Origin of the sequence: Rhizomicrobium electricum (assembly GCF_011762045.1) — a bacterium.
GTDB classification, from domain to species: Bacteria; Pseudomonadota; Alphaproteobacteria; order Micropepsales; family Micropepsaceae; genus Rhizomicrobium; species Rhizomicrobium electricum.
Genome location: NZ_JAASQS010000005.1, coordinates 1 through 113,487, shown reverse-complemented (window position 1 = coordinate 113,487; position 113,487 = coordinate 1). Strand labels below are relative to the sequence as shown.

Genomic DNA, 113,487 nt, shown 5'->3' with positions numbered 1-113,487 from the left:
GAATTACTACACCAAGCCTGGCGACTACAACGTCAGCTACAGCCGGACCCTGCCGAATGCCGGTATTTCGTGGCTGCCGCTCGGCCCCGAGCATCAGTTCTTCACGAGCTATGCGCAGGGCATCTCGGTTCCGCGTACCGACAATCTGTACAACGGCGGCACCAACGGCGACGCGTCGTGCCAGACTGCGCTCTCAGCCGCGGAAAAGACACCGTCGGTGTTGTCGGCCTGCCGGTTCGGCACCTTCGCAACCAACGTCAGCCCGGAAACCACCGCGACGTACAACTTCGGCTATCGCTTCACGGGCGAATGGGCGAGTGCCTCGGTGACGTTCTGGAACACCCAGTACAAGAACCGCATCGTCTCCACCTACGATCCGACTCAAGGCATCAGCGTCGATCACAATATCGGCAACGTGAACATGGACGGTGTCGACTTCGAAGGCACTCTGTCGCCGATCGACAACCTCGATATCTATCAGTCGGTTTCGTACCTGCACTCGCGCGTAGTGGACGGTCCGATGGCCGTGATCTATACAGGCACGGGTAAGGACGACCACGTCTCGATCGCAGGCAAGGAAGTTGTCGAAACCCCGAATTGGACGGAAGCGACCCGCATCCAGTATCGGATTTACGGCTTCCAGTTCGGTCTCGGCGGCAAGTATGTCAGCCGTCGTTACGGCACCGACACCAACGACTATCGCGTGCCGGATTACTTCGTTGCCAACGCCGACGTCCGTTACGACCTCAGCGAACTGGGTTGGGACAAGTCCTATCTCAAGTTCAACGTAACCAACCTGTTCGACCGGAATTATTTCGGCAACATTTCGACGACCAGGAACTGCTTCACGCCGTATGCGGGCCACGTGACGGTGGGCTGCACGTCGTATCCGCTGCTGTCGGTGGGCTCGCCGCGTACGTTCCAGATCGAACTGCGTAGCGTGTTCTAGAATTCAGATTCGGTATCGAAACGAAGCCGGCCGGGGAGCGATCTCCGGCCGGTTTTTCTTTGCGGGGCGTGGCCGGAAACTGTCGGCCGGATGAACCATCCACAGGATCGTGTCGGGCAGCAGATCGCGTTCCGGGTGATGCGCGATGGTTGTGCACGTGTTGCGGTGCATCCATGGTTTTGCCGCAGGCGCGAAGGCTCGCGCGGGTCCATCGCCGGTCTTTGCGCCGTCACAAGGGCCTGCCATAACAGCCGTGCTGAGCGGAGGTGAGTCATGCGCAAAGTGCTGATGGGTTCGGTTGCGGCCATCGTTTTGTCGTCGGCGGCCATGGGTTGGGGCGCGGACGGCCACCGCATGATTTCGACGGTCGCGGTGCAGTCGCTGCCCGACGAGCTTCCGGCTTTTGTGCGCTCACCGGCGGCGGTGGAAGAGGCGGGTTATCTCGCGCCCGAAGCCGATCGGGTGAAAGGCGCCGGCCGCTCGTTCGACGAAGAGAACAGCCCCGGCCATTTCGCCGATGTCGGTGACGACGGCACTATTTCCGGCGTGCCGCTGGCCAAGCTGCCGGTCAGCCGCGAGCAGTACGACGAGGCGCTCAACAAGGGCGGCACCACCCAGTACAAGCAAGGCTATCTGCCGTATTCGATCCAGCAGGGGTTCCAGCGTCTGGCCAAGGATTTTGCCTATTGGCGCGTTGCCGCCTGGGGCGAGACCAATGCCAAGACGCCGGAAGCGCGCGCCTGGTACGCCAAGGACCGCGTCATGCGCGAGAAGATCGTGCTGCACGATCTCGGCACCTGGTCGCATTACGTCGGCGACGGCAGCCAGCCGCTCCATGTCACCGTCCACTTCAACGGCTGGGGCAAGTACCCGAACCCCGACGGCTTCACCGAGGCCAAGATTCATTCGCCGTTCGAAAGCAGCTATGTCCACGGCAATATCACCGAAAAGGACATTGCCAAGGCGATGCCGGCGGTTCGCGACTGCAAGTGCGAGATCTGGACCCGCACGGCCGATTATCTCGCCGCGTCGGAGTCCGAAGTCGTGCCGCTCTACCGGCTCGAAAAGAAGGTCGGCCTGACCAAGCATTCGCCCGAGATGAATGCCTTCGTCACCAAGGAATTGGGACGCGGGGCGGCCGAGCTGCGCGACATGGTGATCGACGCTTGGCACAAGAGCGCCGAGATGAGTGTCGGCTATCCCGAGAAGAAGGTCGCCGACATCCTCGCCGGCACGGTCGATCCCACCGAGTCCCTGAGCCAGTAACCGCCAGGTCCATAATCGCCCGGCCCCAAATCGCCCGGCGTTGACTCTCAATCGCGGCTGGGCGGTACTGGTTCATGCCCCGGCGCGATCCGAATCGCTCGACCCACACGAACCCGCGGCCGAACCGCTCGGCACGGCGCGGGATCGAGGTCGTGTTCTGGATCATCTTCGCGCTGGCCGTTGGGGTCGGCGGACCGGGCGCCCTCGCAGGCCTGCCGGCGCTGACCGATGTCGTGACGCCGACCGGCGTTCTCGAAGCGCAGGCCAGCGCCGAATGGCAGGACATCGTCATCCAGCCTTTGAGCCGGGTCGTGGTCCGCTACAGCACGCCGTCGCCATCCGTCGCCGAAGCGGCTGCCGTTCCGGCGCCGCCGGTCGCCAAAGCGCGCCCGCTTCCGGCCATTGCGATCCTGATCGACGACATGGGCAACGACGTCGGGCAGAACCGCCGCGCCATCGCGCTGCCGAAAGAGGTGTCGCTGTCGTTTTTGCCGGACCCGTCCGAGACGCCGCGCCTCGCCGAAGAAGCGCATCGCGCCGGTCACGAGATCATGGTCCATGTGCCGATGGAATCGCCGCGCGATCGCGACGGTTCGCTCAAGAACGCGCTACGCCGCGATCTGCCGGAGGAGGAGAATATCCGCCGCCTCGATTGGGCGCTGTCGCGGGTGCCGTTCTATGCCGGTATCAACAATCACGAGGGCAGTCTCTTCACCGCCGATCGTCTGGCGCTGATCCCGGTGGCCGAGCGGCTGTACGGCCGTGGTGTCTTCTTCCTCGACTCCCGCACCACGGCGCTGACGCAGGTCGTACCGGTGGCGCGCGCCTTCGGCGTGCCGAGTTCGGATCGCGACGTCTTTCTCGACGACGATCCGTCGTCGTCCGCCGTGCAGGCGCAATTGCGCGAACTGGAAAAGACGGCCCGCGCCAACGGTGTCGCCATCGCCATCGGCCACCCGCACGCCGCCACGCTCGACATTCTCACCCGCTGGTGTGAGACGCAGCAGGGCTTCCGCCTGATCCCGGTCTCGACCGCCATCCGCATGAAGACGGAGTGGGAGATGGGCGTCGAACTGGCGCGGAAGTAAGTTTTCTGCCCTCCGCAGTGGCGGGGGGAAGTGGCGCGAAGCGCCGAAGGGGGGCGCTCGCGACGAGCCTACTGCCCCCGCTTCGCGGCGTTGGCGAAGCGCACGGCTTCGTCGGCGGCGGTCATCAGAGCTTTCGCCTTGTTGACCGTTTCCTGGAATTCCAGTTCCGGCACGCTGTCGGCGACGATGCCGCCGCCGGCCTGCACATACATCGTGCCGTCCTTGACGAGGGCGGTGCGCAGCATGATGCAGGTGTCCATCGAACCGTCGCAGGCGAAATAGCCGACCGCGCCCGCATAGGCCGCGCCGCGCTTTTCTTTCTCGAACTCGTCGATGATTTCCATCGCGCGGATTTTCGGCGCCCCGGTCAGCGTGCCTGCGGGCAGGCCCGCCGCCAGCGCATCGACCGCATCGAGATCGTCGCGGATCACGCCTTCGACGTTCGACACCAAGTGCATCACATGGCTGTAGCGCTCGATGAAGAAGCTGTCGGTCACCGTCACTTCGCCGGTCTTGGCGATGCGGCCGACGTCGTTGCGGCCGAGATCGATCAACATCAGATGTTCGGCGCGCTCCTTCGGATCGGCGATCAGTTCCTCGGCGAGGCGCTTGTCTTCTTCCGGCGTCTTGCCGCGCGGACGCGTTCCGGCAATCGGACGGATGGTGACCTTGTTGTCGCGCAGCCGCACCAGCACTTCCGGGCTCGATCCGACGATCGAATAGCCGGGGAAGGCGAGGTGATAGAGGAACGGCGACGGATTCAGCCGCCTCAGCGCGCGATAGAGCGAGAACGAGGGCAGGGTGAACGGCCGGCGGAAACGCTGGCTCGGCACCACCTGGAAGATATCGCCCGCCAGGATGTACTCCTTGGCCTTGGCCACCATGTCCATGTACTCGGCATGGGTCATGTTGGATTCGACCGGCCCGTTCGGCAGGTGTTCGGGAACCGTCGTGACCGGCAGCGGCCGTTCGAGATCGGCGATGGTGTCGTTGATGCGTTCGGCGGTGCGGGCGTAGGCGGCGCGGGCGTCGACCCCCGGTTCCGGCCACACCGGCGACACGATCAGGATTTCGTCGCGCACGGAATCGAAGACCGCCACGATCGACGGCCGCATCAGGATCGCGTCGGGCAATCCCAGCGTGTCCTTCGGCACGTTGGGCAGCTTTTCGATCAGCCGCACCATGTCGTAGCCGAGATAGCCGTAGAGACCCACCGCCATCGGCGGCACGCCCTCGGGCAGGGTGAGCTTGGTTTCCTTCAAGAGACGCCGCAGCGACTTCAGCGGATTGGTCTCCGCATCCGGTTCGAACAGGTCGGGGGTGGCGCGCGCGGTGCGATTGATCTCCGCCTTGCCGTTCCAATAGCGCCAGATCAGATCGGGCTTGAGGCCGATCATCGAATAGCGCCCCCGTGCTTCGCCGCCTTGCACGCTTTCGAGCAGGAACGCGTTCTGGCGTCCTTCGGCAAGCTTCAGATAGGCGGAGACGGGCGTCTCCAGATCGGCGACCAGACGGGCGTACAGAACCTGCGCCTCGCCCGCTTGGTAGCGCGGGGCGAAGTCGGCAAAAGCGGGAAGGATAGACATTTTACTGCGGCTCTCCGCCCTGGACGCTGTCGATGTTCTTGCGGTTGTAGACGACCTTCTGCTCGTCGCGCTGCTCGGCAACGTAGGACTCGCTGATGGACGTCCCGGCCTGGGCTCCGAGTTGGCGCGCCGCCATCAGGAAGCGCGGATCCTTTTCGGAAATCGCCGGATGCACGATGCCGGTGACGCGCGCGATGACATAGCCGCCGCCTTTGGCTTTCGGACCCATCGCGGCCTTGCCCGGACCGGCCTGGAACACCGCCCGCACCACATCGGGCCCGAACGTGTCGTCGGTGAAGTTGTGCGGGATGGCCGGGCTCTTCTGAATGGTCGCCCCGATCGCCTTGGCGGCTCCGTCGAGCGAGCCGTCCTTGTTGGCCTGCGCGGCGAGCTGCTGCGCCTTCTGCTTCAAGAGGCGGGCGCGTTCTTGCGCCGTCCAGCCGGCGAGGGCCTGCTCGCGCACCTGATCGAGCGGCTTCAGTTTCGGCGGGGTCGCGCCGCTGACCGACACGACATAGATGACGTTCTGCTTGGTGACCTGCGGATCGCCTTCTTCGCCGGCTTCGGTCCGGAACACCAGTTCGCGGAATTCCTGATCGTCGGGCGCAGCGGTCTTCTTGCCGTCCGGGCCGAGGCCCTGGGCGTCGACCGCTTGCACGCGGCCGGTATGCATGCCCACGGCTTTCGCGGCTTCGGTCAGGCTGAGACCTTTGCTCGACTGATCGGTATAGGCGTTGGAGATGTCGGTCAGCTTGGCAATGGCGCCGTCGAGCGCCAGCTTGCTGCGGATTTCCTCTTTCACCTGATCGAGCGTGCGGTTGACGCCCGGCGTGATGCCCGTGACCCGGACGATCTGCCAGCCGCCCGCAGGCGTCTTCTGCGGCGCCGTGATGCCGTCCTTGGCGAGAGCGAACACCGCTTTGGCGGTGGCGGCGTCGAAGTCTGCCGTCGTCAGAGCCGGCTGGGCCGTCGGCTTCTCGCCCTTTTCATTGGTGAGATCTTCGAACTTGGTGCCTTTCGAAGCCTTCTCGTAGGCCGCCTTGGCCGCCGCTTCGCTCGAGAACAGGATCTGCTCTACGTCGCGCTTTTCCGGAATGACATAGGTGCCTTTGTTCTCGGTGTAGGCCTGCTTGATCTGATCGTCGGTGACCTTGATCTGCGCCATCACGTCCGACGGCGCCAGCCACGCATAGGTCACGTCGCGGTATTCCGGCGTCGAGAACCGGTCGGCATGGGCCTTGATGTAAGTTTGCAGGGTCGCGTCGGGCGGGGTCGGGATGGCACCGAGCGCCTTGTCTTCGACCACGATGTAATCGGCGGCGCGGGTCTCGAAGAAATAGGCGAACAGGTACTTGGCGTAGCCCGGCGGCAGGGTGAAGCCGCCTTCGAGCGCACGCGAAAGCTGGGCGCGGGCCATGTCGGACCGCATCAGCTCGATGAAGCCCTGCTCGGAATAACCGAAGCGTTCGATGGCTTGCAGGAAGACGCGGCGGTCGAACTGGCCGGTCAGGCCGGAGAAGCTGGGGATGCGCTGGATGGTGGCGACGACCTGGGCATCGCTGACCGTGAGGCCGAGCTTCTTCACCACGTTGTCGAGCGCGGTCTGGGAAATCTTGCTTTCCAGCACGGCGTCGCCGAGGCCGAGCTTGCGGGCTTCGTCGGCGTTGATGGTGGGCTCGCCGCGGCGGGCGCCTTCCTGCTTCATGGCGTTCTGGAAGTCGCGGCTGAATTCCGTCCGGTCGATGACCGTGCCGCCGACTTTGGCCACCGAGGTGTCGGTGCGCCCGCTGACCATATCGCCGACGCCCCAGGACACGAAGCTGAGGGCCAGGACGCCAAGGAAAATATTGGCGATCCACGATTTGGTATATTTCCGCATTTCCTGAAGCATGACGTGTCCGTTTCTGGCCGGTTTGCCGAGGCGATGAAATCGCATGGCGGTGAGATGCGGCGGATGATAGGGAGGGCCATTCTTAACGGCAAGGAGATGCGCTTGTTGATCGCAGGAAACTGGAAAATGAACGGCCTGGAGGCCTCTCTGCAGGAGGTTAAGGCCCTGATCGCCGGGTTGAAGCCGCGGGACGGCGTCAAAGTGGTGATCTGCCCGCCCGCCACGCTGGTGGAGCGGGTGGCAAAAGCTGCGGCCGGTTCGACCGTGGGAGTCGGCGGTCAGGACTGCCATCCGAAGGTTTCGGGTGCGTTTACGGGCGATATTGCCCCCGAAATGCTGAAGGATGCCGGCGCGACCTGGACCATTGTCGGCCATTCCGAGCGCCGCCAGTACCACGCCGAATCGGACGAGTTGATCGCTTCCAAGGCGCAAGCCGCTTGGCGGGCCGGTCTGGGGGTCATGATCTGCATCGGCGAGACCGAGGCCGAGCGGGTCGCGGGCAAGCACGAAGAGGTGGTCAGCTACCAGCTTGCCCATAGCGTGCCGGCGGACGCCACGTCGCACACCGTCGCCATCGCTTATGAGCCGGTTTGGGCCATCGGCACCGGCCGCACGCCGACCAACGACGACATCGCTGCCATGCACCGCCACATCCGGGCGGAGCTGGTGAAGCGCTTCGGCGATGCCGGCAAGACCATCGAGATCCTGTACGGCGGCTCGGTGAACCCGAAGAATGCCAAGGAAATCCTGGCCCAGCCGGAAGTCGGCGGAGCTTTGGTCGGCGGCGCCAGCCTGAAGGCGGCCGATTTCCTTACCATCGTTGACGCCGCGCCATGATTTTACCTGCCGTTGCGTTGTAAAAAACCGCGGCAGATAAAGCTCTTAACCAATACGGCCCACCATTCCTTAACCGGGCGAGCGGCAAACTCTTAACCGCAAGAATGGTGGGCCGATGCCTAGGCTCAATTACGAGACCACGGATACGGTCATCTACGATCCGGTGGCGTCGCACGGAAATGCGACCCGCGCGGCGCTCCTGTCGCTTGGCTTTCGCAAAGTCGAAGCCGCTCCCTCCCTCGAGGCGTTCAACGAGATCATCTGGCGGAGTGCGCCCGACTTGGCCTTGTGCGAGGCGCAAGGCGCGGATGCCAAGTTGTGCGAGATGATCCAGGATTTGCGACAGGGCATCAGCGGTTACGCCAATCCGTTCCTGGTCATCATCGTCACCGCCTGGGAGAAAACCCATTCCCTGGTCAACCGGGTGCTGAATTCGGGCGCCGACGATCTACTGTTGCGGCCGTTCTCCGTGAGTGTGCTTGGCTCGCGCATCGATACCCATGTCGAACGGCGGAAAAACTTCGTCATCACCCACGATTATGTCGGTCCCGACCGTCGCAGCGATCCGACCCGTGTATCCACCGTGGATCTGTTTCGGCCACCCAATTCCCTCAAGATGAAGGCTATGGACGGCCTCTCGGTCCATGAGGCCCAGGCCCGGCTCAGCCGGGAGTTGCGCTCGGCCAAGGAGACCCTGAACTCCGAAAAGCTGCGCCGCGATGCTTTCCAGATCTGCATCCTGTGGCGGCTGCTGCAGGAGCCGGACGATCCCAGCGGGGTTACCTATTTGGCCAAACTGGCCCATTTGACGCAGTCGATGGCCAAGCGCTGCCGTTTGACCGACTTCGAGAAGGCCCAGGAATGGTGCGAATCGATCCAGGCGGCGGTGGAGGGGCTTCACTTCGGAGTCGATCGCAACGCCTCCATGCACCTGCTTGGACATGCCGCGCTGAACCTGAACCAGCTGTTGCAGCCGGAAAAGCCGAAGGCGGACCACCTGAGGGCCATCGAGGAGACCGTGGAAAAGATCCACGCCCGCTCGCTGGGCCTCATAAACGCAGAAAATCCGCTGCCGAAGGCCGAAGCGGGCTGACGATTTTCCTAATTCTGGTCCATCCCCGACATTCCCGGCCCCGCGGACCCAGGGGCGATGCCGGCCGGATGGCGGGGGAGGTGGATTGCCGCGCAGCGGCAGGACCGAGGGGGAGTGCGCCGCCTTCCCATTCCCGAATTTCTCCTCTAAAAGCCGGGGCTTCCGAAGTGGCGCGCGCAAAGTGTGCGCGGTTTTGCGTCGACGCGCCGCGACCTCGAAAAAGCTAAGGTTCAGGCATGCAAACCCTCCTGTTGGTCATCGAGCTCGTCGTCGCGGTCCTTCTGATCGTGTTCATCCTGTTGCAGCGTTCCGAGGGCGGTGCGCTCGGCATCGGCGGCGGTGGTGGCGGCGGTGGCGGTTTCGGCGGCCTTTTCAGCCCGCGCGGTGCGGCCGACACCTTGACGCGTACGACGTCATGGCTCGCGGTGATGTTTTTCGTGGTTTGCCTGGCTTTGAACCTGCTGGTGGCGCGCGCCCACAAGCAGCAGTCGGCATTTGATTCGCGTCCGGTTCCGACACAGCCGGCGCAAAAGCCGGTCCAGCAGGCGCCCGCGCCGCAGGGCCCTTCAGTTCCGACGCCTCACTAACAGTAGAAAATTCAGCAACTTGACTTGAGGCGCCTGAGACAAAGTTTCAGGCGAGAAGAATCTCTGATGTTTGTGCTTGAGACTTCGCGGTTCTTTCGACATGGTGGCCTTCCATGGCGCGGTTAATCTTCATCACCGGCGGCGTGGTTTCTTCCCTCGGAAAAGGCCTGGCCTCCGCGGCTCTCGGAGCCCTCTTGCAAGCGCGTGGCTATAAAGTCCGCCTTCGCAAACTCGACCCTTATCTCAACGTTGATCCGGGGACGATGAGTCCCCACCAGCACGGCGAGGTGTACGTCACCGACGACGGCGCCGAGACCGATCTGGATCTCGGGCACTACGAGCGCTTCACCGGCGTTGCGTCGTCGAAGGCCGACAACATCACGTCGGGCCGCATCTACCAGCAGGTGATCGAGAAGGAGCGCCGCGGCGAATATCTCGGCCGCACGGTGCAGGTCATTCCGCACGTCACCGACATGATCAAGGAATTCGCCCTTGCGGGTTCGGACGACGTCGACTTCCTGCTCTGCGAAATCGGCGGCACTGTCGGCGACATCGAGGGGCTGCCGTTCTTCGAAGCGATCCGCCAGCTCGGCAACGATCTCGGCCGCGATCATCACGCCTTCATTCACCTGACGCTGGTGCCGTATCTCGGTGCCGCCGGTGAGTTGAAGACCAAGCCGACGCAGCACTCCGTGAAGGAACTGCGCGCCATCGGCATTCAGCCCGACATTCTGCTGTGCCGCTCCGAGAAGCCGATTCCGGAAGAAGAGCGCAAGAAAATCGGCCTGTTCTGCAACGTGCCGAAGGAGCGCGTCATTCCCGCGCTCGACCTCAAGACCATCTACGAAGCGCCCAAGGCCTATCACGACGTCGGCTTCGACGTGGAGCTGCTCAAGGTGTTCGGCATCACCGATGCGCCGTCGCCCGATCTCACCAAGTGGGACTGGGTGGTCGACCGGGTGAAGAACCCCGAAGGCGAAGTGCGCATCGCCGTGGTCGGCAAGTACATGCAGGTCAAGGACTCCTACAAGTCGCTGTCGGAAGCCCTGGTGCATGGCGGTCTGGCCAACAACGTCAAGGTCCGCATCGAGATGATCGACAGCGTGATCTTCGAGCGTGACGACGCGGCCACCTTCCTCGAAGGCGTCAACGGCATCCTGGTGCCGGGCGGTTTCGGCGAGCGCGGTGTCGAAGGCAAAATCGCGGCGGTGAAGTTCGCGCGCGAGCACAAGGTGCCGTTCTTCGGCATCTGCTACGGCCTGCACATGGCGGTGATCGAGACGGCGCGCAATCTGTGCAATCTGGAAGACGCCAACACCACCGAGAACGGCACGCCCAAGCATCCCGTCATCGCGCTGATGACCGAATGGATCAAAGGCAACAAGGTCGAGACCCGCACCGAAACCACCGATCTCGGCGGCACCATGCGGTTGGGCGCTTATCCCGCCGTGCTCTCCAAGGGCAGCAAGGTGGAGGAGGTCTACGGTTCCAACACGATCTCCGAGCGCCATCGCCACCGCTACGAGGTGAACACGAACTACGTGGATCAGCTCGCCGCGAAGGGGCTGGTGGTCTCCGGCTGGTCGCCCGACGGCAAGCTCCCTGAGATCATGGAAATCCCGGCGCACCCGTGGTTCATCGGCGTCCAGTTCCATCCCGAACTGAAGTCGAAACCCTTCGCGCCGCACCCGCTGTTCAAGAGCTTCATCGCCGCTGCGGTGAAACAGGGCAGGCTGGTGTAAAAACCGCTCGGATGTATCTTCACCCTCGTCATGGCCGGGCATTTGACCCGGCCATCCAGACGACGGGGGAGGAGATGCCAATCAAGTTCAATATGCTTTTGGCACAAGCCCATATTGCGCCGAAAGATGTGATACTTATTCGACACAAGGACACCCGATCTGATCGGGGGCGCTCGCCGTATGAAATGTGGCGAGATGACCGGCCAATGTTTGAGACATACCAATCGCACCAAGCAATTGGTAATCGCTCAAAATTTCAACGTGCTCCAAAGTGGGCTTCGTTTGTCGCTACGCCGGACTGCAAAACCCTCTTTGTTGGTATGTACGATGCGACCTATCAAGGGATACTTGAGGCGGAGCGCGAATGCCCTTGGCGGAATGGAATAGTCGAACCAGCTAACAGCCAGGATATTTATACTATCAACCTCGACCCAGCCTTTCAGGAGTTCGACGGTAAGCTTTTTATTGAATGGGGCGATGGTACGCGCGCGTGGGTGCAACGTGCGGATCATCAGGACAAGGTAATTGTAGAATTGAGGGAGAGATTTCAGGAAGACCCGTTTCCGGGGTTTCTGAATTTCTCGGAGCCGCTTTCAAGAATTGAGTTCCTGCCGCCAGGGTGGATATCAACGCTTAGTTCGTCAAAGGGTGTTTATCTTCTCACGTGTCCAACGACCCACGAGCAATACGTGGGATCGGCAACGGGGGCGAACGGATTTTGGGGACGTTGGCTGGAATACTGTCGAACAGGGCATGGTGGAAATATCGGATTGAAATCCCGTAATCCAAGTGATTATCGAGTTTCTATTCTCGAAGTCGCCGGTACAGACAAGGTGACCGAAGATATCCTGGCCATGGAGTATCGCTGGATACGCAAGCTACAGAGCCGAGAAATGGGTCTCAACCGGAACGGCTAGCCGTATTACGCAGCCCGCAGAGCCTTCTGCACCGTCTTCGGAGCGCGATCGATCACCAACAGGTACGCCCGCGTTGGACCTTCCGGCACGCGCTTGCCTTGTTCCCAATGGCGCAGGGTGTTGATCGAGAACCCGAACGTCGCCGCGAATTCCTGCTGAGTCATTTTCAGCTTGGTCCGGATCGCTTTCACATCGATCTCGCGTGGCACATGCACGCGATACTGGCCGAGGTCGGCTGTGCCGTCCATGTAGGCGATGGCCTGCCGCAAGCCCCGTTCTAGACTTTCAGCGACTTTCCTAGTCATGCCCGAACTCCAGTCAGCCCCACAAGGTAATCCATTGGATCAGTCTCGATCAAGCGCCGTCCGATTTTGTAAACCCCGTCCCGTCATAGGCTCTTTGCCGTTCTTGAGCTCTTAGCAGTTCCTAAACTGGTCCCCCTCTAGACTTCGGCCCATGGCCTGGAGGACCCTTCTCATCGCCGTGGCTTTTGCCTGCGCGGGTAGCGCGTGGGCTGCGGATACGCGCGAGGTCACGGAAGTGTCGTTGTCGTCGGCGCGTGTGGCGCAGGCGGCCCCGTCGCCGCTCAGGCCGTCGGAAGGCATGCCGCGGTATGCCACGATGAACCCGCCGCCGGCCGAGGAAGTCCCCGGCGCGCCGGTCGCTGCGCCGACTGCCAAAGTGAATGTCGCGCCTGCGCCGCCCGTTTCGCCGGCTGCCGCCCAGGCGCCTCAGCCGCGCGCCGCCGCGGCGCGTTCGGACGAGCAGGTCACCATCGCGGGGATACGTCCGTCGGAGGATACGCTGTATCGCCTCGGGCCCGGCGACAAGGTGCGTGTCACCATTTTCAACGAGGCCGATCTGTCGGGCGAGTTCGCCATCGACGGGCAGGGCTTTGTGCGCCTGCCGCTGGTGGGGCAAGTCCAGGCTGCCGGCCAGACTTCGTTCAGTCTCGAAGGCCGCATCGGCGAGACGTTCGTGAACGGCGGATTCCTGCTCAATCCTCGCGTTTCGGTCGAGATCGTCACCTACCGGCCGTTCTACATCATCGGCGAAGTCGCCAAGCCCGGCGAGTATGCCTATGTCGATGCTATGACCGCGCCCAACGCAATCGCGCTGGCGGGCGGCTACACCGAGCGCGCCGTGGAGTCGACCATCTGGATTCGCCATCTGGGCGAAAGCAAGGAACGCGCGATGCGGGTCGACGAGACCACGCGCATCCGTCCCGGCGATGTCATCCGGGTGGAGCGCACGGCCTATTGGGCGTTGATGAGCATCCTCTCGCCCCTGATCTCTCCCTTCGCCACCACGGCGTACCTGCTGAAGTAGCGACCGCCGCAGGCGCGTCCGGCACCGCCGACCGTTTGCCTGTCGGGCCGGGGCCGAATAAACTCATCCGCGACGACTATTCCGGACATCGCAATGAAGACGATCTTTGTAGCCGCTATGGCACTGGCGTTTCTGACACCGGTTTCCGCGCAGACTTCTCCGCCGGTTGCGCAAGGCGACGAGATTCTCGGCGCCCGTTCGCCGATCGCCGATCCGTCGATTACCGACCGCCCTGCGGCAAAACCGATTGCGCCGAAAAAGATCGTTCTCGTCGGCGACTCCACTACGCAAGTGAATTCCGGATGGGGCGGGGCGTTCTGCGCCTACCACGTGTCGGCCTTCACGGCGTGCGTGAATCTCGCCCGTGGCGGCCGCTCGACCTATTCCTATCGCGCCGAAGGCTCGTGGGATAACGCCCTCAACGAGATGCGCGCCAAGGGCTATACGGCGACCTATGTGCTGATCCAGTTCGGCCACAACGACCAGCCGGGCAAGCCGGGCCGTTCGACCAATCTCGAAACCGAGTTCCCCGCCAACCTGCGCCTTTATGTGCAGGAAGCGCGTGCGGCGGGAGCTATTCCGGTGCTGCTCACGCCGTTGACCCGCCGCAATTTCGTCAACGGCAAGCTGCGCGACGATCTCGGCCTGTGGGCGGAAAAAATCCGTCAGGTGGCGGCCGAGATGAAAGTGCCGCTGATCGATCTTTACGCCCGCAGTCAGGCCGCCGTGCAGGGCATCGGTCCGGCGGAAGCGGCGCGTCTTGCCGAAATCCCGCCGCCGCCCGAGGTTCTGGAAGCGGCGAAATCGGGCAACGTCGTGGTGTCCTCGAAACTGACCAAGACCGAGGTCAACGTCGAACAGCAGAAGGCGGCGGCCAGCACGCCCGGTCCGCATGGCTCGTTCAATCAAGTGTTCGACTACACCCACCTCGGCCCCACCGGCGCGCTCTATTTCTCGGCCATGGTCGCCGACGGCCTCGCGCGGGCGGTGCCGGACCTGTCCAAGGACATCTTGCCGTGATTTCTGCCCCCGCGCGCGAGGCAATCTCGCGGTCGCACTTTGCGCGTCGGGGAGGTCCGCCGGAATGGGGCAGGTATCGGGACAACGGGTCGTTTGCGCAGCGCATCGCCGTCCCGCTAGACTGCCGGCATGACCCAGACCGCTCCCAATGCCGTCGTCAAAGTCGGCTCCGTCGAAATCGGCAACACCAAGAAACTCTCGATCATTGCCGGCCCCTGTCAGCTTGAAAGCCGCGCCCACGCGTTCGAGATGGCGTCCGCCCTCAAGGAGATGTGCGACCAGGCCGGCGTTGGGCTGATCTACAAGTCGAGCTTCGACAAGGCCAACCGCACCTCCGCCTCCGCTCAGCGCGGTTTGGGGCTGGAGCAGGCGCTGCCGATCTTCGCCGACATCCGCGAGGAGCTGGGTTTGCCGGTTCTCACCGACGTGCATGAGCAGGATCAATGCGCCGCCGTGGCCGAGGCCGTCGACGTGCTGCAGATTCCGGCGTTCCTCTGCCGCCAGACCGATCTTCTCACCGCCGCGGCGCGTACCCATAAGGTGGTCAACGTCAAGAAAGGCCAGTTCCTGGCGCCGTGGGATATGAAGAACGTCATCGCCAAGATCACCGGTGCCGGCAATCCCAATGTGCTGGCGACCGAGCGCGGCGCCTCGTTCGGCTACAACACGCTGGTTTCCGATATGCGGGCGCTGCCGATCATGGCCGGGCTCGGCGTGCCGGTGGTGTTCGACGCCACGCATTCGGTGCAGCAGCCCGGCGGGCAGGGCACTTCTACCGGCGGCGACCGGGCGATGGTGCCGTATCTGGCGCGCGCGGCGGTGGCCGTCGGCGTGGCGGCGGTGTTCCTGGAAGTGCATCAGGACCCGGATCATGCTCCGTCGGATGGTCCCAACATGCTGCGGCTGGAAGACTTCCCGGCGTTGCTGGACGACCTGCTCGCGATCGACGCGGTCGCCAAGAAGCGCTGATCCTGCCGCGACCCGAGCGGAAAAGTTTTGCACCTGACGCGTTGGCGTCATCGCTGTTGCACGCCAGAGTAGCCGCGCAGACAACGCGGGGGACGCAATGCGACGCGCCTTTTTTGCTATCGCCACGCTCGTACTGAGCTTTGCATCGGCTTCGGCCGGCCTGGTCTACAACGTGAAGGCCTGTACGCCGGGGGTCGATTGCACCATCGGCAGCCACGGAACTTCTTCGGGCTCGGGCCCCAGCAACGCCGACTTCCGGACCTTCTTTTCCACCCAGCTTGGAGTGGATCTGTCGTCCGATACTTTCACATGGAGCACCGCGAGCAACGCCAACGGCTATATGTTCGGCCATGTCGACGACACCACGTTCAACATCCACACTGCCTACCTGTGGAACGGCAGTTCGCTGCAGTGCTGCACGCTCGACGAGCCCTACGCCATCACCGACGGCAACGACCACAATCTCTTTATCGGGATCGATCCTGCCGGAGTGTCCAACGCCGGACAGCCGCTCTCTCCCGCCTTCCTGGCCGGGCCGGGCGGTCCGATGGGACTGGCGCCGGTGGACTACACGCTGACGGCCGCGGCGCTGGCGCTGATCGGCGATGCCTGGGGATCGGTGCAGTTCCAAAACATCGACAACGCGAATGTCATCCTCGCCAGTTGGGATGGACCGACCGGCTGGCTGCTGTTTACGCCCGAGACGACGGTTCCGGCGCCCGAGCCTGCCGCAGCGCTGCTCCTCGTTCCGGCCTTGCTGATGGTGCGGCGTCTCAGGCGACGTTGAAGAACGCCGCAACGATCCCGAACAGAGCGAGGACCAGCAACAGCACCTCGGCAAGGGCGCTGAGTCCGAAGCCGGGGCCTCGCTTCTCCGGGTCCTTCATGTAGCCGTTCATGTAGACCACGCGGCCCAGAACCCAGACCACGCCGAGCGCCGGCGCGGCCATCGGGAAGACGTAGAAATAAAACACCGTCAGCCACAAAAGCGGAATGAGAACAGGCAGATGCTCCAGCGTGTTCATCTGGACTCTGAAGGCGCGGTCGAATTCGGGGTGGCCGCTGGTGGCCGGCGCTTTGATCCCGTGTTTGACGCGCATCTGGCCGACGCGCACGCCCATGTAGAAATAGACGACGAGTGCCAGAATCGTGACCAGTGCGGTCGAGAGGACGGCCGGTGACGCTTGCATGACGCTTCTCTCCCCGAAGTTGCGGTGCGACCTGAGTCGTATTTCTACAGGGATTCGCGACACTTATCGCGTAATTCTCATCGCATTCGAGAGGTCGAATTTGCCCCATATATCCCCGCTTGAAGGCCGCCTGGGGAGGGCTTAAACGGGCGCCGAGATTTACCCTCAAGGAGCAGCGAATGACGGCAATTATCGACATTGAAGGCCGGGAAGTCCTCGACAGCCGCGGCAATCCCACCGTGGAAGTGGATGTGCGTCTCGAAGACGGCTCGTTCGGCCGGGCCGCGGTGCCGTCGGGCGCCTCCACCGGTGCGCACGAAGCCTGCGAGCTGCGCGACGGCGACAAGAAGCGCTATCTCGGCAAGGGTGTCGAGAAGGCCGTTTCGGCCGTCAATGGCGAGTTGTTCGATGCCCTGTGCGGCATGGAAGCTGAAGAGCAGGTCCGTCTCGACCGCGCCATGATCGCCCTCGACGGCACGCCCAACAAGAGCCGCCTCGGCGCCAACGCCATTCTCGGCGTCTCGCTGGCCGTGGCCAAGGCCGCTGCGGAAGCCGCCGGTCTGCCGCTCTATCGTTATGTCGGCGGCGCCAAGGCGAACCTGCTGCCGGTTCCGATGATGAATATCGTCAACGGCGGCGTGCATGCCGACAACCCGATCGACTTCCAGGAATTCATGATCCAGCCGGTCGGCGCTCCTTCGTTCAAGGAAGGCCTGCGCTGGGGTGCGGAAGTGTTCCACGCCCTCAAGGCCGCGTTGAAGAAGGCCGGTTACAACACCTCGGTCGGTGACGAAGGCGGCTTCGCGCCGGCCCTCAAGAGCGCCGACGAAGGCCTCGCGTTCGTCATCAAGGCGATCGAAGAAGCCGGTTACAAGCCGGGCGTCGACATCACCATCGCGCTCGACTGCGCCTCGACCGAGTTCTTCAAGGGCGGCAAGTACGTCTATGAAGGCGAAGGCGTCACCCGCACGTCGGAAGAGCAAACCGAATACCTCGCCAAGCTGTGCGCCGCCTATCCGATCAAGTCGATCGAAGACGGCATGGCCGAAGACGATTGGACCGGCTGGAAGCTCCTCACCGACAAGCTCGGCGCCAAGGTCCAGCTCGTCGGCGACGACCTGTTCGTCACCAACACCAAGCGCCTGTCGGACGGCATCAAGAAGGGCGTCGCCAATTCGATCCTGGTGAAGGTCAACCAGATCGGTTCGCTGACCGAGACCCTCGAAGCCGTCGAAATGGCCCACAAGGCGGGTTACACCGCGGTGATGAGCCATCGTTCGGGCGAAACCGAGGATTCCACCATTGCCGATCTCGCCGTCGCCACCAACTGCGGCCAGATCAAGACCGGCTCGCTCAGCCGTTCCGACCGCATCGCCAAGTACAACCAGCTGCTGCGCATCGAAGGCCAGCTGGGCGATCAGGCGGTGTATGCCGGCAAGTCCATCCTCAAGGCGTAAGCGGGGGTATCTTCCGCGGAGAGCGCAATCGGAAAAGTGTAGAACGGTTTTCCGATAAATTGCGCGACAACAAAAACACTCCGCGGATTGTGGGGAAGTGAAAACGGAAAGGCCGTCCACCGGGGCGGCCTTTCTGCTTTTTTGGTACGTCTCTCAGGTTGTGCTAGGGTTGCGCCATGACCAAGCAAGATCTTGCCGACGCAATCTTGAGCCGTATTTCCGACTGGCCCGATGACGCCCTCAGCGAACTGTTTGAGGCAATGGGCAAGATCGAGGAGGGGCACGGCATTTATTACGAGCTAAGCCCCGAAGAGCGCGCGGATATCGAGCGCGGATTGGCGGATGCCGAGGCCGGCCGTTTTGCGACCGATGAAGAAGTTGCGGCCGTGTTCGCGAGGTTCGGGACTAGACAGGGCAAAGTCTGATGCGAAGCCTGCGGGTCCGCTACACAGAGACCGCGATCTCGGACCTGCTTGGCATCCACGCCTACATTTCGCAGAACAATCCCGGCGCTGCGACTGAGGTTGGTCTCGCCATTGAACGGGCGATCACGTTGTTGAGCCTGTTTCCCCACAAATCAAGGAAGCTTCGTCTTCCTGGCTGGTACGCATTGCCGGTCACGCGGTATCCCTACATCATCTTCTTCAAGATCAAGCGCGATGAGTTGGAGATACTTCACATCCGCCACGCCGCGTGTCGCCATCCCGGCTTCCAGGAACCGGCGTTCGAATTCGCGCGTTGAGCCGCATCTGAAAAATCGTTGAACTTCAAACAATCGTCTTGTCATCGCACTGTCATGGTTTTATCCCGGACCGCGAGATGACGTTTGGCGATTCATTCGCGCTTTCGTCGATGCAAAATCTACGTTCGGTTTTTCTGAAGTGATGCGTTCGCGTTTTTCCCGGCCTCGACAGTTCCGCTCTTCGGCGGTGTGTGGCTCGCGTTCAAAGCACCGGCTGTGAGGAGGCCCTGGGTACGTCCGACAACGCGCGCACGGCGCCATTAACCAAAAACCGCTTGACCGCCCGAATCAGGAGTGATTCGGTGTCTGTCATGCGAATCAGGCCGTCCATCGTCCGAATCATCGGCTGGCTTACCGTCCCGGCGACGCTGGGTGTGGCGGCGTATTTCGGCACGTTCGCGCTTTACGGCGAGCGCGGATACGCCCAGTTGATCGATATTCGCACCGAATTGGTCGAGAAGCACAGCCAGCTCGCGCAGCTCACCGATCAGCGCGAGCGCCTGGAACATCGCATCCAGCTTCTGAAGGCGGGCGATCCCGATCTGGTGGAAGAACTCGCGCGCACCAAATTGATGGACGGCGCTCCCGGCCAGGTCGCAATTCCGCGCCAACGCCACTAACTCCCCACTTTTCATAGTATTCGGCTTGCTTTGAACACTGTTCGGCTGGCATGAATTAGGGCGTGATAATTGGCCAGTTCAGGCCATGATAAGAATGGTGAGTCTAGGATTTCGTGGGCGTGTTTCGAACACTGTTTAAAGCTTGCAAAATTCTAAAGTACTTGCCAAAAGACCCAGGAACGCCGCCCCTTTCCGCGGCGATAGATAATGGAACATCCATGAGCGATCCGAGCGTGGTCGAAGATGGCGGCGTCAACGCAACGCCGGCTCCGAATTCGACGACCCTGAAAAAGTTCTACCATGACATGCTGTTGATCCGCCGTTTCGAAGAGAAGGCGGGCCAGCTTTACGGCATGGGTCTGATCGGCGGCTTCTGCCACCTCTACATCGGCCAGGAGGCCGTCGTGGTGGGCATGCAGAATGCGCTGCTGCCGGGCGACCAGATCATCACGGCTTATCGCGACCACGGCCACATGCTGGCGACCGGCATGGATCCCAAGGGCGTGATGGCCGAGTTGACCGGCCGCGCCGCCGGCTATTCGAAGGGCAAGGGCGGCTCGATGCACATGTTTTCGGCCGAGACGCACTTCTACGGCGGCCATGGCATCGTCGGCGCCCAGGTGCCGCTCGGCACCGGTCTCGCGTTCGCCAATAAGTATAAAGAGAACGGCGCCGTGACGCTCGCCTATATGGGCGAGGGCGCTGCCAACCAGGGTCAGGTCTACGAGAGCTTCAATATGGCCAAGCTCTGGAACCTGCCGGTGATCTACGTCGTCGAGAACAACCGCTACGCCATGGGCACCAGCGTCGAGCGCGCCTCGGCCCAGCCGGACTTCTATAAGCGCGGCGAGAGCTTCAACGTTCCCGGCGTGTCGGTCGACGGCATGGATGTCGAAGCGGTGTTCGAGGCCGGCCGCAAGGCGCTCGAGTTCGTCCGCGGCGGCAACGGGCCGATGATCCTCGAGATGAAGACCTACCGCTATCGCGGCCATTCGATGTCGGATCCGGCCAAGTACCGCACCCGCGACGAGGTTCAGTCGGTCCGCGACCGCAAGGACCCGATCGATCAGTTCGGCAAGAAGCTGGTCGACCGCAATCTCGCGTCGGAAGCCGATCTCAAGGTCATCGACAAGGAAATCCGTCTCGTCGTCAACGAGGCGGCGGAATTCGCCATCGAAGCGCCGGAACCGGACGCTTCCGAACTTTACACGGACGTGCTCGCCTGATGTCCACGCAAATCCTGATGCCCGCACTTTCTCCCACCATGGAGGAAGGCAAGCTCGCCAAATGGCTCGTCAAGGAAGGCGACGAGGTTCATTCGGGCGACATTCTCGCCGAAATCGAAACCGACAAGGCGACGATGGAATTCGAAGCGGTCGACGAAGGCCGCATCGGCAAGCTCCTGGTCGCCGAAGGCACCGAGGGCGTGAAAGTCAACGCGCCGATCGCCGAACTCATCACCGAGGGCGGCGAGAACGAAGCCCAGCCGGTCGCCGCCGTCAGTGCGCCCGCGCCGGTCGCCGCGCCGAAGGAAGAGGCCAAGGCAGCGGCTCCGACACCGGTCGCCAAGGCCGCGCTGATCGAGCCGGCGGTGCCGGACGGCACCGAAATGGTCCCGACCACGGTGCGCGAAGCGTTGCGCGATGCCATGGCCGAAGAAATGCGCCGCGATCCCGACGTGTTCCTGATGGGCGAAGAGGTTGCGCAGTACCAGGGCGCCTATAAGGTCAGCCAGGGCCTGCTCGACGAATTCGGCCCCAAGCGCGTCATCGATACGCCGATCACCGAACACGGCTTTGCCGGTCTCGGCGTCGGCGCCGGATTCGCGGGCCTGAAGCCGATCGTCGAATTCATGACCTGGAACTTCGCCATGCAGGCGATCGACCAGATCATCAATTCCGCCGCCAAGACGCGCTATATGTCGGGCGGCCAGATGGGCTGCTCGATCGTGTTCCGCGGTCCCAACGGCGCTGCCGCGCGCGTCGCCGCCCAGCACAGCCAGGACTATTCCTCCTGGTACGCCCACATTCCGGGCATCAAGGTGATTGCGCCGTATTTCGCGGCCGACGCCAAGGGCCTGCTCAAGGCGGCGATCCGCGATCCCAATCCGGTGATCTTCCTCGAGAACGAAATCGTCTACGGCCGCACGTTCCCGGTGCCGAAACTCGATGATTTCGTGCTGCCGATCGGCAAGGCTCGCGTCATCCGTCCCGGCAAGGACGTCACGCTGGTGTCCTATTCGATGGGCGTGGCCCTGATCCTCGAAGCCGCCGAAGAACTGGCCAAGGAAGGTATCGACGCCGAACTGATCGACCTGCGCACGTTGCGTCCGCTCGACACCGACACGGTGATTGCGTCGGTCAAGAAGACCAACCGCATCGTCACGGTCGAACAGGATTGGCCGGTGTGCTCGATCGGCTCGGAGATCGCGGCGCAGGTGGTGGAAAAGGCGTTCGATTATCTCGACGCGCCGCCAGCGCGGGTCAACGGCAAGGACGTGCCGATGCCGTATGCCCACAACCTCGAAAAACTGGCGCTGCCGACGGTGGAAGACGTCGTCGCCGCGGCGAAAGCGGTTTGCTACAGGTCGTGACGATGGATTCGACCTCGGCGATGACTTGGCACAAGGGCGGCTGCCATTGCGGCGCCGTGACCTTCGAAGTGCTGACGCCCGCCGAGGTTGCCATCGACGACTGCAATTGCTCGATCTGCTCGAAGACCGGCTTTCTGCACTTGATCGTGCCGAAGGACCGGTTCCGGCTCTTGTCGGGCGAGGACAAGCTTACCGACTACCTGTTCAACACCAAGACCGCGCACCATCTGTTCTGTTCGGTGTGCGGGGTCAAATCCTTCTACATCCCGCGTTCGCATCCCGACGGGGTCAGCGTCAATTTCCGCTGCCTCGACATGCACGGCTTCACCAAGGTCACGGTGAACAGTTTCGACGGCAAGAACTGGGAAGCGAACGCTCATACTCTCACGCCGCTTGAGGCCCGCTGATGTCTACGCAAATTCTGATGCCCGCACTGTCGCCCACCATGGAAGAGGGCAAGCTTGCCAAGTGGCATGTGAAAGAGGGCGATGAAGTCCATTCCGGCGATGTCATTGCCGAGATCGAGACCGACAAGGCGACGATGGAATTCGAAGCCGTCGACGAAGGCCGCATCGGCAAGATCCTGGTCGCCGAAGGCACCGAGGGCGTGAAGGTCAACGCGCCGATTGCGGTTCTGCTCGAAGAGGGCGAAGACGCGTCCGCTATCGCCGCGGCTCCGGCTCCCGATATCCATTCCGCCATGTCCTCGATCAAGGATGCCGTCACCGCCGAGACCAAAGAGGTCAAGCAAGCCAAGGCCGAGCCCGCGCCGAAGCCCGCTCCGGCTCCGGCCGCTGCACCGGCGCCGCAAGCCGCCGACGGCGAGCGCGTTTTTGCGTCGCCGCTGGCCAAGCGGATCGCGGCGCAGAAGGGCATCGATCTTCACGCCGTGAACGGCTCCGGCCCGCGCGGCCGCATCGTCAAGGCCGACGTCGAAAGCGCCCAGCCGGGCGCAGCACCTGTGCGCAAGCCCGCGGCAGCTCCGGCGGCGACACCGTCTGTTCCGTCCGCTGCGCCAGCGGCGCCGAGCGCGCTGCCCGACGCCCGCATTTTCTTCAAGCCGGGCGAGTACGAGGAAATTCCGCACGACTCCATGCGCAAGTCGATTGCCAAGCGTCTGACGGCATCGACCAGCGGCATTCCGCATTTCTATCTCACCATCGACTGCCGCATCGATGCGCTGCTCGCCGCCCGCAAGCGTCTCAACGACACCTCGCCGAAGGGCGAGGGCGCCTTCAAGCTGTCGGTCAACGACTTCCTGGTGAAGGCCGCCGCGCTGGCGCTGAAGAAAGTGCCGGAGTGCAATGCCTCCTGGACCGAGAACGCCGTGCTGCGCCACAAGCATGCCGATGTCGGCGTCGCCGTCGCGCTCGATTTCGGTCTCATCACGCCGATCGTGTTCGCCGCCGAGGACAAGGGGCTGGCCGCTATCTCCAACGAGGTGAAGTCGCTCGCGACCCGCGCCCGCGACAAGAAGCTGAAGCCGCAGGAATACGAAGGCGGCACCTTCGCGATTTCCAACCTCGGCATGTTCGGCATTTCGCAATTCACCGCCGTCATCAACCCGCCGCACGCGGGCATCCTGGCGGTCGGCGCCGGCGTCGAGAAGCCGGTGATCGTGAACGGCAAGGTGGAGGTCGCCACGGTGATGACCGTCACCATGAGCTGCGATCACCGCGTCATCGACGGCGCCACCGGCGCGCGCTTCCTGCAGGTGTTCAAGCAGTTCGTCGAAGATCCGGCGGCGATGCTGCTGTAGGAGCTTTTTAGGGGATGGAAGAGCTCGAAGCTGTTCTGGAGACGGGCGGAGCGGCGGCGGCGGAGCTTGCGGGCTCCGCTTTGGCCCGAGGCCGTCCGTGTGCGAACTGCGGCGAGACGCTGGCCGGACGGTTTTGTTCGTCCTGCGGCCAGCCGTTCGACACCCACCGGCGCTCGCTGCGCCATCTCGGTGCGGATCTTGTCAAGGACATCGCCAGTTTCGACAGCCGCATTCTCCGCACGGTTCGCGCGCTGCTGTTCCGGCCCGGCGAACTGGCCTTGGCTTTCCGCGAAGGCCGGACCCAGCGGTATGTGCCGCCGGTGCGCCTTTATCTCTTCGTCTCCCTGATTTTCTTTCTGGTGCTGTCGGCGACCGGAATCGCGATATTCCAGTTCGTGATGACGGCCGCGCCGATGACTATCACCGTCGTTCACGGACAGCCCTATGTCGTCGACAGCGACGGCGAGCGTCACAAGATGCCGGCGCATTACGCCGACGGCAAACGGCACTACAACATCTCCTCGAAACTGGTGTTCTTTGCCCGCGAGGGCTCGCTGCATTCCGAACTGACGCCGGACCAGCGCAATCGCCTCAACGAAAGTCTGGCGCGCGCCGAGCGGGCGGAAAAGCAGCAAAACAAGACCGGCGTCGTCACCCGGACGATCGCGGCGACCACCAACAAGCTCGCCAACGATCCGGCGGCGCTGAACGGCGCCCTCACGGCGTGGATACCGCGGGCATTGTTCCTGCTGGTGCCGCTGTTCGCGATGCTGGTTGCGACGTTCTACTGGCGCCGGAGGAAGGCGTTGTTCTTCGTCGATCATCTGGTGTTTTCGCTCGGCATTCACAGCTTCGCCTTCGCGCTGCTGCTCGTGGCGGCGGGATTTGCGCAAATTCTTCCCGGTGAGCTGGTGTTGTGGACCGCCGTGGCGGTGCTGGGGCTCTACATGCTGCTGGCGATGCGCCGTTTTTACGGCCAGAATTGGTTCTGGACCGGTGCGAAGTTCACAGCGGTTTCGGTTTTGTACGGGACGTTCTTCCTGCTGCCGGCGTTCGGTTTGGTGATCCTCGCGGCAGTGATGTGGGGCTGAGATGGAAGAATTGGGCGCGCTTCTTGAGACGGGCGGCGTTGCCGCGGTGGAGCTTGCGGCTTCGGCGATGGCCGAGCGGGGCGAGACGCCGCGACCGTGTCCCAGTTGCGGCAAGCCGCTGATCGGGCCGTTTTGTGCGATCTGCGGTCAGCCGCGCGACACCCATCGCCGTTCGCTCGGCAAGCTGATCCACGATTTCGTCAAGGACATCGTCAGCTTCGACAGCCGCATTCTGCGCACGGGGCGGGCGCTGCTGTTCAAGCCGGGCGAGTTGCCGGCGGCCTTCCGCGACGGGCGCACCCAGCCGTATGTGCCCGCCGTGCGGCTTTATCTGTTCGTCACGCTGCTGTTCTTCTTGTTCCTGTCGGCAACGGGCATCGGCCTGATCCAGATCAACATGAAGGCCGACATTTACCGGCTGACCCACGACGCCGCCGGCAACGTCTACAAGGACCGCAACGGCAAGCAGGAGTTGTTGAAGGGTCTCAAATCGGACGCCGCCGGCAAGGTCTCGGTCGTCGATCCCGAGGCTGACGATTTCGGCAGCATCCGTACCGATCTGGTCGCCGACGGCCGGCAGAAAACCGACGTGATCGATACGCTGTCCTTCTTCCAGCGCCGCGAAAAGGTTGCACAGGTGTCGCCGGAAGTGCTCGACGAGGCGCTGAAGGACACCAAGATCGACATCACCATCAACGGCAAGAAATCCGAAGTCCAGAACACCATCACCACGACGATAAAGAAGCTCCGCACCGATCCCGGTGCCTTGAACGAGCCGATGACCGTGTGGATACCGCGAATTCTGTTCGTGCTGCTGCCGTTGTTCGCGATCCTGCTGGCGCTGTTCTACCGCCGTCAGCGCAAGGATTTCCTCTTCGTCGACCATCTCGTGTTTTCGCTCACCTTGCACACCTTCGCGTTCGTGGCGATGATCGGTGCGGTCATGCTGGCGCAGGTTTTGTCGGGCCAGGGCGTGGCGAAGCTGTTCGTGCTGGTCGTGGCCGTCTACTTCTTCCTGTCGCTGAAGGCGTTCTACCGGCAGGGCTGGTTCAAGACCGGTATCAAGTTCGTCAGCATTTCGCTGATCTATTTCCTGTTCTTCCTTCTCCCGGCGCTGGTTTTCGCGATCGTTGCCAGTGTGATCTGGGCCTGAATATCGGAGAGTCAAATGGCCGAAATCTATGATGTCGTCGTCGTTGGCGGTGGTCCCGGCGGTTATGTGTGCGCGATCCGCGCGGCGCAGTTGGGGCTCAAGACGGCCGTGGTCGAACGCGACCGCCTCGGCGGCATCTGCCTCAACTGGGGCTGCATTCCGACCAAGGCGCTGCTGCGTTCGGCCGAGGTCTTCCATCTGATGCACCGCGCCGCCGAATTCGGCTTCGCCGCCGACAACATCCGCTTCGACCTCGACGTCATCGTCAAGCGCTCGCGCAAAGTGGCCGAGCGGCTGTCGAACGGCGTCGGCTTCCTGATGAAGAAGCACAAGATCACGGTGATTGCCGGTGCCGCCAAGCTCGCGGGCAAAGGCAAGCTCGCCGTCACCAAGGACGGCAAGACCGAAGAGGTGCAGGCCAAGAACATCGTGCTCGCCACCGGCGCGCGTCCGCGCGTGCTGCCCGGTCTCGAGCCCGACGGCAAGCTGATCTGGACTTCGAAGGAAGCGTTGGTCCCCAACATGATGCCGAAGTCGCTGCTGGTGGTCGGTTCCGGCGCCATCGGCATCGAGTTCGCGAGCTTCTTCCGCACCCTCGGCTCCGACGTGACGGTGGTGGAAGTTCTCGATCGCGTGCTGCCGGTGGAAGACGAGGAAATCTCCGCCTTCGCGCACAAGGCGTTCGTCAAGCAGGGCATGAAGATCAAGGTCGCCACCACGGTCGACAAGCTGGTGAAGAACGAGAATTCCGTCACCGCCACGCTGAAGGCGAAGGACGGCAAGACCGAAACCGTCACCGCCGACCGCGTCATTCTCGCGGTGGGCATCGTCGGCAATGTCGAAAATATCGGCCTGGAAGAAGCGGGCATCAAGGTCGACCGCACCCATGTCGTAATCAATCAGTGGGGCGAGACCGGCGTTCCCGGCGTGTGGGCGATCGGCGATCTCGTCGGCCCGCCGTGGCTGGCGCACAAGGCGATGCACGAGGGCGTCATCGTCGCCGAGAAGATCGCCGGCGTGAAGGGCGTCCATCCGCTCGACGCTTCGCGCGTGCCCGGCTGTACCTACTGCAATCCGCAGGTCGCCTCGGTCGGCATGACCGAAGCCAAGGCGAAAGCGACCGGCCGCAAAATCAAGGTCGGCCATTTCCCGTTCGTCGGCAACGGCAAGGCGATTGCGCTCGGCGAGCCCGAAGGCATGATCAAGACGGTGTTCGATGCCGAAACCGGCGAGCTGCTCGGCGCGCATATGGTCGGCGCCGAAGTGACCGAACTGATCCAGGGCTACGGCATCGCCAAGACGCTGGAAGCGACCGAAGCCGATTTGTCGACGGTCATCTTCCCGCATCCGACGCTGTCCGAAATGATGCACGAAGCCGTGCTCGATGCGGACGCCAAGGCGCTGCATATTTGATGGGACTTTACCTCCCCCTTGTGGGGAGGTCGGAAAATCGCGAGTAAAACGGCCGGTCACGGCATGTCTTGATGCGCGGCGAGCGATTTTCCGGGTGGGGGGCGATCTTGCCTGATGGCTTGCCCCCTAACTTCACGCGTTTGTGTGTCCCGCTGTGCGGTTGCGCCGCATGAAAGCGGGGCTGTCTGCCACGTTTGGCGCCCGCGTTTCCGTCAGTATCGGTGACGAAATCGTTGGGGCGCCTCTCGTGTCGCGCAGGTTCGTCTATTTTCTGGTGCTGTGCTTCATCTGGGGCTCGACCTGGATACCGGCCAAGCTGGCGCTGTCCGCGGTTCCGCCGGTGCTGCTCGCGGGCATCCGCTTCGTGCCGGCCGGATTGCTGCTGCTCGTCATCGCCGCGGCGAAGGGCAACACACGCATTGCCCGCAAGGATTGGCTGCGTCTGGGCGTGGTCGGCCTTCTCACCACCACGATCAGCTACGCCTTGATGTTCTGGGCGATGCAGTTCATCCGCACCGGCTTCGCGGCGGTGGTCGATTTCACCGTGGTGCCGGTGTTCCTGCTCGCCTTCGCCGTGATCGCGGGCGAGGAGGCCTTTCACTGGCGCCAGGCGATGGCCATCGCGCTCGGCATTGTCGGTCTCTTGTTCCTGTTCCTGCCGTCGCTGCACGTCGGTTCGAACATGACCGAGTTCGGCGCCGCGCTGGTCGTCATCCTGAGCGTCGCGACCTATTGCTGGGGATCGGTGCTGGCGCGGCCGTTGCTGCGAACCTATTCGAGCACGCTCGTCGCCGGTGTCTCCAATCTCGCGGGCGGCATTCTTCTTCTCGTGCTGTCGCTGGCGTTCGAACCGCGGGCGCATGAGGAACTGCAGGTGCAGCATTGGAGCTGGGCGATCTGGCTGTCGTGGGCCTATCTGTTCCTGCTCGGCACCGTGATCGCGGCAACCATCTTCCTGGTCCTGGTGCGCGAATGGGGGCCGTCCCGCGCCGGATCGTATGCCTTCGTTTCGCCCGGCATCGCCGTCTTTCTCGGCTGGCTGGTATTCGACGAGCGTTTCGGCGTGGTGGAGGGGATCGGCATGCTCATCATGCTGACCGCGACCTATCTCGCCATCAAACGCCCCGAAGCCACCACCAAAGCGGCCGCCGAATAATCTATTCGGTAGCGAGGCGGCGCACGTCGTCCGTCAGTCCCGCCGTGTCGTTGGTATCGGTCGTGACCAGCCGGGCGCGGCCTTTGGCGTCGAACACGAACACCGCACTGGTATGCGTCACCACGTAATCCGGCGTTTTCTTCACCGTGTAGGCGACGCGGTAGCGCCGCGCCAGATCGGCGATGGCGTTGTCGGAGCCGCGCAGGCCATCCACTTGCTGCCCGAACGCCTCGGCATACTGCTTCAGCACGTCTAGCGTATCGCGATCGGGATCGACCGAGACGAACAGCACGCGCACTTTCTCCGCATCGCGTCCCAGCCGCTTCAGCACGTCCGAGATGTTCGCCAGCGTCGTCGGGCAGATGTCGGGGCAGTGGGTATAGCCGAAATAGAGCAGCACGACGCGGCCGCGATAATCGTCTTGCGAGACCTTCAGCCCATCGCTGGCGCGCACCATGCGGAACGACAGATCCGGCATCCCGCCGGTGATGTCGGTCGAATGCCAAGGCTTTTCCGGCCCGCAACCCGCGAGGCAGAGGAGGGCGGCAAGAACGGTGAATCGAAGCAGGATGCGCATGGAACCCGTTTAGCACGTTCGTGCCTCGTTTTCTGCCCCCGCGCGCGAGGCGGTTTCTCCGCTTGGCATGTAGAGCGTGGGGGAAGTCCGGCGAAGCCGGAAAGGGGGCTCCAGCACTTTTGCCAATAAGCCCCCTACGGCGCTTCGCGCCACTTCCCCCACGGTCTGCGTGCCAGTGTCGAGACGGTCGCGCCCGCGGGGGCAGAAAGGATCGGCTCACTTGTTTTGTCCGGGAGGGCTGATAGCGTCGCGCTCTAAGGAGAGCCTGTTGCACGCATCTTCCACAAACTTCGAGGTGTCGGCCGGGGATGACAGAGTAGGGTGGCTCTCCTATGTCGCGCTGCTGGTCGTCGGGGCGGCGCTCGACGTGGTTTGCACGCGGTTTCCGGCCGATCTGCCGTCCTTCTTCCCGTGGGAATTTTCCTGGCCGGTCTATCTCGCCACGGCGCTGACGCTCGCCTGGTTCTTCCGCGGCCTTAAGCGGGTTTCCCCAGCGGAATGCCCGGCGACCTGGCGCAACGCGCTGTTTCTCATCGGCATAATCGGCAACTACGTCGTCTTGCAGACCCATATCGACTATCTCGCCCAGCATATGTTCTTCGTCCACCGCTGGGCGCATTTCTGGCTGCATCACACCGGCGGCATGCTGATCGCGTTCGGCATGAGCGGTCCCGTCCTGCGCGCCGGCATGCCCGCGTTCCTCCGTCCCATGCTCGACGCGAAGCCGGTGCGCCGCACGCTCGACCTGTTGCAGCACAAGGCGGTGGCGCCGGTGCTGTTCGTCGGCCTGTTGTATTTCTGGCTGATCCCCGAACTGCACACTCGCGTGATGCTCGACCGCACACTATACGACGTGATGAACTGGACCATGACGATCAACGGCATCATGTTCTGGAGCCTGATCGTCGATCCGCGCCCCGCACCGCCTGCGCGGCTTTCGACGTTATGGCGCGCGCTCGCCATCCTTATCATCGAACTGCCGCAGATGGTGCTCGGCGCCGTGCTGTCGCTGTCGGAGCGGGACTATTACCCCGTCTACAACATCTGCGGCCGCGTCTTCGACATGACGCCGTTGAACGACCAGCATTACGGCGGCCTCATCATCTGGCTCCCCGGCACCATGATGAGCTTCTTCGCCATGATCGTGGTGCTGGTGGTGATGCGGAAAAATGAGGAAACAAAATGACAGCCATAGACTAAAGACTACATCTACTGGCCTAGTTCTTTTCGGGAAATTTCGGCCGAGGAACTTGCTGAGAGCTAAAGAGACGTACAGGACTCTCCGCTGCGAACGAAATCACGAAAGTAGAATTACCGTTAGCAGGACGAATTGCGACCCACTCGTCCTTCAGTTCTTGCTCGCTGAACGGGACCTGGACGTCGGGAGTTTCCCCACTGCTATCGATTAGGAAGTCGCGCCGCTGAATGTCCATAATTTTGTAGTCGTTGGCGAAAATCTGAATGCTCTCGATTTTCTCAGCGAGGCTTCTGTTTGCATGAAAAATGAGCCACCCACCATCTAGATCAAGCATCCGAATGGTTGGTGGGAGTTGGAAAATACCCCCTCGGTCGTACTTAATGAAGATCGTGGAAACAGTGGCTTGGCCAATGCCTCCGCCAGAAGAGAGGAGCCTCCATTTGAACTCGCTATCTTCTTTTGGTGCCGCTTCCGCAGCAGCCTTGCTGTCTCCGGCGCCTTGATCGATCTCCTCCAACACTTCTATCCATTCGCCAAAGGATTGGCCGGACCCGATTCCTGGTGGATCGAGAAGATAGTTCAGCTTTGTATCTGGACGCATCCTGTTAGTCCGATCCGATGCTCCAAAGTGAATGCAAAAAATACCTCTGACAATATTTCGGCGCACGAACGTGCAAAACAGGCGAAAATGGCCAATTTCGGTGGCATCGTAAGAGCGGTTTAGGTCGCATCGGACACTAAATAAATCGAGGTCATCAGTAGCCTCGTGTCTAAAAAGAATTTGAGCTATTGCTGTTTCAAGTCTGCCAAAACCCGCGGAAATAAGCCCCTGGATGCCGTCGCCCCATCTTGCAAAAAATGTTGCCTGTTCCGCTTGGGAGAGAGGGATGCCTAAGTATTGAAACCGCGCAGCCAAACCGTCCGCATTGTCTAAGACGATTCTCATGCGCTCACGATCAAATATATCGACGACTGCAAACCCCGCGTGTAATCCAGATCGCGTGAGTTGTTCAATTTCACCGATAGTGAAGCGCACATTTGTGAAGAAAACAAAGACCTTAGGGCGAGGGGATTGATCTAGCGCACGCTTTACGTCATCGCCGAATTTATTTCGAATTCGTGTCTTCTGTGTTCGCGAGTCATTTGCCTGATTAACAAAACCAACTGCAGCAAATGCGTCAAATTCATTCTGATAACGAGCCTCTATGTCTCTCCCATTGTCCGGCCCGCCTGCTGGATGTCGCGGCAGTACATTTGAAAAACGTTTGTCTAGAGCAAGTAACGCAAGACACATTCGTTCTCGAGCCAACTGGTTTGTGTCGAGATAGCTCTTTAGTTTTTCGTCGGTGTCGTAAGCCAATGTGCCCCCCCATCGGAATGACGACGGTGTCTTCCCGCAAAGACCAGTCTAGGCGAGTCGAATATGGGGAGAAAAGCTTACTTAATACCCCGCCGCTTCGCCGTCTTTGCGCATCTCCGACGCGCCCCAATAGACGTGGTTCTTGGCGTCCCACAGGATCGCCTGATAGCCGCCGAAAGCGCCGCTGCCGGGCGCGATCGTGTAGCCGCGCTTCTTCAGCTCCGCGATGGTTGCGGGCGAGAACCCGCTTTCCACTTCCACCGTGCCGATGCCTTCGGATTTTTCGCCGGTGGGTTCGGCCGTGCCGAAATGGCGCCAGCGCGCGGCGTCGCCCGCTTCCTGCACGTTCATGCCGAAGTCGATGATGTTGGTGAGCACCTGCACATGACCTTGCGGCTGCATATCGCCGCCCATCAGGCCGAAGCTCAGGAACGGCGCGCCGTCCTTCATCACGAACGCCGGGATGATGGTGTGGAACGGCCGTTTGCCGGGGGCGTAGACGTTCGCCGCCTTGGGATCGAGGCTGAACAATTCGCCGCGATCCTGGAACATGAAGCCGAGCCCGTCGGCGACGAGGCCGGAGCCCATGCCGCGATAATTCGACTGGATCAGCGACACCATCATGCCGTCCTTGTCGGCGACGGTGAGGTAGGTGGTGTCGCCGTCGAAGAGCCGCGGATCGCCGGGGCCGAGGTTCGGATTGGCTTTGTCCGCCGCGATCAGCTTGCGCCGCGCTTCGGCATATTTTTCGCTCAGCAGTCCCTTCACCGGTACCTTGGCGAACTTGGGATCGGCGTACCATTTGGCCAGATCCTCGAACGCCAGCCGCTTGGATTCCAAGAGCAGCGTCAGCGTTTCCGGCGTACCCCAGCCGCTCTTTTGCAGGTCGTAGCCCTTCAGCACCTGCAGCATTTGAAGCGCCGCCATGCCTTGGCCGTTGGGCGGCAGTTCGTAGACGTCGTAGCCACGATAGTTCACCGAAACCGGCGTCACCCATTCGCCGTGATGGCCGGCGAAATCGGCGTAGCGCAGGTCGCCGCCGATGCGCTGGAAATAGGCGTCCATCGTCTTCGCGATCTCGCCTTTGTAGAACGCATCGCGCCCGCCCGCGGCGATCTTCTCGTAGGTCCGCGCCAGATCGGGGTTCTTGAAAATCTCGCCTTGCGCCGGGGCATGGCCGCCGTTCGCATCCGCGATCAGATAAGTGTGTTTGGCGTTGTCGAATTCTTCGAGCAGGCCGCGCCGCTTTTCGAACGAGGCCATATTGCCTTTCCAGTACGCCGCCGCGAGCTGCGCCACCGGAAAGCCGTCCTTGGCATAGCCGATCGCGGGCGCCAGCACGTCGGTCATCGGCAGCTTGCCGAAGCGGTCGTGCAGGGAGAACCACGCATCCACCGTGCCGGGCACCGAAACGGGCAGGGTGCCGACTGGCGGAATGTGCGCGGCATACGGCATTCCCGCGCGCTTGTAGGCCGCCGCGATTTCCGCCTTCAGCTTTTTCAGGTCGCGCCCCTGCGGCGAGCGGCCGGAGCCGTTATAGCCGTAAAGCTGCTTGGTCTTGGGGTCCCAGACGATGACGAAGCAATCGCCGCCGATGCCGTCGAGCACCGGCTGCATCAGCCCGAGCGCCGCGTTGGCCGCGATCGCCGCGTCGATGGCGCTGCCGCCCTTTTTCAGCACGTCGAGTGCGATCTGCGTCGCCAGCGGATTTTCGGTCGCCGCGATGCCGTGCTGGGCGAGAACCGGCGCCCGGCCGGCCCAGGGCTCTCCGGCGTAGCGGTCGCCGCGGCCGGTCTCTGCGAATGCAAGCCCGATCACCGCCGCCGCGGCCAGCGCGACGGCCATCCCCCGTTTCAGCACGGAATTACTCCCCGTTCGGCCGATCACTCCCAGTTGGGAACATGGCAGCTCGGCAGGCCCTTCTTCTCGAAGTAACGCTGGTGATAGTCCTCGGCGCGCCAGAAGGTCGGCGCCGGCTCGATGGTGGTCACGATCGGCCGCTTGAACTTGCCCGACTTGTCGTAGAAGTCCTTTTTCGCGCGCGCGATGCGTTCCTGCTCGTCGCCATGGGTAAAGATGACCGAACGGTACTGTGTGCCTTCGTCCGGTCCCTGGCGATTTAACGTCGTCGGGTCGTGGTTCTGGAAGAAGACGTCCACAAGTTTCTCATAGGAAACCTTGGCCGGGTCGAAGCTGACTTCCACCACTTCGGCGTGCCCCGTCTCGTCGCTGCAAACGTCCTGGTAGGTGGGGTTGTTCATGCAGCCGCCGGCATAGCCGCAGACCGCGTCGACGACGCCCGGCACCTCCCGGAAGAAGGATTCGACACCCCAAAAACACCCTGCGCCGAACGTGGCTTTTTCCATGAAACGCCTCCAGTGAACGGACACATTACAGTAACAAAATGCGGCTGGGCGAGGCGTTTTTTTGACTATGCCCAGGCGCTAGGCTATCCCGACGCGATTCCAGGACGGCCCGCCCATGCCCAACATTCTCCGTGAGACCCATTTCGACAATCTCGGCACCCTCAAGACCGGCAAGGTGCGGGACATCTATTTCCAGCCCGACAAGCTGATCCTGGTGGCGACCGACCGGCATTCCTCGTTCGACCGCATCATCGCCCATATCCCGAACAAGGGCGCGGTGCTGAACCTGTCGAGCGCCTACTGGTTCCGCCAGACCGCGGACATCGTTCCCAATCACGTGATCGCGACGCCCGATCCGAACGTCACCGTGGCCAAGCGCGTCAAGCCGCTGGCGGTGGAGGCGGTGGTGCGCGGCTATCTCACCGGCACGACGTCGACCTCGATCTGGACCCGCTACAGCGCCGGCGAGCGCCAGTTCGGCGGCCTCTTGCTGCCCGGCCATCTGCCGAAGAACGCGCGCCTGCCGCAGCCGATCTTCGATCCGACCACCAAGGAAGACACCCACGACCGTTCGCTGTCCCAGGACGATCTCGTAAAGGAAGGTTTCGTCAGCCGCGAGATCCTCGACAAGGTGCGGGAGACGGCGCTGGCGCTGTTCCGCCGCGGCCAGAACGTGGCGGAGCGGCACGGCCTCATTTTGGTCGACACCAAATACGAATTCGGCTTGGACGAGAACGGCACGCTGATGCTGATCGACGAAATCCACACGCCGGATTCGTCGCGCTACTGGAAGCTCGGTTCCTACGAGGAGCGTCTCGCGCACGGCGAGGAGCCGGAATATTTCGACAAGGAATTCCTGCGCATCTGGTTCCGCGACCATTGCGATCCCTACAAGGACAAGGTGCTGCCCGAAGCGCCCGCCGACATGGTGACGGAGCTATCGCGCCGATATATCGAAATCTACGAGCAGCTCACCGGCCAGAAATTCGATGTCGATGCCGACGCGCCCATCGCAGAGCGCATCGCCTCGAATTTGAAGGCGTACACGATCGGGTGAGTGCGGCGCGTCTGTGCCGATGCGACGCACCCAATACAATCGCGGTCGGTTGACGGTTCCGGACGAATCCCCGACCGTATCGGGCGATGCTGGACGCGCTTTTGGAAAAACTCGGGTCGCCGGTGCTGGATCGCTGCGCCGCTCGTATTGCTGACCATACGCGAATTCTGGAACTGGTCTCGTTCTGCGTTGGTCTCGCTGCGGTTCCGCTGATCGCCCGCCATTTCGTCTGGATCGGGCTGGCGGTGTTCGCCGCCGGGCGGCTGATCGCTGCCGTCGCCGCGCGCGCGAACAAAAGCGATCTCGCGGACATCTATCGTACGGTGGCGTACGCGGCGTTGCCGTTCGCGTTCGTGCTCGATGCACCGGTGCGGGCCTTGCCGGCGGTGTTCCTGATGTTCGGACTCGCCGCCAACGGCGCGGTTGCCGTGAAGTTCGGCCGTTCGTTGGTCGGCGCGGCGGAATTGCTGATCCTGTTCGTTCTCGCGAGTGCGTTCCCGGCCTGGTTCGGTTTGATCGCCTATGCGGGCGGCGTGTTGTGTTTTGTCGCGGCGGGCGTCGAGGCGTCCAGGAGGATCTGATGAAAGTGGTGGTGGTCGGGGCCGGCGTTGCCGGGCTCGGGATCGGATGGAAACTCGCGCGCGCCGGCGTTTCGGTGACGGTGCTGGAGCGGGCGCACATCGGCAACGGAGCCACCACCGCGTCCGCCGGAATGATCGCGGCCGCGGCCGAGCTTGGTGCCGCCGACACGCCGGAAGCCGCTCTTGCGCGCAGCGCCAAGGCGTTGTGGCCCGCGTTCCGCGATGCGCTGCAGAAAGAATCCAAGATCGACATCGGCTACCGCAGCGAGGGCGCGCTGCTGGTGCGCACCAAGGCCGATACTGCGGATCATGCCGTGCCCGGCGTCAGCGAGAAACTCGACGCCGACGAGGCGCGCGTGCTCGAACCGCTGCTGGGGCCCGATATCGCGGGAGCCGTGTTGGCGCCCGATGAGGCGGCGGTCGACAGTCCGGCGCTGTGCCGCGCCTTGGCCGTGGCGCTGGTGCGGGCGGGCGGCGAGGTGATCTCGAACGAAACCGCGGTGCGGTTCGAATGGGACGGTACCCGCGTCACCGGTATCGCGACGCCGTTCACCGTGCATCACGCCGATGCGTTCGTGCTGGCGATGGGCGCGTGGTCGTCGCGCATCGAAGGTCTGCCGCCGGATGCCGTACCGCGCATCGTGCCGGTGAAAGGCGAGATTGCCGTGCTGGAGCCGCCGCCCGGCGTTTCGCTGCCGCGCCACATCGTCTGGGGCAACGGCATCTACCTCGTGCCGCGCGGTCGCCGGCTTATCGTCGGCGCCACCATGGAGGAGGCCGGCTTCGACACCAGTCTCACCCAGTCCGCGATGCGCTGGCTGTACCGCCAGTCTACCGGCCTGATGCCGTCGCTCAAGGATTGGCGGTTGGCCGAGCATTGGGCGGGTTTGCGTCCCGCCTCGTCCGACCGCCTGCCGCTGCTGGGACCGGCGGCGGTGGAGGGGCTTTACGTGGCGAGCGGCCAGTTTCGAAACGGCATCCTGTTTGCACCGGCCGTAGCTGAAATACTGTCGCGTCTCATTTTGGAGCGCACGCCGGTGGACCCGGCGTTCGACCCGCGGCGGTTGGGGCCGAGCATGCCGATCGCGGAGACACCGCACCGGGATGTTCCTTCCGAGGCTGACACATGGCGCATGGGGTCCTGATTGCGGCGTTTTTGCTGGTTCTGATCGGCAGCGAGCTGGCAGTCCGGGGCGGCGTCGGCCTGGCGCGCTGGTTCGATGTGCCGCCGCTGGTCACCGGTATTCTGGTGGTTGCGGTGCTGACCGTGGCGCCCGAGCTTTTCGTGACCTTCCGCGCGGTGACCATGGGGCGTCCCGAAATGGCGCTCGGCGGCCTGATCGGGTCGAACATTCTCAACTTGCTGTTCGTGATGGGGCTGGGAGCCTTGATCCATCCGATGGCGTCGCCGCCCAAGGTGGTGTTTCGCGACGGCGGCGCGCTGCTGCTGGCGGCGCTCGGGTTGATCGGCTGTGCCTTGGCCGGCGGCGTGAGCCGCGTGGCGGGCGCCCTCATGCTGGCCGCCTTTGCCGGTTACGTCGTGCTCGTGTTCGCCACCGACTGGCGCCGCGCGCCGGAGCATTCGGTGCCGCTGGCGCGAGCGCTGTTCCGTTCCGAAGGTCCGATGCCGTCCACCACCGGGTCGTTCGTCGTGCTGGTCCTCGGTTTCATTATGATTGCGCTGGGCGCGCATCTTGGTGTCGTCGGCGCAATCAATTTCGCGGCCGAACTCGGCTGGAGCGAAACCACCATCGGGCTGATCGTCATTTCTGCCGGTTTGTCGTCGCCCAAGTTGCTGCTCACGCTGTGGTCGGCCGTGCGTGGTCACACATCTGTTGCCGTCGGCCAACTCGCCGGTGCCGGCGTCTTCAGCTTTACACTGGTGCTTGGCCTGATTGCGTTGTTCTGGCCGATGGCGTTCCCGGCCGCCTTGGCGTCCCGCGACGTTTATATCCTGGCGGCGATCGCGCTGGTTCTGATGCCGCTTTTGGCGATGCGCTGGCGGCTGTCGCGGCCACGTGGCATTTTGCTGATCCTGGCGTACGGGTGCTATCTTGCATTCGTGCTTTGGCGGCAAGGACTGCCGCTGCCATGGGAATTCTAGTGAGCCATGTCCGAATTCGTTCTCGATGAGCGTCTGGCCGCTGCGGGCGTCCATGCGTTCGATTTGCCGTTGTCGCGTGTCCTGGTTTTGAACGATGCGCGCTTCCCGCGCCTGATCCTGGTGCCGCGCCGTCCCGGATTGGTCGAGATATTCGACGTCGATCCCGCCGACCGCGTGATGCTGACCGAGGAAATCGCCATCGCGAGCGGCGAGCTGAAAGCACTGACCCGCTGCCACAAGATCAACGTCATGGCGCTCGGCAATATGGTGCCGCAGTTTCACATCCACATCATCGCCCGCAATCCCGGCGACGCCTGCTGGCCCGGCCCCGTCGCCGGCGATCAGGTGCCCTATGAGCCGGGCGCGCTTGAAGAATTTGTGCAGCGCGTCGCGACGATGTTTTGACGGCTTGCTCCACCTGTCATCCCGGACGCGCCCGCCTCGCTTTTGATCCACCAAAAAGGGGCGCGATCCGGGACCTACTCGGACACAATCCAGATGTCGAAGTGGTTCCCGGATCGCGCCAGAATGCCAAGCGGAAAAATCTCCGTGGCGCGTCCGGGATGACAACCATTGGCGCAATCCCATCTTTTCTGCCCTCCACGGGCGCAAGGTTTTTCACACCGGCACTAGGACCGTGGGGGGAAGTGTCTGCGAAGCAGACGAAGGGGGGGGGCGCCCTTGCGCGAGATAATCCCCCCTTCGCTTCGCTACGCTCAGCACTTCCCCCCGCGGTCCGAGTGCCAACGCAAAATTCGTCGCGCCCGCGTGGGGCGGAAAAGAACGGTGCAGTCTCTTCGCGTACGTTTTCTTCCCTCCACGAGCGCACCCCTTCTGTCATCCCCGGCCGAGTAATCCGAGCGTAGCGAAGGATGCGAGGGGAAGGGGACCCAGGAGCTCAAGCACATTCGACGAAGAAGAACGAGCGAAGATCATCACCAGCAACGTGCCATTGTCACGACCTGGGTCCCCTTCCCGTCGCTGCGCTGCGCTTGCTCCGCCGGGGATGACAGAAGGGGGGCTGCGCGCGCGTCGTTCACCAATTCATCATTGTGACGCGTTTCATTCGTCCATCTTGCGGAAATTATTGCGGCTGCGTCGCGCAACTAGGTGCAGAAAAATAGTTTTCCTCACGTCTTGAATTGTTGGCACCGCATACCCACATCTAAACGCGGTGTTTGACAATGGAGGACGGTCTTCGGCTTCGGCCTACAAATATCTGCGCAAATACAGGAGTATCGCGCCCGCACGCGCTGCAACATCCTTAGTCTCGCGAGGACACGTAAGCCCGCGTAAGACCGCTATGGCGGCAGCGGCCGCGTCACAAGGCGAACGGCTCTCGGTGAGCACTCCGCAGAATGAGACCAATGCGCCTGTCGATCGCCGCCTGACAACGGCCTCCGGAGGCGGCGGCGGGCTTGAGGCTGAAGGCGGAATTTTGCGATTCCGCCTTTGGTATATGGAGCGCTTCGCCGGCATTCCGTTTTCGGACCACGAAGCGCGACCGAAAAAGAGGGCCGCCGCGAGGCTGCCTCTTTGTTATATGGGGCAAAAACAAGCGGATGCGCGCACAACGTGCAGACGTTTAACTCTTTTTAACGAGTTTCGACGCTAGTGTTGGTCGAGACCTCTGTCGGGAGAACCCGAAATGCTGGCAGAAGCCGCAAAGGTTGCCGCCAACACCGTCGTCGCCGCTTTGCAAAAGGCGAGCGCGGCTACTGGCGTTGACTTCAACTATCTCCTCGGCACTGCGATCCGCGAATCCGGTCTCAAGGCGACGGCCAAGTCCGGCCAGTCGTCCGCGGCGGGGCTGTTCCAGTTCGTCGAGCAGACCTGGTTGTCGATGGTCAAGGACTACGGCGCCAAGTATGGGCTGGGGTCCTACGCCAATGCCATTTCCAAGACCGACGACGGGCGGTATCGCGTCGGTAACGCCGAAGACCGCAGCGCCATTCTGCGTTTGCGCAACGATCCCCAGATCAGCGCGCTTATGGCCGGCGAGTACACCAAGCTGACGCAGTCCCAGATGGAGGACAAGCTCGGGCGCAAGGTTTCGCAGGGCGAGCTCTATGCCGCCCATCTCCTCGGCCCCGGCTCGGCCTGCAAACTCATCCGCTCCAACCAGGGCGCACCGGCCAGCGCGGCCTGCGATCTGTTCCCCAAGGCAGCGGATGCCAATCCGACCATCTTCTATCACGCCGACGGCAGGCCCAAGACGGTCCGCGAAGTCTATAACTGGACGACCGGCAACTTGTTGAAAGGCGTCACGCCGACCGTCGCGACCAACGGCAAGACCGAGGTGCCGTCCGTCAGCATGGGCGCCCTCGATACCTCCACCACGGCGGCGATGATGGCCGCGCTGTGGCGGCCCCAGCACAAGAACTTCTTCTCGACCGAGGAGAGTTCGAGCACCAACGCGCCGCCCTTCGCCATGACACCGGCGATCCTCGATGTGCTGCAGACGGTTGCGCAAAAGCCCGGCAAGAAGTAAGGCCTCGCTCCTCCATCAGGGGTAGAACCTTTGCGCAGCGCCGTTGCCGCCGTATGGGCGGTCATTCTGGTTGCCTTTTTTATTCAGGCTGCGAATGGCCTGCAGACCGACTTGATCGGCCTCAAGGCCGCGTCGGTGTTTTCGACCGGCATGATCGGGTTGATGCTGGCGAGCTATTACGCCGGCTTCTCGCTGGCGCCGCTGGTCGGGCGCGCCGTGATCGGCCGTATCGGTCATGTCACGGCAGTCGTGGTGACCATGGTGGCGGCTGGCGCCGTGATCCTGGTGATGCCGCTGTTCGTCGATGCCGCGGCATGGTCGGCTTTCCGCGTGATATCGGGCTTCGCCATGTCGCTGGCCTATGTCGCGATCGAAAGCTGGATCAACGACGCCGTCCCCAACGAGGTGCGCGGCCGCACCTTCTCGCTTTACATGTTCTCGCAGTTCGTCGGGATGACGCTGGCGCAGGTGCTGTTCGGCATGGGCCGGTTCGGCAGCTATTCGCCTTACGTGCTGTCGGCGCTGCTGTTCGTGATGGCCGGCGCGCCGGTGTTGATCCTGCGCAAGGCGGCGCCGTCGGGAGTGCCCCCGAAGCCGCTCGGGATCGTGTCGCTGTTCCGCATTTCTCCCGCGGGCGCCTCCGCGACCATGCTGTCGGGCCTGTCCTGGTCGATCCTGTTCATGTTCGGACCGGTCTATGCGCGTCAGATCGGATTGGATGTCGGCGGGGTCGGATTGTTCATGGGCCTCGCCGTGGCGGCGGGCGGTGTGGTGCAGGTTCCGGCCGGCTGGTTCTCCGACAGCATCGGGCGCCGTCCGGTGCTGCTGACCATCTTCGGCTGCGGCTTGGCGGCGTGCACGCTCGGGCTTGTCGCGCAGGGATCGCTGCTGTCTCTTGTCGCCGTCGCACTGGTGGGCGGCTTCGTTTTTCCCGTCTATGCGATCGCGGCCGCGACCGTGAACGACGGCGTGGCGCAAGAGACGAGGGTGGCGGCAGCGTCCGGTCTGGTGTTGCTGTTCGGTCTGGGCTCGATCTTCGGGCCGCTCCTGTGCGGCTGGATCATGACCGCGGTGGGCCTGTCCGGCTTCTACGGCTTGCTGGCGGCGAGCATGGCGGCCGGGATCGCGGTGGTAGCGTTCTTGCGCACCCGCTGAGCCGTTGGCGTTCAGGGCTGCTTGAACGACGCTTGCGCGATGGTCTTGAGCACGCGGCCTTCCAGCTCTTCAGCGAGCGTCAGCGCGATGCGGTTCGAGATATCCTTGATGCGGTCGCGATGGATCACGTGGATGGCGTCGACATGGGCGGCCACCAGCGGCAAGGGCGCGGCTTCCCACGACTGCATGCCGTCCATCAGTTTCGCGAGCGAAGCGGCGACGCGCGCGATCAGCGGATATTCGAAGGTGGTGGCTTGACCCTTGAGGTCGTGCGCGGCCCGGAACAGCGCGCCGGCGTTTTCCGCTGTGGGCGCCTTGGCGAAAACGGCAAATGTTTTGGCCAGTGTCGCGATGTCCTCGGCGAGCCAGTCGGAGAATTCCCGGCGCAGGCCTTCCATCGCTTTTTCGCCGCTCTTCAGCACTTCGGGATCGACCGTCAACGTGCCGCTGGCCGAACCCGCTTTCGCCTTGAGCGAAATCGGCGGCATGAAGATCTGGGCTTTCTCGGTAATGGCCATGATGATCCTGGTGTGCGCCTCAATCGACGAATGTTGGTTCTTTGCGCCGCTCGGGTCCGGCATAGGCCGTCAGGGCGCGGCGCCTGCGGCATGGCCCGAAATATGTCTTCGTACGGATGAAGGGCCGCGGATGTTCGACGACGTTGACCAGCCGCGACAGGATCGCCTTGACCGTTACGGGTTTGGCGAGGAATTCGTTGACCCCGGCATCGCGGGCCTGACGGACATGTTCGACATGGGTGTGTCCGGTCAGCATGATGATCGGCACGTAGACGTTGGGCGAGCGCGGCGAGTTGCGGACCAGGCGGGCGAATTCGAGGCCGGTCATGCCGTCCATCTGCCAGTCGAGGACGATAATGTCGGGATTGGTGTCGCGCAGCGCCCGCCAGGCGTGTTCGCCGTCCGCCGCTTCGAAAAGATCGCGCACGCCGACGGCTTGCAGCACGGCAACGACCAGCTTGCGCATGTGCTGGTTATCGTCGACTACGAGAATTCGTAGTTTATCGAACCGTAGGCCGTCCATGTACCCCCGCCCGCTTCTCGGGCCGAAGGCGAGCCTACGTATTCGGGCTTAAGTTTCGATGAAATCCGCGGTTTCTAGTCGAGGAATTGCTCGGTAAGTATACGCTCGTCAAGGTTGCGGCCGGCCTCGTAGAGCATGACCATCGACACCGAATGATCCTCGGCGACGTCGACCGACATGATGTTCCGGACCTCGAGACCGTCGGCCACCGCGCTGACGGGACGCTTCTCCACTTCCAGGGCCTCGAAGCGGACTTTGGCGCGATGAGGCAAGAGGGCGCCGCGCCAGCGCCGGGGCCGGAAGGCGCTGATCGGGGTCAGGGCGAGCAGGGCGGAGTCGATCGGCAGGATCGGCCCATGTGCCGACAGGTTGTAGGCAGTCGACCCCACCGGCGTGGAGACCAGGGCGCCATCGCAGATCAGCTCGGAGATGCGCACCTTGCCGTCGACCAGGATCCGCAGTTTGGTAGCCTGTCGGGTTTGCCGTAGCAGGGACACCTCGTTGAAAGCGAGGCCGTCGATGCAGGCGTCGGCCGTCATGGCGCGCATTCGCAAGGGGTTGATGACCGCCCGTTCGGCCTTGGCCAGGCGTTCGGGCAGATCGGCCTCGTTGTACTCGTTCATCAGGAAGCCGACGCTGCCGAGGTTCATGCCGTAGATCGGTTTGTCCTGGCCGAGATAGGTATGCAGCGTCTGCAGCATGAAGCCGTCGCCGCCGAGTGCCACGATGACTTCGGCCTTTTCCGGCCCGGCGTCGTCGTATTGCTGGCGTAGATTGGTGAGGGCGGATTGGGCCTCCGGAACCGCGGTGGCCACGAAATGCAGGCGCATGGGTATAAAGCCCCCTGTCATCGACGCCGGACGGCGTGAGCAGTGCGATGCTCGATCATGGCGGGACACTAGCAGGTGAGGCGGGGGGCTTTCAGCCTTTTTTCGCCATCGCCTGGAGTTCCTCGTAGGCGGCTGTCTTGGTGTAGGTGGAGAAAGCGCCGTCGACGATCTGCATATCGGCTGCCGTTAGGACCGGCTTCATCAGGCGCGCCTGACGGGACAGCTTGAACACCGTGGCGAAGACGCAGCGGTCGATTCCGACGGCGCGGCAGGCCAGCGCGACCGGCTTGGGGCCCCGCTCGTAGAGGGTCCGCCGGGTTTCGTGCAGCGGCAGGTCGAGCAGTTTGGCGAAGGCGAGGTCGAAGATGTCGATCTGACCTTGATGCAGTACGCGGAGCAGGAAACCCGCCCTGAGCTGCCCGGCGGTATAGAGCTTCTCGACCAGCTTTTGGGCGCTCTCGGTCGGCGTCGGGCGCGGTGCAGACGGTCCGCTGTTGAGGCTGTGTTCGGCGGAGGCCATCGCGGCATCGAGTTTAGCGTGTTCGATGGGGTAATTGCGCACGATGTAAGTCTTCAGGACATCCGACACCCAGCCGCACATCTTGGTCGCCAAAACCGGTGGCAGGTCCTGCCGGTGCACGATCGGCTCCTGCAAGGCGACGAACTTGCGCGACTTGTCGACCAGGACTTCGTAGGTGGCGCCGGAAATCCGTGCCGTGGCATTGCGCACCAGCGTGACGAGGACGGTTTCGTTCTCGCTCTCGGCCAGCGCGGCCGAGACGGTCTCGCCGATATGGGGACGGGCGGCGACGGCCTCCTGATGACCGACATCGCTTTCGGCGATTAGCCGCAGCATGTCTTCGTCGGTCAAAAGCGGGCTGCGCAGGATAACGGGGCGGGCGACCTCGATGCGGTCGTCGGCCAGGAGGAGAATGAGATCGGTCGGGGCCGAGGTATCTTCGGCCAGCCGTTCGGCCAGGGCGATCCGGATCGCCATCTCGACGTCGCGCGTCAACCGCTGCAGGATCTCCCGCATCAGGTCTTTTTCGCGGTTATTCAGGTGGTTGCCCTGGACGCGGTAAAGCGATGCCACCGCCAGATAGATTTCTTCCCTGGTAGTGTCTTGTGGGTTTGCGGCAAGCTGAGCCAAACGGCCCATGTCGCTCATATCTCTGGCTGTCAGTCCCACGTCTGTCGCCTCGCCCCAATTCGCCGCAATAGCATGCTGTCAGCAGTAGCAAACTGTCGTTAACAGCGTATTAATCTAACCAACTTGGAAACCACGACGATCTGTTAAGATGGACCCACGGATTTTATTGATCATCGACCAGGGGACCACCTCGACACGGGCGGTGATCTTCGATGCGGCGGGTATGCCGCAGGCCTTTCACGCCATCGATCTTGGTCAGATTTATCCCGCCAACGGCTGGGTGGAGCACGATCCGGAGGAAATCTGGAGCGCCACGCTCGCCTGCTGCCGGGAAGTTCTGCGCGGCGTCGATGTGTCCACCGTTGCCGGGCTGGGCATCACCAACCAGCGCGAGACGACGCTCGTCTGGGACCGGCGGACCGGCAAGGCCGTTCACAACGCCATCGTCTGGCAGGATCGCCGCACCTCAGAGCGGTGCCGGGCGCTGCATTCGGCCGGGATCGGCGGTGAGATCACCGCGCGGACGGGTCTGCTGCTCGATCCTTACTTCTCCGCCACCAAGCTGGAATGGCTGCTTGAGACCCTGCCGGGCGTGCGGTCGGAGGCGGAGCAGGGCCATCTCGCCTTCGGGACAGTGGACAGTTGGCTGCTGTGGAAGCTGACCGGCGGCAAGGTCCACGCCACCGACGCCACCAATGCCTCCCGGACTATGCTTTTGAACCTGAAGTCGCTGGCGTGGGACCAGGACCTTCTCATGCTGTTCAACATTCCTCGTGCGATGCTGCCGGAAGTGTGCGACAGCGCCGGTCTATTCGGTTGGACCGCACCTGACCTGTTCGGCAGAGCGCTTCCGATCCTCGGCGTTGCCGGCGATCAGCAGGCCGCTGCGATCGGACAGGCGTGCTTCAACCCCGGCGACGTCAAATCGACCTACGGCACCGGTTGTTTTGCCCTGGTGCACACCGGACCTGTGCCGCCGGTTTCGCAGAACCGCCTGTTGGCGACCTGCGCCTCGCGTCTTCACGGCAAGCCGCAATACGCGATCGAAGGCAGCATCTTCGTCGCCGGTGCCGTGGTGCAGTGGTTGCGCGACAGCCTGGGGATCATCGGGCAGGCTGGAGAGATCGAAGCGCTGGCGCAAAAGGCAGGCGATGCTGACGGCCTCTATTTCGTTCCGGCCTTCACCGGATTGGGCGCGCCGTACTGGGATCCCGATGCACGCGGGGCCATTCTCGGACTGACGCGCGATGCTGGTGCGGCTGAGATCGCACGGGCGGCGCTCGATGCCGTTTGCTTCGAAACCCGCGATCTGCTCGAAGCGATGGCGAAGGACATGGCGTCGGTGCGGATGGGGGCGCCCAAGGCACTGAAGGTCGATGGCGGCATGGTGCGCAACGACTGGTTCTGCCAGCGGCTCGCCGATTTGACAGGTTTGCCGGTCGAGCGGCCACAGGTCACGGAAACCACGGCGATGGGCGCGGCCTATTTGGCGGGATTGGCGGCGGGCATATTCCAGGATACGGCCGACATCGCCGGCCGCTGGAAACTCGAACGCCGTTTCGAACCGACGTTGCCCGAAGCATGCCGAGATGTCCTGTACCAGGGCTGGAGTGCCGCCGTCGCCCGCGTCCGGGGAGTCTGACCGCCGCAGGCTGGATTTATCCAGAGATAAGTTGCCCCCGAAACTGCCAATGCAACCTTCGGTAGGTGGCGTAGTTCTGTGTGCGCCGACCTAATTCCAGGCGTTCTGGCGGGAATACCTCCACAGGTGGCGTTCGACGGGCCGTATTGACGCCCGCCGCTGCGTTTGCGGCCTATCGAGCGTTCGCATGACGAGATCGCAGTCTCGGACCGAGGGGGCTGGTCTTGAGCGCGCAAGGTGCCCGCAACCGCCGGGCGGCTGTGCTGGAGCGGCCGCGGCTAAGCGTGGTGACGCGTCTCGGCCGGCCCGACAAATCGGAGATGCTGCGCCGCGCGACGCTCGGGTTGGCGGAGGAACGTCCGCACTTCTCGGCGCGCCGGGTCGTGACCCGCTGGCAGGCGACAGTGCTGCTTACATCTCTGGCAGTATTGGTGACGGCCTTCGTCATACGCCCCATCGCGATGACCGACATTGTCGTTGCCGCGATGTCGCTCGGTTTCATCTGCAGCTTTGCTTTGCGCGGTGTGCTGGCATTGCTCGGCAGGCGTCCCGAACCGACAGTCGTCGTCAGAAACGATCAGACGCTTCCGGTCTATAGCGTTCTGGTGCCGGTCTATCGCGAAGCGGGAATGATCGGCGAATTGACCCGCGCGCTCGCCGCTCTCGATTACCCGTCCGATAAACTCGATGTTCGTCTTGTAGTGGAGGAGGACGACAGCGAAACCTTTGCTGCGGTGTTTGCGGCCGGGCTCAATGCGGTTGTCGTGCCGCCGGGATTACCGCGCACCAAGCCCAAGGCCTGCAACTTCGCACTTCAGTCTGTGTGGGGCGAGTTCGTCGTTGTCTACGATGCCGAGGACCGGCCCGAGCCCGACCAGCTGCGGAAAGCCGTGGCGGCGTTTCGCGCCAATCCAGACGTCTCCTGCTTGCAGGCGAGGCTTGCGATCGATCGTGCGCCGTCCTGGATCTCCCGCATGTTTGCCATCGATTACGCGGTGTGGTTCCGGATGCTGCTGCCGGGATTGGCGCGTCTTCATTCGCCCATTCCTTTGGGCGGCACATCCAATCATTTCCGCGTCAAGTCGCTGGTCGAAGCCGGCGCATGGGACCCGTTCAACGTCACCGAGGATGCCGATCTCGGCGTGCGGCTGGCACGATTAGGCCATCGTGTGGCGATCCTCGACTCCGCGACGTTCGAAGAGGCGCCGGAAAAGCTTGGAACATGGCTGCGCCAGCGTACGCGCTGGATGAAGGGCTATATGCAGACCATGCTGGTGCATAGCCGCAACCCAAAAACGGTCGCCGGCGAGATTGGAGCAGCCGGCAGCTTGTTGATTGCATCGTTCCTCGGCGGAGCCGTATGGTCGGCACTCATCAATCCGGTGATGTGGATCGTTTGTGTCGCGGCGGCCGTGCTCGCACCCGACGGTGGCGGCGCGCTGGCATGGCTCGCGCGCGTTTCGGGTTTCGCGCTGTTCGTCACCAATATTCTCCTGGCTGGGCTTGCTGCCGTTGCCGGGGAGCGGCGCCGAGCGGAAGCGGTGATCGTCCTGACGTATCCGCTCTATTGGCTGCTGATTTCGGCAGCGACCTACCGCGCGCTTTGGCAGTTGCTGCGCAATCCCTTCCATTGGGAGAAAACTCCGCACGGAGCAGAGCAGTGACGCGCTGGATGCTTTCGGTGCTCCTGTTGCTCTGCGCGGAAACGGCGGAAGGCGGAGCCTGGACACTGAACCGGAACCATATGGCTATTTTCGCCGGCGTGACGGCGAGCACCGCCTCGCGCCTGTACGATAACGGCGGCGGCTCCGCCAAACACATCGTCTTCAGCAAATACCTGTTCCAGAGCTGGATGGAATACGGCGTGCTCGACTCCGTGACGCTGTTCGCCGTGCCGGAATACGTGCTCGCGAAGTCCGACATGGACGGTACCGGCATTGCCGACGTCCATTCGGCTTCGATCGAAGGCGGACTGCGGATTCTGTTGCTGTCGCGGATCGGAATGCTGTCGGTGCAGACCTCCTACAAATCGGCTGGCGCGTTTGACATGTCGACCTCGGCAAGTGGCGAGGCCGGTCGGCAGTTCGAAACCCGTCTGCTCTACGGCCGCAGCTTCAAGGTGCTCAAGCACAACGCGTTTCTAGACATCGAAATAGCGAAGCGATGGATTGCGCGTCCGCGCCCCGACGAAATCGCGTTCGAGGGCACGGCCGGTTACTGGATGACGCGCGATTATCTTCTGACGGTGCAGAGCTTCACTTTCATGACGACCGGGCCGGTGCGGCCTCCCTATCAGGCCTATGAACTTTCCAAGTTGCAGGTTTCGCTAGTGCAGAAGGTGTCACGGCGCTGGTCGTTTCAAACCGGCTATTTCATGTCTTTGTTCGGACGCAATATCGTGAAGGAAACCGGTATGGTCGCAACGCTGTGGTATCAGACCTGAATTGATTAGGCGCTGTGTTCGTCTCTATTGAAATCGTCGGAACTCGTCCCTGCCACAAGAATGCCTTCCGCTCGGAGCAAACCGAATGGCGCCGGCTCAATGGTTCGGATAAAGCGGCGATCGCAGCTGCTGAAGCCATCATCGCCAAAACCAGAGGGACCTCGGACGAGCCCGTCCGCCGCATCAACTGCCACATCTACAAGACGGGCGAGATGATTACGCGGGTCTGCACCGTCGTACCGATCGGGTCCGGCCGGCTGGCCCGCATCGGGACGGCGCTCCGGGTAAGGTCTTGGCGAACAGGCAGGATTTGATCCACCCGGTTGCGTCCCGTCCCAAGCCGTCGTATTCGGAGGCTCAGGCCGGCTTAGCTCAGTTGGTAGAGCACCTGATTTGTAATCAGGGGGTCACAGGTTCGAGTCCTGTAGCCGGCACCAGACCTTTAACGGCTAGATTGGCACCCCCCGCATGACCCGCTATCTGATTACCAGCGCACTCCCTTATATCAATGGTGTCAAGCACTTGGGCAATCTGGTCGGGTCGATGCTCCCGGCCGACGTGTATTCCCGCTACCGCCGCGCGCGAGGGGACGAGACCCTGTTCATCTGCGCCACCGACGAGCACGGCACCCCGGCCGAACTGGCGGCGCTGGAGGCGGGCCAGGATGTCGCGACCTATTGCACCGAGCAGCACGACATCCAGAAGCGGCTGGGCGAGGGCTTCGAGCTTTCGTGGGACTATTTTGGGCGGTCGTCGTCGCAGCAGAACCTGGAGCTGACCCAGCATCTGGCCCGCGTGCTGTGGAAGAACGGCCACCTCGAAGTGCGCACGACCAAGCAGGTCTATTCCCACGCCGAAAAACGCTTCCTGCCGGATCGCTACGTGATCGGCACCTGTCCCCATTGCGGCTATGACCGCGCCCGTGGAGACCAATGCGAGAACTGCACCCGCGTGCTCGACCCGACCGATCTGATCGATCCGCGCTCGGCTTTGTCGGGGTCCAAGGAAATCGAAATCCGCGATAGCGCGCATCTCTTCCTCAAACAGTCGAGCTTCGTCGAACCGTTGCGCAAGTGGATCGACAGCCACGACCGCGATTGGCCGAACCTAGTGTTGTCGATCGCGCGCAAATGGCTGGACGAGGGCCTCAACGACCGCGGCATCACCCGCGATCTCGAATGGGGCGTGCCGGTACCGGACGACATCGGCGACGGCAAGCTCAAGGGCAAGGTGTTCTATGTCTGGTTCGATGCGCCGATCGAATACATCGGCGCCACCAAGGAGCTGACCGACTCCAGAGGCCTGCCGGATTCCGAATGGCAGAAGTGGTGGCGGCCTGAGAACGCCAAGGACGTGACCTATCTCGAGTTCATGGCCAAGGACAACGTGCCGTTCCACACCGTCGGCTTCCCGATCACCGTCATGGGCTCGGGCGAGAACTGGAAGCTGGTGGACCGCATCAAGGGTTTCAACTGGCTGACCTACTACGGCGGCAAGTTCTCCACCTCGCAGAAGCGCGGCGTGTTCATGAATACCGCGCTCGACCTTCTGCCGGCCGATTACTGGCGCTGGTGGCTGATGGCCAATGCGCCGGAGAGCGCCGACAGCTCCTTCACCTGGGAACATTTCGCGGCGGTGGTGAACAAGGATCTCGCCGACGTGCTCGGCAACTTCGTCAATCGCGTGACCAAGTTCACGGTCTCGCGCTTCGACGGCAAAGTGCCGGGCGAGGGCGAATACGGCGACGAGGAAAAGGCGCTGATCGCCGAACTCGACAAGCGCGTGACGCAGTATGCCGCCTATCTCGAAGACATCGAGTATCGCAAGGCGCTGGCCGAATTGCGCGCCATCTGGGTGGCGGGCAACGAGTATCTCACCAAGGCGGCGCCGTGGACGCATGTGAAGACCGATCGCGTCAAGGCGGCGGTGGGCGTGCGCATGGGGCTCAACCTCGTGCACCTGTTCGGACATCTGTCGTGGCCGGTAATCCCGACCGCGGCGAAAAAGATTCACGAGGCGATCCAGCCCGCGCCGGCGATCATTCCGTGGCCGGACAAGCCGATGGCGAAATTCCTCGATCAGCTCGAACCCGGTCAGGCGATCTCGCCGCCCGACGTGTTGTTCGCCAAGATCACCGACGAGCAGCTCGCGGAGTGGAAGACGCGGTTCGGGGGAGAGTGAGCGCTTTCAGGAAAAGTGGAATCCGGTTTTCCGTCCGGAAGCGCGGCAACTTGAGCGCTTTCAGGAAAAGTGGAACCCGGTTTTCCGTCCGAAAGCGCGACAACTGAAGAGCTCACTCTTCGTCGGTGAGCAGTTCCCAGCCTTCGCGGGTGAGGGCTTCCATCGGCCGGAAGCGCGCTTTGTACGCCATCTTCTTGGAGCCCTGCACCCAGTAACCGAGATAGACGTGCGGCATGCCCTGTTCGCGCGCCGCCTGGATGTGGTCCAGGATCATGTAGGTGCCGAGGCTGCGGGCGTCTTCCCCCGGATGGAAGAAGCTGTAGACCATCGATAAGCCGTCGCGCAGTTCGTCGGTGAGGGCGCAGGCGACGAGACGGCCGCGGCCGACGCCATCGGGCTGACGGTATTCGACGATGTGGGTCGAAACCGGTGTCTCTTCCACCATCGCCACATAGTCGAACAGACCCATGTCCGACATGCCGCCGCCGGCATGACGGGAGTCGAGATAGGTCCTGAGCAGCGCAAACTGCTCGCGCGTGGCTTCGGGCGGAACGACGGTGCGCACCAGATCGCTGCTGCGCTTGAGGACGCGGCGCTGATTGCGCGACATGTCGAAGGCATCGACCAGGATGCGTACCGACACGCAGGCCGAGCAGGTGTCGCAAGCCGGACGATAGGCGATGGTCTGGCTGCGGCGGAAACCGGAATGGGTGAGGGCTTCGTTGAGCGGCTGTGCCAGCGAACCGGTGAGCCGCGCGAACACCTTGCGTTCCGTGCGGCCCGGCAGGTAGGGACACGGCCCACCTGGTGTCAGGAAAAACTGCGGTACCCGTGCGGTTTTTTGATCTGTCACGGAATAAGCCCGACCAAGCGCTGGACGCAACTATGGCAACAAAACCGCCGTCAACGCCAGCCTTGCGTGACAATATTCATGATTAGAACTGGCGGCCCATCGGGGCTGGCGGCGCTTCGCGCATCAACACGATGGACAGGCGCCGGTTCGCGGACGCATTGGGGTCTTCGGGCAGCAACGGCTCCGAGCCTGCCTTGCCGGCAACCTCGTAAATCCGGTCGGACGGCAATCCTGACGCCGACAAGATGGCGCGGCCAGCATTGGCACGCTGCGCGGACAGCTCCCAATTGGTCATGCCGTTCGGACCGGTGAACGATTTGCCTTCGGTATGGCCCGCAATCGAAACGCGGTTGGGCAGGCGATCGATCACCTTGGCAATAGTCGCAAGAAGTTTGCGGGTATAGGGCATCGGGTTGGCGGTGCCCTGCTGGAACATCGGCCGTCCGTCCTGATCGACGAGCTGGATGCGCATCCCATCGGGCGTCTGGTCGACCACGACCTGTTTCGACAATGCCGCGACGTCGGGATTATCGGCGATGGCTTGGTGGATCGCTTCGGCGGCATGCGCGAACTCGCCGTCCTGCATCGAAGTGGCGGTGTTCTGTCCGTCCTTGTTGACCGCCTGGGAGTCGGCACCATTGCCTTGGGTCGGCGTGGCGCCGCCCTGACTGGCGCCGTTCTGAGCCGACTTCTCGCTGGTATTCTTGGATGGCGGCGAGTTCTTCTGGAACATCGACACGGCGCCGCCGGCACGCGCGGTCTCCTGGCCCATCACTTTGCCGCCGAGCACGCCGCCCGATCCCGATACCGTCTGCGAGATCGACTGCGGAGCGAAATAGTCGGCAATGCCGCGCTTCTGCTCGGGCGTGGTGGTATTGATGAGCCACATCAGGAGGAAGAACGCCATCATCGCGGTCACGAAGTCGGCATACGCCACCTTCCAGGCGCCGCCATGATGGCCATGCGCCGCCTTTTTGATGCGCTTGATGACAATTGGCTGATCCGCCAAATCCGTATCCTCGTTCCGCGCTTGAGGCTTTCCCCCACCTCGCCTAACCTGAGAATGCCTGAACGGAATTAACCGATTCTTTAATCCGGGATTTTCATGAGCTTCGACGCGCGGGCCTTCCGCAATGCGCTGGGTTGTTTTCCGACCGGTATCGTTGTGGTGACGGCCGGCACAAGCGGGAACTGGCGCGGCATTACCGTGAATTCCTTCGCTTCGCTGTCGCTCGATCCGCCGCTGATCCTGTGGTGCATCGCCAAAACCTCACGTCGTTACCTTACATTTACCAATGCCACCGAATTCACCGTCAGCATTCTCGGCGAGGCCGACCGCGCCGCGGCCGAGGCAATTGCGACGGCGGGCGAGGGCGAACTCACCGCGATAGAACTCGAGGAGTGCGAGCCGCCAGCGATCAAGGGCGCGATTGCGGTGTTCGAGTGCGCGCGCGAAACGCTGCACGACGGCGGCGATCATGTGATCGTGGTCGGACGCGTTCACGCCTTCCGCCATCGCAACGGCGCCCCGCTGACGTTTTTCCGCGGGCGATATGGAAAGATCGTGGAATAGCCCTGAACAGGTGCCCTCTAAATGCGCCGAAAGCGGAGATGCTTCCGCACGTCCGCTCAGGTGGGTACCCCCATGGAAACTTAGCGCGCCAGCGAGTGCCGCACTCAAGCGGCTAAACGACAGGCACATTCTGTCCCGGCAACAGGCCTAGAATGCACGCGAGACGAAGCATCCATACCCTGTATGATCTATCGCGTGGTTTACGGGCCCGAGCGTTCGCGTAACGCCCTTCACCGCTGTTCTGTCGGCAATCCTCATCGCAAGTCTTCGGGTATCGAGATGGGGAACGTAACGTGAACTTTCAAGAGGGTGCGACATTCGCTGCGTTGTTCGCAGGGACTTGCAGTCGCAAGGCCGCGAAAGCCGAAAAAGCCCAATCGCTTTGGGAAAAAGTTGCGGATCGGTCGCGTGCGGGTCGTTCAAGTTAACGCAACCATGGACCCCGGCCGCGAGTCGGATCAGTCTAAGGCCATAAAAAAATGAGGGAGAGGAAGATGTCCGCCTTTCGCGTTGCCGCCTTAACCGCGCTGCTGGCTCTGCCGGCACACGGCGAAACCCTGCTCAATCCGGTTTTCCAGGATCACGCGGTACTGCAACGCGATCAGCCGATCCGGCTATGGGGCACGGCGGCGCCGCGAACCAAAGTCACGGCTGCCATCGGCAAGGCTTCTGTGCACGCGACGGCGGATGCCAATGGACATTGGCGTGTCACGCTTCCGGCCATGACGGCGGGCGGTCCTTACACGGTAACAGTGAAGACGGCGGGTGCCACGCGGACCCTGTCCGATATTCTGATCGGCGACGTCTATCTCTGCTCCGGCCAGTCGAACATGGCGCTGCCGGTGATGGGCGCGGTCGATGCGGGACCGGACATCCAGGTTTCGGCCAATGACTCGATCCGTCTGATGAACGTGGCCAACATCGCCAAGCCGACGGCGCAATCGGCGCTGCCCGGTACGATCAGCTGGGCACCGGCAAGTCCCAAGGTGGTCGCCGGTTTCTCGGCGACCTGTTATTACTTCGCCCGCTCGCTGCAAAAGTCCGTACACGTCCCATTAGGGCTGATCAGTGCGCCGTGGTCGGGCGCCAATATCACCGATTTCATGAGCGCCGACGCGCTCCGCAAAGCGGGTGGTCACGACGCGCGGCTCGAGGCCTTGAAGATTTATGCCGCCGATCCGGTCGCGGGCGTGAAGCACTGGGGCGAGGGCATCGAAGCCTTCTGGCGCGGGCAGGGCAAGGACTATTGGGTCAATCCCTCGAAGGCGTCGTGGACGGACGCGCCGAAAGGGCTCGGCGTGTGGAGCACCTGGGGCGTTCCGGACCTCGAAAAGGACGGCGGCACGGTGTGGTTCCGCACCTCCGTCACCCTGACCGCCACCGATGCGGCGCGCGGGGCCGATCTGGCGCTCGGCGCCATCACGGAAGAAGACACCGTTTGGGTGAACGGCAAGGCCATCGGCACCACCACCGGCTATGCCGCGGAACGCAAATATGCGGTGCCCGCCGGCGTTCTGCACGAAGGCAAGAACGACATCGTTCTCAACGTCTATTGCGGCTGGCGCGGCTGCGGTCTGTTCGGACCGGCGGACTCGCGCGCGATCCATTTCGCCGGCGGCAGCACGGTGCCGCTCGACGGGGCGTGGCAGTACGCGATCGAACCCACGAGGCCGCCGCAAGTGCCGTGGGGACCGACCGCCGGTCTGGCGATGGATTATAACGGCATGATCGCGCCGCTGACGCCGTACGGGCTGAAGGGCGTCCTCTGGTATCAGGGCGAAAGCAACACCGGCGCGGCGGAAGCCTATCGCGGATTGCTGAAAGCCTGGATGGCCGATTGGCGCTCTGCGTTCGAAGCGCCCAAGCTGCCGTTCCTGATCGTGCAATTACCCGATCTAGGGCAACCGCCGTTTGCACCGGAACAATCGACCTGGGCCACTTTGCGTGAATCCCAGCGCCTCGCCGTGAACGACGATGCCAACGCCGCGCTCGCGGTGACGATCGACATCGGCGACCATATGGGCCTGCATCCCGGCAACAAGCAGGAAGTCGGGCGGCGTCTGGCGTTGCAGGCGCGGCAATTGATCTACGGCGACAAGACTCTGAAGCCGGGGCCGCAGCCGGACGGCGCAACGCGGAACGGCAGTGTGGTGACGGTGCGCTTCGGCGGCATCAACGGCAAACTCGCCGCCGTGAACGCCGCCCAGCCGATCGGCTTCGAACTGTGCGCCGACACTTGCCGCTTTGTGGTTGCGACCATCGACGGCGACAGCGTGCGCCTCACTGTGCCGGAGGGCATGACCCCGACCCGCGTGCGCTATTGCTGGGCCGACGGCCCGGTCTGCACGCTGTACGACACAAGCCGCATCCCGGCGGTGCCGTTTGAGATAGGGGTGAAGTAACGCAATTTTCTGCCCCCACGCGCGAGACGATTTCTACATCGGCACTCGGAGCGTGGGGGAAGTGGTCCGAAGGACCGAAGGGGGCTGATCTCGTGCCGTTCGCGAGCCCCCTTTCCGCGCTCCGCTGCGGACTTCCCCCACGGTCTGCGTGCATGCATCGAGAGCCTTGCGCCCGTGAGGGCAGAAAAGAGGCCCTTCAATTCCTCGCTTGCTTGCGCGTGATCTGTTCGAGATACCCTTCCACATCCGTATCCGGAGTGGCGATGGCGGGCTGGTGGTGGAGGTCTTCGAGGGTGAAATCCATCCGCGCGTCGTAAGTGCGGTCGATCTGGTTGCGCAGCGGCTGTTCGGCGTCATACCAGGCGCGTTTGTCGGCATCCTCGCGGCAGGTGGCAAGTTCGCGCGGGTCGTGCGCGCCCCAGCGGCGTTCGGGACAGTGATAGGGATCGAACGACAGCGCGAACAGGCGCGCGCGGGCTTCCCCAAACGACAGCGAAACCGTGCTGCCGTCGCTGCGATGGTAGCTGATCGTGCACGCCGCCGCGGCGCGCCGGTAGGCCTTCAAAAGATCGGCCGGGAGATCGGTGCCGGAATAGGCGAGGTGGGTGCGGTCGCCTTTGCGATCCATTTCGACGAACCGCTGCGCCGTATCGCGCAGGTATTTGAATGCCGTCTTGAGGCGGGCGTCGCGCGACGGGGTGGAAAACATCTCCCAATCGCCATCGGTGCCATAGATGTTGCGGGGCAGGCGCACCGGATGCGGGCGAGAGGCCAGCGCCCGGCTGAGATCGACGGCCGCGGCGCGGTATTGCAGGTCGTTGCAGAGCGAGCCCGTCATCTCGGCCACTTCGCGCACCGGATGGAACATCAGCTTGCCGGCAAGCCGCGCCCGTACGAAATCGTAGAAGTCGAGCCGCTCGCCGTTGACGGTGAACGGGCCGCTGGCCCAAGCGGCGTCGGCCGGACGCGGGCCGGTGCCATAGAATTGCTCGGTGGAGAAGTCGGCGATGTCCTTGTTGGCGGCGATTTCGACATGCCCGCCGCGCAAGGAGCCGTCCGCCGCGCGCTCGGCGCCGGTGAGCCGGAGCGGCCGCCAGTTCTTGAACCCGGAACCCTGGCTCGGACGCATCCGCGCGAAGCGGACGTCGAACGTCATCTGGGTGAGGGTGAAATCGGTATGCGCATCGAACGAATGGACGCGCCCGTCCGGGTCCACCCGGTAGACGATGGCGACGTGTCCTGCCGTATCGTAAACTACCGTGCCGGGGCGAATGGAGCCGGGCTTGATCGCCGGCGAATAGAGATCGGTGCCGTCGAGATCGGGGTGGATGCGATAGGTCGCCGTGGAGATGTCGGCGCGAAGCCGCGCGATCGCCTCCAGCGCGTTGCGGCCGCTTCTGACGTCGGTGCGGGCCGAGACCTTGTTGCCCATGCGGGAATAGCGGATGTCGTCGGCAGACCCGTCGCGCGGAGCCACTGCGCTCGCGTAGGAAAACGGCAGGCCGCGTTTCCAGGCAAAATAGAACCGCAACACATAGGGCAGGTCGGCGCAGTCGGATTCGAACCTCCGTGATGGCGGATCGCTGGCGGCAAACGGATTGGCGCGCGAATGCAGGCATTCGTTAAGGGTGGCGCAATCGCTCTCGCCGATGGCGGCGATGAAGTGCTCGTAATCGCGTTCGTCGGAATCGGACCAGCGGTCGTGGCGCACGATGTAGGTCGGATTCGGCGATTCTTGCGCCGCACAGGCCGGTGACAAAACCGTCAAAAAGAACGTTCCGGCGACGAACGTCCACGCTCCCCCTCTGCGTGCGAGTTTCAGCATGGCCGCGATGCTAACGCGCCAACACCGCAGATCAAGCACTTACGCCGCTTCTTGGAACGGAGTGTAGCGAGGATGACACGCGTACCATCGCGGAAGGGGCTGTCACATTAGCTTCATACCGCTGTCACCCACCTGTCGTGGCGAACCGTCATTGCTCCCCGCGGGCAAAAAGAACGCCGTGCGGTCGACGCCGGCTTTTTACCCTGGGATGAACAAGAGAGGTATCGATGAAGGGGAAGTCAGCCTTACTGGCAGGCGTGGCAGCGATCGCGCTGGTGGCGACTGCGCAAGCCGGTTACGCCGCGAAGAAATCGTCGGACGCTACGTCCGCGCCCGCTCCGGCGGCTGCGGTCCAGTCCGGCCCAACCACGACGGAACTCGCGGCCCGCATTCAGGCGCTGGAAGACGCGATGCAGGCCGACGAAGCCAAGGCGCAGAGCGAACACACCCGCCTGTCGACCCTGGAGCAGAATTTCAACTACGCCACCTGGTCGTTCGACAACGGCCGGCCGGTGATCAGCTCGGGTGACGGCCGCTTCTCGATGGCCTTCCGCGTCCGTGCGCAGATCGACTTCGGTGCGTTCCTGCAGGACGATCCGGCGACCAGCACGGCGCAGTACAAGGATCTGTCGACGGGCGCTCTCGTCCGCCGCGGCTTCTTCGGCGTCGAAGGCAAGGCCTTCAAGGATTTCTGGTACGAGTTCCGTTATAACGCCGGCGGCGGCGGCGGTGCCGAATCCGGCGATCCGGCGATGTCGATTGCCCGCGTGGCCTACACCGGCATCGATCATTTCCGCGTCAATGTCGGCATCATCGAGCCGGCCTTCGGTCTCGAAGCCACGACGTCGTCGGGCCAGTTGATGTTCCTCGAGCGTCCGGAAATCGAAAACATTGCCACCGACACCTTCGGCGGCGCCGATGCCCGCCGCGGTATCGAAGTGGCGTTCCAGCACGAAAATCTTTTCCTGCCGGGCGACAACTTGATCTGGACGGCAGCCTTCACCGGTTCGAAGACCACCGCGCCGGGCGGCTCCGCGGCCGGTCACGGCAACGGCGGCGACGAGCAGACCCAGTTGCTGTCGCACCTGTCGTATCGCTTCTGGAACGACGGTCCGTCGAACGCGATCATCGGCGCCGATTACGCCACCATCCTCGGCACCGGCGGCAATGTGAATTCCTACACGCTGCAGGACCGCCCGCAAATCCGTGTCGACGGCACCCGCCTGATCGGCGCGGCCATCGGCGGCGGCAACTTCGTATCGCATCACGGCTTCCTGATCGGCGGCCATGCGGCGGCGAACTACGAGAACTTCTATCTCGGCGGCGAGTACATCTATTACAAGACCGACCGCTTCAACACGGTCACCAAGACCGCCGATCATCCCGACTTCTCGGGCTACTTCCTGGAAGGTTCGTGGGTGCTGACCGGCGAGCCCAAGACCTATGCCGTCAATGCGACCAACAACGAAATCGGCGGCTTCGGCTCGCCGAAGGTCGCCAATCCGTTCTCGTTCGACGGCGAGTCGTGGGGCGCCTGGGAATTGGTGGCGCGCTACAGCTTCACCAATCTCGACTGGTACCGGGATACCCCCACTTATGGTATTGCTGGCGGCCGTGAAGGAGTCTTCGATGTCGGCCTCAACTGGTACCTGAACAACGAAGTGAAGCTCCAGTTCCACGATTCCATCGTGCACGTGAACAAGCTCAATGCGGCGGCCGGGACGACCCAAGTCGGTCAGGACCTCAACATCATCGGCATCCGCCTGCAGTTCTCCAACTAATCGTTCATCGAGAGGAAATCACATGAACGTCTCTCTCAAATCCGTCGTCACGGCCATCGCCGGCGTTGCCGCCGCCGCCGTGATCGCGACGGGCGCCATGGCCGCCAATATCAACGGCGCCGGTGCATCCTTCCCGTATCCGATCTACGCCAAGTGGGCCGGCGCCTATCAGGGCGTGGCGCATGTCGGCCTGAACTATCAGTCGATCGGCTCGGGCGGCGGTATCGCCCAGATCAAGGCCAAGACGGTGACCTTCGGCGCCACCGATGCGCCGCTCAAGAAGGCCGAGCTCGACAAGTTCGGTCTCGCCCAGTTCCCGACCGTGATCGGCGGCGTCGTGCCGGTGATCAACGTGCCGGGCGTCAATGCCGGTCAGCTCGTCCTCAACGGCGAAGTGCTCGCCGATATCTTCCTCGGCAAGATCAGCCGCTGGGACGATCCCAAGATCAAGGCGCTGAACCCCGGCGTGAACCTGCCGGGCAAGGCGATCTCGGTCGTCCATCGCGCCGACGCCTCGGGCACGTCGTTCGTGTTCACGACGTATCTGGCGCGGGTCTCCAAGGAGTGGGCCGGCAGCGTGGGTGCGGCCACCGCCGTCGATTGGCCGGTCGGCATCGGCGCCAAGGGCAATGAAGGCGTTGCCGGCAACGTGGCGCAGACTTCGGGCTCGATCGGGTATGTCGAGTTCGCCTATGCCAAGCAGAACCACCTGAAGCACACCCGCATGGTCAACAAGGACAACAAGGTCGTTGTTCCGTCGGCCGATACCTTCAAGGCCGCCGCTGCCAATGCGGATTGGGCCGGTGCCGCCAACAGCGGCTTCTACATCATCCTGGTCGACCAGCCCGGCGCCACCGCCTGGCCGATCACCGCGACCACCTACATCCTGGTCTACAAGCAGCCGCAGGATGTGAACGCGACGAAGGAAGTGCTGAAGTTCTTCCAGTGGTCGTACAAGAACGGCGGCAATGCCGCGCTCAGCCTCGACTACGTCCCGCTGCCGCAGAACGCCACCCAGGCGATCGAAGCGAGCTGGAAGCAGATCCAGGGCTGGTAAGACTTCCGCCTTACGGCTGGGGTGCAGAGGAGGGGCGGTCTTCGGGCCGCCCCTTTGTTTTGCCGGAAAGCGAGGAAACTGACCCTGAAACCAGGGATTGTGCCGTTACTGCCGTAAACGTGCCTTAAAATAGCCCTGCTTATCATCTTGATTGTTATTATAAGCACGCTTATTTGTTTGGCCTGGACGGAGAGCCATGCAACCGAACGATCAAGACCTTGCTTTCGTAATGCACGATCTGGCCCGCCTGATGCGGGTCCGGTTCGACCAGCACGCCCGGACCTGGGGAATGACCAGGGCCCAGTGCGTTGCGTTGATGAAACTGAAATGCCGCCCCGGCATGTCGCAATCCGAGCTGGCCGCCCTCCTGGAGGTCGAGCCCATCACCGTCGGGCGCGTGATCGACCGTCTGGAAGCGGCAGGGTTCGTCGAGCGGCGGCCCGATCCGGCCGACCGCCGTATGCACCGCCTGCATCTTCGCGACGCCGCCGCCCCGATCATCGAGAAGATCGACGAATACCGGGCGGCCGGGATTGCCAGATTTCACGACGGCGTTCCCGACGAGGACTGGAACATGGCCCTGAGCGTTCTGCTCAGGATCAAAGAAAAGATTTTGAGCGAATCCGCAGACACGGCGGCCGCCTCCGCAACGGCGGTTTCTGGAGAATGAGTAAGATGGACGCCCGCACCCAATCGAACGCAACCTATTACGAAGGCGCAGCGCAACACCGAGGCAGGGCCCGGACGTGGCTGACCAACCTTTGGGAAGACAAGGCACGGCTGCGCCGGGTCCTGATGATCTTCGGCACCGGTATCGTCATCGTCGGCGCGACCTTCGTGTATTTCACCGGCGGCCGTTATGTCGGAACCGACGACTCGTATGTTCGCGCCCAGAAGCTGATGGTGACGACCGACGTCTCCGGTCTCGTCCAGACCGTCAACGTGCACCAGGGCCAGCACGTGAAGAAGGGCGACGTGCTGTTCACGATCGATCCGCGCCCCTTCGAGATCACGCTCGCTAACGCCAAGGCGGTCATGGAAGCGGCTCGCCAGGAGGTTCTGTCCGAGGAAGCCGCTTATCAGGGCTTGCAGGCACAGGTCGCCGCACAGGAAGCCCAGGTGCGTCTGGCGCAGTCGACTTACAGCCGCTACATCGCGCTGGCCAAGTCCAACGCCATTGCGCCCCAGACACTGGACACGGCGCGTTCGACCTTAGCCTCGGCCCAGGCGACACTGGCGTCGCTAAAGCAGAATGCGGCCACCCAGCTTTCCAAACTGGTGGGCAATCCCAATCTGCCGCCGGAACAGGCGCCCGCGTTCATGCAGGCCAAGGCCACGTACGACGAAGCCGCGCGTCAGCTCTCGCACACCACCGTGCGGGCGCCGTTCGAAGGCGACGTCACCGAAGTGGATTCGCTGCAGCCCGGTACCCTGGTGATCTCGGCGCTGTCGTCGTTCTCGACCACCAGTGCGGTCGGCCTGGTCTCCAACACCGATCTGTGGATCGAAGCCAATATGAAGGAAACCGATCTCACCCACGTGAAGGTCGGCAATCCGGTGTCGGTGACGATCGACACTTATCCGAGCAAGACCTGGGACTGCCGCGTCAACGCCATCAGCCGCGCTTCGGCGACCGCCTTCTCGGCGCTGCCGTCGGAAAACGCGTCGTCGAACTGGGTCAAGGTCGTCCAGCGTATTCCGGTGCGGGTCAATTGCACGGTCGGGCCGAACGATCCGCAATTGCGCGCCGGCATGAGCGCCATCGTCGAAATCGACACCGGCATGCGCCGTTGGCACCGCATGTTCTCGGACCGCTGAACCTGGATCGCTGACACATGGCAGGTACTTCCGCCGTCCAACACGGCCATGGGCACGAACACTACGAGAAGTCCCAACTGATTATCGTAGTGATGTGCTCCATGGCCGGCACGCTGATGCAGGCGCTGGATACGACCATCGCCAACGTCGCATTGCCTTACATGCGCGGCTCGCTATCGGCCTCGCAGGACCAGATCACCTGGGTGCTGACGAGCTACATCGTCGCCGCCGCGGTGATGACGGCGCCGGTCGGCTGGCTGGCGGCGCGTTTCGGCAAGAAGAACATCCTGCTCGTCTCGATGATGGGTTTTACGGTCGCTTCGATGCTGTGCGGCGCGGCGACCGACCTCACCGAGATTGTCGTCTTTCGCCTGCTGCAAGGCGTGTTCGGCGCGGCGCTGGCGCCGTTGAGCCAAGCGGTGATGATCGATCTTTATCCGATCGAGAAACGCGCCCAGGTGATGGCCATCTGGGGCATCGGTATCATGCTTGGCCCCATCTTGGGCCCGACGCTCGGCGGTTTCCTTACCGATGCCTATAGCTGGCGCTGGGTGTTCTACGTCAACGTGCCGTTCGGCATTGCCGCGACCATCGGCTTATGGCTGGTGTTCAAAGACACCCACCGGAATGATGAGTTGAAGTTCGATTGGTCCGGCTTCGGCTTCATTGCGCTGGCGATGGGCGCGTTGCAGCTCATGCTCGACCGCGGCAACACCCAGGACTGGTTCGGTTCGACCGAGATCGTCATCTACGCCGTGCTCACCGGGCTGGGGATGTTCCTGTTCCTGGTGCACATGGTGACGGCCGAGAAGCCGTTCCTGCCGCGCAAGATGTTCCGCGACCGCAATTTCACCTCGTCGAGCGTGGTCATGTTCGTGGTCGGTGCGGTGCTGCTGGCATCGTCGGCGCTGATGCCGCCATACCTGCAGAGTCTCGGCGGCTACACCGTGTTGCAGACCGGTCTGCTGCTCGGCCCGCGCGGCTTCGGCACCATTGCAGCGATGCTTCTGGTCGGCAAGTTCGGCAACAAATGGGATCCGCGCGTGCTGATGAGCGTCGGCACCGCTTGTGTGTCGTTTTCGCTTTGGCAAATGGCGCAGTGGACGCCGTCGATCGCATTCAACGAATTGCTGGTGGTCTCGATCATCCAGGGCTTCGGCTTCGGCATGGTGTTCTCGCCGCTCAACCTCGTGGCGTTCGCCACGCTGCCGGGGCAATTCCGCACCGACGGTAGTGCTTTCGCCAATCTGGTCCGCAACGTCGGCAGCGCCATCGGCGTATCGGTCAGCGTCATGATCCTGACGGACTCGATGCAGGCGATCCGCGCCGACCTGACCCGGTTTGCGTCGCCGTTCAACCGGGGGCTCGCCGTCAATGCCGAGTCCCTCTACATGAATCTGCAGCTTCCTACAGGGCAGCAGACCTTGAACGGCATGATCGGCGTCCGCGCGGCCATCGATGCCTATGCGAACGATTTTCTCGCCATGGCAGCGCTGTCGCTGGTGATGTTCCCGCTGATCTGGATGATGCGCCGACCCTCGTTCACCGGCGCGCCGCGCCAGGAAAAACAATCATTAGGGGAATCCGCTCCGGAAGGCGCAGTGCCGAAGCCCGCGGAATGAAACGTTCGCGCCTGACTTGCGCCGCGCGTTCTTGTCTCGTTGGTGTCACGGCGAAAACCGTTCGTCAGGTGAGGTTGGCCATAATTTTGCCCGAGGCGCAGCGTTCGAATTGTATTAAGCGTTTATGCGGCAGCAGCCGGGCGGAATCGTATCGCCTCGGCGCACCGCGATGGAACCAACGCCCTGTTCACCCGTCACGGACGCAGAGGCAAAGGTAAGTTCACACATGGATGTCAGATCTGGGCCGAAACGCCCGTATCATCACGGAGACCTGCGTAACGCCCTTTTGGACGCGGCGCGGGCCATACTGGAAGAGGAATCGGTAGGCGCCCTCAGCCTCAGGGCGGTTGCGCGCCGCGCCGGCGTCAGTCACGCCGCACCTTACCGGCATTTCCCCAATCACGAGGCGCTGCTGGTCGAATTGGCCTCGGAAGGCTTCGCGGAACTCAAGGCGGAGATTGTCGAGGCGGCGGCAACGCAAGGTGCCGAAGCCGATCGCGTTGCGGCGGTCGGAGCGGCGTACATGCGCTTCGTCGCGCGCCGTCCCGCTTTGGCCCGGCTGATGTTCGGACCGCAATTGCCGAACCGCGAGGCATTTCCTTCCCTTGCGGAATCTGCGGATGCGATCGGCGACGAAATCGGCAGGGCGCTGCACGATTCCGCTCTGGGCCTTGCGGTCTGGGCGGCGGTGCACGGTCTGGCGATGCTGGTTCTCGAAAACGTGATCGATCTCGGCCAACGCCGGTCGGGTCTCGACGTGCTGCCGTCGCGCGCGGAGATCCTGCTGCGGAGCCTGTTCACGGTGAGGCCGGAGTAGCGGCGCATTTCGCGTCGTGCGGCTGCGATCCTCTACGCGCAGCCTCGAGCGCGGTGGTAAGGTCCCCGGCAAACGGGAGGGATTACCATGCGCGCGTGTCTGCTTTTGTGTGCCTTCGCCATGATGGTCGCCGCGGCCTCTGCGCAAGAAACCGTCGCCATCGACGGCGGCAAGGTGGCGGTACCGGCCGCTTCGAACGGGGTCCGGGTGTTCAAGGGCCTTCCGTATGCCGCTCCGCCGGTTGGCGAACGGAGGTGGCGCGCCCCGGCACCGGTCGAGGTCTGGCAGGGCGTCCGCAGCACCAGCGAATACGCGCCCAACTGCCTGCAACCCAAGCTCTATCGCGACATCGATCCGTTCGCTCCGGCGATGTCGGAAGACTGCCTGTATCTCAATGTCTGGACCGCCACGAAGGCGGGCGAGGCGCGGCCGGTGATCGTGTGGATCCACGGCGGCGGCTATCGCGCCGGCTATGGCAGCGAACCACGGCACGACGGCACTGTGCTGGCGAAGAAAGGCGTGGTGGTCGTCACCATCAATTATCGCCTCGGCGTATTCGGCTTCATGGCGCATCCGGATCTGACAGCGGAATCCGAGCACCACGCCAGCGGCAATTACGCGATGATGGACATGATCGCGGCGCTGCAATGGGTGAAGCGGAACATCGCGGCGTTCGGCGGCGATCCGGGCCGAGTCACCATTGCCGGTGAATCCGCCGGGTCCGACGCGGTCAGCCGGTTGATGGCGACGCCGCGGGCAGCCGGATTGTTCCACCGCGCCATCGGGGAGAGCGGCGCCGCCTTCGGCACCATGGCGGACGACACGCTGGCCCAGGCCGAGGCCAAGGGACTTGCCTTCACCAAGGCGATGGACGGCAAGGGCATTGCGGCGCTGCGCCGGCGCTCGTCGGCGGAAATCCTGGCGCTGGTCCTGGCGCCCGACGGCAATTGGGATTTCGGACCGACCATCGATGGCTGGATGATGCCCGCATCGGCGGCGGACATCTTCGCGGCCGGCAAGCAGAACGACGTGCCGCTTCTCACCGGCTGGAACGCGGACGAGGGCATCCTGTTCGCAGGCGTGCTCGGGACCGACACTCTGGCGACCGCGCTGCAGAAGCGTTTCGGGGCGGCGGCGCCGGCCGCGGCCGCGTTCTATCCGCCGCCGGAAGCCGAAGCGCGGGCCCGTTTCGCGGGCGACATGGTCATGAACGTCCCGACTTGGAGCTGGGCGGTGGCGCAAACCCGTACCGGTCACGCGCCGGTTTTCCTCTATCGCTTCGATCAGGTACCGCCGATACCGGCGGACTGGTTCGGCAAGGACTTCATGGGCAAATACGTCGGCGCCTTCCACTCGGGCGAAATCCCGTATGCGTTCGGCCATCCCGGCATCATGCCCGGCTGGAAACCCTCGGCGGCGGACGATCGCGTCGCCGATATCATGTCGTCGGCGTGGGCGGCGTTTGCGGCGAATGGTGATCCCAACGGCTCAGGCCTGCCGCACTGGACGGCATATCAGCCGGCGGGGCAGCGGATGATCTTCGGACCGAAAACCGGCGAAGCGCGCGACACCGATGCGCCGCGACTGCAATTCTGGCGGGAGCATCCGTAGAAGGTTCACTCGTCATGGCCGGCCTCCGAGCCGGCCATCCATCGCAACGCAGGCACACTGCCGGATGGAAGCATGGATGGCCGGGTCAAGCCCGGCCATGACGAATTGGAGTAATTATTTCTTGTCGTCGGAATTCCTCGGCTCGGTGATGAAACCGGCCTTCGGTTCGGGATCGACGGCATTCTTGATCTTCGGGCCGTTGATGTATTCACTTTTCTTCTGTGGCTCGTTGATGACCCACACCGTCTTGGCGCCGCTCTGTTGCAGCAGCACGACGGCCATCGCGATGCCCTTGAAGTCCTGGCCGCGCGGGGCGTTGATCGAATAGCCGGCGCCGGGATGAGCTTTTTCGATCTCGGCGATCTTCGGCTTCAGCGTGGCGACGTTGGCATAAGTGACGCCATCGATCTTCACCGATCCGTCGGCCAGCACGGCGACCGGAATCGATGGCGGCGGCGCGGGCGGGGCGGACGGCACGTAGAGGCGATAAAGGTAATAGCCGTAGCCGATCGTCAGGACGACCAGCACCGCGAGGATCGTGTAGCGGAAGCGGTTGATGAAGGTGTTGGGGCGCGCCATCTCAAATCCTCGGGCCGGAATCAGGGTTCCGCTAACGTAATCCAGCGCGACGGCCGATTTCCAGGCCGGGCGGCAGTCAGTTGCCGGCCAGGACGGCTTTCCGGCGCACGTCGTCGAGCGAGACTTCGCGTTTCCAGATCAGCCAGCCGGTGGTGGCGTGAACCGTTTCCTCGCCGCTGGCCGGAGAACCGGCCGGGCTGCTGCCCGCTTCCGCGATGCCGGCGGCGGAACCCGTATTGGCATGGCTGCCGCCGATCATGCCCATCACCGCATCGGTGGTCGGCATCACCGGGCGGCCCGGCAACTCGATGTCGCCCTGCACCAGATCGGCGATTTTTCCCGATTTCAGGCGCCAGCCGCCGCCCTCGATCCGTTCCAGCCGCTCGGGCGTGAAGGCGAGGGTAAGCAGGTACAGCTTCATCGTGCCGACGGCCGCTCGTTCGGCCTGGCCCATGGCCGATGCGCGGTTGTGGCCGAAGCCGTGGCCGTACGCGATCCAGCGGTCGTCGCCCTCCCAAAGGGCGTGAAACGCGTCGTTGCTCATCGGCACCAAGAGGCCGTGACCGAAATCGACTTTGTCGGGCACGCCGTTCCCGCCTTTGATCAGTTTCGGCTTGGGACCGACTTTGAGGACTTCGGCCAGGGTGTTGCGCGCGTTGGCAACCCCCGCCAAAGCGGTAAAGCCGGTCAGCCCGGCAAGGCAATCGCGTCTAGTCGTCATGGTCCCCCCAATGGCGGGTTATCCCGCCCGCAAAAGCTTGGCCGCCTCGACCGCGAAGTAGGTCAGGATGCCGTCAGCGCCGGCGCGCTTGAAGCCCAAAAGGCTTTCCAGGATGACGCGATTGCGGTCGAGATAGCCGGCATTGATCGCAGCCATCAGCATCGCGTACTCGCCCGACACCTGATAGACGAAGGTCGGCATTTTGAATTCGTCCTTCACCCGGCGGACGATATCGAGATACGGCATGCCGGGTTTCACCATCACCATGTCGGCGCCTTCGGCAACGTCGAGCGCCACTTCGCGGATCGCTTCGTCGCTGTTGGCGGGGTCCATCTGATAAGTGCGTTTGTCGCCGACCAGCGCCTTGGCCGAACCCACCGCATCGCGGAACGGGCCGTAGAAGGCCGAGGCGTATTTCGCGGCATAGGCCATCAACAGCGTGTTCTGGTGGCCGGTATTTTCGAGCGCGGTGCGGATGGCGCCGATGCGGCCGTCCATCATGTCCGAGGGCGCGATGATATCGCAGCCGGCTTCGACCTGGACGAGACTCTGCTTGATCAGGGCGTCCACCGTGGCGTCGTTGACGATGGTGCCATTGGCATCCAGCAGGCCGTCATGGCCGTGGCTGGTGTAGGGATCGAGCGCGACGTCGCACAGCACGCCGACGCCCGGCGCCGCCTTCTTGATCGCCCGCACGGCGCGGCAGACGAGGTTGTCGGGATTGAACGCCTCGCGGCCGTCTTCGGTCTTTTTCGCCGGATCGGTGAAGGGGAAGAGGGCGATCACGCCGATCCCTAACGAAGCCGCTTCCACCGCCGCTTCCGCCACCAGATCGACGCTGAGGCGCTCGACACCGGGCATTGCCGCGACCGGGACCCGCCGGTTTTCGCCGTCGACCACGAACAGCGGCCAGATGAAGTCGGCCGGCGACAAGGCGTTCTCGGCAACAAGGGCGCGCGACCAGGGCTGGGCGCGCAAACGGCGCATGCGGATGGCGGGAAAGCTGGGATTGGGCATAGCTCGTAATTCTTCAGTCGGTTGGCGGGGAGTATAGACCCCCATTCCGCCGCGACAACGGTTGGAACTGGTCAATAGATAGGCCTGCCTGAGGAAGAGGCGAACTGAATTCTACGTCATGCCGCTGGGGGTCCATCTTGCGGCGCATCGGCGGCAACGGCTATCAGGAAGCATGAGCACAGACACCCAGCCCGAGATTTTGTTCGAAACCCAGGGTGCGGTCGGTCTCATCACCTTGAACCGTCCCAAGGCCCTCAATGCCCTCACGCTCGGCATGGTCACCGCCATGCGGGCGCAGCTCAAGGCGTGGGAAACCGATCCGGCGGTGGGGTGCGTGGTGATCCGTGGCGCGGGCGACCGGGCTTTCTGCGCCGGCGCCGATATCCGCGCCCTGCGCCAGTCGGGGCTCGACGGGACCTCGTATGCGCTCGACTTCCTGCGCGAGGAGTATCTGCTCAACGCGGCCATCAAGCATTTTCCCAAGCCCTATATCGCGCTGATCCGCGGCATCTGCATGGGCGGCGGCATGGGCCTGTCGGTGCACAGCGATTATCGCATCGCGTCGTCCTCGGCGGTGTTCGCGATGCCCGAGACCGCGATCGGATTTTTCCCGGATGTCGGCGGCAGCTATTTCCTGTCGCGCTGCCCCGGCCAACTCGGACTCTATCTCGGCCTCACCGGCGACCGGCTGAACGCGCGCGATGCCATTTATGCGCGGCTGGCGACGCACTGGATTCCGTCCGAGGAATGGCCGGTGCTGATGGAAGCGCTCGCCAGCGGCGACGATCCCAACAATCTGTTCTCCGAAATGGGCCGCCGTCCGCAGAACTCTACGCTCAGCGAGCGGCGCACCAAGATCGACCGCATCTTCGGCACCACGTCGGTCGAAGATGTCTTGACGCTGCTCGACCGCGACGAGAAGGAGTGGAGCCACGAAACCGCCGCGCTGATGCGCTCGCGTTCGCCGACCTCGCTCAAGATCGCCTACGGCCAGATTCGCAACGGCAGCCAGTTGTCGTTCGACGATTGCATGAAGATGGAATTCCGCATCGCCCATCGCATCCTCAAGGGCCACGATTTCTACGAAGGCGTGCGGGCGGTGATCGTCGACAAGGACAATGCGCCGAAGTGGCAGCCGGCGAGTCTCGCCGACATCACCGATGCCGACATCCAGGCCTATTTCGATCCGGTTCCGGACGAACTGCCGTTGTAAGTGCAGCGATAGTCCGTACCCGCAACCGTTCGTCGGTAACATTGCGCATCGCAACTTTACGCTTTGTTTGCCGGTTTGGCACAAATGCCCGGCAAAAAACGCCTGATAATACTGCTTTTTCCAGGCCTTCTCGGCAAGTTTTACCGGTCCTTAAGGGCTGACGCCTAGTCTGAACCCACAATAACAGGTGGGCCCTCGGAAAAAATCGAGGGGAAGGCGAATGACGGCACTGGCAAGACCGCAAGCGGCGGCCGCGATCGACGGCGCGCGTGAGCAAGCGAAATTCTATCTCGAGACTCTCAATCTCGTGGAAAGGCTGCATCGCCAGCTTCTCGACGTGATCAAGGACGAACTCGACCGGCGCGACGAACGCGAGATCAACAGCGTCCAGGCGCTGCTCCTGTTCAACGTCGGCGACCAGGAACTGACGGCCGGCGAGCTCAGAACTCGCGGGCATTATCTCGGTTCGAACGTGTCCTACAATCTGAAGAAGCTGGTCGATCTCGGCTACATTCATCATGAGCGTTCGGAAGTGGACCGCCGTTCGGTGCTGGTCCGCCTGACGCCGAAAGGCGAGGCCGTGCGCGACATGCTGCGCGAGTTGTTCGGGCGCCATCTCGGATCGCTCGAAGCCGTCGGCAACGTCGCTACCGGCGATCTCGACAGTTTGAACGCATCCCTCCGGCGCATCGAGCGCTTCTGGATCGATCAGGTTCGTTTCCGGCTTTAAGCCCGAACGTGAGTTCCTGACGCCCAAGGCCCGTCCCCCTGCTTATTAGGGGCGCGGGCTTTGGTGTTTTGAGGACCTTTCTGCCCTTACGGTCCCTGTGCAGGCGAAAACAGCTTTGCGCCCTTGGGGCAGAAAGCTGGGCAAGGGGCAGTAAAGTCTCTCGACTCGTGCCACCATGCCCGCATGCACCTGACGCGGAGCCATCTCTATCATCACGGCCGCTTCTATGCGGCCCTTGCGGTCGGCGTGTTTGTCTATGCGATGTTCCGCATCTTCGGCGGGCCGCAGCCCCTGGCGGCGTCGGGAGACGCGTTTTTCGTCGTCTATCTGGCAGGGGCGCTCGGCGTGCTTCTTGGCCACACGCCGGAAGACCTCAAGCGCCGGGCAGCGCGACAGGACGAGGGCATCCTCATCGTGGTGGCGATCGCGCTGGTGGTTATCGCGGTCAACGTAGCCGGCGTGTTCCACGCGCTAAACAGCGGCAAACTCGATACGCTGTCGCTGACGCTGGTGCTCGCGGGGGCGCCGCTAGGATGGTTCGTGTTGCATACCATCGCGACATTCCATTACGCCAACATGTTCTACTTCGACCCTCCCGGCCGCCACGCACCCGGCACGGCGCTGGATTTTCCCGGCACCAAGATGCCCGACCTGTGGGACTTCGCCTATTTTTCCTTCGTGGTCGGCATGACGGCGCAGGTGTCCGATGTGGAAGTTTGCGACAGCGATATGCGGCGGGCTGTTACGGCACACGGAATCGTGTCGTTCTTTTTCAACACGGTGCTGATCGCGCTCGTGGTAAATGCGGTGGCAGGGCGCTAGTTTTTCGGAGGTCGCCTTCGGACGGAATGCCGGTGCCGCTTTCCTTAAGGCATTCCGGAAGTTGCGCGAGCTACTATCATGTGACAATAAAACCGCTCGAATTTCTTGAAACGTTCCAAAATACGACCCATGATGGCCGCGTCAGTTCGGGTTGGAGTCATAAAAACCATGTCGTTTCCGTACCTTGCCCGCTTTCAGGACGCCGTCGCCGAGCTTAAGCGCGAGGGCCGTTACCGGGTATTTGCCGACCTGTTGCGGCGCAAGGGAGCCTTCCCGACGGCGACCTATTACGGCGGCGACAAGCCTCGCGACATCACCATCTGGTGCTCGAACGACTATCTCGGCATGGGCCAGCATCCCAAAGTGCTCGCCGCCATGCACGAGGCGCTCGATACGTGCGGCGCGGGCGCGGGCGGGACGCGGAACATCTCCGGCACGACCCACTACCACATCCAGCTCGAACAGGAGCTGGCCGACCTGCACGGCAAGGAAGCCGCGCTGACATTCACGTCCGGCTACGTCTCCAACGACGCTACGCTGTCGACGTTGTCGAAGCTGTTGCCCAACGCGGTGCTGATCTCCGACCAGCTCAATCACAACTCGATGATCGAAGGCATCCGCCACGGCGGCGCCGAGAAGAAGATCTTCCGCCACAACGATGTCGAGCATCTGGAAGAAATCCTGAAGTCCATCGCGCCCGAGCGGCCGAAAGTGATCGCCTTCGAAGGCGTCTATTCGATGGATGGCGATTTCGGTCCGACCGAAAAGATCTGCGATCTCGCCGACAAGTACGGCGGCTTCACCTATATCGACGAAGTCCATGCCGTCGGCATGTACGGCCCGCGCGGCGCCGGCATTGCCGCCCGCGACGGCACCATGGATCGCATCGATATCGTCGAAGGCACGCTGGCCAAGGCTTACGGCGTGCAGGGCGGCTATATCACCGCCAGCGCGGCGATCATCGACGCCATCCGCTCCTATGCGCCGGGCTTCATTTTTTCGACCTCGCTGGCGCCGGTGTTGTGCGCCGGTGCGATCGCCTCGATCCGTCATCTCAAGGAAAGCAATGCCGAGCGCGAGAAGCAGCAGGCGGCGGCGGGGCGGCTCAAGGCGATGCTGAAAGGCGCCGGACTGCCGGTGATCGACACGCCGAGCCACATCGTGCCGGTGATGGTCGGCGATCCGGTTTGCTGCAAGGCGGTGTCGGACACCTTGATGCGCGACTACGGCATCTACGTGCAGCCGATCAATTATCCGACCGTGCCGCGCGGCAAGGAGCGTCTGCGCTTCACGCCGGGCCCGCTGCATACGCCGGCGATGATGGATACGCTGGTGGGCGCCCTGTCCGATCTGTGGAAGCACCACGAGCTGCCGCAGCAAAGCGTCGCTTGAGATGGCGGCCGCCCCGACCACGGACGAGGGCGTCATTATCGAGTGCATCGTCAACGGTGCGCTGATGAAGGTCAGTGCCGTCGATCCGAAAACCGGTACCGAAGCATGCGTTTTCGGGCCAGCCACGGCGCGCGAAGCGCTGACGCGGACGGCCGTGCAGAAACTGGCGATGGTGCTGAAGAAGCAGAAATAGCTGATCCCGGATCGCGCCAGCGTGTCTGATCGCCGTGGCGCGTCCGGGATGGCGCGATTATCCGCGCCGCCGCGACTTGGTCACGGGCTTGCCGAGGCCGATCTTCTTGGCGAATTCGGAGCGTTGGGCGGCGTAGTTGGAGGCGACCATCGGGTAATCCGGCGGCAGACCCCATTTGGCGCGATACTGATCGGGCGACAAGCCGTAACGCGAGCGCAGATAGCGCTTCAGCATCTTCAGCCGTTTGCCGTCTTCGAGACAGACGAGATATTCCGGCGTGATCGACTTCTTCACCGGCACCGCAGGTTTCTGGTTGGTGACCACTTCCGCAGCTGGCGCACCCGACAGCGTCCCCAGCGTGGCATGGACGTTCTTGATCATCCCCGGCAGTTCACTCACCGGTACAGGGTTGTTGCTGACATAGGCGGCGACGATGTCAGACGCCAGCTTCAGCAAATCGGTCCCCTTTACGCTTTCCATTTTTGCTTTCCTTGTCCGGACTGACTTGTTCCGGATACACGGCTGTTGAAGAGGTTTTGCGTACGGCTCTGCCCGCTGTTGTGAAGGGCGATTCGAGGTCGACAGAGTAAACCCAAGTATTCACAGTATGTTTGTTTTTGCAAATCTGACGGAAATCTCTCACGGTATTCATCTACTACCTGTAATTGTTGTTCCTATACGTAAATAGTACTTCCCCAATAGGTAGTAGGTGATGCGAAGGCTGCTCCTGAGGTTGACCCTCGCGGCAATCCTCCACTGGCGCTAGATTTGGTAAAAGGTTAGGGGTACGACCACTGAAGGTGCCGTGCTGCTCAACGGCTGGGGCACTGTCGAAGCGGGTGATGGAGGTGCGCGTGGCCGGTAATTCGGAGTTCTTCAATTCAGGCGTGGCCCAGACCGACCCCGAGCTGGCCAAAGCGATCGGCGACGAGTTCAAGCGTCAGCAGGAAAAGATCGAGCTGATTGCTTCGGAAAACATTGTTTCCAAGGCGGTTTTGGAGGCTCAAGGCTCGGTTTTAACCAATAAATACGCCGAGGGTTATTCGGGCCGGCGCTATTACGGCGGCTGCGAATACGTCGACGTTGCGGAAAACCTCGCCATCGAACGGGCCTGCAAACTGTTCGACTGCAGCTTCGCCAACGTCCAGCCGCACTCCGGTGCCCAGGCCAACCAGGCCGTGTTCTTCGCCCTGATGCAACCGGGCGATACGTTCATGGGCCTCGATCTGTCCTGCGGCGGACACCTGACTCACGGCTCGCCGGTCAACCAGTCGGGCAAGTGGTTCAAGCCGGTCGGCTACAAGGTCCGCCGCCAGGATCACCGCATCGACATGGACGAGGTTGCAGCGCTGGCGCGCGAAGTTCACCCGAAAGTGATCATCGCCGGCGGCTCGGCCTATCCCCGCCACATCGATTTTGCCGCCTTCCGCAAGATCGCGGACGAGGTCGGCGCCTACTTTATGGTCGACATGGCGCACTTCGCCGGTCTGGTGGCGGGCGGGGCGCATCCCAATCCACTCGATCACGCCCATGTGGTGACGACCACCACCCATAAGACTCTGCGCGGTCCGCGCGGCGGCATGATCCTCAGCCGCGATCCCGACCTCGGCAAGAAGATCAACTCGGCCGTCTTCCCCGGCTTGCAGGGCGGTCCGCTGATGCACGTCATCGCCGCCAAGGCGGTGGCCTTCGGCGAAGCGCTGAAGCCGGAGTTCAAGGCTTACGCCAAGGCCGTCGTCGAGAATGCCAAAGTCCTCGCGCAGACGCTGAACGCGGGCGGCCTCGATATCGTTTCGGGCGGCACCGATACGCATCTGATGCTGGTCGACCTGCGGCCCAAGGGCACGACGGGCAAGGCGGCGGAGAAGGCGCTCGATCGCGCCTACATCACCTGCAACAAGAACTCCATCCCGTACGATACCGAGAAGTACACCATCACCTCCGGTATCCGTCTCGGCACGCCGGCCGGTACGACGCGCGGTTTCGGCCCGGCCGAGTTCAAGGAAATCGGCAATCTCATCATCGAGGTGGTCGACGCTCTTGGCAAAAAGGGTGAAGCCGGCGACGCCGATGGCGAAGCCAAAGTGCGTGCTCGCGTGCGTGAGCTTTGCAGTCACTTCCCGATCTACCAATAGATCTTATCGAGGTAAGCCATGCGCTGCCCCTTCTGCGGTCACGACGATACCCAGGTCAAAGACAGCCGGCCGAGCGAAGACAACTCGGCCATCCGGCGCCGCCGCCATTGTCCCGAATGCGGCGGACGCTTCACCACCTTCGAGCGCGTGCAGTTGCGCGAGCTGATCGTGGTCAAGAAGAGCGGCCGGCGCGAGCCGTTCGATCGCGATAAGCTGGAACGCTCGATCAATCACGCCCTGCGCAAGCGGCCGGTGGAACAGGATCGCGTCGACCGCATGATCACCGGCATCGTCCGCCGCCTCGAAAGCATGGGCGAGAACGAAGTCCCGTCGCCGATGATCGGCGAACTGGTGATGCAAGCGCTGTCGAGCTTGGACAAGGTCGCCTACGTCCGCTTTGCGTCGGTCTACAAGAATTTCCGCGAAGCCAAGGATTTCGAGACCATTCTCGGCGAAATCCACGGCGGGGTGGAAGACGACAAGGATTAAGGCCGTGCGCCCATGATGGCCCAAGACCTCCATCACATGCGCCATGCCCTGATGCTGGCGGCGCGGGGGCTGGGGGAGGTTGCGCCTAATCCGGCAGTGGGATGCGTCATCGTCAAGGACGGCGTTGTCGTCGGGCGCGGACGGACGGCCAAAGGCGGACGGCCGCATGCGGAGCCGCAGGCGCTGGCGATGGCCGGCGAGGCGGCGCGCGGGGCGACGGCCTATGTGACCTTGGAGCCGTGTTCGCATCACGGCCATACCCCGCCCTGCGCCAAGTCGCTGATCGATGCGGGCGTCGCCCGCGTGGTGGTGGCGACCGGCGATCCCGATACGCGGGTCAACGGCGAGGGCATCGCCTGGCTCCGGATGGCGGGCGTCGAAGTCACCACGGGCGTCTGCGAACAGGAGGCGGCGGAGCTCAACGCCGGCTTTTTCCTCAAGGTGCGGCATGCGCGTCCGCTGGTCACGCTCAAGCTGGCACAGAGCCTCGACGGCAAAATCGCCACCGCCACCGGCGAGAGCCAGTGGATTACCGGCAAGCCGGCGCGGGCTTTCGGCCATCTCCTGCGCGCCCGCAACGACGCCATCCTCGTCGGGATCGGGACGGCAGATGCCGACGACCCGATGTTGACCTGCCGCTTGCCCGGCATGGAAGGCCGCAAGCCGCTCCGGGTGGTGCTGGATACGCGTCTCAGGCTCACCGAATGGTCGAAGCTGGCCCAGACGGCGGGCGAGTTTCCGACGCTGGTCTACACCTCGGCGGGGCCCGACAAAGGCGGGTCGCTGGAGGCCTGCGGCGTTCAGATTGCGCGCGTCGCCAAGGATGCGGCCGGGCGGCCCCAAGTCGAGGCCGTGCTCGCCGATCTGGCCGACCGCGGCATTACGCGCCTCTTGGTGGAGGGCGGTGCGGCGGTCCACGCCTCGTTCCTGAACGCCGGAATGGCCGACCGGCTCGCGGTTTTTAGCGCTCCCATGATCCTCGGCGGGGCGGGTTTGAGCGCGGTGGACGCACTGGCGGCGCTGGCGCTCGACGAGGCCCCGCAATTCGTAATGACAGACCGGCGCGCGCTGGGGGCCGACCTTCTGGTAACCTACGCCCGGAGAGGTTAGGAAGGGGCGCGACCGGAACCCGCTTTCCGGGCCATCGCGCGAGGAGCCATGTTCACAGGAATCGTCACCGACGTCGGCCAGGTCCGGCACATCGAGAAGCGCGGCGACACGCACATCGTGATCGCCCCCCATTACGACATGGACAAGCTGCCGATGGGCGGCTCGGTCGCGTGCTGCGGCGCGTGCCTGACCATCGTCGACAAGGGCAGCAACGCCGACAAGTGGTTCGCCGTCACGGCCTCGGCCGAGACGCTGTCCAAGACCACGATGGGCACCTGGAAGGTCGGCACGCCGGTCAATCTGGAGTTGCCGCTCAAGGTCGGCGACGAACTCGGCGGCCATATCGTTTCGGGGCACGTCGACGGCCTCGCCGAGCTGGTGAAGCTCTATCCCGAAGGCGAATCCACCCGCATGGTGTTCGAAGCACCCAAGGCGCTGTCGCGCTACATCGCCGAAAAGGGTTCAGTGGCGCTGGACGGGATTTCACTGACCGTCAACGAAGTCGAAGGGCATCGCTTCGGGGTCAACATCATTCCGCATACTCTGGAAATCACCACGTTCGGGCATCTCAAGCCGGGCATGAAAGTGAACCTCGAGATCGACACTATCGCACGTTACGTGGCAAGGCTGGTTAAGGGATGAGCACGCTCGACGATCTTCCGCATTTCCATCAATACATCTCGCCCGTCGAAGAGATCATCGAAACCGTGCGCAACGGCAAGATGGTGATCCTGACCGACGCCGAGGACCGCGAGAACGAGGGCGACCTCTATATCCCGGCCCAGATGTGCACGCCGGAAGCGATCAACTTCATGGCCAAGTTCGGCCGCGGATTGATCTGCCTCGCCCTGACCCAGGAGCGCGCCGAGAAACTGCAGATTCCGATGATGACGCAGTTCAACGCCGCGCCGCACCGTACCGCCTTCACGGTTTCGATCGAGGCCAAGGAGGGGGTTTCGACCGGCATTTCCGCCCACGACCGCGCCCACACCGTTGCGGTGGCCATTGATCCCACCAAGGGGCCGGACGACATCGTAATGCCCGGTCACGTCTTCCCGCTGGTAGCACGCGAGGGCGGCACGCTGGTTCGCGCCGGGCACACCGAAGCGGCCGTCGATTTCTCGCGACTGGCGGGCCTCAATCCGTCAGGTGTGATCTGCGAGGTGATGAACGACGACGGCACCATGGCGCGGCTGCCGGACTTGGTGACCTTCGCCCAACTCCACGGCCTCAAGATCGGCACCATTGCCGACCTTATCGCCCACCGGCGCAAGTTCGATCATTTCATCCAGCGCACCGCAGAGTCGGTGTTCTCCAGCCATTACGGCGGCGACTGGAAGATGGTTGTCTATGTCAACACCATCGAATACGCCGAACACATCGTGCTCATCAAAGGCGATATCTCCGGCGACGATCCGATATTCGTCCGCATGCACGCGATCAACGTGCTCAACGACATCCTCGGCGACGCCCATGCCGCGCGCGACCGCATGGCGGAGTCCATGCGCATCATTGCGCATCAGGGCCGCGGCGTGGTTGTGCTTCTCCGGCAGCCGCGCGCAACTTTCGTGACCGATATGGTCCTGAAGCGGCTTTCCGAGGAAGACCGGCGGCGGGTCAAGGAAGCGGGCGTCGGCGCCCAGATCTTGCTCGACCTCGGCATCCGGAACATGATCCTCCTCACCGATACCCCCGAAAAGAAAGTGGTGGCACTCGATGGTTACGGCCTCAACGTCGTCGGCACGCACCCGATCCGCGGACGTGACTGATCTCAAGCCCAACATCCTGATTGTTGAGGCGACCTTCTATCCGGAGATTTCCCGGTTGCTGCTCGACGGCGCCACGGCGGCGCTGGAGCGGGGCGGAGCGTTTTTCGACAGCGTGTCGGTGCCCGGCGCGCTGGAGATTCCGCCGGCGATCTACCTCGCGATGAAGGGCGGCGAGCACGGCGGCAAGCATTATGACGGCTTCATCGCGCTCGGCTGCGTCATTCGCGGGGAGACTTACCATTTCGACATCGTGGCCGGACAATCCGCCCGCGCCCTGGTCGATCTCGGCATCAATTACGGTCTGTGCGTCGGCAACGGCATCCTGACCGTCGAAAACGAGGAGCAGGCGCTGGTGCGCGCCGATCGCGAGCAGGCCGACAAGGGTGGCGACGCCGCGCGCGCCTGCCTGTCGCTGATAACGCTGCGCAGCCGCCTCGGAATGCGCAAGTGAACGGACTGACGATGAACGACGACGGACTTCCCGGTGCACGCAGCGCCGCACGCATTGCTGCGGTGCAGGCCCTCTATCAAATGGAGATATCGGAGGAGGCGGCCGACGACATCACGGCGGAATTCGTCGAATTCCGCTTCGGCCGCGAGAACGAAGTCACGCCCGGCGAGCCCGACGCGGAGTTCTTCTCCGACATCGTGCACGGCGTGCCGGCGCGTCAGCAGGAGATCGACAAGGAAATCGCCAAGTGTCTCGCCAAGAATTGGCGCCTGAGCCGCGTGGATTCGTTGTTGCGCGCCATCATGCGCGCCGGTGCTTACGAAATCCTCGCGCGCCGCGATGTTCCGGCGAAAGTGGTGATCGACGAATACGTCTCTCTGACCCACATCTTCGAAGCCGAGGATGGAGCGCCGTTCATCAACGCCGCCCTCGACAAGCTCGCTCATCTCAAGCGGCCGGAAGAATTCGGCGGCGAGGCGCCGGACGATCAGTTTTGATGGAATGCCGTTCGCGGCGGACTAGTACGTCCAGTACCCGAAGATCTGCATCAACATCATGCCGGAGACGACGCCCATCGGGAGCAGGCCGAGCGCGCTGACCACGACCGTGCGGACGACGCCGCCTTCGGCGTTCTGACGGGCTGTTGGGGCGGGACGGGCCATGACACTCTCCAAAGGTTTCGGTCGTACGTTTTAGAAACGCCGTGAACTTCCGTTCTGTTGCACGCGAAGGTGGCCACCGGTCGGGGCATTATCGTGGCAAAATCACGTCCGGGAGGCGGCGCTTTCAACGTCCTTTTGTGCTGTTTACGATGACTTCCATGTAAGTGCCGTTTCGAGGGTTTCAAGCATGCCGGACGCGCTTTCTGAATTCGGTTTAATCGCAAAGTATTTTGTGCCTCTGGCGACACACCCCGGCGCGCTGGCGCTCACTGACGATGCAGCGGTGCTCGAGGAAACGGCTGGCCGCGAGCTGATCGTGACGGCCGATGCATTGACGGCCGGCGTTCACTTTCTGCCCGACGATCCGCCCAACCTGATCGCTTCCAAAGCTCTGCGCGTGAACCTGTCGGATCTTGCGGCCAAGGGCGCCGAGCCGGTCGGATATTTGCTTGCCTTGGCTTTGCCACAATCGGTCGACGATGCATGGCTCGCGGAATTCGCGCGGGGCCTCGCCGAGGATCAGAAAGCGTTCGGCGTTTCACTGCTGGGCGGCGATACCACCGCGACGCCGGGACCGCTGACGATTGCCATCACGGCGCTCGGGCGCGCTCCCCGCGGCGCCATGATTCGCCGCTCCGGTGCCAAGCCGGGCGATCACGTCTTTGTCAGCGGCACCATCGGCGATGCCGGGGCAGGGCTGGCGATTCTGCAAGGCAAGACCGGCGGCGATACCGACGCGGCGTTTCTGATCGGCCGCTATCGCCAGCCGACGCCGCGCGTGAGCCTCGGACCCAAGCTCCGCGGCATCGCCAATGCCTCTCTGGACGTTTCTGACGGGCTGATCGCCGATCTGGGACATATCGCCGAGACCTCCGGCGTGCGAATCGTCGTCGAGGCGGAGGCTATTCCGCGCTCCGCGGCGCTTGTCCGGTTCGATCCCGATATCGTGTGCGCCGCCACCGCCGGCGACGATTACGAAATTGCATTCACGGCGTCATCGCCGGTGACGGCAGACCTGCCGGTGACCTGCATCGGGCGTGTCGAGCCGGGGCAGGGCGTCGTTCTCCTCGACCGCGAGGGGCGCGAAATTCCGGTGATCCGGCCTGGCTTTACGCATTTCTGAACCAAAATCCGGCCCGGCCGGGCTGCGGTAACGTCCTGTTAGCCATGACTGCCTAGTCTTGCCGGCATGCTTCGCAGCGTCGTCCTGTTCGTTTTTGCGCTCTGTCTGGCCTATCCGGCCTGGGGGGCGGAGCATGCCAAGAAGCCGCCCGAGCCCGGAACGTCCGTGGAAATGCCGTTCCTGATGGTTCCGATGAGCAAGGACGGCGATCTGCTCGGCTATAACTATGTTGCCAGCAAGCTGATTTGCACGTCGCCCGCGGGCAGCATCCGGGTCCGCGAGAAGCTCGCTTTCATCCAGGATGCCTTCGTCAGGGAGGTGAACAGCAGGCCGGTTTCGCTCGCCTCCGATCCCAAGGAAATCGATAAGGATTTGCTGAGCGCCCGGCTGACCGAGGTGGCGAAGCGGATCGTCGGGAACCAGACCGTCCGGGCGATGCTGTTCATGGAGATCAAGTTCGCCCCGCTGCATCCAGGCGATTCGACGACGGGAGCGGTTCCTCCCACCGAGCAGGCCCCCGCGGCGGCAACCCCCGATGGTGGGGCAAAGCCTGACGGAGGCGCCAAAAATGCCTCTTCTGAAGGCGCGACATCGAAACCTGTGTCCGGACCGTCGCACTAAGTTGCGTGTCCGTTAGCCATTTGGCATACACCCCACGCCTTCTGCCCGGCAGGTTTCCGGCCTGTCCTGGACAAATCAGACCACGCCCTTCGGTTGGTCGAAAATTCGGAAGCAAGGGGAAACCATGGAACTTTATATCGTCTTGGCTTGTGGCCTGGCGGCGTTGGTCTACGGCGGACTGACGGTTCGTTCGGTGCTCTCAAAGAGCGCCGGCACGCCTCGCATGCAGGAAATCGCGGCCGCCATCCAGGAAGGCGCTCGCGCCTACCTCAACCGTCAGTACACTACGATCGGCATCGTCGGCGTGGTGATCTTCGTCGTCGCGTTCTTCCTGCTTGGCTGGACGAGCGCTGTCGGCTTCCTGATCGGCGCGACGCTCTCGGGCGCGGCCGGTTATGTCGGCATGAACGTTTCGGTGCGCGCCAATGTCCGCACCGCGGAAGCCTCCCGCCAGGGTCTGGCGATGGGCCTTTCGATGGCGTTCCGCTCCGGCGCTGTGACCGGCCTTCTGGTGGTCGGTCTCGGCCTCATCGGCGTTGCCGGCTACTACCTCGTCCTGACGCAAGGCCTCGGCCTCAGTCTCGCTGACGAAGTGCAGGCCCGTACGGTTCAGAACGCCCTCGTGGCCCTGGGCTTCGGCGCCTCGCTGATCTCCATCTTCGCCCGTCTCGGCGGCGGCATCTTCACCAAGGGTGCGGACGTCGGCGGCGACATGGTGGGCAAGGTCGAAGCGGGCATTCCGGAAGACGATCCGCGCAACCCGGCCACCATTGCGGACAACGTGGGCGACAACGTCGGCGACTGCGCCGGCATGGCCGCCGACCTGTTCGAAACCTATGCGGTGACCACGGTCGCCACGATGGTTCTCGCCTCGATCTATTTCGTCGGCGAGCAGAAAACCGCGTTCATGCTTCTGCCTCTGGCCATCAACGGCATGTCGATCATCACCTCGATCATCGGCACGTTCTTTGTCCGCCTCGGCAAGTCCAACAACATCATGGGCGCCATGTACAAGGGCGTCGTCGCCACCGGCGTGCTGTCGCTGGCCGGCCTCTATGTCCTGATCGACCGGTTGATCCCCGGCGGCGGTACTGCTGCGGCTTTGACCATCGGCGACAAGGCCTTCACCGGCCTCGACCTGTTCTGGTGCGGCGCTGTCGGTCTGGCCATCACCGGCCTGATCGTCATCATCACCGAGTACTACACCGGCACGGGCAAGCGTCCGGTCAACGTGATTGCCAAGGCCTCCGTCACCGGCCACGGCACGAACGTCATTCAGGGTCTTGCGGTGTCGATGGAATCGACCGCCATGCCGGCAGTCGTGATCTGCGTCGGCATCATCATCACCTACCTGCTTGCGGGTCTGTTCGGCATCGCCATCGCGGTGTCGACCATGCTGTCGCTGGCCGGCATGATCGTGGCGCTCGACGCCTTCGGTCCGGTTACCGACAACGCCGGCGGCATCGCCGAAATGGCAGGCCTGGAAGGCGACGTTCGCAAGACGACCGACGCCCTCGACGCGGTGGGCAACACCACCAAGGCCGTGACCAAGGGCTATGCCATCGGTTCGGCCGGTCTGGGCGCGCTGGTTCTGTTTGCCGCCTATACCGAAGACCTGAAGTACTTCGTGGCGCACAACGACACCTTCACCTACTTCCAGGGCGTCGAGGTTCCGACCTTCGGTCTCGACAATCCGTGGGTGATCGTCGGCCTGTTCTTCGGCGGCTTGCTGCCGTACCTGTTCGGCGGCATCGCGATGACTGCGGTGGGCCGTGCGGCCGGTGCAGTGGTCGAGGAAGTCCGTCGCCAGTTCAAGGCGATGCCCGGCATCATGGAAGGCACGCAGAAGCCTGACTACGGCCGCGCCGTGGACATGCTGACCAAGGCGGCGATCAAGGAAATGCAGATCCCGTCGCTGCTGCCGGTCCTCAGCCCGATCGTGCTGTACTTCGTCGTGTACTTCGTCACCAACAACAAGGTTGATGCCTTCAATGCCGTCGGCGCCATGCTGATCGGCGTGATCGTCACCGGCTTGTTCGTCGCCATCTCGATGACCTCGGGCGGCGGCGCTTGGGACAACGCCAAGAAGTACATCGAAGACGGCCACTACGGCGGCAAGGGCTCTGACGCCCACAAGGCTGCCGTCACGGGCGACACCGTCGGCGATCCCTACAAGGACACCGCCGGCCCGGCCGTCAACCCGATGATCAAGATCACCAACATCGTCGCGCTGCTCCTTCTCGCCGCGTTGGCGCACTGATCCTGATCGACTAACCAATGCGAAAGGGCCGGGAGCAATCCCGGCCCTTTTTGTTTGGCGTGAGCGCCCGATCGATCAGTTGATGGTCACGTTGGCTTTGCAGAACAGCCCTTCTTTAATGGCCGCCGGCGCAATCGGGCTCTGCCATTTGATGGTGATCGTGCCTTTGGCTTTGTTGGCGCAGAGCTGGGTGAGGGGCGCGCCGCCCGGCAGGGTCGGATTGCCCGTGACGGTGCCGCAAATGGCGGTGGCGCTGAGCGAGGTCTGCTTCAGCACGGCCATTTGGGTTCCCGTTCCGGGAATGACGCCGTCGGTCGTCCAAAGATAGAGAATACCGCCGCCGCCGACCGTCTGATTGTATTGCAGGTGCTGCCCGTCGTTGCAGCGCGCAATCCATGTCGCGGCATCGGCGCTCGTGGCGCAAAGCACTACGCAAGCAGAAAGGAAAATCAGTTTTCGCATGGAAGGTCTCCTCCGGCGTTGCTGGACGCACGGAAGCCGCGCCGTAGCGGCTACACGACCAATGCGTGTATAGTACACGGATGTCTCATGCCGCGCCATGTCCGGCACCGGCCGGAAGCGCTGCATACAAACCAAACGAAAACGGCCCGCGGGGTGCCTCGCGAGCCGTCGGAAAACTCCGTATCCAGACGATCAGCGTCCGGGGCCGCCGCCGCCGCCGGGATTGCGCTCCTGCTGGTCCTGCGCGCCGGGCATGCCGGGCGTGGCGTTGAAGAGCTGCTGCAGGAAGGTCATCTCGCGGCCGCGGGTCGGGGTGGTACGCGACTCGAACGCCACCACGTTGCCGTCTTCCAGGCCGAAGTGCTTCATGTCGCTGACCTTGCCCTCCTTGTCGAAATAGATCGCAAGGATGTGGCGCGAGGTGATGGTCGGATCGAAGAAGGCGACCTGACGTTCCTGCTGGCTGATGTAGTACCAGGCGTCGGTGCCGAACGCGGCTTGCACGGAAGGATCGCCGAGCTTCTGCTCGATCGTCGTCTTGGTATCGACGCCGGCGGCAATGCCGGCTTCGGCGTCCTGATTTTCAAGATAGCCGCGGTTGGAAATCACCGGCGAACAGCCCGCCAGAGCGATACTCGCCGCCACAAAAAGCACGACCTTCTTCATACTGGGCCCTCTTGCCGAGGTGGATGTGCTAGCCTTGCCGGACGCCGCATGCAAGGGCGCCGGAAGTTAAGGCTGTATCATGCTGAACGCGTTCGTCAGGAGCAAGCAGGCCAGGGATGCGGCGGAACGCCATTACGTCGCGCTGGTTCGGCGTGCGCGCGAACCTGTCTTTTTCGCAAGGTTCGATGTGCCCGACACGCTCGACGGGCGCTTCGATCTGTTGGTGCTGCACGCCTGGGCATTGCTGGGGCGGATCCGGCCCGACGACGTTTTGGCGCAAGCCTTGGTGAACCGCATTTTCGTCGGCCTCGACGAGGCGTTGCGCGAGATGGGGGCGGGCGACATGGGCATGGGCCGGCGCATGAAGAAATTCGCCGATGCGTTCTACGGCCGCTTGAAGGCCTACGACGACGCCGGAGACGGCGAGGGCTTGCGGCAAGCGCTGGTGCGCAATCTTTACCGCGGCACCGAGACGCCGGCTGCGGCCGTCATGAGTTCCTATATAAGCCGGGTGCGGACGCGGTTGGCGGCCGCCGGGGAGGGGGATTTGGACTTCGGACCCCTGCCGGATGGGGCCCCCACGGACTAGGAATGAACATGAAACACATCGAACCGCCCTTGCAGCATATCTTCGACCTGTCCGACCTGTCGCAGGCCGGCGCCGAGGTCGTCGTGGAAGCCAGCCCCGAGGACCTGCCCAAGCTGGCCAAATGGGCGGGGATCGATTCGGTGAAGCGGTTTACAGCCACGGTCGGCCTGCGCCGCTTGTCGCAAACGCGTTTCAATTACGAGGCGAATCTGACGGCAGATGTCGTCCAGAGCTGCGTCGTGACCCTGGAGCCGGTGGAAAGCCGTATCAGCCGGGAGATCGCTCGGGAACTGCAGCAGGCCCCGCGTCTGCCGCAGGAAACTGTCGCGGAACTTACCCTCGCGGCGGGGGACGACGATGTTCCGGAAACCATATTGAGCCTGGATTACGACCTCGCGGCGCCGTTGCTGGAGGAATTTGTCCTGGCGATCGATCCTTACCCGCGCAAGCCCGGCGTGGCGTTTACGCCTCCGGTTGAGCCCGAGACGCCGCAGTCAAGCCCGTTTGCCGTCCTTAAGGCCCTGAAGGACCGCGACTAATTCCGCCGGAATAGGTGCTTGAATCGGGAGGGGGTTTCCTGCTACCTCCCGCGCCTGCTTTTGCCTTGTGCGGCTGGATCCTTCCGGCCGCATTCTTGAGTTGTCGCGTTTTCGAACGGAAAACCGTTTCCCCGGAAAACGCTCTAACGGAGTAGGATTCCGCCATGGCGGTCCCAAAGAGAAAAACGTCGCCGTCACGGCGGAACATGCGTCGCTCGCACCACGCGCTGTCGGCGTCGTCTTACAACGAATGCCCGAACTGCGGTGAGCCGAAGCGCCCGCATCACGTTTGCGGCAAATGCGGTCATTACGACGGCCGTGAAGTCGCCGCCGAGACAAAGGCCTGAGCGCCGTGACCGCTGCATGCAGCGGTTATCAGGGCAGGTGAAGCTGTGGCCGGCGAACTGACAGTCTCGATCGATGCGATGGGCGGCGATGCCGGCCCATCGGTCGTGGTATCGGCGCTCGCGCGCACGATCCAGCGGCATCCCGACGTGAAGTTCATCCTTCACGGCGACGAGACGGTGCTGAATCAGCTCATCGCCAAACGCAAAGGCAAATTCGCCGGTCGCGTCAGCGTGCGCCATGCCGCCACCCGCGTTGCCATGGATGAGAAGCCCAGCTTTGCGCTGCGCCGCCGTCGCGATTCCAGTCTGTGGCATGCCATCGAGTCGGTGAAGTCGGGTGAAGCCCAAGCGGTCGTCTCCGCCGGCAATACCGGCGCACTGATGGCCATGGGCATGTATCAGCTCGGTCTGATCGACGGCATTTCGCGTCCCGCTATCGCTTCGGTATGGCCGACTCAGCGCGGTCAGGTGGTCGTGCTCGATTGCGGCGCCAACGTCGAATGCGATTCCGAACAGCTCGTCGATTTCGCCATCATGGGCGAAGCGCTGAGCCGTGCGTTGTTTGGTCTGCCCAAGCCGCGCGTCGGACTCGTCAACGTCGGACAGGAAGAAGTGAAAGGGCATGAGGCCGTGCGCAACGCCGCCCATACCCTGCGCCAGTCCGATCTGCCGATGGAATTCTGCGGCTTCATCGAGGGCAACAACATCCTCGAAGGCGCCGTCGACGTCGCCGTGATGGACGGCTTCACCGGCAACGTCGTCTTGAAGATGCTGGAAGGCGCGGCCAAGTTGATCGCGTTCTTCCTCAAAGGCGCGCTGAAGCGTTCGCTGATGTCGCGTCTCGGCGCCTTGCTGGCCGCCGGTGCTTTGCTCGCCTTGCGGCGCAAGCTCGATCCGCGCGCTTACGGCGGCGGACTGATGGTCGGCCTCAACAGCGTCGTCGTGAAGGCGCATGGCGGCACCGACAGCGTCGGTTTTGCCTATGCCGTCGATACGGCGATTGATCTGGCGCTGGGCGGCGTCAACGACGCCATCGTTTCCGATCGCGCGGGTGTGAGACCCGAGGCGGTCGCGTCATGAAACGAGACGGATCGACCGTCGTTCGTTCCCACATCATTGGTTGCGGTGCCTATCTTCCAAATACGATCGTAACAAACGCGGATCTCGTGACGCGGGTGGATACGAGCGACGAATGGATTCGGACGCGCACCGGCATCACGCAGCGCCATATCGCAGCCAAAGGCGAGAAGACGTCCGATCTCGCCACAGCGGCCGCCAAAGCCGCACTCGCCAACGCCGGCGCCACGCCCCAAGACATCGACATGATCGTGGTTGCGACCACCACGCCGGACCTCACCTTTCCCTCGGTCGCGACCATTGTGCAGCGAAAGCTCGGCATGACGCGCGGCTTTGCCTTCGACGTGCAGGCGGTCTGTTCCGGCTTCATCTACGCGATTGCGACGGCGGATAATTTCATCAAGGCGGGCCAGGTGCGCTCGGCCCTGGTGATCGGCGCCGATACCATGTCGTGCATCCTCGATTGGGAGGACCGCGCGACCTGCGTCCTGTTCGGCGACGGCGCCGGTGCCGTGGTGCTGAACGCGGGCGAGGGGGCCGGTACCTCCGAGGATCGCGGCGTGCTCAATACGGTCCTGTTCTCGGACGGACGGCTGCACGACCTGTTGTACGTCGACTCCGGGCCGTCCACCGATCACTCGGTCGGCTACATCCGTATGCAGGGCAAGGAAGTGTTCAAGCACGCGGTGACCAATATTGCCGCCTCGGTCGAGGCTTCGGCCGCCGCTGCCGGGGTTCCGGTAGACGCTATCGACTGGCTGGTACCCCATCAGGCCAATCAGCGCATCCTGGACGGCACCGCCAAGAAACTGAAGGTCGATCCGGCCAAAGTCGTCTCGACTGTGGCCTTGCACGGCAACACGTCGGCCGCCTCCGTCCCGTTGGCACTGGCTACAGCCGTGGCGGACGGTCGCATCCAACCGGGTCATTTGGTGCTCATGGAAGCCCTCGGCGCCGGCATGACTTGGGGTGCGAGTCTGGTCCGCTGGTAACCATTCTCAAATCCACAGCCTATCCCTTTGATGTTGACGGTAAATCCCGGATTCGTTTACTTTTACGCGAGCACCAGGGAGTCGCTTTACCGCCATGACCACGACGACATTGACGCGCGCCGACCTGACCGAAGCGGTGTTCCAGGCTGTAGGCCTGTCGCGTAACGAATCGGCACAGATGGTCGAGGACATTCTCGAAGAGTTGTGCGCTGCACTTGCGCGCGGCGAAACGGTGAAGCTCTCTTCCTTCGGTACGTTTGCGGTACGTCAGAAATCGCAGCGCATGGGCCGCAACCCCAAGACCGGCGACGAAGTTCCGATCGCACCGCGGCGTGTGTTGGTGTTCCGTCCGAGCCATGTGCTCAAGGCCGTCATCAACGGACAGACACCCGATCCTGAGTTGGGCGAGGGCGATTGATGTCGTATGCGGCAGTAGCTCAGTTTCCTTCGCGCGTAAAATCACCGGAAGCGTTTCGAACGATCAGTGAAGTAGCGAGCGAGTTGGATGTTCCGCAGCATGTGTTGCGGTTCTGGGAAAGCCGTTTCACGCAGGTGAAGCCGACCAAGCGTGCCGGCGGACGTCGTTATTATCGGCCCGAAGATGTCGATCTTCTGCGCGGCATCCGCACGCTGCTCTATTCCGACGGTTACACCATCAAGGGCGTACAGAAACTCTTGAAGGATCGCGGCGTGCGCTATGTTGCCGAGATCGGCCGCGAGAGCATTCAGGATGCGCCGCAGAACACCGGCGAGTCCGGACGCCGGCAGAATTCCGTGGTGCCGTTCGAGCGCCGCGGCGCCGCGCTCGACGAAGAGGCGCGCGAGAAGCTCGAGATCCTGCTCGCCGAACTGGTGCAGTTGAAAGCCCGTATGCGCACCGCGCCGCGGCTGTACTGACCGGATCCACACGCGAAGCTTCAGACAACCTGTCTCACGTTCACGCCAGAGGTGTGTCATCCGCGACGACGGCGATTGGACGTATCCGAATGGCGACACCACATGATCCAGAAGATCGTGGCCATGAGGCTGGAGTTGTCGGAAAAAAGATCCAGCCGACTGGTTTCGCCTCCAGACCGTTCTCGCCGTGGGTCAAGCCTATGGCCGTGGGGTGGCGGCGAGGACGATCCGATTACGCCCTGATCGGTCGGGAAAACCGGCAAATTCACAGGAATTGCCGCACCTTGGGCGGTTGCCCTTCCGGGGATGGCCAACTATAGTCCGCCGCCCTTGGGGAGAGCCCCAGGGATTTCCCCCTCGGAGGCCGTTCGCGGCCACCGAACTCGACCGGCAGACCAAACTGCCTGCGGCCCCTCGGGACCGCGAACAAGTCGGAGCGTGGCGCAGTCTGGTTAGCGCACCAGTCTGGGGGACTGGGGGTCGAGAGTTCAAATCTCTCCGCTCCGACCATTAAATTCAATGACTTAGATGTAATTCCAAGGCGGCGTGGGGGCGAATTAGCTACCACCAAGTAACCACAGTCTTTCTGTGGTCTTTTACTATCGCCAAAACAGCGGCGGCATGACGCGGCATCGCGTCTGGTGTTCACATTGAAGCTTCGCGTTAACGCGGTAATCGCCGGTCAGTTTTGATTCTGGTGGTAACTTTATGGTTGGGGCGGCCTGAACCACCGCGCGCCGCGCGAGCGGCCGCCATCAGGAAATCCGAAATCTCTGCTGTCACTTGTCCCAGTTCGCGCGGCGCCTCGATAAGGTCCGCAGCAAAGGCGCCCCACAGGCGTTTGGCGGGGTCTTGGGCAAAGGCGAGTGTCAGCGCATCGGGGATTTTGGTCGTGAGTTGTGTTTGGCGACGGGCAAACGTCGCGGCGAAAGCACGGGCAAGTCTTTGCTCATCAAAAGCGAAGGCTGTTGGCGCGACCGAGAGCAACCATTGCCTGGAATTTCTCGGCAACAACGGTCTCGGGTGCGTAAGCGCCAAGTTTGGGGCGAGGCAAGTCGAGTAGCGTCGGATAATCGATTGTTTCCAGTCCCCGGTTCGACCGAATCGCCGAATGCGATGTCGATAGTGAGGGGAGATTCTTGCGCCGGATAGTGATGCGGTTGCGCGCAGCCGAACCCCGCCATAGTCGAGTTCTTCCCGAATTTTGGTGGCTGTGAGGGAGGCTTGGTCGAACGCGACGCCATCGTCGGCATCAATCGCCATGATGGTGTGGAATATTCCGATGATGCGCTGTTCGCTGGAATCCCCGAAGGCCAGCGCCAACGCTGAGCATAGCGGCGCACCGCGTCATAGCTGCGGCAGCGGCTGCGTCTCACGCTCGTAGTGGAACTCGGTCGCTTCCGAACGGATAACCTTGCGCACCACCTTGCGCGACAGGTTCAGTTCCCGGCAGATCGCTTTGATCGACTTGCCTTGCACAAAATACGCGCGGCGGACCTTCGCGACCGTCTCCACGACCAGCATCCCTACCTCGGCTCCCAGTTCCGTGGGAGCCAACGCCGAACCTCCGTTCCCGGGGTCCCTTTTGGATGCCGATCACCCCAAAAACGGGGTCCTTATTCCACGCCGAAACACACCCTCGTGCATCTCGCGCATTTTTGGTTGGTCAAAGCGCTGCTCCTCATAACAAATTGATAGATTACCAAGGTCGGCGCGGCACTCTGTGTTTGGGCAATTCATCAAGTGCGTTACGCACCTTCTCAAGGTCTTGTTTGAGCTTTTCTGTCATATCGAGTGCTGCCGGCAAATTACGAATGACGTGAGGTGTCAAGAAAATTAGCAGCTCTGTGCGCCCTCGGACGTTTGACTTGGTGCTGAATGCCGCACCAAGAACCGGAATATCCTTGAGAAATGGAATGCCACTATCGCCATTCGTCTGACTATTCTGAATTAATCCCCCAAGAGCAATTGTCGCCCCGTCGTTAACGGCTACGGTCGAATGAATGCGCCTTTGTTGAATCGTGGGAGAATCAATATTCGACGTCGTTGTTTGCGTTGACGTGCTAACTTCCTGCGAGACGTCCAGGTAGACAATGCCGCTATTGCCGATGCGAGGAGTTACAGAAAGAATCACGCCTGTGTCGCGTTGTTCTACACTCGAAACAATCGGTGACCCACTCGTTGTGGTCGAGACGGCCGTCTGAGTGACAATTGGAATTTGGTCACCAACTTCAATCGTAGCTGCTTTATTGTCCAACGTAAGGATCTTGGGCGACGAGATCACCGTGACGTCGGTAAGACTGCCAAGAGTGCTCAGGGCTGCTTGCAGGTTCGTGGCTGAATATGTGATACCAAGACCTGGAAAATGGGTCGCCACTGCGCCATTCGGGCTCATTGTATAAGTTTCTTTGGCGTTCTTGAAATACCACTCGACGCCATATTTCAGGGTGTCGTTGAGCGTGACCTCAACGATCGTTGCCTCGACCATCACCTGGCTCGGCGGTACGTCCATCTGCCTGACAACATCTTCAATGGCAGCGTAACCGGCGGCATCCGCTCTTATGATCAGAGCATTATTTGCTTCGTCGGTTACGATTTGTGGCATGTTTGCGCCCCCTGAATTGCCATATTGCGAGGGCATCAGCTGGATTGAGGGCGTTTGGACTTGGGTTGCTGCAGTTGAACTGCCGGTAGGCACGCTCATAGTACTTGTCTTCGGAGTAAGTCCGGCCGGATGGGGCAATCCGCCGAACTGGGCCGATTGGTCGGACCCGCTGGACATATTGCCTCCAAAGATACGGCCGAGAATCTCCGCGATATCATGCGCTCGGGAGTTTTGTAGACGATAAAAATAGAGCTTCCTGTCGGGTGTAACCGGGGCGACATCGAGCCGGGCGACCCACCGCTGTACCTCCTTCAGATAGTTGCGTCTGGATGTAATAACTAACAAGCTATTGATTCGCTGCATTGGGATTAGCCGAACTAGGCCGGCAATTGGACTATTTGCTTCACCGAATATCTTGTCTAGCTCGCTTGCGAGGGTTTCGACGTTTGAGTGAGCTGGTTGGATGAGGGCAAACGACATGCCCTTGAGATAATTGACGTCAAACCGCGCGATCGTTTCCCGAATTGCCGCGCGATCGGGCTCGCTGCCAGATAAGAATATCAGATTGCGTTTGGCGTCGATCTGGGCAATGGCACCCTCAGGTACGAGTGGATTAATGATCCGCTGCATTTCCTCTGCGGAGACGTATTCTAGGGAGATCACCTCAATGCCGTAGCCAGCATTCTGGCGGTCGTTAGCTCCGTAAGTTATTTGGGCGCGACGCTGTACGCTTTCGGCTGGAACGATGTTGTAGATGTCATCAATGAGATTGATGGCATACCCGGAGATTTTGAGGGCGGTTTCAAGGGCCTGTAGAACCGCCTCTTTGGCGATCGGTCGTCCGGTCTTCAATGTAATGTGCCCGGTTACCCTGGGGTCTATCGTGTAAGAGCACTGTAGGATTTCGCCAAAGATGGCCCGCACAACGTCTTTGATGTCGGCATCCGTAAAATCCAAAGTCACATCGCCACTTCGCGATGACGCTATTTTGGCGCTGGGCGGTTTGACAAACGTTCCGGAGCCTTCGAAGACTTGCATATTCGGCAGTGGCGGCAAGAGGTCCTCTTCAGTCTTTGCCGGTATACCGTCGACGGGTTTGGCGGACCGCAAATCTGAGACTTGCTGTTGCGCTCCTATAGGATGTGGAGCCTTGTCGGACGTCGCTTGAGCGGAGGCAGATAAAATCGTTGTAGGTCCGAGAAGCGTAAGGAGCAATGCAAGGCGGCCTACGCTGTCCAGCCACACCGCTTGTTTCCCGCTTGTACACGTCATTTGGACTCTCTCTTCCCACCGATATTTGTCGATTGTTTTTGCGCGTCTGCATTAGGCGCAGGTGCTGCTAAGCTGGCACCAGAAATCTTAGGGACAGCCAATACGTCTGATCGGCCGCCATAGGTAAGAGACACACCCTCTGATGTAATGGCGCCAACAGCTCGCCCATCAAGTAAATCCCCCACCTTCACAGTGGAGCTGGTCTTCGACTGGCTCCGTTCAATGATGGCAATAGTCGTCGCTCTGGTAATAATGATACCGGCAAGACGGTACGAATCTAGACCTGGAAGAGCTGTCTGTGCCTCAGGAGGTGGATCCTTTTTGCGATCACTATTGAAAAGAGGGCGCTCAATAACGGCGGCGAGGTCTGCTTCTGAAACATTGCGAGGAGATTCCGGAAAGGGAGTGTTCACAATGGGTATGGGACGGTCGCGCCACAAGGTTAGCCGCGTTGGCGATGGGACCACCACAGCAACCAGCATGAGGGTGCCCACCATCGCCAATCCGGTGGGCCCCGCCGCTCCGCTCAGAATTTCTCGAAAGTCCGCCATTAGGGATGCTCGAATTCTGCGACAGTTAAGTTGATGGTAAGCACGTTAATTGACCGCCGCGCTTGGGTGGGCAAAGGATCATCGTGTTGAATTTCGAGTGCGCGAATGACAAATAATGGGCGGCGGCCGCGTAGAATGAGAAGGATATGTGCGAGTTGCTGAGTATCGGCAGTAAATACGATATGTTCGTCGATTTCTGTGGCGCCAAACGCATTCTGGCGTGCCACGGTATCGCTTTGAACCTTTCCTCCATTGGTTTTCACGACTGCAGACAAGGGGCCATCGGGGGTGGTTGAGGATTTAGCAATGAAAAGCGCTTGCCAGTCAGGCGAAGATCTCAACTCTAGAAGTTTTTTGTGCTGGGCAGGCGCCAAGGCGAGTAAAGCGCGCTGGCGTGTGAGCTCCCGCACCAATAGCGATGCTTCGATATGCCGGTCGATCTGTGCCGACACAAATACCCACAACCCAGCAATCAGTGCGAATCCCGGCACGAGCGCTAAGGCCAGAGCGAGGGCTTTTTGGTGCATTGTGGACAGGGTGCATTCGAATCGCATTGTGTTAGTGGTCCCCCGATATCCCGGGCTTCAGTTTTGCGGTCAGCGAAAAACGGTCTGCAAGTGGCGCCATGGTTGTTGAGCGGACGTCGATCAGAACTGGCGAACGGGTGATCAGTGTTCGTACATCCACCAGCGTTGTGGAGCGACCCTCGATTATGACGTCTTGACCGCGGACTTGGAGTCTCGAAACGGAGATAGAGTCCGGAAGTCTCTTTGTCAGATCCAACAAGAGGTCAAATGCCGCAGCACGGTCTGCCGAGACCGCCTGTGCCGGCAGCTGATAGTGGCTGAGTTCGCTTCTTTCAGCCTGTGCTCGCTCAACCAGCGGTCTGACCGACGCGATCTGAGCGTGAAGTTCTGCGATTTCCAATGTCCGCAAGTTGGGGCTCAGAATCATGGCCGCGGCGATAAAGGAAGCGCCAAAGGCGCTTATCATTGCGCGGCGTTGGGTGTGTTTAGTCCAGGGCAGGCCAACGGGGGCAAAGCTTGCTGGGCAATCTGCCACCCGGAATATACGTGGAGTTAGGCCTAGCGCGCGAACCGAACTCTCAATATCCGTAAGTTGGCGCTTGGGTAATATTGCTATTTCTACGGCAATGTTACCTTCACGAGGCGATCCAGTTTGAGAGATACTGCTTTCGTCAGCTAGGATCCAATAAAAGAACTGAACGTCGTCGCCTCGAAAGGGCGAGAGACGGTCAAGTTGGAGTCGTATTACCTGCTGTAGCTTAGCTGCGGCAGCGTGGGGAAAATTCTGGCGCCTAAACAGGAGGTTTTTCTGCGGAATGACTACGTTGATACCTCGACGCAGGCTATCTGGCGCTCTTCGGCTGAGTTCTTCGCGGAGCTCCAAGGGTGGAACGCGCTGATCCAGCGCTATGGTGGTACCCTCAGGACATTCAAGTGACCATCCATTGCCAGTTACAATCAAGCTAAACCGGGTGGAACGTGCGCGTAGTCGCTCATTCCAGGCCTTTGGTAATAGTTCGAGAACTTCGCAGCCCCACCACCCGATGAACCTCCATAGGGCATCCTTTGCTGAGGCAATGGTCACCGGCGCACTGAGGTCGATCTTGATCGTTATATCTTTCGACATGCCATAGTCACCGGATCGGGCCTGCAAGAGGCACTTTCGACAATTGGAAGGTGCACGATCAGTGTTGGAAACACTCTAGGGTCACCACTCTCGATGCGAACCGCGTCAGGAAGCCGGTTGCGATCGCGCCAATGGGAAAGCCACGTCTGAGTTTGGCTCGACGCATCGAGATACGACATGTGCAGCAAGTCGACGTCCGTGGCGAGTATGGCGTGTTTGGCGTGTTGCGGATCGGCTATGGATCGCAGATCGAGCGCAAGCGCCGTGCCCCGACGTGTCTTGAGAATGCGGAGAACCACGTGAGCCGTCCCTCCGTCTTGGAAGGCTTGAGGTGGTGCGCCATCGAAGCGAATTTCAGTTGTTTCTCCAGTGAATGTAACGACATTGCCCTTTAGCCGCGGTAAGGCGTGCGCAAGAAGACTGCGCAATATAGATTGATTGATCACCAGCTGATCTTGTTTGCCAAAACTGGACACCGCACGAGACCAAACTTGGCAACCAAAATGAAGGCCACTTTCGCAGGCCAAAGCTAGGAGGCCAAGTAGCAGCATGACGACCACCAACTCGACCAGAGTATAGCCATCTGAGAGAGTGAGGCGGGACATTATGGCGCCGTCCTTCCAAGGTGCCTTGTGACGATTGTGATTGAGCGGTGGTGGTGGCCATCGTTCCAGCCCACGGTTAGCTCCACCTCCTGCAGGACGAGGTGGCTCCATATTTCTCGACTGGATGCATCTCGAGTGATGATTGTCCAAGACAGGTCTTTCTCATAACCACGGTCGTGCGCAGGCAGCGGAGCGGAAGTGATCGCCAGGACCTCCAGCTTCGATTGGGTAAAAAGTAAGGCCCGATTGTGCGCGGCAACGCGGTCAGTTGCGTTGAGAACGTCGGCGCCCGCTCCATAGAGCGCTACCAGGGAGACAGCCAGGATTGACATCGCAGCAAGCGCCTCGATGATGGTGTAGCCGTCTTCCCCTTTCATGGTTCACTGCTCGTAATGGTGCCTGAGAGCCAAGCGACAGTGATGGTTTTCTCGCGCCCTTTACGTTGAATGGTGATCTTCCCGCCGGTTGTCGTCCCATCGGCAAACCAGCGAATTGGCTGTTCAATAGTGACCACAACGCTATCTGAGGGTGAACCTTCAATAATGGCGCCGAGATCTGTGACGGTGTGGACAACAAGGGTGCGCTGCTGTGCAACTGCAGTGGACTGACACTTGCGCAAGCTGGCCTCGACCGATAGCACATCCGCGCGAAATTTCGCGGATTCAATTATGGTAGAGGTTGCAGGTGCTGCGAAGGCGGTGACCAAACTCATGATCCCGATGACAACGAGGAGCTCAACTAGGGTGTAGCCGGAATCTCTACTCCACCATTCCATTGCTCGTCACCGTGCGACATCGTTGAGAGCGAGAATGCCGCCAACAATGCCCGCCATAAGGAGGGCTACAACGCCACCCATGAGTAAGGTCGCCAATGGACTGACGAGCGTGATTAATCGATTTAGTCGTGTCTGAGCGTGGTGTTCTAGCAGTTCTGCGGCTTCACGCATCATGTCCGCGAGACGACCTGTCTCCTCACCAACTGCAGAGAATTCTGCCACTACGGGGGGCAACGATGGTGCCTTTGAATGCAACGCTCGCGACAACCGGACGCCTTCGCGCACGGCGGTTCTTACCTCGGCAATTTCTTTCTTGAGCCACAGGTTTCCAATGCCATCGCGAACGGGTCCCAACGCCTTTTCGAGTGGGAGGCCACCATCAAGGATAATTTGGAGGTTACGGCAAAACAAAGCTCCTTCGATCGCACGCGGAACTCCAAGAGCCCACTTCGATGTGAGTAAGCGCATGTCCACGGTGAGGCGGTATCGCGGCGTCCGCAACAGCCGGAACATCCAAATCGCCGCAGCGATTAGCATCCCGAACAACCACCATCCATAAAAATCAAAGAACGATTTCAGCCTCAGAAGCACCTGCGTGGCAATTGGCATTGCTGCTGCCGATTGCTCAAACAATGGAGCCAAGCGGGGCAGAACTGTATGGAACATGACCCAGAGGACAACAGCGATGGAAAATACTAAGATGCATGGATAGGCGAGGTCAGAGATAAGACGCGACTTCAGTGCCTTCAGTTTCTTTAGCCCTTCAGCGACGCGCGACGCAATTTCAGCCAGTTTACCGCTAGCCTCTCCAGCGGCTAGCAATCCGGCGATGTGGGATGGCGCCTCCGGAATACTGGTGGCAAATGCTTGCGATACGGGTTCGCCACCTCGCACCTGTTCAAGGATTTGCTGTATTCGGGGCGACGCATTCGCACCCAAAGTCAGAGCCTTGAGTGTTGTAAGGGCGCGCTCTGGAGGTAGACCCGCTTTTAGGAGTACCGCAAATTCTTGCAGAAAGCCGACGTAATCAAAGCTGCGCCGACCAAAAATATATCTCCACCCAGGTCTGAGGGAGGTGGATGTATGCGCGTGGCGTATATCGAAGGGCGTGAGCCCAGACGCAATCAATTGGTCGAGCGCCTTTGCTCGATCGGGGGCATCTAGCGTGCCACGAACCGTGCCGCCCGATTTATCGATAGCCTCGAAGGCAATGCGCGACACGTTACCACCCCCCACCTCACACTTGTGGCCCCTATCTGCATTCAATTCTAGTGTCCATAATTTATCTATTCAATTCCGCCGTGTCCATTTGAGCACCTGGAGCGGCGGTTTTTCGCAGGGGCCAATTGAACGTGGGCATCGGTGAAATACTGACAAAACTCGACCGATCGTCTGTGCGTCTCGGAACGGGCTCGTCCAGTCGCGGATTTGCACTCCTCATCGTAATGGTAGTGCTGTTGGCTTTGTCTTTGATCTTCGGTGCCATGCTCCAGACTACCCGGCAATCCACAGATGAGGTGAGGGCCAGAGCGGTGCGACTTCAGCTCGCCGCTGCATTGGATGGTGCGCTTGCCTCGACAGCTTACCAACTGTCCCGGGAGTTCCAGTCGGTGCAGTTCGGTCGCCCGATGACCATTCGGGTCGGAAATACTGTTGTGACTGTGATTGTGCGGCCGGAATTGTCGAAATTGGATATTAATTACGGTTCGCCTGAGAGTATTCGAAAGCTGTTGGAAGCGGCGGGAATTTCGCTGAAGCGTTCAACCGAGATCGCTAATGGCATCATCGCATGGAGAAACGGAGAGGGAGCGAGATCCGCGCTCGCTTCCGCCCAAGCAGATGCAACTCCCGCACGTCCTTTCGAGACCCTTGCAGATCTTGCTCTCGTTAGCAGCATCGGCCCGGATCTGCCGAATTGCCTGGACGCCGATATCACGGTGTACACGCGGTCGGGTAGGATCGATGCGGCCACCGCCTCGCCGCGGTTGCGGCAAGCGATTTACGGCCACCAGCCAATTGTTTCATCATCATACTACAGTGTTGTTGGTGGGGAGGCTGCTCGTCCTGACCTCTACGAGATAACAGAAACTGCAAAGTCTGCGGACGGAAGTGTTGTTTCTCGAAGGCAAGTTGTGATTCGAGTTGCAGGAGGCAGCGATAGACCCTTTATGGTTGTCGCTGATGCCTCGCCAAGGTCGGCTCCCGAGGAAGCTTCGCGTGCTTGTCAGCGATTGGCCGAACATGGGCAATAGTTCAGCAATGCCGTCGTTGGAAATAGGCATGGTCGTCGTGACTGTTGCGTTGGTGATTGGTAGCTTTCTGGGCACTCTCGTTATCCGATTGCCAGAAGGTCGATCCATTGTGTTCGGCCGTTCGCAGTGCGATGGATGCGGGAAGTCTCTTGGTCCCATGCAACTCATTCCAGTATTGAGCTGGCTATTTCAGGCAGGCCGCTGTTCGTCTTGTGGCGCTTCGATCTCAACCCTATACCTCGCCATGGAACTCGGCGCCGCAGCGATTGCCTTATGGGCGTTTGTGTCCGTTCCAATTTCCATATTCGTCCCAACACAAGTGCTGGGGTGGCTCCTATTTGCACTGGCGATAATGGATTGGCGTAGTATGTTTTTGAGTGATCTATTGATCATACCTCTTGCATTGCTTGGGCTTGTGGTTAGCTGGTTGCTCAGTCCGCCCGCCCTTCTTGATCACGTTTTTGGATTGTGCGGGGGAGGGATGTTCCTCTATAGCATTGGTTCCGCATATCACTTCCTGCGCCAGCGTGACGGCCTCGGCTTGGGTGATGTCAAACTGTTTGGAGCGGCCGGAGCATGGCTCGGCTATTCTGGGCTACCCACCGTGCTGCTTTGGGCTACAGCAACTGCGCTCTTGGCCGTGTTCTTCCACAGGGCGGTGGGTGCTAAGATCACGTGGAGCTCGCGGATTGCATTCGGCAGCTTTCTTTGTTTGGGAACTTGGCTCGTCTGGCTATATGGTCCGCTGACTTGGTAAAAAGGGGGGGGCGTGTCCACAGTTTCGGACGGTATGGATCAATGCGTAGGAGCGGCGTCAGGTGCTTCGCTCCTGAAAGCGCTTGTCGATGCAGAGGTGCTGAGCGTTGAGTTGGCCGAGCGGGTTGAACGAGCAATCGCCCATGCAGGGGCGAGTGTAGTCGATGTTATAGTTCGTCTTGGCCTCTGTGATGAGAGAAGCCTAGCGTCTGCCCTCTCGACTCTATCCGGCTTTCCGCTAGCAATGGTCGAGGAATTTCCAAGTGAGCCGATCCATCCAGACACTCTGAGTATACCATTTTTGCGGGAAGCACGAGTGTTGCCGATTGCCCAAAGTGATAATGGCGTCGTTGTCGCTGTTGCCGATCCATACGATGATTACACTAAGCACTCCTTGACGTTGCTATTTGATAAACCCGTTGAGCTTCGTATCGCTCCAGCAAGTCAGATCGAAGATGGGATTATGCGCCTTTATTCGACGGCTCTCGGTCAATCGGCGTGTGAGGTACTAGAAATCGCTTCTTGCGATCTTGTCGATTCTGACCTGGATCGGCTCCGTGAGAGCGCGGGAGAAGCCCCAATCATCCGCTTTGTTGATCGCCTGATCGCGAAGGCGGTAGACGCGGGGGCCTCGGACATTCATTTCGAGCCCTTTGAACGACAATTACGCGTTCGCCTTCGCGTCGACGGCATCCTGACGAATGATGAACCGGCACCGGTTGCGTCTATGGCTGCCATCGTTTCACGCATCAAGATTATGGCGCATCTTGATATCGCCGAACGCCGTTTGCCTCAGGATGGCGCGATGAAAGTGAACGTGCGCGGCCGGGATGTAGATTTCCGCGTCGCGACTACTCCCGTCGTCTATGGCGAGGAAGTTGTTATCCGCATCCTGGACCAATCGTCTGTTCGCCTCAATCTTGTAGAGCTTGGCTTTGCTCCGGATCTCCTAGTTCGGCTCAAGGCTATTCTGAACCGGCCAAATGGTATTCTCCTTGTGACTGGCCCGACGGGTTCCGGCAAATCAACCACGCTATATGCGGCGCTCGACTATCTCAATCGCGCGGATCGCAAGATCATCACGGTAGAAGATCCTGTTGAATATAAGATCGAAGGCCTCAATCAGATTCAGGTCAAGCCGGAGATCGGCCTCGATTTTGCGCGAAGTCTCCGCTCTATTCTTCGGCATGACCCCGACGTCATTATGGTTGGTGAAATTCGCGATGCTGAGACCGCGCGAATTGCTATTCAGGCGGCGCTGACCGGACATATTGTTCTCTCAACGCTTCATACGAACGACGCAGCATCCGCAGTGACCCGTTTGCTCGATATGGGCATAGAGGACTACCTCATCACCTCAACACTCTCTGGTGTTCTGGCGCAGCGGCTGGTACGCACGTTATGCGCCCAATGTCGCAAATCTCAGATATTGCCAAATGCGCTCCTTCTCCGTGGAGTGGCGCCCGAAACGACAGTGCTGACCTCCTGTGGTTGTCCAGCTTGCCGTGATACAGGATTTAAAGGGCGCACTGTGATCGCGGAGTTAATGGAACTGACTCCAACTATTAGGTCGAAGGTTTTGGCGAATACGGACGCCGCGCAGCTCAGGCATGCAGCCGCCGCAGAAGACGCGATGACGTTGTTCGAGAGCGGCCTAAGGGCCGTGCTCGACGGTGTCACAAGCTACGATGAAATATTGCGTGTGGCGCAGGATATGGAGGGCGCAGGATGAGATGGCTCGGTGCCGAAGTTCTGACCAGCGTGCGAAAAAACGGCGGCTACACGCTACTAGAGCTGATTATTGTTATACTAATTCTTGCCCTCATCATTTCGATTGCAGCGCCCAAAGTGGTCGGATATTTAGGGCGCTCGAAGATTCATGCCGCCGAGATCCAGATCGCGAATATCGGATCAGCTCTTTCGCTGTACCGCCTTGATATTGGCAAGTACCCGACTGAAGAGCAGGGTCTGAAAGTGCTGGTCGAAAAGCCTGCCGATACAAGCAGCTGGGATGGTCCCTATCTCACACGGAGGGACGGCATAATTGATCCCTGGGGCCAACCCTATCTTTACAAGATTGCGAGTTCGGACGGACACCCGATTATTATGTCGTATGGGGCCGACGGTAAGGCGGGCGGCACAGGTGAGAACTGCGATGTAACTAGCGAGCATTAGTCGCATAGGCATGTTTCATGCGTTCTGAGCACGAAATGCGCGTTGGTTGATGTGGTGCGTCAGGCGGTTGGGTCATCAACTGCTCATGGCTGTCAGGCATAATTAAGCGAGTGGAGAAATCTAGCGGCTGGAGACACCAAATTTTACCAATGAGTCGATCCGCTGAAGCTGGACGCCTATAGCCTTTTGGATGTGTTTCATTGCTCAAATCTGATTAGGACGAGCACATCTTTTCGTTCAATAGCAATTGTTATGGCATGTCGATCCCATTCTAGGTTGGGGAGCAAAAGTAGCTCCCTCTTCCCTTTGTATTGACAAGAAGGCAAAACGAATTAACTCTGCGTAAGATAATACCAGCGGGGGCGCTTGGTGCTGAATGGGATTAGTTGCGCTGAGTACGGCAATAGTCGTCGTCGGCCTATAAACTGGCAGCTTCACTTTCTTGGCTCCAGGATCTCAACATTTCACGCACGCCAAGGCGAACACGAGCACTTGGGGCCACGACATGTTTTTGCGTGATGGGTGTGCTCAGTGTATTGAAAAACTCGGGATATGGTTAGGGGAGTCTAGAGGCCCATGCGTGATCGTCGTCTATCGAGAGTGGTTTGGTCGATCATCTCTATTATGGTCCCACTAACTCGCAGTCAGCGGTTGTAGCCCTTATGGGCGCAACGGTGCTGCTTCCTTGGCACACCAAGCACTCCTCCGCCGAGCCTGGGTGGTAGAGGATCTGCGTGAGATAGGCGAGTTGTTTTCCTGGGGGCCAAGCGAGGGGGGGAATGTGATGGGCGAGCACTTTACTTCTGCAGAAATATCAAGTGCGACTTATCTACGTGACACTTCCGACCGTAACACACAGCGCTTCTTTTCAATTGCGCCGGTTACGATCAGGTCAGCAGTGCGGAAGTGGAAGCCCTGGTGGTGCCCGACTAGGGGCACCTCCTTCGCGTGGGTGTTGTGCTTTTTCGGGATCGCCACCCCGTCATGGGGAGATGCTTATTCATACGATGCATTGGGACGCCTTACGTCCGTCGATTACGAAAACGGAATGACTGCCATCTACCAGTATGACCTCGCAGGCAATCGGGTCCGTGTAGTGGAGTTTGATCCACTAAGATACATTGCATCGTATTCGGACCTGATCCAGGCATTCGGGGCTGATGTGGAATGGGGAAAGCGACACTATGTCAATAACGGTATCGCCGAAGGTCGAAATCCAACGCTGTTTGATCCACTCGCCTATATTGCGTCATATGGCGACCTAATCGAAGCGTTTGGCGATAATGCTGTTTGGGGAGAAACCCATTTCATCAGGAACGGCTATTCAGAGGGGCGCCGAACGACTTTCGATTCGGTGGCTTATCTCCTCAACAATCCAGATCTCGGTGCCGCCGGTTTCTCTGCAAGCCTCTCTGCTAGACACTATATAAGAAATGGCTATTCGGAACACCGAACAACGAATGGCACTTTTGGAAGTGAGCAGACCAATCACAGCCTCACCCTTGGTGGGGCGGTGACGGACACCATCGGCGCCGCGGGCGACAAGGATTGGTTTTCTATCGGCGTAACTCAAGGCCAGACATATAGTTTTAGGGTCTCTGGCAGCGATGGCGGGGGGGGCACGCTAACGGACCCTTTCCTGGCGATCCACAACGCACAGGGGGTTATGCTGACTTACAACGATAACGGCTCCAACCATGATAGCACGATCACCTTTACGGCGATCGAGACGGGCACAATCTACTTGGTGGTTTCGGCGAGCGGGAACGGCACCGGGACTTACTTGCTATCTGTCAAAGCGGGTTGACCTGCTTCCAAGGCTAGCAATCTGTAAGAACGGGAACATGCTTCCGGGGAAGGCGACAGGTTTGCTGTATCGCAAAGTTGAGGGGCAGATGAGTGCGGGATTTGGATGCAGGTTGGCTGTTTGCGAACAGATGAATTCGGCCGAATATGCAAAGCGTCGGCGCGAGTTATCAGCGCCCACTGGGCGACTTCAGCCGTGTATGAGACATTTGATAATAGGCGTCCTGTGTGTTGCCGCTTTGCTGATCCTTGGTGCACCGTCTGTGGCACAGACTACACCTATGCCAGCAATGAAAATCATGACGGCCCCTCTGGTCTCATTAGCCGAAGCCCAAGCTTATTATGGCACCGATACGACACATACTTGGACGTTCGCGAATGATACCGATGCGGTTAAAGCCGCACTTAACGCGCCAGCGCCCGAAATCGTCGAGACCGCGCGTGCACTCAAGAATAGTCCAGATTTGATTTTCGAATTTGTACATAACCAAATTGAAGTAGAATTTGCCTTTGGCTTGCGAAAAGGTGCGTTAGGCACGCTCATCAACAAGTCCGGCACACCCTTTGATCAGAATGCGCTGTTTGTGGCTCTTGTTCGACAGGCCGGGTTCGAAGCGCAGTACATTATCGGAGAGGCGCAGTTCACCGCCGCCGAGTTCACGAGATGGACTGGTGTATCCGATGTCCAGGCTGCATGTCGGCTTCTCGCTGCTGGCGGTATACCTGCCACGTTTAATGGCTCCGCTACATGGTCAGCTGACTGTTCACAGGCAGGAACTCTTGCATCTGTGACCATGTTTCATATCTGGTCAAAGGTGAAGATTGAGGGCGCGTGGTACACGTTCGACCCGAGCTTCAAGGAGCATACCAGTCCGGTTGCGAGGAATCTGATCGCTGCGTCGGGAATTGGTGCCGGAGTGGCGGCGAGCCAGGTGGCGGCATCTCAATCGGGAAATCAAGCTGGATCAAATTTCATTCGTAATGCCAATACAGAAAATTTGAATTCATACCTTAACAGTCGTGCCACACAGCTCCTATCGGACCTGACAACCAGCCAATTTAGCCAAGACACAGATACAGTGGTGGGAATTTCCAAAATCGTCCCAAGCTATGTCCCCGTTGGCGGTTGGAGAAATACGAATTTGTCCGGCCATACGGCGTTAGGTGGTCCGATAACTGGTGATATCCCCAATCAATATCGCAGCAAGCTACACGTCACAGTGGGCAATTTTGAGGGGCTGAACAACTATCCCTCGGTTCTCGACAAGGAGTTTTACGTTGACGACATCGATGGTCGGCAACTCGGCGTGCGGTCAAGTTTCGAAAAAGGAGGTTACCCAACCAACGGTGTTCCCGTAAATACCCCGTATCCTCCGCCACCTTTGTCATTGAGATTGATGTTTGATGACGTCGCGCTCCTGACGTCAGGTGATGTTCCCTTGGCCCCTGGTGGGCGAGTGACCCTTCAGGCCTCGCATCCCTATGCCGCTAATAGCGGTACTTACGGCCGTCAGTCGGCGATTTATCCGTTGGCTTCTTTTCTCACACCCTTCACTATTGTTTCGGCGTGGGGGCATATTTCTCCGGGTCTGGCATCGAAGTGGGGGCGTGAAACGGGCCTCGATCATGAACTCCCCAATTCTGCAATACCTTATGCATGTGGCGGCTACGATAGCGTTGTGGGATGGGATCAGTGTTGGGATACATCTCAACGCCCATCGGGAGACTATTCCAACCAGAAGATGACCGCCAATTGGTTGGCGCAATTATCAAAAATGATCGCTTTGCAGGCGCAACTCGGTGGCGCCAAAGCTGATCATCAGCATTCGATCGGCGTAGTGAGTGGCCAGGGGCCCGTCCGGATGTCGACCTCACCGGATGCATCCGTTCCCGGCGCTAGAAACTATTTCGACGTTCCGGAACTGTTTACAAGTCTAAACGTCACAACAGCAATCAGCATCACGTCAAAAACGAATGATGCTATCCGCCGGAACGCGATCGCACGTTCCGTAGGGCTGGCGGCCGCCACGCTCGAAGGTTCGGTGATCGAGCAGATGCAGGATCTACCAGATACGGCATCAACTGCAACGCGCTTCGCTTGGGGTAATAGACCCGATGCGGAGGATCCCTGCGCCTCACAGATCGCGAGGCGATTCTACAATTTCACGGGCTCCACGGTTTCAAGCCGCAATGGCCTTTATGTATATGAAGGCGTTCCAACCGGATGCGACGCCTTTCCTCGCATTGAAGATCCAACGACACACGAAGTACTTGCGGCAATGGCAATCAATCGGCTGGATACCGTTATCGACGGTTATCTGACTGACGGTTTTGATGTCAACGCCTCTGCGGAGGCGTTTCTGGGGCCTGGAGCTCGGTTTGGCGTTCGCGAGAACTATTGGGGAAATTATCCGTCCCTTCAGCGTGGCGGTGCGTTGGTTGCCACGCAGTATGATGCTACCGGCAATGTACTCCAGATTGCCCATGCCATTGTCGGAGAGAGCGGGCTTATGAAGGGCGGCGGCGGTATGCAGCCCGAGAACTTTTCACAATACGATCCTTCCAAAGCGGCCGATGTGCTGAAGGACCGGTTTGTTGATCATAGCACGATGCTTGGCGTTGATCTAAAAACAGGCGATGCTGGCTATACGACGCCGACACTTTTGTCGGTTGGTGGAAGTGATGCACCTTACGGATTGAAGTTGGTGGGCACTTTTAAGGCTGGTCTTAAAGCCTGCGTCGATCCATGCCTTGGACCCAAAGGCGGCGGTTGGACGCATAATTGGGATATTCGTTTCAACAATTCCGGATCTGGCCTGGAGGCCATGGGCGCTACAAGCCCGCGCGCTGCGGCAGGCACACTTGTCGCCTTTCTGATTATGCAAGACATCTATGCGCAAACCAATCGCACCAACCTTGAAAAGGATGTCTATGCAGCGCTCGCTGCGGATTGGTGGCGTCAACAAATGGTCGCGAATGTTGTAACGATCACGCGCGGCTTTAGTGGGCAGCAGTTTGTCAGGTTAGCCGACAACACGTGGATGCCGCCAGTAGGATCCCCGGCTGCCCTAACCCAGATGGGTTCGCGGACAAAGGTGCGGGACTGGTGCATTGCAGATCCGGCGAACGATGCGGCCGAGCATCGTTCAACATCGCGTCGCTGGGATCACACCAATGTTAGTTTCAGCCTGCGCAATGCAGGGGGTGATGTGCTTAATTTTGCATCGACCTTTGGAGGCTATGATACACAAAATCAGTGCAGGACTGCATATTATTACAAGCCGACTACGTGGGTATTTCCGCAGGGGCCATCACTTAGCTTCGAGTACGACGGCGTTTTGGGAGTATTGAAGGTTACAAGCAGTATCGGGCGTGAATTAGCTTTTACGCACGACGTCGCGGCTGGCGCGGCTTTGCCTTCTTTCACCACCTCAAGCGGTTCGGCCAGTGCACGATATATAGATACAATCACTGGCTCTGGGTTCCGCGATGCGGCTGGTAATTCATATACGATTGGCGGAGGTCCGGACATAGCGGAACGCTCTGCTACACAAAGACCAGTGCCGTATTCGCGGATAGGCAAGGTTTACGAACCGGTTAGCAGCACTCTGCCGGTGCTGGAGTTTACCTATGATAGTCGGGGCCTCGTAAAAGAGGCCAAAGACGCTAACGCTTGGCAACTTCAGTCTCATGGTCCCCACAAATGGTACATTGCCGAAGGCGCGCGTGGCGAACACGTTGATCCTGTTGGGGGTAGCTACACCGTATATTTCGACACAGACGGTAATGCTGTACGGCACATTGATGAGCTGGGCCGCGAAACGGCGAGTGTCTACGATGGTCGGCATCGAGTGGTGAGCCGCACCTTTCCGGAACACGACACAGACAAGTTCGGCTACGATAACTTCGACAATGTCACTTCGTTGACGAAGTACCCGAAGAGCTGCTGGCCGAATCTCGACAACTGTACTGGTCAGATTAGCATCAGCGCTGGTTACAATACGATTTGGAATAAATTGGACCACATTGTTGATGCGCTCGGAAATCGAACAGACTTCACCTACTATGATGCTGGCGTCGGGTCTTCGATGCTGCACACCGTACAGCGGCCGGCAGTCGACAACTCGCGACCGATATATAGTTTCGAGTACAACCCTCTGGGATTACTTGCGAAGGAGGTGGATCCTGTCGGTGTCACTACGATCCATGGTTATGATAGCTCTGGAAATAGAACATCAACTACTGTTGGAACAACGGCCGTCGGTTCACATCCGGCTCTGAATCTCACCAGCGCGTTTGGATACGATACCGTTGGTAATCTTGTGTACGTCGACGGCCCGCGCACAGATGTGGATGACACTTCATACTTCACATACGATGCAGTACGCCGAAGGGTATTTGAGATATCTCCCGATCCGGACGACGTTGGTCCCCATCCGCGTCCGGCGCAGAAGACGATTTACGACGCAAGGGGAAGGGTAATTGAGGTTCAACGAGGTGCGACGTCATCTGTCTCTGGCGAAGGTTTTGAGATGGATAGCAAGGTCGTCACGACATATGACCCGTCCGGGAATGCCATTGCCAAGAAGACATATGACCGGGCAGGTGTTGTGCTCGACTTCGCTCAAATGTCATACGATGCGGACAATCGTGTCGTGTGCACTGCGATCCGGATGAATAGTGGCGCGTTCGCCTCAGCTCCCGATGACGCCTGTAGCATAACGGCAGGCGCCACGCTCGAAGATCGCATCACAAGAAAGTACTACGATCCCGCAGGCCAGTTGCTACGGGAAGTTCGAGGGTTCGGTTCCTCCGTTCAGCAGACTTACGCGACAAGCACCTACACGCCGGATGGGCTTCTTGATACTGTCACGGATGCTGATGGCGGCTCTCATATTACGAAATACGTCTATGACGATTTCAACCGTCTCCATGTCACGAGCTTTGCTTTTGGCTCGTCCGAACAGCGCAATGAGCAACTCGATTACGACGCCAATGGCAAGGTGACGAGCCGCACCACGCGCGCAGGGAAGACGATTACCTACACATATGATGCGCTAAGTCGGCTGGTTGGAAAATCCGTTCCCGTAGATTCAGGCGTTTCTCCAGCCAAGACCGTGGTGTGGAACTACGATCTGGCTGGTCGCATTGTCCGGAGTTCCGATGCCACCGGAGGCGCTGATTCCAATATCATTGTCAACGAGTTTGACGCGGCTGGACGCCTGGTGTCGCTCACGAACACGATCGCCGGATTTCCATCTTCGGCAAATCCAGCAAAGACAATCGGCTATGAACTGGACGCAGCAGGTAACCGCACCAAACTGACTTGGCCGGATGGCCCCTATAACGTAGGCTATGCTTATGACGCGCTCAATCATATGTTGGGTGCGTGCGAAAACGCGGCGCCGATGATTAGCCAGTTAGCTGCCGGTACCTCTGTATCTTGTAGCAACGGCAGCGCACCATTGGCGAGTTTCGGATATGACAATCTCGCACGAGTGGTGTGGCGGCAGTATCCGGCAGGCGAAAGCGCAGACAAAGTGGCTTATTCCTGGTCACCCCAGGATGAGTTGATGACGCTTCTGCACACTATCAGCAACGGGAACTCGGTGGAGTTCATAAATCGCTACTCCCCGGCGCATCAGATCGTTACAGCTACGCTTTCTAATAATGCTTATAGGTACATGTCGAGTTGCAGCGGGGTGTCGAGCTATGATCCTGTCAATGGTCTGAACCAGTATACGCATGTCACCGCGGCTTGCGGCGGTTCCGCAGGCATCGATTATGATCCGAATGGCAATCTTACGACGGACCAAAGCTCGCATTATCAGTACGATCCGGAAAATCAACTGGTGAGGGCGACTACTGCTTCCATGACCGCAAGCTATGCCTACGATCCAAGTGGTCGACGCACTAAGAAGGTCGTGGCGGGAGGGGTGTACAGCGGGACAACTTACTTCTTGAATTCCGGCGACGACGAGATTGCCGAATACAATGGCTCAGGTGTCCTGTTAAGCCGCTATGTGCCGGGTATGAGTGTGGATCAACCGCTCGCCATGGTGACGGCTGCCGGCGTGAAGTCATTCTTTCATCAGGACAAGCTCGGCAGCGTGATCGCCATGACAAGCACAAGTGGCGCGCCGACCGAAGGCCCCTATGCGTACGATGCCTACGGCAATTGCCGGGTGGGCGGAGCGGCGTGCACTGGCGGTGTACCTTATAAGTTCACCGGACGTCGATACGATCCGGAAACCGGCCTCTATTACTATCGCGCTCGCTATTATTCCGCTGGCATCGGCCGCTTCCTACAGACCGACCCGATCGGCACTAAAGACGATCTCAACCTCTACGCCTATGTCGGTAATGATCCTACCGATAAGACCGACCCGAGTGGTCTTTCTTGTGAAGGGAATTCGCCTGGGCATTATTCATGCCACTTCGACCATTTCCAAAATGGCTACAACAAAGACGGAACACCAAATCTGCTTAGGAGAGACCAACTCTCAAAATCAGAGCTTAAGGCTGTCGAGCGTTACGAGGCGTCCTACACTCAAGCCGTAAATAGGCTAACGTCGAATCCAAATCAAAAAGTTCAAGTGGCGGTGCCGGGTGCCGATGGGGGGAAGTTCACGGTTACCGCCGGTCAGGTCGCGTCAGCCCTGATAAGCCGGTCGTTTGTTCGCGACTACACACAGGGACATGGCAACGCCGGTGCAAACACAATGCACGGCTTAACCCGCGTGTTTGACCGGGGAATCAATGTACGTGATAATTTTTCACGCATGATGGGCATTGTTCATGAGGGCATTCATAGTAGCCCGCAAGAGGCGCTGGGCCTGCGCGATCAGAATATGCTTGGGTACAAAGAGCTAAATGATGCGCATCAAAAACCTTATAATGGTGCAGCCAGTGGCCTCCTAGATGGGGAGTAATGTGATGATACAGCTAGTGTTCCGCACCATTTTATTGCTTACATGTATTTGTTTCCTCACCGAAGGGGAGGCGGCACCTCCACCACCTCCGCCACTGAGTGCTGAAATTGGGCCGCTTTATCTGAGCGCTCAGCGCACAAACTACATGAGGATTGGTCCATCAATTTTTGACGTCGGTGAATATGATGCCGATGACCTCCGTGGCGGGGCGACTGTCACCGACAATGGTTCTGGGGGCAAAGTCGCGGATTGCACAAATGAACTCTATCGTTGTGTCCAAGTTAGCTATTTGGTGTTTGCTGTTCCAAAGGGGCCGCTGACAAAGTCAGCCGCTTATGTAGTCGCCGGGGCAAGGATCACGGTGGAGAAATGTTACCGCGCAAAAGCAGGGAAATGTCTAGTTGCATTAATGAGCAGTGATTGCCGATGGAAGAAGAACGAAGCCTGTATTGAGAGGCCTGATTCCAAGAATGCAAGCCCTGGTCCGTTAGTCTATTTTTACTTCAATTGGAGGTATGGTGTTACCGCGTTCGGTCTCGGTGACAAACCGGTAGGAATTTTCCAAGCAGAGCAAATTGGGCAGTCTCTTATCTTGCAGGGTAGCAAAGGCATACTTTCTCTGCCGAGTGTGAGGAATAGTTCTTCTGGTATCCTCCACGAAGGTAGCCATTGACCAAGTTACTTGATCGGTGATCATAACTTGCTCAGCATTCTACTTTTCGCGCCCGCTTTGTCGGGCAATGCAACTCACTGATGCGCCGTTTCGCTGGTCAGCTTTTCAGTCAACGCATAACCGTTCGTATCACATTCATCGCCTCGCCCACTTGAGTAATCGCTTTGCATGTCGCACCGGCCATGCCGTTCTGGGCTGACCATTCACGGCGAGCACGTAAACGAGGCCAGCGCCTTTGACGTGCATCATATAGAGCCCGCGGCTGCCTCTTGTTGCCTTTATCAAGGTGGCGCGTCCCGACCGGATATCCATCACGATCTTCGAGAACTGTCCGACGCCGAGAACGATGCCGTACCGCTTCAGAAGCTGGCGATGAAAATGCCACTCGGCTTCGGAGATGTGCGCGCCGAGCCAACGAGGGTCGAAATCGTCTTCGGCGCTCATGGTTGCGGCTCCGAGTTTTGAGCGGACCGGAGCGCTGCGGCGGTGGCTTCTCTCAATGCGTATGCCCGAGCGTGGCCCTTGCCAGACAGTATGATGGCATAGACACGACCTTCAGCGATGAGGTGTTGCATGATCTTACGCAGATTTTGCTCCTCGGCTGCCCGATTGTATTTCTTGACTGGAATGGCCATCTGCCGCCGGAGTACATCTACGATCTGATGAATCGTCATGGGTTCGTCGGCTTTTGAGAGGATTGCGAGTACCACCGGGCTGTATTGATGGACGACGTTGATGGCTCCGGCAAAGGCCTTTGTGAATTCAATCCTCCAAATCTCATGCGGGTTCAGTTGGCTATGGGCATCCGTGGCCAACTGAACCCGCAACGATTCGCCGGGTTCGGCCAGACCAACCAAATTCGCCCAACGCCCGGTGATCTCGATAGAAACCGGCCCGTGCCCATGGGCGTTCGTTGCTTCGCCCACTGGCGTAATCACGATCCGGTCAATCAGCGCGCGGATGCTCTCTCGTGCCAGGGTGGCGTCGGCGTCGTCCCCACGCAGTGCCACGCTGAGGTCGGCGAGTTGTTTCCACATGACGGCATGGGCCGTTTCGAGATCGATTTTCGGAGGTGGCGCTTTCGGGACGCTGCGCAATTCCCTTTCAATCCGTTCGAATTCCTCGGACCTCTTGTTGATCTGCGCCATCACGAAATCCGCCACCGAGCCAGCGGCAACGCCGCTGGCGATTTTGTCAAGTAAGATCAATCGTTACTGTTCATAGGCGTGCATTTTCCTCTTCTGGGTTCAATATGGTTTTCACCTTCGGACACTCAGGGGGGGACGGGAGCCGGTATTGTGTCTTTTGGCACTTCAGAGCACAGAACGTATCTGCTAGCGAGCCGTTCTAGCCAACGTGATCACATAAGCGATGTCTTGGGAGAAGACACGTCTTCCAACGATCAAGACGCGAGCGGGCTGAAGAGAAGCGGAAGTGGGATGAAATTCACTGAGCGTGGTCCGGCGGCAAGTTGCTCCATTCAGCGGTGGTAGGGTTTTCCGCTAGTCTATAAACGGAGAAGACGATGTGGAGGGGGCAATCGCTGTAGATCACCAACTCCGGACAGGTTTGGTGCGATTCCTAGCCATCGTGCAAAGCCATATCCGGTCTCGTCATCGTCAAGCTAATGCGTGGATCGAGGGTCTGTTGTTCGGCCGGTTGGTGACACCGCGCACCGGGCTGATTGCTTCCATAGCAGCCCACGCGTTAATCGGATTTAGCATGCTGACTGCCTGGCCACATTTGGTCCACACCAATGCCATCGATGTGCCGGTCATTCCCGTTGAACTCGTCACCATCGGAGACGATACCAACTTCGCGCCCGTAACGCGTGACTGGCTGCCTTATCGCACGGCGGATGTGGCGCGGGCTCCTGCAGCGCCGGCCGTCCCGCCGGAAACCGCCCCGTCGTTCGAGATGAAGTTGTTTCCGACCAAGCCAGTGCCCCCACCCACCATCGGAACCGAAGTCAAAGGCACGACGCCAGATGCCCGCGGTCATGCGCTCACACCTACAAGCGCGCCAGCTGACGCGCGAGCGGGAGATTACAATATAATAGGGGTTGGCGATAAAACAGCCTCGATGTTGAGCGTGCTGGACGCGCTGCACAATGCCATTGCTCGATGCTGGGTGCGCTCTTCGATAAGGACACCGCAAACCGATGCTGTGATCGTATTCGAATTGCATCTGAATCGCGACGGAACAGTTGCAAAGCCCCCGCAATTAAAGAGTTCTGATGCGAGTGGCAAAGCTGAAGACCTTCGTAGCCAAACTGAAGCGCTTCGCCGCGCAATCTATACCTGCGCGCCCTACCAGCTGCCGCTCGAAAAATATGCTATTTGGCAGCATGCAATAGTAACGTTCGATACAAATAAGCTCCCACGATAGTCACCGTGCTTTGTCGACGGAAAGGCAGTTGATCGCTTCTATCGCTCGGCAGAACGTTCTCGGTGATGTAGTGTCAAAATTGGGTGGTAACCTATTCCACGCTTTCCTCCGGTGTGAAATCGCTTGCAATATTGACCCCCTGAGGGGTGATTTTCGCGTCCAAAACCGACCCCTCTGACCAATTGTGTCAGCGTCCTTCCGGCAG

110 protein-coding genes, 2 tRNA genes and 1 pseudogene (1 of these 113 only partly in view) are annotated in these 113,487 nt (G+C 61.1%); 79 read left to right on the top strand and 34 right to left on the bottom strand.

Going from position 1 to position 113,487, the window contains the following annotated elements; genetic code table 11:
• From FHS84_RS11110 to FHS84_RS11100, 3 genes are all read left to right on the top strand, one after another.
• Positions 1-949, top strand: the end of a protein-coding gene (locus FHS84_RS11110; protein ID WP_166934141.1) for a TonB-dependent receptor. 1,760 nt of this gene lie to the left of the window's left edge; 949 of the gene's 2,709 nt are visible here — the last part of the coding sequence; its start codon lies off the left edge, out of view; the stop codon is at positions 947-949.
• Positions 950-1,222: 273 nt separating this feature from the next.
• On the top strand, positions 1,223-2,215 hold the full coding sequence (locus FHS84_RS11105; protein ID WP_166934139.1) for a phospholipase C/P1 nuclease family protein: 993 nt from the start codon (positions 1,223-1,225) through the stop codon (positions 2,213-2,215).
• Positions 2,216-2,367: 152 nt separating this feature from the next.
• Positions 2,368-3,303 carry a divergent polysaccharide deacetylase family protein gene (locus FHS84_RS11100; protein WP_166934137.1) on the top strand — a complete coding sequence of 312 codons (936 nt, stop codon included), beginning with the start codon at positions 2,368-2,370 and terminating at the stop codon, positions 3,301-3,303.
• Positions 3,304-3,371: 68 nt separating this feature from the next.
• Here the strand turns inward: FHS84_RS11100 and trpE are convergent, their stop codons facing one another.
• A complete protein-coding gene (gene trpE / locus FHS84_RS11095) occupies positions 3,372-4,889 on the bottom strand; it encodes an anthranilate synthase component I (RefSeq protein ID WP_166934135.1) in 1,518 nt (505 codons plus the stop codon).
• Between the two features lies 1 nt (position 4,890).
• Positions 4,891-6,768 carry a peptidylprolyl isomerase gene (locus FHS84_RS11090; protein WP_166934133.1) on the bottom strand — a complete coding sequence of 626 codons (1,878 nt, stop codon included), beginning with the start codon at positions 6,766-6,768 and terminating at the stop codon, positions 4,891-4,893.
• A gap of 75 nt (positions 6,769-6,843) precedes the next feature.
• Between FHS84_RS11090 and tpiA the strand changes: the two genes are divergently transcribed.
• From tpiA to FHS84_RS11065, 5 genes are all read left to right on the top strand, one after another.
• Entirely contained in the window at positions 6,844-7,617 is a 774-nt protein-coding gene (gene tpiA, locus FHS84_RS11085) for a triose-phosphate isomerase (RefSeq protein WP_425061561.1), read from the top strand.
• A 115-nt stretch (positions 7,618-7,732) separates the two neighbouring features.
• On the top strand, positions 7,733-8,710 hold the full coding sequence (locus tag FHS84_RS11080; RefSeq protein ID WP_166934131.1) for a response regulator: 978 nt from the start codon (positions 7,733-7,735) through the stop codon (positions 8,708-8,710).
• Positions 8,711-8,946: 236 nt separating this feature from the next.
• Positions 8,947-9,297 carry a preprotein translocase subunit SecG gene (gene secG / locus FHS84_RS11075; RefSeq protein WP_166934129.1) on the top strand — a complete coding sequence of 117 codons (351 nt, stop codon included), beginning with the start codon at positions 8,947-8,949 and terminating at the stop codon, positions 9,295-9,297.
• Between the two features lie 113 nt (positions 9,298-9,410).
• Positions 9,411-11,039, top strand: coding sequence for a CTP synthase (locus FHS84_RS11070; protein WP_166934127.1), 1,629 nt, complete (start codon positions 9,411-9,413; stop codon positions 11,037-11,039).
• Between the two features lie 74 nt (positions 11,040-11,113).
• Positions 11,114-11,956 carry a GIY-YIG nuclease family protein gene (locus tag FHS84_RS11065; RefSeq protein WP_166934124.1) on the top strand — a complete coding sequence of 281 codons (843 nt, stop codon included), beginning with the start codon at positions 11,114-11,116 and terminating at the stop codon, positions 11,954-11,956.
• A gap of 5 nt (positions 11,957-11,961) precedes the next feature.
• Here the strand turns inward: FHS84_RS11065 and FHS84_RS11060 are convergent, their stop codons facing one another.
• Entirely contained in the window at positions 11,962-12,261 is a 300-nt protein-coding gene (locus FHS84_RS11060; RefSeq protein WP_166934122.1) for a helix-turn-helix domain-containing protein, read from the bottom strand.
• Positions 12,262-12,412: 151 nt separating this feature from the next.
• Here FHS84_RS11060 and FHS84_RS11055 point away from each other — a divergent pair, with 151 nt between their 5' ends.
• The 4 genes from FHS84_RS11055 (at position 12,413) to FHS84_RS11040 (ending at position 16,061) form a co-directional block, all read left to right on the top strand.
• Entirely contained in the window at positions 12,413-13,285 is an 873-nt protein-coding gene (locus FHS84_RS11055) for a polysaccharide biosynthesis/export family protein (RefSeq protein WP_166934120.1), read from the top strand.
• Positions 13,286-13,378: 93 nt separating this feature from the next.
• A complete protein-coding gene (locus FHS84_RS11050; protein ID WP_208393806.1) occupies positions 13,379-14,305 on the top strand; it encodes a rhamnogalacturonan acetylesterase in 927 nt (308 codons plus the stop codon).
• 129 nt (positions 14,306-14,434) lie between these two features.
• On the top strand, positions 14,435-15,274 hold the full coding sequence (kdsA, locus tag FHS84_RS11045) for a 3-deoxy-8-phosphooctulonate synthase (protein WP_166934118.1): 840 nt from the start codon (positions 14,435-14,437) through the stop codon (positions 15,272-15,274).
• Between the two features lie 97 nt (positions 15,275-15,371).
• Positions 15,372-16,061: a hypothetical protein gene (locus FHS84_RS11040; RefSeq protein ID WP_166934116.1), complete on the top strand. Its 690-nt coding sequence runs from the start codon at positions 15,372-15,374 to the stop codon at positions 16,059-16,061.
• Here FHS84_RS11040 and FHS84_RS11035 read toward each other — a convergent pair.
• Positions 16,048-16,464, bottom strand: a complete 417-nt coding sequence (locus FHS84_RS11035; protein WP_166934114.1) for an MAPEG family protein — start codon at positions 16,462-16,464, stop codon at positions 16,048-16,050. The two genes, FHS84_RS11040 and FHS84_RS11035, sit on opposite strands and share 14 nt — an antisense overlap.
• A 179-nt stretch (positions 16,465-16,643) precedes the next feature.
• Between FHS84_RS11035 and eno the strand changes: the two genes are divergently transcribed.
• The 12 genes from eno to FHS84_RS10975 all read left to right on the top strand — a co-directional run bounded on the left by eno (position 16,644) and on the right by FHS84_RS10975 (position 28,448).
• Positions 16,644-17,921, top strand: coding sequence for a phosphopyruvate hydratase (gene eno / locus FHS84_RS11030; RefSeq protein ID WP_166934112.1), 1,278 nt, complete (start codon positions 16,644-16,646; stop codon positions 17,919-17,921).
• 176 nt (positions 17,922-18,097) lie between these two features.
• Complete coding sequence (locus tag FHS84_RS11025; protein WP_166934110.1) at positions 18,098-18,346, top strand: hypothetical protein; 249 nt, start codon at positions 18,098-18,100, stop codon at positions 18,344-18,346.
• On the top strand, positions 18,346-18,663 hold the full coding sequence (locus FHS84_RS11020) for a type II toxin-antitoxin system RelE/ParE family toxin (protein ID WP_166934108.1): 318 nt from the start codon (positions 18,346-18,348) through the stop codon (positions 18,661-18,663). Before FHS84_RS11025 ends, FHS84_RS11020 begins: the two co-directional genes overlap by 1 nt.
• 311 nt (positions 18,664-18,974) lie before the next feature.
• Positions 18,975-19,283 (top strand): FtsB family cell division protein, encoded by a 309-nt coding sequence (locus FHS84_RS11015; RefSeq protein WP_166934106.1) that lies wholly within the window; start codon positions 18,975-18,977, stop codon positions 19,281-19,283.
• Positions 19,284-19,501: 218 nt separating this feature from the next.
• Complete coding sequence (gene pdhA / locus FHS84_RS11010; RefSeq protein WP_166934104.1) at positions 19,502-20,509, top strand: pyruvate dehydrogenase (acetyl-transferring) E1 component subunit alpha; 1,008 nt, start codon at positions 19,502-19,504, stop codon at positions 20,507-20,509.
• Positions 20,509-21,876, top strand: coding sequence for a pyruvate dehydrogenase complex E1 component subunit beta (locus FHS84_RS11005; RefSeq protein WP_166934102.1), 1,368 nt, complete (start codon positions 20,509-20,511; stop codon positions 21,874-21,876). Before pdhA ends, FHS84_RS11005 begins: the two co-directional genes overlap by 1 nt.
• A gap of 2 nt (positions 21,877-21,878) precedes the next feature.
• Entirely contained in the window at positions 21,879-22,283 is a 405-nt protein-coding gene (locus FHS84_RS11000; protein ID WP_208393805.1) for a GFA family protein, read from the top strand.
• Positions 22,283-23,635 carry a pyruvate dehydrogenase complex dihydrolipoamide acetyltransferase gene (locus FHS84_RS10995; RefSeq protein WP_166934100.1) on the top strand — a complete coding sequence of 451 codons (1,353 nt, stop codon included), beginning with the start codon at positions 22,283-22,285 and terminating at the stop codon, positions 23,633-23,635. Before FHS84_RS11000 ends, FHS84_RS10995 begins: the two co-directional genes overlap by 1 nt.
• Before the next feature lie 14 nt (positions 23,636-23,649).
• Positions 23,650-24,726 carry a DUF3667 domain-containing protein gene (locus tag FHS84_RS10990; protein WP_166934098.1) on the top strand — a complete coding sequence of 359 codons (1,077 nt, stop codon included), beginning with the start codon at positions 23,650-23,652 and terminating at the stop codon, positions 24,724-24,726.
• A gap of 1 nt (position 24,727) precedes the next feature.
• Positions 24,728-25,879, top strand: a complete 1,152-nt coding sequence (locus FHS84_RS10985; protein WP_166934096.1) for a DUF3667 domain-containing protein — start codon at positions 24,728-24,730, stop codon at positions 25,877-25,879.
• Between the two features lie 15 nt (positions 25,880-25,894).
• Positions 25,895-27,292: a dihydrolipoyl dehydrogenase gene (lpdA, locus tag FHS84_RS10980; RefSeq protein ID WP_166934093.1), complete on the top strand. Its 1,398-nt coding sequence runs from the start codon at positions 25,895-25,897 to the stop codon at positions 27,290-27,292.
• Positions 27,293-27,539: 247 nt separating this feature from the next.
• Positions 27,540-28,448 carry an EamA family transporter gene (locus tag FHS84_RS10975; RefSeq protein WP_166934091.1) on the top strand — a complete coding sequence of 303 codons (909 nt, stop codon included), beginning with the start codon at positions 27,540-27,542 and terminating at the stop codon, positions 28,446-28,448.
• 1 nt (position 28,449) lies between these two features.
• On the opposite strand, the gene FHS84_RS10970 is transcribed toward FHS84_RS10975, so the two are convergent.
• A complete protein-coding gene (locus tag FHS84_RS10970) occupies positions 28,450-29,025 on the bottom strand; it encodes an SCO family protein (RefSeq protein WP_166934089.1) in 576 nt (191 codons plus the stop codon).
• Between the two features lie 268 nt (positions 29,026-29,293).
• On the opposite strand from FHS84_RS10970, the gene FHS84_RS10965 reads away from it, so the two are divergent.
• Positions 29,294-30,211 (top strand): cytochrome c oxidase assembly protein, encoded by a 918-nt coding sequence (locus FHS84_RS10965; protein WP_166934087.1) that lies wholly within the window; start codon positions 29,294-29,296, stop codon positions 30,209-30,211.
• Positions 30,212-30,242: 31 nt separating this feature from the next.
• On the opposite strand, the gene FHS84_RS10960 is transcribed toward FHS84_RS10965, so the two are convergent.
• From FHS84_RS10960 to msrA, 3 genes are all read right to left on the bottom strand, one after another.
• A complete protein-coding gene (locus FHS84_RS10960; protein ID WP_166934085.1) occupies positions 30,243-31,583 on the bottom strand; it encodes a hypothetical protein in 1,341 nt (446 codons plus the stop codon).
• 81 nt (positions 31,584-31,664) lie between these two features.
• Positions 31,665-33,428, bottom strand: a complete 1,764-nt coding sequence (gene ggt / locus FHS84_RS10955; protein ID WP_166934658.1) for a gamma-glutamyltransferase — start codon at positions 33,426-33,428, stop codon at positions 31,665-31,667.
• Between the two features lie 38 nt (positions 33,429-33,466).
• Positions 33,467-33,949 (bottom strand): peptide-methionine (S)-S-oxide reductase MsrA, encoded by a 483-nt coding sequence (gene msrA / locus FHS84_RS10950; RefSeq protein ID WP_166934083.1) that lies wholly within the window; start codon positions 33,947-33,949, stop codon positions 33,467-33,469.
• Between the two features lie 115 nt (positions 33,950-34,064).
• Between msrA and FHS84_RS10945 the strand changes: the two genes are divergently transcribed.
• The 8 genes from FHS84_RS10945 to FHS84_RS10910 all read left to right on the top strand — a co-directional run bounded on the left by FHS84_RS10945 (position 34,065) and on the right by FHS84_RS10910 (position 41,337).
• Positions 34,065-35,006 (top strand): phosphoribosylaminoimidazolesuccinocarboxamide synthase, encoded by a 942-nt coding sequence (locus tag FHS84_RS10945; protein ID WP_166934081.1) that lies wholly within the window; start codon positions 34,065-34,067, stop codon positions 35,004-35,006.
• A gap of 101 nt (positions 35,007-35,107) precedes the next feature.
• Positions 35,108-35,587, top strand: a complete 480-nt coding sequence (locus FHS84_RS10940) for a hypothetical protein (protein ID WP_166934079.1) — start codon at positions 35,108-35,110, stop codon at positions 35,585-35,587.
• A complete protein-coding gene (thiO, locus tag FHS84_RS10935; protein WP_166934077.1) occupies positions 35,587-36,732 on the top strand; it encodes a glycine oxidase ThiO in 1,146 nt (381 codons plus the stop codon). Before FHS84_RS10940 ends, thiO begins: the two co-directional genes overlap by 1 nt.
• Positions 36,714-37,691: a sodium:calcium antiporter gene (locus FHS84_RS10930; RefSeq protein WP_166934075.1), complete on the top strand. Its 978-nt coding sequence runs from the start codon at positions 36,714-36,716 to the stop codon at positions 37,689-37,691. Before thiO ends, FHS84_RS10930 begins: the two co-directional genes overlap by 19 nt.
• 6 nt (positions 37,692-37,697) lie before the next feature.
• Positions 37,698-38,096 (top strand): HIT domain-containing protein, encoded by a 399-nt coding sequence (locus FHS84_RS10925; RefSeq protein ID WP_166934073.1) that lies wholly within the window; start codon positions 37,698-37,700, stop codon positions 38,094-38,096.
• 898 nt (positions 38,097-38,994) lie between these two features.
• Positions 38,995-39,306 (top strand): hypothetical protein, encoded by a 312-nt coding sequence (locus FHS84_RS10920; protein ID WP_166934071.1) that lies wholly within the window; start codon positions 38,995-38,997, stop codon positions 39,304-39,306.
• Positions 39,307-39,339: 33 nt separating this feature from the next.
• Positions 39,340-40,182 carry a transglycosylase SLT domain-containing protein gene (locus FHS84_RS10915; RefSeq protein WP_166934068.1) on the top strand — a complete coding sequence of 281 codons (843 nt, stop codon included), beginning with the start codon at positions 39,340-39,342 and terminating at the stop codon, positions 40,180-40,182.
• A gap of 30 nt (positions 40,183-40,212) precedes the next feature.
• Positions 40,213-41,337, top strand: coding sequence for an MFS transporter (locus FHS84_RS10910; protein WP_166934066.1), 1,125 nt, complete (start codon positions 40,213-40,215; stop codon positions 41,335-41,337).
• Between the two features lie 11 nt (positions 41,338-41,348).
• On the opposite strand, the gene FHS84_RS10905 is transcribed toward FHS84_RS10910, so the two are convergent.
• The 4 genes from FHS84_RS10905 to FHS84_RS10890 form a co-directional block, all read right to left on the bottom strand.
• The gene (locus FHS84_RS10905) at positions 41,349-41,855 is read right to left on the bottom strand and encodes an Hpt domain-containing protein (RefSeq protein ID WP_166934064.1); all 507 of its coding nucleotides are present in this window, start codon (positions 41,853-41,855) and stop codon (positions 41,349-41,351) included.
• A gap of 19 nt (positions 41,856-41,874) precedes the next feature.
• Complete coding sequence (locus FHS84_RS10900; protein WP_166934062.1) at positions 41,875-42,378, bottom strand: response regulator; 504 nt, start codon at positions 42,376-42,378, stop codon at positions 41,875-41,877.
• 74 nt (positions 42,379-42,452) lie between these two features.
• The gene (locus tag FHS84_RS10895) at positions 42,453-43,208 is read right to left on the bottom strand and encodes an NAD kinase (protein ID WP_166934060.1); all 756 of its coding nucleotides are present in this window, start codon (positions 43,206-43,208) and stop codon (positions 42,453-42,455) included.
• A gap of 91 nt (positions 43,209-43,299) precedes the next feature.
• Entirely contained in the window at positions 43,300-44,397 is a 1,098-nt protein-coding gene (locus tag FHS84_RS10890) for a DUF2336 domain-containing protein (protein ID WP_166934058.1), read from the bottom strand.
• A 109-nt stretch (positions 44,398-44,506) separates the two neighbouring features.
• On the opposite strand from FHS84_RS10890, the gene glpK reads away from it, so the two are divergent.
• The 6 genes from glpK to metG all read left to right on the top strand — a co-directional run bounded on the left by glpK (position 44,507) and on the right by metG (position 50,624).
• Positions 44,507-46,000 (top strand): glycerol kinase GlpK, encoded by a 1,494-nt coding sequence (glpK, locus tag FHS84_RS10885; RefSeq protein ID WP_166934056.1) that lies wholly within the window; start codon positions 44,507-44,509, stop codon positions 45,998-46,000.
• A 224-nt stretch (positions 46,001-46,224) separates the two neighbouring features.
• Positions 46,225-47,664, top strand: coding sequence for a glycosyltransferase family 2 protein (locus FHS84_RS10880; RefSeq protein ID WP_166934054.1), 1,440 nt, complete (start codon positions 46,225-46,227; stop codon positions 47,662-47,664).
• Complete coding sequence (locus FHS84_RS10875) at positions 47,661-48,443, top strand: hypothetical protein (protein ID WP_166934052.1); 783 nt, start codon at positions 47,661-47,663, stop codon at positions 48,441-48,443. Before FHS84_RS10880 ends, FHS84_RS10875 begins: the two co-directional genes overlap by 4 nt.
• 14 nt (positions 48,444-48,457) lie before the next feature.
• Complete coding sequence (locus tag FHS84_RS10870) at positions 48,458-48,757, top strand: hypothetical protein (RefSeq protein WP_166934050.1); 300 nt, start codon at positions 48,458-48,460, stop codon at positions 48,755-48,757.
• 47 nt (positions 48,758-48,804) lie between these two features.
• Positions 48,805-48,880, top strand: a tRNA-Thr gene (locus tag FHS84_RS10865).
• Positions 48,881-48,911: 31 nt separating this feature from the next.
• Complete coding sequence (gene metG / locus FHS84_RS10860; RefSeq protein ID WP_166934048.1) at positions 48,912-50,624, top strand: methionine--tRNA ligase; 1,713 nt, start codon at positions 48,912-48,914, stop codon at positions 50,622-50,624.
• A gap of 112 nt (positions 50,625-50,736) precedes the next feature.
• Here the strand turns inward: metG and FHS84_RS10855 are convergent, their stop codons facing one another.
• A complete protein-coding gene (locus FHS84_RS10855) occupies positions 50,737-51,477 on the bottom strand; it encodes an arginyltransferase (protein ID WP_166934046.1) in 741 nt (246 codons plus the stop codon).
• Positions 51,478-51,559: 82 nt separating this feature from the next.
• Positions 51,560-52,486 carry a flagellar motor protein MotB gene (locus tag FHS84_RS10850; protein ID WP_166934043.1) on the bottom strand — a complete coding sequence of 309 codons (927 nt, stop codon included), beginning with the start codon at positions 52,484-52,486 and terminating at the stop codon, positions 51,560-51,562.
• A gap of 96 nt (positions 52,487-52,582) precedes the next feature.
• On the opposite strand from FHS84_RS10850, the gene FHS84_RS10845 reads away from it, so the two are divergent.
• Both FHS84_RS10845 and FHS84_RS10840 read left to right on the top strand, forming a co-directional pair.
• The gene (locus FHS84_RS10845) at positions 52,583-53,050 is read left to right on the top strand and encodes a flavin reductase family protein (RefSeq protein WP_166934040.1); all 468 of its coding nucleotides are present in this window, start codon (positions 52,583-52,585) and stop codon (positions 53,048-53,050) included.
• A 494-nt stretch (positions 53,051-53,544) separates the two neighbouring features.
• Positions 53,545-55,452 carry a sialate O-acetylesterase gene (locus FHS84_RS10840; protein WP_166934038.1) on the top strand — a complete coding sequence of 636 codons (1,908 nt, stop codon included), beginning with the start codon at positions 53,545-53,547 and terminating at the stop codon, positions 55,450-55,452.
• A 196-nt stretch (positions 55,453-55,648) separates the two neighbouring features.
• Here FHS84_RS10840 and FHS84_RS10835 read toward each other — a convergent pair whose 3' ends face one another.
• A complete protein-coding gene (locus FHS84_RS10835; RefSeq protein ID WP_166934036.1) occupies positions 55,649-57,277 on the bottom strand; it encodes a hypothetical protein in 1,629 nt (542 codons plus the stop codon).
• Between the two features lie 227 nt (positions 57,278-57,504).
• Between FHS84_RS10835 and FHS84_RS10830 the strand changes: the two genes are divergently transcribed.
• The 7 genes from FHS84_RS10830 to FHS84_RS10800 all read left to right on the top strand — a co-directional run bounded on the left by FHS84_RS10830 (position 57,505) and on the right by FHS84_RS10800 (position 65,983).
• Positions 57,505-59,058 (top strand): OprO/OprP family phosphate-selective porin, encoded by a 1,554-nt coding sequence (locus tag FHS84_RS10830; protein ID WP_166934033.1) that lies wholly within the window; start codon positions 57,505-57,507, stop codon positions 59,056-59,058.
• A 22-nt stretch (positions 59,059-59,080) separates the two neighbouring features.
• The gene (pstS, locus tag FHS84_RS10825) at positions 59,081-60,115 is read left to right on the top strand and encodes a phosphate ABC transporter substrate-binding protein PstS (RefSeq protein WP_166934031.1); all 1,035 of its coding nucleotides are present in this window, start codon (positions 59,081-59,083) and stop codon (positions 60,113-60,115) included.
• Between the two features lie 229 nt (positions 60,116-60,344).
• Positions 60,345-60,785 (top strand): MarR family winged helix-turn-helix transcriptional regulator, encoded by a 441-nt coding sequence (locus FHS84_RS10820; RefSeq protein ID WP_166934028.1) that lies wholly within the window; start codon positions 60,345-60,347, stop codon positions 60,783-60,785.
• Complete coding sequence (locus FHS84_RS10815; protein WP_166934026.1) at positions 60,782-61,933, top strand: HlyD family secretion protein; 1,152 nt, start codon at positions 60,782-60,784, stop codon at positions 61,931-61,933. The genes FHS84_RS10820 and FHS84_RS10815 overlap by 4 nt, the downstream gene beginning before the upstream one ends.
• Before the next feature lie 17 nt (positions 61,934-61,950).
• On the top strand, positions 61,951-63,555 hold the full coding sequence (locus FHS84_RS10810; protein WP_166934023.1) for a DHA2 family efflux MFS transporter permease subunit: 1,605 nt from the start codon (positions 61,951-61,953) through the stop codon (positions 63,553-63,555).
• Positions 63,556-63,781: 226 nt separating this feature from the next.
• The gene (locus FHS84_RS10805; protein WP_166934021.1) at positions 63,782-64,372 is read left to right on the top strand and encodes a TetR/AcrR family transcriptional regulator; all 591 of its coding nucleotides are present in this window, start codon (positions 63,782-63,784) and stop codon (positions 64,370-64,372) included.
• Positions 64,373-64,459: 87 nt separating this feature from the next.
• On the top strand, positions 64,460-65,983 hold the full coding sequence (locus FHS84_RS10800) for a carboxylesterase/lipase family protein (protein ID WP_166934019.1): 1,524 nt from the start codon (positions 64,460-64,462) through the stop codon (positions 65,981-65,983).
• 114 nt (positions 65,984-66,097) lie between these two features.
• On the opposite strand, the gene FHS84_RS10795 is transcribed toward FHS84_RS10800, so the two are convergent.
• From FHS84_RS10795 to hemB, 3 genes are all read right to left on the bottom strand, one after another.
• Positions 66,098-66,562 (bottom strand): hypothetical protein, encoded by a 465-nt coding sequence (locus tag FHS84_RS10795; protein WP_166934016.1) that lies wholly within the window; start codon positions 66,560-66,562, stop codon positions 66,098-66,100.
• 76 nt (positions 66,563-66,638) lie between these two features.
• Positions 66,639-67,283, bottom strand: a complete 645-nt coding sequence (locus FHS84_RS10790) for a hypothetical protein (RefSeq protein ID WP_166934014.1) — start codon at positions 67,281-67,283, stop codon at positions 66,639-66,641.
• 18 nt (positions 67,284-67,301) lie between these two features.
• The gene (hemB, locus tag FHS84_RS10785; RefSeq protein ID WP_208393802.1) at positions 67,302-68,300 is read right to left on the bottom strand and encodes a porphobilinogen synthase; all 999 of its coding nucleotides are present in this window, start codon (positions 68,298-68,300) and stop codon (positions 67,302-67,304) included.
• Positions 68,301-68,472: 172 nt separating this feature from the next.
• Here hemB and FHS84_RS10780 point away from each other — a divergent pair, with 172 nt between their 5' ends.
• The 5 genes from FHS84_RS10780 to FHS84_RS10760 all read left to right on the top strand — a co-directional run bounded on the left by FHS84_RS10780 (position 68,473) and on the right by FHS84_RS10760 (position 72,650).
• Positions 68,473-69,513, top strand: a complete 1,041-nt coding sequence (locus tag FHS84_RS10780) for an enoyl-CoA hydratase/isomerase family protein (protein WP_166934010.1) — start codon at positions 68,473-68,475, stop codon at positions 69,511-69,513.
• A gap of 220 nt (positions 69,514-69,733) precedes the next feature.
• Complete coding sequence (locus tag FHS84_RS10775) at positions 69,734-70,243, top strand: MarR family winged helix-turn-helix transcriptional regulator (RefSeq protein WP_166934008.1); 510 nt, start codon at positions 69,734-69,736, stop codon at positions 70,241-70,243.
• Positions 70,244-70,426: 183 nt separating this feature from the next.
• Positions 70,427-71,065, top strand: coding sequence for a DUF1345 domain-containing protein (locus tag FHS84_RS10770; protein WP_166934006.1), 639 nt, complete (start codon positions 70,427-70,429; stop codon positions 71,063-71,065).
• A 168-nt stretch (positions 71,066-71,233) separates the two neighbouring features.
• Positions 71,234-72,457 carry a 5-aminolevulinate synthase gene (gene hemA / locus FHS84_RS10765; protein WP_166934004.1) on the top strand — a complete coding sequence of 408 codons (1,224 nt, stop codon included), beginning with the start codon at positions 71,234-71,236 and terminating at the stop codon, positions 72,455-72,457.
• A 1-nt stretch (position 72,458) separates the two neighbouring features.
• Positions 72,459-72,650 (top strand): DUF6898 family protein, encoded by a 192-nt coding sequence (locus FHS84_RS10760; RefSeq protein ID WP_166933912.1) that lies wholly within the window; start codon positions 72,459-72,461, stop codon positions 72,648-72,650.
• Between the two features lie 57 nt (positions 72,651-72,707).
• On the opposite strand, the gene FHS84_RS10755 is transcribed toward FHS84_RS10760, so the two are convergent.
• Positions 72,708-73,130 carry a Ros/MucR family transcriptional regulator gene (locus FHS84_RS10755; protein ID WP_166934001.1) on the bottom strand — a complete coding sequence of 141 codons (423 nt, stop codon included), beginning with the start codon at positions 73,128-73,130 and terminating at the stop codon, positions 72,708-72,710.
• A 374-nt stretch (positions 73,131-73,504) separates the two neighbouring features.
• Between FHS84_RS10755 and glyA the strand changes: the two genes are divergently transcribed.
• The 7 genes from glyA to nusB are packed head-to-tail and all read left to right on the top strand — an operon-like array spanning position 73,505 to position 79,101.
• Positions 73,505-74,785: a serine hydroxymethyltransferase gene (gene glyA / locus FHS84_RS10750; protein WP_425061560.1), complete on the top strand. Its 1,281-nt coding sequence runs from the start codon at positions 73,505-73,507 to the stop codon at positions 74,783-74,785.
• An 18-nt stretch (positions 74,786-74,803) separates the two neighbouring features.
• A complete protein-coding gene (gene nrdR, locus FHS84_RS10745; RefSeq protein ID WP_166933996.1) occupies positions 74,804-75,274 on the top strand; it encodes a transcriptional regulator NrdR in 471 nt (156 codons plus the stop codon).
• A gap of 12 nt (positions 75,275-75,286) precedes the next feature.
• Entirely contained in the window at positions 75,287-76,384 is a 1,098-nt protein-coding gene (gene ribD / locus FHS84_RS10740; protein ID WP_166933992.1) for a bifunctional diaminohydroxyphosphoribosylaminopyrimidine deaminase/5-amino-6-(5-phosphoribosylamino)uracil reductase RibD, read from the top strand.
• 48 nt (positions 76,385-76,432) lie between these two features.
• Positions 76,433-77,026, top strand: a complete 594-nt coding sequence (locus FHS84_RS10735; RefSeq protein WP_166933989.1) for a riboflavin synthase — start codon at positions 76,433-76,435, stop codon at positions 77,024-77,026.
• A complete protein-coding gene (ribB, locus tag FHS84_RS10730) occupies positions 77,023-78,153 on the top strand; it encodes a 3,4-dihydroxy-2-butanone-4-phosphate synthase (RefSeq protein ID WP_166933987.1) in 1,131 nt (376 codons plus the stop codon). The genes FHS84_RS10735 and ribB overlap by 4 nt, the downstream gene beginning before the upstream one ends.
• Positions 78,146-78,604: a 6,7-dimethyl-8-ribityllumazine synthase gene (gene ribH, locus FHS84_RS10725; RefSeq protein ID WP_208393801.1), complete on the top strand. Its 459-nt coding sequence runs from the start codon at positions 78,146-78,148 to the stop codon at positions 78,602-78,604. Before ribB ends, ribH begins: the two co-directional genes overlap by 8 nt.
• Complete coding sequence (nusB, locus tag FHS84_RS10720; RefSeq protein WP_208393800.1) at positions 78,601-79,101, top strand: transcription antitermination factor NusB; 501 nt, start codon at positions 78,601-78,603, stop codon at positions 79,099-79,101. The genes ribH and nusB overlap by 4 nt, the downstream gene beginning before the upstream one ends.
• 21 nt (positions 79,102-79,122) lie before the next feature.
• Here nusB and FHS84_RS10715 read toward each other — a convergent pair whose 3' ends face one another.
• Positions 79,123-79,266, bottom strand: coding sequence for a hypothetical protein (locus tag FHS84_RS10715; protein ID WP_166933983.1), 144 nt, complete (start codon positions 79,264-79,266; stop codon positions 79,123-79,125).
• A 187-nt stretch (positions 79,267-79,453) separates the two neighbouring features.
• Between FHS84_RS10715 and thiL the strand changes: the two genes are divergently transcribed.
• From thiL to FHS84_RS10700, 3 genes are all read left to right on the top strand, one after another.
• The gene (gene thiL / locus FHS84_RS10710; RefSeq protein WP_166933981.1) at positions 79,454-80,389 is read left to right on the top strand and encodes a thiamine-phosphate kinase; all 936 of its coding nucleotides are present in this window, start codon (positions 79,454-79,456) and stop codon (positions 80,387-80,389) included.
• A 66-nt stretch (positions 80,390-80,455) separates the two neighbouring features.
• Positions 80,456-81,010 carry a hypothetical protein gene (locus tag FHS84_RS10705; protein WP_166933980.1) on the top strand — a complete coding sequence of 185 codons (555 nt, stop codon included), beginning with the start codon at positions 80,456-80,458 and terminating at the stop codon, positions 81,008-81,010.
• 124 nt (positions 81,011-81,134) lie between these two features.
• The gene (locus FHS84_RS10700) at positions 81,135-83,270 is read left to right on the top strand and encodes a sodium-translocating pyrophosphatase (RefSeq protein WP_166933977.1); all 2,136 of its coding nucleotides are present in this window, start codon (positions 81,135-81,137) and stop codon (positions 83,268-83,270) included.
• 75 nt (positions 83,271-83,345) lie between these two features.
• Here the strand turns inward: FHS84_RS10700 and FHS84_RS10695 are convergent, their stop codons facing one another.
• Positions 83,346-83,732 carry a hypothetical protein gene (locus tag FHS84_RS10695; RefSeq protein ID WP_166933975.1) on the bottom strand — a complete coding sequence of 129 codons (387 nt, stop codon included), beginning with the start codon at positions 83,730-83,732 and terminating at the stop codon, positions 83,346-83,348.
• Positions 83,733-83,924: 192 nt separating this feature from the next.
• Positions 83,925-84,398, bottom strand: coding sequence for an outer membrane protein assembly factor BamE (locus tag FHS84_RS10690; protein ID WP_166933973.1), 474 nt, complete (start codon positions 84,396-84,398; stop codon positions 83,925-83,927).
• Between the two features lie 79 nt (positions 84,399-84,477).
• Between FHS84_RS10690 and FHS84_RS10685 the strand changes: the two genes are divergently transcribed.
• The 8 genes from FHS84_RS10685 (at position 84,478) to FHS84_RS10650 (ending at position 89,349) form a co-directional block, all read left to right on the top strand.
• Positions 84,478-84,987 carry a ubiquinol-cytochrome C chaperone family protein gene (locus tag FHS84_RS10685; protein WP_166933971.1) on the top strand — a complete coding sequence of 170 codons (510 nt, stop codon included), beginning with the start codon at positions 84,478-84,480 and terminating at the stop codon, positions 84,985-84,987.
• An 8-nt stretch (positions 84,988-84,995) separates the two neighbouring features.
• A complete protein-coding gene (locus FHS84_RS10680) occupies positions 84,996-85,526 on the top strand; it encodes a YceD family protein (RefSeq protein ID WP_166933969.1) in 531 nt (176 codons plus the stop codon).
• 164 nt (positions 85,527-85,690) lie between these two features.
• Positions 85,691-85,873 (top strand): 50S ribosomal protein L32, encoded by a 183-nt coding sequence (gene rpmF / locus FHS84_RS10675; protein WP_166933967.1) that lies wholly within the window; start codon positions 85,691-85,693, stop codon positions 85,871-85,873.
• Between the two features lie 45 nt (positions 85,874-85,918).
• Positions 85,919-86,953 carry a phosphate acyltransferase PlsX gene (gene plsX, locus FHS84_RS10670; protein WP_166933965.1) on the top strand — a complete coding sequence of 345 codons (1,035 nt, stop codon included), beginning with the start codon at positions 85,919-85,921 and terminating at the stop codon, positions 86,951-86,953.
• Positions 86,950-87,942: a beta-ketoacyl-ACP synthase III gene (locus FHS84_RS10665; protein ID WP_166933963.1), complete on the top strand. Its 993-nt coding sequence runs from the start codon at positions 86,950-86,952 to the stop codon at positions 87,940-87,942. Before plsX ends, FHS84_RS10665 begins: the two co-directional genes overlap by 4 nt.
• 94 nt (positions 87,943-88,036) lie before the next feature.
• The gene (locus tag FHS84_RS10660) at positions 88,037-88,360 is read left to right on the top strand and encodes an integration host factor subunit alpha (protein WP_166933961.1); all 324 of its coding nucleotides are present in this window, start codon (positions 88,037-88,039) and stop codon (positions 88,358-88,360) included.
• Positions 88,360-88,839 (top strand): MerR family transcriptional regulator, encoded by a 480-nt coding sequence (locus FHS84_RS10655; protein ID WP_166933959.1) that lies wholly within the window; start codon positions 88,360-88,362, stop codon positions 88,837-88,839. The genes FHS84_RS10660 and FHS84_RS10655 overlap by 1 nt, the downstream gene beginning before the upstream one ends.
• Before the next feature lie 432 nt (positions 88,840-89,271).
• A tRNA-Pro gene (locus FHS84_RS10650) sits at positions 89,272-89,349 on the top strand.
• Positions 89,350-89,502: 153 nt separating this feature from the next.
• Here FHS84_RS10650 and FHS84_RS10645 read toward each other — a convergent pair.
• The 10 genes and pseudogenes from FHS84_RS10645 to FHS84_RS10600 all read right to left on the bottom strand — a co-directional run bounded on the left by FHS84_RS10645 (position 89,503) and on the right by FHS84_RS10600 (position 97,521).
• Positions 89,503-90,162: a hypothetical protein gene (locus tag FHS84_RS10645; RefSeq protein WP_166933956.1), complete on the bottom strand. Its 660-nt coding sequence runs from the start codon at positions 90,160-90,162 to the stop codon at positions 89,503-89,505.
• Positions 90,163-90,189: 27 nt separating this feature from the next.
• Positions 90,190-90,363, bottom strand: a pseudogene (locus FHS84_RS10640) (IS21 family transposase); the annotation flags it as partial.
• Between the two features lie 175 nt (positions 90,364-90,538).
• On the bottom strand, positions 90,539-92,500 hold the full coding sequence (gspD, locus tag FHS84_RS10635; RefSeq protein WP_166933954.1) for a type II secretion system secretin GspD: 1,962 nt from the start codon (positions 92,498-92,500) through the stop codon (positions 90,539-90,541).
• A 212-nt stretch (positions 92,501-92,712) separates the two neighbouring features.
• The gene (locus FHS84_RS10630; RefSeq protein WP_166933952.1) at positions 92,713-93,267 is read right to left on the bottom strand and encodes a hypothetical protein; all 555 of its coding nucleotides are present in this window, start codon (positions 93,265-93,267) and stop codon (positions 92,713-92,715) included.
• Positions 93,267-93,821 carry a type II secretion system protein GspM gene (gspM, locus tag FHS84_RS10625; RefSeq protein WP_166933950.1) on the bottom strand — a complete coding sequence of 185 codons (555 nt, stop codon included), beginning with the start codon at positions 93,819-93,821 and terminating at the stop codon, positions 93,267-93,269. Before gspM ends, FHS84_RS10630 begins: the two co-directional genes overlap by 1 nt.
• 4 nt (positions 93,822-93,825) lie before the next feature.
• Positions 93,826-94,920 carry a PilN domain-containing protein gene (locus FHS84_RS10620; protein WP_166933948.1) on the bottom strand — a complete coding sequence of 365 codons (1,095 nt, stop codon included), beginning with the start codon at positions 94,918-94,920 and terminating at the stop codon, positions 93,826-93,828.
• Positions 94,905-95,525 (bottom strand): prepilin-type N-terminal cleavage/methylation domain-containing protein, encoded by a 621-nt coding sequence (locus tag FHS84_RS10615; RefSeq protein WP_166933946.1) that lies wholly within the window; start codon positions 95,523-95,525, stop codon positions 94,905-94,907. The genes FHS84_RS10620 and FHS84_RS10615 overlap by 16 nt, the downstream gene beginning before the upstream one ends.
• Positions 95,525-95,902: a type IV pilus modification PilV family protein gene (locus FHS84_RS10610; RefSeq protein WP_166933944.1), complete on the bottom strand. Its 378-nt coding sequence runs from the start codon at positions 95,900-95,902 to the stop codon at positions 95,525-95,527. The genes FHS84_RS10615 and FHS84_RS10610 overlap by 1 nt, the downstream gene beginning before the upstream one ends.
• Complete coding sequence (locus tag FHS84_RS10605; protein ID WP_166933942.1) at positions 95,899-96,300, bottom strand: pilus assembly FimT family protein; 402 nt, start codon at positions 96,298-96,300, stop codon at positions 95,899-95,901. Before FHS84_RS10605 ends, FHS84_RS10610 begins: the two co-directional genes overlap by 4 nt.
• Positions 96,301-96,306: 6 nt before the next feature.
• Entirely contained in the window at positions 96,307-97,521 is a 1,215-nt protein-coding gene (locus FHS84_RS10600) for a type II secretion system F family protein (protein WP_166933940.1), read from the bottom strand.
• Between the two features lie 125 nt (positions 97,522-97,646).
• On the opposite strand from FHS84_RS10600, the gene FHS84_RS10595 reads away from it, so the two are divergent.
• The 7 genes from FHS84_RS10595 to FHS84_RS10565 all read left to right on the top strand — a co-directional run bounded on the left by FHS84_RS10595 (position 97,647) and on the right by FHS84_RS10565 (position 110,894).
• Positions 97,647-98,552, top strand: coding sequence for a type II secretion system protein GspK (locus FHS84_RS10595; RefSeq protein ID WP_166933938.1), 906 nt, complete (start codon positions 97,647-97,649; stop codon positions 98,550-98,552).
• Positions 98,518-99,309: a prepilin peptidase gene (locus FHS84_RS10590; RefSeq protein ID WP_166933936.1), complete on the top strand. Its 792-nt coding sequence runs from the start codon at positions 98,518-98,520 to the stop codon at positions 99,307-99,309. Before FHS84_RS10595 ends, FHS84_RS10590 begins: the two co-directional genes overlap by 35 nt.
• A 33-nt stretch (positions 99,310-99,342) precedes the next feature.
• On the top strand, positions 99,343-101,040 hold the full coding sequence (locus tag FHS84_RS10585) for a GspE/PulE family protein (RefSeq protein WP_243850947.1): 1,698 nt from the start codon (positions 99,343-99,345) through the stop codon (positions 101,038-101,040).
• Positions 101,037-101,483 (top strand): type II secretion system major pseudopilin GspG, encoded by a 447-nt coding sequence (gene gspG, locus FHS84_RS10580; RefSeq protein WP_166933931.1) that lies wholly within the window; start codon positions 101,037-101,039, stop codon positions 101,481-101,483. Before FHS84_RS10585 ends, gspG begins: the two co-directional genes overlap by 4 nt.
• Before the next feature lie 1,048 nt (positions 101,484-102,531).
• Positions 102,532-103,290: a pre-peptidase C-terminal domain-containing protein gene (locus FHS84_RS10575; protein WP_243850932.1), complete on the top strand. Its 759-nt coding sequence runs from the start codon at positions 102,532-102,534 to the stop codon at positions 103,288-103,290.
• Positions 103,291-103,570: 280 nt separating this feature from the next.
• Positions 103,571-110,221 carry an RHS repeat-associated core domain-containing protein gene (locus FHS84_RS10570; RefSeq protein WP_166933927.1) on the top strand — a complete coding sequence of 2,217 codons (6,651 nt, stop codon included), beginning with the start codon at positions 103,571-103,573 and terminating at the stop codon, positions 110,219-110,221.
• A gap of 16 nt (positions 110,222-110,237) precedes the next feature.
• Positions 110,238-110,894 carry a hypothetical protein gene (locus tag FHS84_RS10565; RefSeq protein WP_166933925.1) on the top strand — a complete coding sequence of 219 codons (657 nt, stop codon included), beginning with the start codon at positions 110,238-110,240 and terminating at the stop codon, positions 110,892-110,894.
• A gap of 135 nt (positions 110,895-111,029) precedes the next feature.
• Here FHS84_RS10565 and FHS84_RS10560 read toward each other — a convergent pair whose 3' ends face one another.
• Together FHS84_RS10560 and FHS84_RS10555 are read right to left on the bottom strand one after the other, a co-directional pair.
• Entirely contained in the window at positions 111,030-111,338 is a 309-nt protein-coding gene (locus FHS84_RS10560; RefSeq protein ID WP_166933922.1) for a hypothetical protein, read from the bottom strand.
• Positions 111,335-112,102, bottom strand: a complete 768-nt coding sequence (locus FHS84_RS10555; RefSeq protein WP_166933920.1) for a hypothetical protein — start codon at positions 112,100-112,102, stop codon at positions 111,335-111,337. Before FHS84_RS10555 ends, FHS84_RS10560 begins: the two co-directional genes overlap by 4 nt.
• 514 nt (positions 112,103-112,616) lie before the next feature.
• Between FHS84_RS10555 and FHS84_RS10550 the strand changes: the two genes are divergently transcribed.
• The gene (locus FHS84_RS10550) at positions 112,617-113,282 is read left to right on the top strand and encodes a hypothetical protein (RefSeq protein WP_166933918.1); all 666 of its coding nucleotides are present in this window, start codon (positions 112,617-112,619) and stop codon (positions 113,280-113,282) included.
• The last annotated feature ends 205 nt before the right edge of the window (positions 113,283-113,487 follow it).

Coding starts and splice junctions, on each gene's coding strand:
- FHS84_RS11105 (WP_166934139.1), top strand. CDS start 1,223: ATGCGCAAAGTGCTGATGGGTTCGGTTGCGGCCATCGTTTTGTCGTCG.
- lpdA (WP_166934093.1), top strand. CDS start 25,895: ATGGCCGAAATCTATGATGTCGTCGTCGTTGGCGGTGGTCCCGGCGGT.
- FHS84_RS10695 (WP_166933975.1), bottom strand. CDS start 83,732: ATGCGAAAACTGATTTTCCTTTCTGCTTGCGTAGTGCTTTGCGCCACG.
- msrA (WP_166934083.1), bottom strand. CDS start 33,949: ATGGAAAAAGCCACGTTCGGCGCAGGGTGTTTTTGGGGTGTCGAATCC.
- FHS84_RS11020 (WP_166934108.1), top strand. CDS start 18,346: ATGCGAAGCCTGCGGGTCCGCTACACAGAGACCGCGATCTCGGACCTG.
- metG (WP_166934048.1), top strand. CDS start 48,912: ATGACCCGCTATCTGATTACCAGCGCACTCCCTTATATCAATGGTGTC.
- ribB (WP_166933987.1), top strand. CDS start 77,023: ATGAGCACGCTCGACGATCTTCCGCATTTCCATCAATACATCTCGCCC.
- FHS84_RS10945 (WP_166934081.1), top strand. CDS start 34,065: ATGCCCAACATTCTCCGTGAGACCCATTTCGACAATCTCGGCACCCTC.
- FHS84_RS10570 (WP_166933927.1), top strand. CDS start 103,571: ATGCCAGCAATGAAAATCATGACGGCCCCTCTGGTCTCATTAGCCGAA.
- FHS84_RS10970 (WP_166934089.1), bottom strand. CDS start 29,025: ATGCGCATCCTGCTTCGATTCACCGTTCTTGCCGCCCTCCTCTGCCTC.
- FHS84_RS10630 (WP_166933952.1), bottom strand. CDS start 93,267: ATGGCGGACTTTCGAGAAATTCTGAGCGGAGCGGCGGGGCCCACCGGA.
- FHS84_RS10620 (WP_166933948.1), bottom strand. CDS start 94,920: ATGTCGAAAGATATAACGATCAAGATCGACCTCAGTGCGCCGGTGACC.
- secG (WP_166934129.1), top strand. CDS start 8,947: ATGCAAACCCTCCTGTTGGTCATCGAGCTCGTCGTCGCGGTCCTTCTG.
- FHS84_RS10835 (WP_166934036.1), bottom strand. CDS start 57,277: ATGCTGAAACTCGCACGCAGAGGGGGAGCGTGGACGTTCGTCGCCGGA.
- FHS84_RS10735 (WP_166933989.1), top strand. CDS start 76,433: ATGTTCACAGGAATCGTCACCGACGTCGGCCAGGTCCGGCACATCGAG.
- FHS84_RS10715 (WP_166933983.1), bottom strand. CDS start 79,266: ATGGCCCGTCCCGCCCCAACAGCCCGTCAGAACGCCGAAGGCGGCGTC.
- FHS84_RS10845 (WP_166934040.1), top strand. CDS start 52,583: ATGAGCTTCGACGCGCGGGCCTTCCGCAATGCGCTGGGTTGTTTTCCG.
- FHS84_RS11025 (WP_166934110.1), top strand. CDS start 18,098: ATGACCAAGCAAGATCTTGCCGACGCAATCTTGAGCCGTATTTCCGAC.
- FHS84_RS10775 (WP_166934008.1), top strand. CDS start 69,734: ATGACGGCACTGGCAAGACCGCAAGCGGCGGCCGCGATCGACGGCGCG.
- FHS84_RS10550 (WP_166933918.1), top strand. CDS start 112,617: ATGCTGACTGCCTGGCCACATTTGGTCCACACCAATGCCATCGATGTG.
- FHS84_RS10840 (WP_166934038.1), top strand. CDS start 53,545: ATGTCCGCCTTTCGCGTTGCCGCCTTAACCGCGCTGCTGGCTCTGCCG.
- trpE (WP_166934135.1), bottom strand. CDS start 4,889: ATGTCTATCCTTCCCGCTTTTGCCGACTTCGCCCCGCGCTACCAAGCG.
- rpmF (WP_166933967.1), top strand. CDS start 85,691: ATGGCGGTCCCAAAGAGAAAAACGTCGCCGTCACGGCGGAACATGCGT.
- FHS84_RS11035 (WP_166934114.1), bottom strand. CDS start 16,464: ATGCAAGCGTCACCGGCCGTCCTCTCGACCGCACTGGTCACGATTCTG.
- FHS84_RS10990 (WP_166934098.1), top strand. CDS start 23,650: ATGGAAGAGCTCGAAGCTGTTCTGGAGACGGGCGGAGCGGCGGCGGCG.
- FHS84_RS10895 (WP_166934060.1), bottom strand. CDS start 43,208: ATGCGCCTGCATTTCGTGGCCACCGCGGTTCCGGAGGCCCAATCCGCC.
- FHS84_RS10585 (WP_243850947.1), top strand. CDS start 99,343: ATGGATCAATGCGTAGGAGCGGCGTCAGGTGCTTCGCTCCTGAAAGCG.
- nrdR (WP_166933996.1), top strand. CDS start 74,804: ATGCGCTGCCCCTTCTGCGGTCACGACGATACCCAGGTCAAAGACAGC.
- ribD (WP_166933992.1), top strand. CDS start 75,287: ATGATGGCCCAAGACCTCCATCACATGCGCCATGCCCTGATGCTGGCG.
- FHS84_RS11040 (WP_166934116.1), top strand. CDS start 15,372: ATGCGACGCGCCTTTTTTGCTATCGCCACGCTCGTACTGAGCTTTGCA.
- FHS84_RS10985 (WP_166934096.1), top strand. CDS start 24,728: ATGGAAGAATTGGGCGCGCTTCTTGAGACGGGCGGCGTTGCCGCGGTG.
- FHS84_RS10925 (WP_166934073.1), top strand. CDS start 37,698: ATGTCCGAATTCGTTCTCGATGAGCGTCTGGCCGCTGCGGGCGTCCAT.
- FHS84_RS10795 (WP_166934016.1), bottom strand. CDS start 66,562: ATGGCGCGCCCCAACACCTTCATCAACCGCTTCCGCTACACGATCCTC.
- FHS84_RS10790 (WP_166934014.1), bottom strand. CDS start 67,283: ATGACGACTAGACGCGATTGCCTTGCCGGGCTGACCGGCTTTACCGCT.
- FHS84_RS11070 (WP_166934127.1), top strand. CDS start 9,411: ATGGCGCGGTTAATCTTCATCACCGGCGGCGTGGTTTCTTCCCTCGGA.
- gspM (WP_166933950.1), bottom strand. CDS start 93,821: ATGCGATTCGAATGCACCCTGTCCACAATGCACCAAAAAGCCCTCGCT.
- FHS84_RS10575 (WP_243850932.1), top strand. CDS start 102,532: ATGACTGCCATCTACCAGTATGACCTCGCAGGCAATCGGGTCCGTGTA.
- eno (WP_166934112.1), top strand. CDS start 16,644: ATGACGGCAATTATCGACATTGAAGGCCGGGAAGTCCTCGACAGCCGC.
- FHS84_RS10830 (WP_166934033.1), top strand. CDS start 57,505: ATGAAGGGGAAGTCAGCCTTACTGGCAGGCGTGGCAGCGATCGCGCTG.
- FHS84_RS10930 (WP_166934075.1), top strand. CDS start 36,714: ATGGCGCATGGGGTCCTGATTGCGGCGTTTTTGCTGGTTCTGATCGGC.
- hemA (WP_166934004.1), top strand. CDS start 71,234: ATGTCGTTTCCGTACCTTGCCCGCTTTCAGGACGCCGTCGCCGAGCTT.
- FHS84_RS10560 (WP_166933922.1), bottom strand. CDS start 111,338: ATGAGCGCCGAAGACGATTTCGACCCTCGTTGGCTCGGCGCGCACATC.
- FHS84_RS11015 (WP_166934106.1), top strand. CDS start 18,975: ATGCGAATCAGGCCGTCCATCGTCCGAATCATCGGCTGGCTTACCGTC.
- FHS84_RS10690 (WP_166933973.1), bottom strand. CDS start 84,398: ATGAAGAAGGTCGTGCTTTTTGTGGCGGCGAGTATCGCTCTGGCGGGC.
- FHS84_RS10605 (WP_166933942.1), bottom strand. CDS start 96,300: ATGGAATGGTGGAGTAGAGATTCCGGCTACACCCTAGTTGAGCTCCTC.
- thiO (WP_166934077.1), top strand. CDS start 35,587: ATGAAAGTGGTGGTGGTCGGGGCCGGCGTTGCCGGGCTCGGGATCGGA.
- kdsA (WP_166934118.1), top strand. CDS start 14,435: ATGACCCAGACCGCTCCCAATGCCGTCGTCAAAGTCGGCTCCGTCGAA.
- FHS84_RS10655 (WP_166933959.1), top strand. CDS start 88,360: ATGTCGTATGCGGCAGTAGCTCAGTTTCCTTCGCGCGTAAAATCACCG.
- thiL (WP_166933981.1), top strand. CDS start 79,454: ATGCCGGACGCGCTTTCTGAATTCGGTTTAATCGCAAAGTATTTTGTG.
- FHS84_RS11065 (WP_166934124.1), top strand. CDS start 11,114: ATGCCAATCAAGTTCAATATGCTTTTGGCACAAGCCCATATTGCGCCG.
- FHS84_RS10800 (WP_166934019.1), top strand. CDS start 64,460: ATGCGCGCGTGTCTGCTTTTGTGTGCCTTCGCCATGATGGTCGCCGCG.
- FHS84_RS10760 (WP_166933912.1), top strand. CDS start 72,459: ATGGCGGCCGCCCCGACCACGGACGAGGGCGTCATTATCGAGTGCATC.
- gspG (WP_166933931.1), top strand. CDS start 101,037: ATGAGATGGCTCGGTGCCGAAGTTCTGACCAGCGTGCGAAAAAACGGC.
- FHS84_RS10995 (WP_166934100.1), top strand. CDS start 22,283: ATGTCTACGCAAATTCTGATGCCCGCACTGTCGCCCACCATGGAAGAG.
- FHS84_RS10755 (WP_166934001.1), bottom strand. CDS start 73,130: ATGGAAAGCGTAAAGGGGACCGATTTGCTGAAGCTGGCGTCTGACATC.
- FHS84_RS10680 (WP_166933969.1), top strand. CDS start 84,996: ATGAAACACATCGAACCGCCCTTGCAGCATATCTTCGACCTGTCCGAC.
- FHS84_RS11080 (WP_166934131.1), top strand. CDS start 7,733: ATGCCTAGGCTCAATTACGAGACCACGGATACGGTCATCTACGATCCG.
- FHS84_RS10820 (WP_166934028.1), top strand. CDS start 60,345: ATGCACGATCTGGCCCGCCTGATGCGGGTCCGGTTCGACCAGCACGCC.
- FHS84_RS10815 (WP_166934026.1), top strand. CDS start 60,782: ATGAGTAAGATGGACGCCCGCACCCAATCGAACGCAACCTATTACGAA.
- pstS (WP_166934031.1), top strand. CDS start 59,081: ATGAACGTCTCTCTCAAATCCGTCGTCACGGCCATCGCCGGCGTTGCC.
- tpiA (WP_425061561.1), top strand. CDS start 6,844: ATGATAGGGAGGGCCATTCTTAACGGCAAGGAGATGCGCTTGTTGATC.
- ggt (WP_166934658.1), bottom strand. CDS start 33,428: ATGGCCGTCGCGCTGGCCGCGGCGGCGGTGATCGGGCTTGCATTCGCA.
- FHS84_RS10920 (WP_166934071.1), top strand. CDS start 38,995: ATGGCGGCAGCGGCCGCGTCACAAGGCGAACGGCTCTCGGTGAGCACT.
- FHS84_RS10615 (WP_166933946.1), bottom strand. CDS start 95,525: ATGTCCCGCCTCACTCTCTCAGATGGCTATACTCTGGTCGAGTTGGTG.
- FHS84_RS10660 (WP_166933961.1), top strand. CDS start 88,037: ATGACCACGACGACATTGACGCGCGCCGACCTGACCGAAGCGGTGTTC.
- FHS84_RS11055 (WP_166934120.1), top strand. CDS start 12,413: ATGGCCTGGAGGACCCTTCTCATCGCCGTGGCTTTTGCCTGCGCGGGT.
- pdhA (WP_166934104.1), top strand. CDS start 19,502: ATGAGCGATCCGAGCGTGGTCGAAGATGGCGGCGTCAACGCAACGCCG.
- FHS84_RS10685 (WP_166933971.1), top strand. CDS start 84,478: ATGCTGAACGCGTTCGTCAGGAGCAAGCAGGCCAGGGATGCGGCGGAA.
- hemB (WP_208393802.1), bottom strand. CDS start 68,300: ATGCCCAATCCCAGCTTTCCCGCCATCCGCATGCGCCGTTTGCGCGCC.
- FHS84_RS10705 (WP_166933980.1), top strand. CDS start 80,456: ATGCTTCGCAGCGTCGTCCTGTTCGTTTTTGCGCTCTGTCTGGCCTAT.
- FHS84_RS11050 (WP_208393806.1), top strand. CDS start 13,379: ATGAAGACGATCTTTGTAGCCGCTATGGCACTGGCGTTTCTGACACCG.
- FHS84_RS10915 (WP_166934068.1), top strand. CDS start 39,340: ATGCTGGCAGAAGCCGCAAAGGTTGCCGCCAACACCGTCGTCGCCGCT.
- FHS84_RS11060 (WP_166934122.1), bottom strand. CDS start 12,261: ATGACTAGGAAAGTCGCTGAAAGTCTAGAACGGGGCTTGCGGCAGGCC.
- FHS84_RS11000 (WP_208393805.1), top strand. CDS start 21,879: ATGGATTCGACCTCGGCGATGACTTGGCACAAGGGCGGCTGCCATTGC.
- FHS84_RS10610 (WP_166933944.1), bottom strand. CDS start 95,902: ATGAAAGGGGAAGACGGCTACACCATCATCGAGGCGCTTGCTGCGATG.
- FHS84_RS11005 (WP_166934102.1), top strand. CDS start 20,509: ATGTCCACGCAAATCCTGATGCCCGCACTTTCTCCCACCATGGAGGAA.
- FHS84_RS10700 (WP_166933977.1), top strand. CDS start 81,135: ATGGAACTTTATATCGTCTTGGCTTGTGGCCTGGCGGCGTTGGTCTAC.
- FHS84_RS10805 (WP_166934021.1), top strand. CDS start 63,782: ATGGATGTCAGATCTGGGCCGAAACGCCCGTATCATCACGGAGACCTG.
- FHS84_RS10900 (WP_166934062.1), bottom strand. CDS start 42,378: ATGGACGGCCTACGGTTCGATAAACTACGAATTCTCGTAGTCGACGAT.
- FHS84_RS11090 (WP_166934133.1), bottom strand. CDS start 6,768: ATGCGGAAATATACCAAATCGTGGATCGCCAATATTTTCCTTGGCGTC.
- glpK (WP_166934056.1), top strand. CDS start 44,507: ATGGACCCACGGATTTTATTGATCATCGACCAGGGGACCACCTCGACA.
- FHS84_RS10780 (WP_166934010.1), top strand. CDS start 68,473: ATGAGCACAGACACCCAGCCCGAGATTTTGTTCGAAACCCAGGGTGCG.
- FHS84_RS10810 (WP_166934023.1), top strand. CDS start 61,951: ATGGCAGGTACTTCCGCCGTCCAACACGGCCATGGGCACGAACACTAC.
- FHS84_RS10770 (WP_166934006.1), top strand. CDS start 70,427: ATGCACCTGACGCGGAGCCATCTCTATCATCACGGCCGCTTCTATGCG.
- FHS84_RS10665 (WP_166933963.1), top strand. CDS start 86,950: ATGAAACGAGACGGATCGACCGTCGTTCGTTCCCACATCATTGGTTGC.
- FHS84_RS10905 (WP_166934064.1), bottom strand. CDS start 41,855: ATGGCCATTACCGAGAAAGCCCAGATCTTCATGCCGCCGATTTCGCTC.